This window comes from Streptomyces sp. NPDC057287, assembly GCF_042667905.1.
GTDB lineage: Bacteria > Actinomycetota > Actinomycetes > Streptomycetales > Streptomycetaceae > Streptomyces.
Map to the genome: position 1 here is coordinate 55,705 of NZ_JBHUYV010000019.1, position 105,999 is coordinate 161,703.

General features: G+C 71.1%; 90 protein-coding genes, 2 tRNA genes, 1 pseudogene and 1 riboswitch (1 of these 94 only partly in view). Of the genes and pseudogenes, 57 read left to right on the forward strand and 36 right to left on the reverse strand.

The genetic code is table 11. The features are described 5' to 3' along the window. From ACFUNE_RS30105 to ACFUNE_RS30120, 4 genes are all read left to right on the forward strand, one after another. Nucleotides 1-108, forward strand: the 3' end of a protein-coding gene (locus tag ACFUNE_RS30105; RefSeq protein ID WP_383574529.1) for a PQQ-binding-like beta-propeller repeat protein. It extends 1,566 nt beyond the left edge of the window; 108 of the gene's 1,674 nt are visible here — the last part of the coding sequence; its start codon lies beyond the left edge, outside the window; the stop codon is at nt 106-108. A gap of 359 nt (nt 109-467) precedes the next feature. Continuing rightward, on the forward strand, nt 468-2,306 hold the full coding sequence (locus ACFUNE_RS30110; protein WP_383574531.1) for a PQQ-binding-like beta-propeller repeat protein: 1,839 nt from the start codon (nt 468-470) through the stop codon (nt 2,304-2,306). A gap of 61 nt (nt 2,307-2,367) precedes the next feature. Next, a complete protein-coding gene (locus ACFUNE_RS30115; protein WP_383574533.1) occupies nt 2,368-4,272 on the forward strand; it encodes a PQQ-binding-like beta-propeller repeat protein in 1,905 nt (634 codons plus the stop codon). A gap of 246 nt (nt 4,273-4,518) precedes the next feature. Next, complete coding sequence (locus tag ACFUNE_RS30120; protein WP_383574698.1) at nt 4,519-5,208, forward strand: LuxR C-terminal-related transcriptional regulator; 690 nt, start codon at nt 4,519-4,521, stop codon at nt 5,206-5,208. Nucleotides 5,209-5,244: 36 nt separating this feature from the next. Here the strand turns inward: ACFUNE_RS30120 and ACFUNE_RS30125 are convergent, their stop codons facing one another. Together ACFUNE_RS30125 and ACFUNE_RS30130 are read right to left on the reverse strand one after the other, a co-directional pair. Beyond that, a complete protein-coding gene (locus ACFUNE_RS30125) occupies nt 5,245-5,532 on the reverse strand; it encodes a hypothetical protein (RefSeq protein WP_383574535.1) in 288 nt (95 codons plus the stop codon). 15 nt (nt 5,533-5,547) lie between these two features. Beyond that, the gene (locus ACFUNE_RS30130; RefSeq protein WP_383574537.1) at nt 5,548-7,218 is read right to left on the reverse strand and encodes a sodium:solute symporter family protein; all 1,671 of its coding nucleotides are present in this window, start codon (nt 7,216-7,218) and stop codon (nt 5,548-5,550) included. A 237-nt stretch (nt 7,219-7,455) separates the two neighbouring features. Here ACFUNE_RS30130 and galT point away from each other — a divergent pair, with 237 nt between their 5' ends. The 3 genes from galT to galK are packed head-to-tail and all read left to right on the forward strand — an operon-like array spanning nt 7,456 to nt 10,648. Continuing rightward, the gene (gene galT / locus ACFUNE_RS30135; RefSeq protein ID WP_383574539.1) at nt 7,456-8,499 is read left to right on the forward strand and encodes a galactose-1-phosphate uridylyltransferase; all 1,044 of its coding nucleotides are present in this window, start codon (nt 7,456-7,458) and stop codon (nt 8,497-8,499) included. Beyond that, nucleotides 8,496-9,476, forward strand: coding sequence for a UDP-glucose 4-epimerase GalE (gene galE / locus ACFUNE_RS30140; RefSeq protein WP_383574541.1), 981 nt, complete (start codon nt 8,496-8,498; stop codon nt 9,474-9,476). The genes galT and galE overlap by 4 nt, the downstream gene beginning before the upstream one ends. Continuing rightward, a complete protein-coding gene (galK, locus tag ACFUNE_RS30145; protein ID WP_383574543.1) occupies nt 9,473-10,648 on the forward strand; it encodes a galactokinase in 1,176 nt (391 codons plus the stop codon). The genes galE and galK overlap by 4 nt, the downstream gene beginning before the upstream one ends. Here the strand turns inward: galK and ACFUNE_RS30150 are convergent. Next, nucleotides 10,638-11,075, reverse strand: a pseudogene (locus ACFUNE_RS30150) (GNAT family N-acetyltransferase); the annotation flags it as partial. The gene galK and the pseudogene ACFUNE_RS30150 sit on opposite strands and share 11 nt — an antisense overlap. Nucleotides 11,076-11,344: 269 nt before the next feature. Here ACFUNE_RS30150 and ACFUNE_RS30155 point away from each other — a divergent pair. Beyond that, on the forward strand, nt 11,345-12,142 hold the full coding sequence (locus ACFUNE_RS30155; protein WP_383574545.1) for a LuxR C-terminal-related transcriptional regulator: 798 nt from the start codon (nt 11,345-11,347) through the stop codon (nt 12,140-12,142). On the opposite strand, the gene ACFUNE_RS30160 is transcribed toward ACFUNE_RS30155, so the two are convergent. Beyond that, on the reverse strand, nt 12,101-12,598 hold the full coding sequence (locus tag ACFUNE_RS30160) for a MarR family winged helix-turn-helix transcriptional regulator (protein WP_383574547.1): 498 nt from the start codon (nt 12,596-12,598) through the stop codon (nt 12,101-12,103). The genes ACFUNE_RS30155 and ACFUNE_RS30160 overlap by 42 nt on opposite strands. Nucleotides 12,599-12,686: 88 nt before the next feature. Here ACFUNE_RS30160 and ACFUNE_RS30165 point away from each other — a divergent pair, with 88 nt between their 5' ends. After that, on the forward strand, nt 12,687-13,484 hold the full coding sequence (locus tag ACFUNE_RS30165; RefSeq protein ID WP_383574549.1) for a trans-aconitate 2-methyltransferase: 798 nt from the start codon (nt 12,687-12,689) through the stop codon (nt 13,482-13,484). Nucleotides 13,485-13,531: 47 nt separating this feature from the next. Here ACFUNE_RS30165 and ACFUNE_RS30170 read toward each other — a convergent pair whose 3' ends face one another. Next, the gene (locus tag ACFUNE_RS30170; protein ID WP_031098629.1) at nt 13,532-14,218 is read right to left on the reverse strand and encodes a TetR/AcrR family transcriptional regulator; all 687 of its coding nucleotides are present in this window, start codon (nt 14,216-14,218) and stop codon (nt 13,532-13,534) included. Continuing rightward, nucleotides 14,215-15,201 (reverse strand): acyl-CoA desaturase, encoded by a 987-nt coding sequence (locus tag ACFUNE_RS30175; RefSeq protein WP_383574552.1) that lies wholly within the window; start codon nt 15,199-15,201, stop codon nt 14,215-14,217. Before ACFUNE_RS30175 ends, ACFUNE_RS30170 begins: the two co-directional genes overlap by 4 nt. A 328-nt stretch (nt 15,202-15,529) precedes the next feature. On the opposite strand from ACFUNE_RS30175, the gene ppc reads away from it, so the two are divergent. Beyond that, nucleotides 15,530-18,259 carry a phosphoenolpyruvate carboxylase gene (gene ppc / locus ACFUNE_RS30180; RefSeq protein WP_383574554.1) on the forward strand — a complete coding sequence of 910 codons (2,730 nt, stop codon included), beginning with the start codon at nt 15,530-15,532 and terminating at the stop codon, nt 18,257-18,259. Nucleotides 18,260-18,293: 34 nt separating this feature from the next. On the opposite strand, the gene ACFUNE_RS30185 is transcribed toward ppc, so the two are convergent. From ACFUNE_RS30185 to ACFUNE_RS30215, 7 genes are all read right to left on the reverse strand, one after another. Next, nucleotides 18,294-18,764 (reverse strand): hypothetical protein, encoded by a 471-nt coding sequence (locus ACFUNE_RS30185; RefSeq protein ID WP_383574556.1) that lies wholly within the window; start codon nt 18,762-18,764, stop codon nt 18,294-18,296. Nucleotides 18,765-18,839: 75 nt separating this feature from the next. Next, nucleotides 18,840-19,433: an aminoacyl-tRNA hydrolase gene (gene pth / locus ACFUNE_RS30190; protein ID WP_383574558.1), complete on the reverse strand. Its 594-nt coding sequence runs from the start codon at nt 19,431-19,433 to the stop codon at nt 18,840-18,842. Nucleotides 19,434-19,544: 111 nt separating this feature from the next. Further along, entirely contained in the window at nt 19,545-20,123 is a 579-nt protein-coding gene (locus ACFUNE_RS30195; RefSeq protein ID WP_383574560.1) for a 50S ribosomal protein L25/general stress protein Ctc, read from the reverse strand. Nucleotides 20,124-20,325: 202 nt separating this feature from the next. Continuing rightward, complete coding sequence (locus ACFUNE_RS30200) at nt 20,326-21,303, reverse strand: ribose-phosphate diphosphokinase (protein ID WP_329229727.1); 978 nt, start codon at nt 21,301-21,303, stop codon at nt 20,326-20,328. 120 nt (nt 21,304-21,423) lie between these two features. Beyond that, nucleotides 21,424-22,872 (reverse strand): bifunctional UDP-N-acetylglucosamine diphosphorylase/glucosamine-1-phosphate N-acetyltransferase GlmU, encoded by a 1,449-nt coding sequence (glmU, locus tag ACFUNE_RS30205; protein ID WP_383574700.1) that lies wholly within the window; start codon nt 22,870-22,872, stop codon nt 21,424-21,426. 109 nt (nt 22,873-22,981) lie between these two features. Then, nucleotides 22,982-23,052, reverse strand: a tRNA-Gln gene (locus tag ACFUNE_RS30210). A 12-nt stretch (nt 23,053-23,064) separates the two neighbouring features. Continuing rightward, on the reverse strand, nt 23,065-23,937 hold the full coding sequence (locus ACFUNE_RS30215) for a hypothetical protein (RefSeq protein ID WP_383574562.1): 873 nt from the start codon (nt 23,935-23,937) through the stop codon (nt 23,065-23,067). Nucleotides 23,938-24,092: 155 nt separating this feature from the next. Here ACFUNE_RS30215 and ACFUNE_RS30220 point away from each other — a divergent pair, with 155 nt between their 5' ends. Then, nucleotides 24,093-25,409 carry a sensor histidine kinase gene (locus tag ACFUNE_RS30220; RefSeq protein ID WP_383574564.1) on the forward strand — a complete coding sequence of 439 codons (1,317 nt, stop codon included), beginning with the start codon at nt 24,093-24,095 and terminating at the stop codon, nt 25,407-25,409. Nucleotides 25,410-25,459: 50 nt separating this feature from the next. On the opposite strand, the gene ACFUNE_RS30225 is transcribed toward ACFUNE_RS30220, so the two are convergent. Together ACFUNE_RS30225 and ACFUNE_RS30230 are read right to left on the reverse strand one after the other, a co-directional pair. Then, nucleotides 25,460-25,978, reverse strand: a complete 519-nt coding sequence (locus ACFUNE_RS30225; RefSeq protein ID WP_383574565.1) for an SUKH-3 domain-containing protein — start codon at nt 25,976-25,978, stop codon at nt 25,460-25,462. Between the two features lie 10 nt (nt 25,979-25,988). After that, nucleotides 25,989-26,510, reverse strand: a complete 522-nt coding sequence (locus ACFUNE_RS30230) for a YwqJ-related putative deaminase (RefSeq protein ID WP_383574567.1) — start codon at nt 26,508-26,510, stop codon at nt 25,989-25,991. A gap of 237 nt (nt 26,511-26,747) precedes the next feature. Here ACFUNE_RS30230 and ACFUNE_RS30235 point away from each other — a divergent pair, with 237 nt between their 5' ends. From ACFUNE_RS30235 to ACFUNE_RS30245, 3 genes are all read left to right on the forward strand, one after another. After that, a complete protein-coding gene (locus ACFUNE_RS30235) occupies nt 26,748-27,725 on the forward strand; it encodes an SMI1/KNR4 family protein (protein WP_383574569.1) in 978 nt (325 codons plus the stop codon). Between the two features lie 5 nt (nt 27,726-27,730). Next, complete coding sequence (locus tag ACFUNE_RS30240; protein ID WP_383574702.1) at nt 27,731-30,250, forward strand: SUKH-4 family immunity protein; 2,520 nt, start codon at nt 27,731-27,733, stop codon at nt 30,248-30,250. 205 nt (nt 30,251-30,455) lie between these two features. After that, nucleotides 30,456-31,352, forward strand: a complete 897-nt coding sequence (locus tag ACFUNE_RS30245) for a cellulose-binding protein (RefSeq protein WP_383574571.1) — start codon at nt 30,456-30,458, stop codon at nt 31,350-31,352. Between the two features lie 95 nt (nt 31,353-31,447). Here the strand turns inward: ACFUNE_RS30245 and ACFUNE_RS30250 are convergent, their stop codons facing one another. The 3 genes from ACFUNE_RS30250 to ACFUNE_RS30260 all read right to left on the reverse strand — a co-directional run bounded on the left by ACFUNE_RS30250 (nt 31,448) and on the right by ACFUNE_RS30260 (nt 35,372). Next, on the reverse strand, nt 31,448-33,025 hold the full coding sequence (locus ACFUNE_RS30250) for a cation acetate symporter (protein ID WP_383574704.1): 1,578 nt from the start codon (nt 33,023-33,025) through the stop codon (nt 31,448-31,450). Nucleotides 33,026-33,051: 26 nt separating this feature from the next. Beyond that, nucleotides 33,052-33,612 (reverse strand): DUF485 domain-containing protein, encoded by a 561-nt coding sequence (locus ACFUNE_RS30255; protein ID WP_383574573.1) that lies wholly within the window; start codon nt 33,610-33,612, stop codon nt 33,052-33,054. 143 nt (nt 33,613-33,755) lie between these two features. Next, nucleotides 33,756-35,372, reverse strand: a complete 1,617-nt coding sequence (locus ACFUNE_RS30260) for an MFS transporter (RefSeq protein ID WP_383574575.1) — start codon at nt 35,370-35,372, stop codon at nt 33,756-33,758. Nucleotides 35,373-35,712: 340 nt separating this feature from the next. On the opposite strand from ACFUNE_RS30260, the gene ACFUNE_RS30265 reads away from it, so the two are divergent. The 3 genes from ACFUNE_RS30265 to mfd all read left to right on the forward strand — a co-directional run bounded on the left by ACFUNE_RS30265 (nt 35,713) and on the right by mfd (nt 42,904). Next, a complete protein-coding gene (locus ACFUNE_RS30265) occupies nt 35,713-36,501 on the forward strand; it encodes an ABC transporter ATP-binding protein (protein WP_383574577.1) in 789 nt (262 codons plus the stop codon). Next, nucleotides 36,498-39,080: an ABC transporter permease gene (locus ACFUNE_RS30270; RefSeq protein WP_383574579.1), complete on the forward strand. Its 2,583-nt coding sequence runs from the start codon at nt 36,498-36,500 to the stop codon at nt 39,078-39,080. Before ACFUNE_RS30265 ends, ACFUNE_RS30270 begins: the two co-directional genes overlap by 4 nt. 293 nt (nt 39,081-39,373) lie before the next feature. Further along, nucleotides 39,374-42,904 (forward strand): transcription-repair coupling factor, encoded by a 3,531-nt coding sequence (mfd, locus tag ACFUNE_RS30275; protein WP_383574581.1) that lies wholly within the window; start codon nt 39,374-39,376, stop codon nt 42,902-42,904. Here the strand turns inward: mfd and ACFUNE_RS30280 are convergent. Beyond that, complete coding sequence (locus ACFUNE_RS30280) at nt 42,882-43,466, reverse strand: TetR/AcrR family transcriptional regulator (RefSeq protein ID WP_383574583.1); 585 nt, start codon at nt 43,464-43,466, stop codon at nt 42,882-42,884. The two genes, mfd and ACFUNE_RS30280, sit on opposite strands and share 23 nt — an antisense overlap. A gap of 104 nt (nt 43,467-43,570) precedes the next feature. Here ACFUNE_RS30280 and ACFUNE_RS30285 point away from each other — a divergent pair, with 104 nt between their 5' ends. Together ACFUNE_RS30285 and ACFUNE_RS30290 are read left to right on the forward strand one after the other, a co-directional pair. Continuing rightward, entirely contained in the window at nt 43,571-44,437 is an 867-nt protein-coding gene (locus ACFUNE_RS30285) for a hypothetical protein (protein ID WP_383574585.1), read from the forward strand. 169 nt (nt 44,438-44,606) lie between these two features. After that, complete coding sequence (locus ACFUNE_RS30290; protein WP_383574587.1) at nt 44,607-45,344, forward strand: HNH endonuclease family protein; 738 nt, start codon at nt 44,607-44,609, stop codon at nt 45,342-45,344. A gap of 97 nt (nt 45,345-45,441) precedes the next feature. On the opposite strand, the gene ACFUNE_RS30295 is transcribed toward ACFUNE_RS30290, so the two are convergent. After that, nucleotides 45,442-46,257 (reverse strand): DUF4352 domain-containing protein, encoded by an 816-nt coding sequence (locus tag ACFUNE_RS30295; RefSeq protein WP_383574589.1) that lies wholly within the window; start codon nt 46,255-46,257, stop codon nt 45,442-45,444. Nucleotides 46,258-46,452: 195 nt separating this feature from the next. Between ACFUNE_RS30295 and ACFUNE_RS30300 the strand changes: the two genes are divergently transcribed. From ACFUNE_RS30300 to ACFUNE_RS30365, 14 genes are all read left to right on the forward strand, one after another. Next, nucleotides 46,453-48,555 carry an N-6 DNA methylase gene (locus ACFUNE_RS30300; protein ID WP_383574591.1) on the forward strand — a complete coding sequence of 701 codons (2,103 nt, stop codon included), beginning with the start codon at nt 46,453-46,455 and terminating at the stop codon, nt 48,553-48,555. 98 nt (nt 48,556-48,653) lie between these two features. Next, nucleotides 48,654-49,313, forward strand: coding sequence for a hypothetical protein (locus ACFUNE_RS30305; protein ID WP_383574593.1), 660 nt, complete (start codon nt 48,654-48,656; stop codon nt 49,311-49,313). Beyond that, nucleotides 49,310-50,860, forward strand: coding sequence for a serine/threonine-protein kinase (locus ACFUNE_RS30310; RefSeq protein ID WP_383574595.1), 1,551 nt, complete (start codon nt 49,310-49,312; stop codon nt 50,858-50,860). Before ACFUNE_RS30305 ends, ACFUNE_RS30310 begins: the two co-directional genes overlap by 4 nt. Nucleotides 50,861-51,030: 170 nt before the next feature. Further along, nucleotides 51,031-51,687 (forward strand): SurA N-terminal domain-containing protein, encoded by a 657-nt coding sequence (locus tag ACFUNE_RS30315; protein WP_383574597.1) that lies wholly within the window; start codon nt 51,031-51,033, stop codon nt 51,685-51,687. Between the two features lie 21 nt (nt 51,688-51,708). Then, the gene (locus ACFUNE_RS30320) at nt 51,709-52,695 is read left to right on the forward strand and encodes a nucleoside triphosphate pyrophosphohydrolase (protein ID WP_383574599.1); all 987 of its coding nucleotides are present in this window, start codon (nt 51,709-51,711) and stop codon (nt 52,693-52,695) included. Further along, entirely contained in the window at nt 52,692-53,987 is a 1,296-nt protein-coding gene (locus tag ACFUNE_RS30325; RefSeq protein ID WP_383574601.1) for a cytochrome P450, read from the forward strand. The genes ACFUNE_RS30320 and ACFUNE_RS30325 overlap by 4 nt, the downstream gene beginning before the upstream one ends. Before the next feature lie 105 nt (nt 53,988-54,092). After that, the gene (locus ACFUNE_RS30330; RefSeq protein WP_383574603.1) at nt 54,093-55,073 is read left to right on the forward strand and encodes a transglycosylase family protein; all 981 of its coding nucleotides are present in this window, start codon (nt 54,093-54,095) and stop codon (nt 55,071-55,073) included. Between the two features lie 321 nt (nt 55,074-55,394). Further along, a riboswitch (cyclic di-AMP (ydaO/yuaA leader) is annotated at nt 55,395-55,535 on the forward strand. After that, nucleotides 55,536-56,231 carry a transglycosylase family protein gene (locus ACFUNE_RS30335; RefSeq protein WP_383574605.1) on the forward strand — a complete coding sequence of 232 codons (696 nt, stop codon included), beginning with the start codon at nt 55,536-55,538 and terminating at the stop codon, nt 56,229-56,231. It begins immediately after the preceding riboswitch. A 318-nt stretch (nt 56,232-56,549) separates the two neighbouring features. Beyond that, nucleotides 56,550-57,836 (forward strand): phosphopyruvate hydratase, encoded by a 1,287-nt coding sequence (gene eno / locus ACFUNE_RS30340; protein WP_383574607.1) that lies wholly within the window; start codon nt 56,550-56,552, stop codon nt 57,834-57,836. A gap of 94 nt (nt 57,837-57,930) precedes the next feature. Continuing rightward, on the forward strand, nt 57,931-58,401 hold the full coding sequence (locus ACFUNE_RS30345; protein WP_383574609.1) for a septum formation initiator family protein: 471 nt from the start codon (nt 57,931-57,933) through the stop codon (nt 58,399-58,401). 70 nt (nt 58,402-58,471) lie between these two features. Then, nucleotides 58,472-59,014, forward strand: a complete 543-nt coding sequence (locus ACFUNE_RS30350) for a DUF501 domain-containing protein (RefSeq protein WP_383574706.1) — start codon at nt 58,472-58,474, stop codon at nt 59,012-59,014. Between the two features lie 34 nt (nt 59,015-59,048). Next, nucleotides 59,049-59,990 (forward strand): exopolyphosphatase, encoded by a 942-nt coding sequence (locus tag ACFUNE_RS30355; protein ID WP_383574611.1) that lies wholly within the window; start codon nt 59,049-59,051, stop codon nt 59,988-59,990. Between the two features lie 448 nt (nt 59,991-60,438). Beyond that, nucleotides 60,439-61,842 carry an NAD(P)/FAD-dependent oxidoreductase gene (locus tag ACFUNE_RS30360; RefSeq protein WP_383574613.1) on the forward strand — a complete coding sequence of 468 codons (1,404 nt, stop codon included), beginning with the start codon at nt 60,439-60,441 and terminating at the stop codon, nt 61,840-61,842. A 252-nt stretch (nt 61,843-62,094) separates the two neighbouring features. Continuing rightward, on the forward strand, nt 62,095-63,399 hold the full coding sequence (locus ACFUNE_RS30365) for a class I SAM-dependent methyltransferase (protein ID WP_383574615.1): 1,305 nt from the start codon (nt 62,095-62,097) through the stop codon (nt 63,397-63,399). Between the two features lie 59 nt (nt 63,400-63,458). On the opposite strand, the gene ACFUNE_RS30370 is transcribed toward ACFUNE_RS30365, so the two are convergent. The 3 genes from ACFUNE_RS30370 to ACFUNE_RS30380 form a co-directional block, all read right to left on the reverse strand. Further along, complete coding sequence (locus ACFUNE_RS30370; RefSeq protein ID WP_383574617.1) at nt 63,459-65,996, reverse strand: ABC transporter permease; 2,538 nt, start codon at nt 65,994-65,996, stop codon at nt 63,459-63,461. A 58-nt stretch (nt 65,997-66,054) separates the two neighbouring features. After that, nucleotides 66,055-66,822: an ABC transporter ATP-binding protein gene (locus ACFUNE_RS30375; protein ID WP_383574619.1), complete on the reverse strand. Its 768-nt coding sequence runs from the start codon at nt 66,820-66,822 to the stop codon at nt 66,055-66,057. Nucleotides 66,823-66,992: 170 nt separating this feature from the next. Continuing rightward, complete coding sequence (locus ACFUNE_RS30380) at nt 66,993-68,012, reverse strand: LacI family DNA-binding transcriptional regulator (RefSeq protein ID WP_383574621.1); 1,020 nt, start codon at nt 68,010-68,012, stop codon at nt 66,993-66,995. Between the two features lie 222 nt (nt 68,013-68,234). Between ACFUNE_RS30380 and ACFUNE_RS30385 the strand changes: the two genes are divergently transcribed. The 8 genes from ACFUNE_RS30385 to ACFUNE_RS30420 all read left to right on the forward strand — a co-directional run bounded on the left by ACFUNE_RS30385 (nt 68,235) and on the right by ACFUNE_RS30420 (nt 77,745). After that, nucleotides 68,235-69,968: an ABC transporter substrate-binding protein gene (locus ACFUNE_RS30385; RefSeq protein WP_383574623.1), complete on the forward strand. Its 1,734-nt coding sequence runs from the start codon at nt 68,235-68,237 to the stop codon at nt 69,966-69,968. A gap of 89 nt (nt 69,969-70,057) precedes the next feature. Further along, on the forward strand, nt 70,058-71,053 hold the full coding sequence (locus tag ACFUNE_RS30390; RefSeq protein ID WP_383574625.1) for an ABC transporter permease: 996 nt from the start codon (nt 70,058-70,060) through the stop codon (nt 71,051-71,053). Continuing rightward, entirely contained in the window at nt 71,050-71,955 is a 906-nt protein-coding gene (locus ACFUNE_RS30395) for an ABC transporter permease (protein ID WP_383574627.1), read from the forward strand. The genes ACFUNE_RS30390 and ACFUNE_RS30395 overlap by 4 nt, the downstream gene beginning before the upstream one ends. A gap of 4 nt (nt 71,956-71,959) precedes the next feature. Further along, nucleotides 71,960-72,904 (forward strand): ABC transporter ATP-binding protein, encoded by a 945-nt coding sequence (locus tag ACFUNE_RS30400; protein WP_383574629.1) that lies wholly within the window; start codon nt 71,960-71,962, stop codon nt 72,902-72,904. Then, nucleotides 72,904-73,797 (forward strand): ATP-binding cassette domain-containing protein, encoded by an 894-nt coding sequence (locus ACFUNE_RS30405; protein ID WP_383574631.1) that lies wholly within the window; start codon nt 72,904-72,906, stop codon nt 73,795-73,797. Before ACFUNE_RS30400 ends, ACFUNE_RS30405 begins: the two co-directional genes overlap by 1 nt. After that, complete coding sequence (locus tag ACFUNE_RS30410; RefSeq protein ID WP_383574633.1) at nt 73,794-76,208, forward strand: glycoside hydrolase family 2 protein; 2,415 nt, start codon at nt 73,794-73,796, stop codon at nt 76,206-76,208. Before ACFUNE_RS30405 ends, ACFUNE_RS30410 begins: the two co-directional genes overlap by 4 nt. A 249-nt stretch (nt 76,209-76,457) precedes the next feature. Beyond that, a tRNA-Leu gene (locus ACFUNE_RS30415) sits at nt 76,458-76,541 on the forward strand. Nucleotides 76,542-76,857: 316 nt separating this feature from the next. Then, nucleotides 76,858-77,745: a Bax inhibitor-1/YccA family protein gene (locus ACFUNE_RS30420; RefSeq protein WP_383574635.1), complete on the forward strand. Its 888-nt coding sequence runs from the start codon at nt 76,858-76,860 to the stop codon at nt 77,743-77,745. A gap of 80 nt (nt 77,746-77,825) precedes the next feature. On the opposite strand, the gene ACFUNE_RS30425 is transcribed toward ACFUNE_RS30420, so the two are convergent. Beyond that, nucleotides 77,826-78,056 carry a DUF4287 domain-containing protein gene (locus ACFUNE_RS30425; RefSeq protein WP_383574637.1) on the reverse strand — a complete coding sequence of 77 codons (231 nt, stop codon included), beginning with the start codon at nt 78,054-78,056 and terminating at the stop codon, nt 77,826-77,828. Nucleotides 78,057-78,156: 100 nt separating this feature from the next. Here ACFUNE_RS30425 and ACFUNE_RS30430 point away from each other — a divergent pair, with 100 nt between their 5' ends. Then, entirely contained in the window at nt 78,157-78,486 is a 330-nt protein-coding gene (locus tag ACFUNE_RS30430; protein ID WP_383574639.1) for a hypothetical protein, read from the forward strand. On the opposite strand, the gene ACFUNE_RS30435 is transcribed toward ACFUNE_RS30430, so the two are convergent. The 3 genes from ACFUNE_RS30435 to ACFUNE_RS30445 form a co-directional block, all read right to left on the reverse strand. Beyond that, a complete protein-coding gene (locus ACFUNE_RS30435) occupies nt 78,483-79,322 on the reverse strand; it encodes a hypothetical protein (protein ID WP_383574641.1) in 840 nt (279 codons plus the stop codon). The genes ACFUNE_RS30430 and ACFUNE_RS30435 overlap by 4 nt on opposite strands. Nucleotides 79,323-79,776: 454 nt before the next feature. After that, nucleotides 79,777-80,997: an acetyl-CoA C-acetyltransferase gene (locus tag ACFUNE_RS30440; RefSeq protein ID WP_383574643.1), complete on the reverse strand. Its 1,221-nt coding sequence runs from the start codon at nt 80,995-80,997 to the stop codon at nt 79,777-79,779. A 157-nt stretch (nt 80,998-81,154) separates the two neighbouring features. Then, nucleotides 81,155-82,198 carry an SGNH/GDSL hydrolase family protein gene (locus ACFUNE_RS30445; protein ID WP_383574708.1) on the reverse strand — a complete coding sequence of 348 codons (1,044 nt, stop codon included), beginning with the start codon at nt 82,196-82,198 and terminating at the stop codon, nt 81,155-81,157. A 155-nt stretch (nt 82,199-82,353) separates the two neighbouring features. On the opposite strand from ACFUNE_RS30445, the gene ACFUNE_RS30450 reads away from it, so the two are divergent. Beyond that, entirely contained in the window at nt 82,354-83,757 is a 1,404-nt protein-coding gene (locus ACFUNE_RS30450; RefSeq protein WP_383574645.1) for a cystathionine beta-synthase, read from the forward strand. Nucleotides 83,758-84,041: 284 nt separating this feature from the next. On the opposite strand, the gene ACFUNE_RS30455 is transcribed toward ACFUNE_RS30450, so the two are convergent. Then, the gene (locus ACFUNE_RS30455; protein ID WP_383574647.1) at nt 84,042-84,461 is read right to left on the reverse strand and encodes a hypothetical protein; all 420 of its coding nucleotides are present in this window, start codon (nt 84,459-84,461) and stop codon (nt 84,042-84,044) included. A 128-nt stretch (nt 84,462-84,589) separates the two neighbouring features. On the opposite strand from ACFUNE_RS30455, the gene ACFUNE_RS30460 reads away from it, so the two are divergent. Then, nucleotides 84,590-85,393, forward strand: coding sequence for a maleylpyruvate isomerase family mycothiol-dependent enzyme (locus ACFUNE_RS30460; protein ID WP_383574649.1), 804 nt, complete (start codon nt 84,590-84,592; stop codon nt 85,391-85,393). Between the two features lie 52 nt (nt 85,394-85,445). On the opposite strand, the gene ACFUNE_RS30465 is transcribed toward ACFUNE_RS30460, so the two are convergent. After that, nucleotides 85,446-86,027 (reverse strand): DsbA family protein, encoded by a 582-nt coding sequence (locus tag ACFUNE_RS30465; RefSeq protein ID WP_383574651.1) that lies wholly within the window; start codon nt 86,025-86,027, stop codon nt 85,446-85,448. A 186-nt stretch (nt 86,028-86,213) separates the two neighbouring features. Between ACFUNE_RS30465 and ACFUNE_RS30470 the strand changes: the two genes are divergently transcribed. Together ACFUNE_RS30470 and ACFUNE_RS30475 are read left to right on the forward strand one after the other, a co-directional pair. After that, the gene (locus tag ACFUNE_RS30470) at nt 86,214-87,062 is read left to right on the forward strand and encodes a MurR/RpiR family transcriptional regulator (RefSeq protein ID WP_383574653.1); all 849 of its coding nucleotides are present in this window, start codon (nt 86,214-86,216) and stop codon (nt 87,060-87,062) included. A 199-nt stretch (nt 87,063-87,261) separates the two neighbouring features. Then, on the forward strand, nt 87,262-87,831 hold the full coding sequence (locus ACFUNE_RS30475; RefSeq protein ID WP_383574655.1) for a hypothetical protein: 570 nt from the start codon (nt 87,262-87,264) through the stop codon (nt 87,829-87,831). Nucleotides 87,832-87,841: 10 nt separating this feature from the next. Here ACFUNE_RS30475 and ACFUNE_RS30480 read toward each other — a convergent pair whose 3' ends face one another. The 4 genes from ACFUNE_RS30480 to ACFUNE_RS30495 all read right to left on the reverse strand — a co-directional run bounded on the left by ACFUNE_RS30480 (nt 87,842) and on the right by ACFUNE_RS30495 (nt 89,983). Further along, entirely contained in the window at nt 87,842-88,216 is a 375-nt protein-coding gene (locus tag ACFUNE_RS30480; RefSeq protein WP_383574657.1) for a hypothetical protein, read from the reverse strand. A 62-nt stretch (nt 88,217-88,278) separates the two neighbouring features. After that, a complete protein-coding gene (locus ACFUNE_RS30485) occupies nt 88,279-88,746 on the reverse strand; it encodes a roadblock/LC7 domain-containing protein (RefSeq protein WP_383574659.1) in 468 nt (155 codons plus the stop codon). A 38-nt stretch (nt 88,747-88,784) separates the two neighbouring features. Next, nucleotides 88,785-89,591 (reverse strand): winged helix-turn-helix domain-containing protein, encoded by an 807-nt coding sequence (locus ACFUNE_RS30490; protein WP_383574661.1) that lies wholly within the window; start codon nt 89,589-89,591, stop codon nt 88,785-88,787. Beyond that, complete coding sequence (locus ACFUNE_RS30495; protein WP_383574662.1) at nt 89,588-89,983, reverse strand: hypothetical protein; 396 nt, start codon at nt 89,981-89,983, stop codon at nt 89,588-89,590. The genes ACFUNE_RS30490 and ACFUNE_RS30495 overlap by 4 nt, the downstream gene beginning before the upstream one ends. A gap of 348 nt (nt 89,984-90,331) precedes the next feature. On the opposite strand from ACFUNE_RS30495, the gene hutU reads away from it, so the two are divergent. The 4 genes from hutU (at nt 90,332) to hutI (ending at nt 95,841) form a co-directional block, all read left to right on the forward strand. Next, nucleotides 90,332-91,996 (forward strand): urocanate hydratase, encoded by a 1,665-nt coding sequence (gene hutU / locus ACFUNE_RS30500; RefSeq protein ID WP_383574664.1) that lies wholly within the window; start codon nt 90,332-90,334, stop codon nt 91,994-91,996. A 17-nt stretch (nt 91,997-92,013) separates the two neighbouring features. Continuing rightward, nucleotides 92,014-93,228 (forward strand): allantoate amidohydrolase, encoded by a 1,215-nt coding sequence (locus ACFUNE_RS30505; protein WP_383574710.1) that lies wholly within the window; start codon nt 92,014-92,016, stop codon nt 93,226-93,228. Then, nucleotides 93,219-94,589 carry a formimidoylglutamate deiminase gene (locus ACFUNE_RS30510; RefSeq protein ID WP_383574666.1) on the forward strand — a complete coding sequence of 457 codons (1,371 nt, stop codon included), beginning with the start codon at nt 93,219-93,221 and terminating at the stop codon, nt 94,587-94,589. The genes ACFUNE_RS30505 and ACFUNE_RS30510 overlap by 10 nt, the downstream gene beginning before the upstream one ends. A 79-nt stretch (nt 94,590-94,668) precedes the next feature. Next, a complete protein-coding gene (gene hutI, locus ACFUNE_RS30515; RefSeq protein WP_383574668.1) occupies nt 94,669-95,841 on the forward strand; it encodes an imidazolonepropionase in 1,173 nt (390 codons plus the stop codon). A 117-nt stretch (nt 95,842-95,958) separates the two neighbouring features. Here the strand turns inward: hutI and ACFUNE_RS30520 are convergent, their stop codons facing one another. Then, nucleotides 95,959-96,939 carry an RNA polymerase sigma factor SigF gene (locus ACFUNE_RS30520; protein WP_383574670.1) on the reverse strand — a complete coding sequence of 327 codons (981 nt, stop codon included), beginning with the start codon at nt 96,937-96,939 and terminating at the stop codon, nt 95,959-95,961. Nucleotides 96,940-97,231: 292 nt separating this feature from the next. Here ACFUNE_RS30520 and ACFUNE_RS30525 point away from each other — a divergent pair, with 292 nt between their 5' ends. Together ACFUNE_RS30525 and ACFUNE_RS30530 are read left to right on the forward strand one after the other, a co-directional pair. Then, nucleotides 97,232-97,600 carry an STAS domain-containing protein gene (locus ACFUNE_RS30525; protein WP_383116092.1) on the forward strand — a complete coding sequence of 123 codons (369 nt, stop codon included), beginning with the start codon at nt 97,232-97,234 and terminating at the stop codon, nt 97,598-97,600. A gap of 202 nt (nt 97,601-97,802) precedes the next feature. Further along, on the forward strand, nt 97,803-98,294 hold the full coding sequence (locus tag ACFUNE_RS30530) for an ATP-binding protein (protein ID WP_383574672.1): 492 nt from the start codon (nt 97,803-97,805) through the stop codon (nt 98,292-98,294). 95 nt (nt 98,295-98,389) lie between these two features. Here ACFUNE_RS30530 and ACFUNE_RS30535 read toward each other — a convergent pair whose 3' ends face one another. Next, nucleotides 98,390-99,880: an oligopeptide:H+ symporter gene (locus ACFUNE_RS30535; RefSeq protein ID WP_383574674.1), complete on the reverse strand. Its 1,491-nt coding sequence runs from the start codon at nt 99,878-99,880 to the stop codon at nt 98,390-98,392. A 490-nt stretch (nt 99,881-100,370) separates the two neighbouring features. Here ACFUNE_RS30535 and ACFUNE_RS30540 point away from each other — a divergent pair, with 490 nt between their 5' ends. Both ACFUNE_RS30540 and ACFUNE_RS30545 read left to right on the forward strand, forming a co-directional pair. Beyond that, nucleotides 100,371-101,048 carry a response regulator transcription factor gene (locus ACFUNE_RS30540; RefSeq protein WP_383574676.1) on the forward strand — a complete coding sequence of 226 codons (678 nt, stop codon included), beginning with the start codon at nt 100,371-100,373 and terminating at the stop codon, nt 101,046-101,048. 14 nt (nt 101,049-101,062) lie between these two features. Beyond that, nucleotides 101,063-102,331 (forward strand): ATP-binding protein, encoded by a 1,269-nt coding sequence (locus tag ACFUNE_RS30545; protein ID WP_383574678.1) that lies wholly within the window; start codon nt 101,063-101,065, stop codon nt 102,329-102,331. Nucleotides 102,332-102,346: 15 nt separating this feature from the next. Here ACFUNE_RS30545 and ACFUNE_RS30550 read toward each other — a convergent pair whose 3' ends face one another. Beyond that, complete coding sequence (locus ACFUNE_RS30550; protein ID WP_383574680.1) at nt 102,347-102,865, reverse strand: GtrA family protein; 519 nt, start codon at nt 102,863-102,865, stop codon at nt 102,347-102,349. 173 nt (nt 102,866-103,038) lie between these two features. Here ACFUNE_RS30550 and ACFUNE_RS30555 point away from each other — a divergent pair, with 173 nt between their 5' ends. From ACFUNE_RS30555 to ACFUNE_RS30565, 3 genes are read left to right on the forward strand one after another with little or no spacing between them, the layout of a single operon-like run. After that, nucleotides 103,039-104,178: a 5-(carboxyamino)imidazole ribonucleotide synthase gene (locus tag ACFUNE_RS30555; RefSeq protein ID WP_383574682.1), complete on the forward strand. Its 1,140-nt coding sequence runs from the start codon at nt 103,039-103,041 to the stop codon at nt 104,176-104,178. Beyond that, complete coding sequence (purE, locus tag ACFUNE_RS30560; protein ID WP_383574684.1) at nt 104,175-104,711, forward strand: 5-(carboxyamino)imidazole ribonucleotide mutase; 537 nt, start codon at nt 104,175-104,177, stop codon at nt 104,709-104,711. Before ACFUNE_RS30555 ends, purE begins: the two co-directional genes overlap by 4 nt. A gap of 9 nt (nt 104,712-104,720) precedes the next feature. After that, entirely contained in the window at nt 104,721-105,914 is a 1,194-nt protein-coding gene (locus tag ACFUNE_RS30565; protein ID WP_383574686.1) for a dipeptidase, read from the forward strand. Nucleotides 105,915-105,999 lie beyond the last annotated feature (85 nt).

The window sequence follows — 105,999 nt, forward strand, 5'->3', positions numbered from 1 at the left end:
GTCCTCTACACGGACGGCCGTTCGCTCCTCACCCGGCCGCTGGTCGGCATGGAGGAGGACGACGAGGCCGAGGCGGACATGAAGACCATGATCGCGTTCGGGGAGTGACCGGAACCGGTCCCGGCCGAACAGCGGCCGGTCCGCGGGGATCCTGTGAAATGAACCCGCTGTACGTCGAGTTGACGGAGCATCGGGGACGGGGTCCCGCGCGGCCCGCGACGGGTGCGTAACGGAGGCATCACGGCCCGGTTCTCCCTTGGGAACAGGGGGTGGACCGATCCGGTGCCCCGCGTGGTGCGGGTGGTACAAAGAAGCCCCGCTCGACTGTCGCAACACCGCGGAAGCCATGCCCGATTCGCTCCTTTCCGGGGGGAATTCAGAGATTCACTGCACCTGATCCTCTGAGCCCAGCGGAATCGCGGGGGAGACCGGAACGGGCACCGGACCGCACGAAGGGGGACGTGCTGATGACCCAGCCGCCCAGCCAGCAACCGCCGCAGGGGGGCTTCGGGGCTCCGCAGGAACCGCAGGGCACTCCTCAGCCGCCGCCCCAGCCGCAGTCACCACCGGCGGCCCCACCGCAGATGCCGCCCGGGCCTCCGCAGACGCCTCCCCCCGCACAGCCGGGCTACGGCTACCCGGCCCCCGGGGCGCAGCCCGGTTACGGCTACCCCCAGGCGCCCGGACAGCAGGCGCCCGGACCGTACGCCCAGCAGCCCGGTCCGTACGGTGCCCCCTCCGGCCCGTACGCCCAGCAGCCGGGTCCGTACGGTCAGCAGCCCGGCCCGTACGGCCAGCAGCCCGGTTACGGCTACCCGCAGCAGCAGTACCCCGGAGCGCCCGCGCCCGGCGGCTCCGGCGGCGGCCCCTTCAAGGGCAAGCCGGCCGTCGTCATCGGTGCGGCGCTCGCCGCGCTCCTCGTCGTCGGTGGCGGCATCTTCCTCCTCACGAGCGGTGACGACGAGGAGAAGCCCGTCTCCAAGCCCACCGGCGGGACCGTCGAGCCGAGCACCTCGCCCAGCATCGACCAGGGCGACGGCAAGGGCGACGGCCGTGAGGCGAACGACGACCTCAACGCCGGGCGCAAGGACGGCGAGGCGAAGGTCCTCTGGCTGACCAAGAACGACATCGACCTGCCGCGCAACGGCGCCGACGTGTACGGCCCGTGGATCGTCGGGGACACCCTCGTCAAGGGCATGTACCGCTCGGTCGTCGGATATTCGGTCGCCGACGGCAAGGAGAAGTGGAAGCTCCCGCTGTCCACCGACCTGTGCGCGGCACCCGGGACGGCCACCGCCGACGGCAAGATCGTCATCGGCGTGAAGAACGGCACCACGGACAAGGCCACCTGCGCCGATCTGCAGATGGTCGACCTCAACACCGGCAAGGCCGGCTGGAAGAAGCCCGTCAAGAAGAACGGCAACTTCGACCTGCTGTCCGACATCGGCATCGCGATCAGCGGTGACACCGTGGCTGTCGGCCGCACGAGCAACTCCAACGCCTACCGCGTCAGCGACGGCAAGGAGCTGTTCGGCAACCCGTCGAGCGGCTGCAAGCCGTTCGCCTTCGCCGGCGGCCCCAAGCTGATCGCCGCGGCCAGCTGCCCCACGGAGTACGGGGAGGACCCGCAGAACCAGATCCAGGAGATCGACCCGACCACCGGGAAGGCCAAGTGGACGTACCAGCCCAAGCTCGGCTGGGAGGTCGACAAGGTCTACTCGGTGAGCCCTCTCGTCGTCTCGCTGACCCACAGCGAGGACAAGAAGTGGGGCATCCTCGCGCTCAAGGAGGACGGAACACTCCGCTCCCAGCTGATCAGCGACAAGGGTGACAAGCTCTCCGTCGACTGCGGAGGCGGCTTCGTGGTCTTCGGCGGGCACCTGGAAGGCTGCACCGGCCTCGCCGCCGACGCCAACACCTTCTACATGATGACCGAGGACGACACCAGCGGCAGCGCCCGCACCAACAAGGTCATCGCGTTCAACCTGAACACCGGCAAGACCAAGTGGAAGTCCGCGGCCCCCGCCGAGCGCACCATGAAGCCGCTGCGCATGGAGGGCGGCAACGTCCTGGTCTACCTGGAGCCCTCGTACGACAAGGGCGGGGCGATCGCGACGATCGCGCCGACCGGAGGCGCCCCCAAGGTCCTGCTGCAGCACCCGGACTCGACCACGCAGATCGAGAACTTCTTCTCGTCCGAGATCGCCTATGCGGGCGGCCGCTCCTTCGTCGTCAGCAACCGCGTCAGCGCGAGCAACGACGAGGAGGAGAAGGAGCAGACGACCATGATGGCCTTCGGCAAGTGACGGCCGACGACGGCACCCGCAGCTCCCCCTCCTCCTCAGACCCCGCAGAGGTACGTACGCCATGACCCAGCCGCCCCAGCCGCCCAACGAACCGCCCCAGGGCGGATTCGGCGCCCCGCAGGACCCGCCGCCCGGTGGGTTCGGCGCGCCCACCCCGCCGCCCGCCGACCCGTTCGGCAAGCAGCCCCCGGCAGCACCGCCCACCCCGCCGGCCGGTGGGTACGGCAGCCCGCCGCCCACCCCGCCCCCCGGTGGGTACGGCAGCCCGCCGCCTCCGCCGCCCGGTGGCTACGGAGCCCCGCAGGGGCCCCCGCCCGGGCAGCCGCCGCAGAACCCCGCATACGGATACCCGCAGGCTCCGCCCCCCGGGCAGCCGCCGGCCCAGCCCGGCTACGGCTTCCCGCAGGGGCCGCCCGGACAGCCCGGCATGCCTCCGCAGCAGGGGTACGGCTATCCGACCGCCCCGATGCACCCGCAGTACGCCGCACCCCAGCCGGGCGGCGGCAAGAAGTTCAGCACCCAGATGAAGATCATCGTCGCCGCGGCCGTCGCCGTGGTGCTGATCATCGGCGGCGGGGTCGTCTACTCCTCCACCAGCGGTGACGACGGCGGCAAGCAGGACGACGTCACCTCCGCCGGAACCGGCGGCGGCGAGGGCAAGGGCGGCGAGGGCGGCGGCCTGGGCGGCGGCACCGAGAAGGCCCCGGCCGACACCAAGTCCAAGGTCGGCTTCCAGCTCCCCCACCCGAAGGTCACCGACACCACGGTCGTCGACGGATCCTGGGTCACCGACAAGGCGTACGTGAAGAGCGGCGTCAACGAGATCGTCGGCTACGACCTCGCCAAGGGCACCAAGCTCTGGTCGATCCCGCTCAAGGGCCAGGTCTGCGCCGCGTCCCGGCACATGAGCAAGGACTACAAGACGGCCGTCGCCTTCCAGGAGGGCAAGCCGAGCGCCGCGGACAAGTACCCCTCCTGCAACCAGATCGGCGCCCTCGACCTGGCCACCGGCAAGCTGATGTGGAGCAAGTCCGTCACCTCGGCGTCCAGCGGTGACGAGCCCGTCCGGTTCAACGAGGTCACGCTCAGCGGCTCCACGGTCGCCGCGGGCGGCACCAGCGGCGGCGCCGCCTTCAACCTCGCCAACGGCGCCGAGCTCTGGAAGCCGAAGGCGGACACCAACAACTGCTACGACATGGGTTACGGCGGCGGCGACGCCCTCGCGGTGGTCCGCAAGTGCGGCGGCTACGACGATCCGCAGCTCACCATCCAGGCACTGGACCCGGCCACCGGCGCACCGCTCTCCTCGTACAACATGCCGGCCGGCGTCGAGTACGCGAGCATCGTGTCCACCAAGCCGCTCGTCGTCGCGGCCGACGTCGGCGACACCGCCGGCGACGGCAGCAGCATCTCCGACTTCTTCTCCATCGACGCGGCGACCGGCAAGCTCATCGTCAGGATCTCGGCCGACGCGGACAAGTACGCCGCCGACTGCGGCTCCACCGAGGTCGAGAAGTGCACCTCCCTGGCGGTCGGCAACAACAAGCTCTACGTGCCGACCGAGGAGCACGAGGGCGGCGGCGAGTACGGCGACACCAACGAGATCGTCGCCTTCGACCTCACCACCGGCAAGCTCGTCGGGGGCAAGGCCGACGCGGGCGACCGCTACACGCTGACCCCGCTGCGCATGGACGGCTCCGACGTCATCGCGTACAAGCGGCCTCCGTACGACAAGGGCGGCCAGATCGTCTCCATCGACGGCTCCTCCTTCAAGGAGACCGTGCTGATGGTCAACCCGGACGACGAGGCGGTACGCGAGGCGGAGACCAGCTTCTCCACCAACTACGCCGAGTTCATCTACGAGAAGGGGCGGTTGTTCATCTCCGAGCAGATGATCAGTGAGCCCAGCAAGAACTCCTCGCTGGACGACAAGCAGTACCTCGTCGTCTCCTTCAGCACAGTCTGACCCGCCCGGCCCGCTGTCGGGCCGGCTACGACGGCCCTGCCGGTTGATCATCCAACCGGCAGGGCCGGTCGTTTTTCGACCGGCAAGTGGCCCTGAATTACGCAGAATTCGGCATTCTGGGGGGCTTCTGCCCGGTAGGGGGCGCGTCACGTCGAACAAGCGTGTAACTTGCCGGGTCAGAGAGGCCGGGGGGCCTGGTCAGGGTGACGCAGCGGTACAGCGCTGTACAACATGGGGGCATTTCCGATGGGCGTGCGGCTCATGGTGGTCGACGACCACCGTCTGCTCGCCGAGGCACTCGCCTCGGCACTGAAACTGCGGGGGCACCGCGTGCTCGCGGCAGCCGCGCCGACGTCCGGGGCCGCGGAACTGGTCGTCAGCAGGGCGCCCGAGGTCTGCCTGTTCGGCACGGCGGCGCCGGCCGAACCCGGCGTGTTCGACCCGATCGTCCGGATAGGGCGTGAGCGTCCGCAGGTGGCGGTGGTGGTGCTCGGCCCGGTGCCGAGTCCGCGCGGCATCGCGGCCGCCTTCGCCGCCGGAGCGGCCGGATACGTCCGCCACGACGAACGCATCGAGGGTGTCGAACGCGCGATGATCAAGGCCCGCGCGGGGGAGGCCGCGATCGCCCCGCAGCTGCTGCGGGGCGCGTTCGCCGAGCTGCTGCACCCGGCGGCCCAGCCGGACGACGAGGGGCAACGGCTGCTCCGCATGCTGACCCCGCGCGAGGTCGAGGTGCTGGTGCGGGTCGCCGAGGGCGAGGACACCCGGCTGATCGCGGCCGGCATGGGGATCGCGCCGAGCACCGCGCGCACCCACGTGCAGCGGGTGCTGATGAAGCTCGGCGTCGGCTCCCGCCTTGAGGCCGCCGCGCTCGCCGCCCGTACGGGGCTGCTCGACCGGGCGGGAACGCCGCGGGGGCCGGACGGTCTCGCGTGAACGCGTGATCGTCCGGCCCCCGCGGGGCGGTTCCGGTCAGCTCTCCGGTGTGCCGGGTGCCTCGTCCGGCACCTGGGCCGGGCGCAGCTTCATCCAGATCAGGAAGAAGAGCCCGAGTGCCAGCATGGCCAGGCCGGTCCACAGGTTTATGTGGACGCCCTCGGCCTTCTTCAGGTCGGCGTCGGACGGGTTGATGCCGGCGATGGTGACGATCACTCCGTAGACCACGAAGAGACCGCCGATGATCCGCCGGATGTCGAAGAGCCTGGCCGCGGTCGCGGACGTGCGCTCCAGCTCGGAGACTTCCTTGTGCAGGTCGGACATGGTGAGTGCCTCCGATCAGAGCGAGTAGGGCAGGTAGCACAGGGCGGCGAGGATCATGGCGCCCCAGCCGAGCAGGGCGGGCTTGCGGTACCAGGCGTCGTCGCCCTGCTCCGGGGGCTCCTCGGCGCCCGGGGCCTCCGTCCCGTAGACCAGGCCGGCCAGTTCGGCCTCCGGCTTGGGGGCGGTGAAGAGGGTGACGGCGACCATGACGACCGCGCCCGCGACGAATCCGACGATGGCGGAGACGAAGTTGGCGCCCTGGTCGGACGGGATGTCGATGATGCCCTGCTTGTAGATGACGAAGTAGTTCACCATCGCGGCCGTGGTGCCCGCCAGCAGGCCCCAGACGCCGGACTTCATCGAGGCGCGCTTCCAGAACATGCCGATGATGAAGACGACGAAGAGCGGGACGTTGAAGAACGAGAACAGCGTCTGCAGGTACGTCATGATGTTGGAGAAGCTGGCGGCGATGAACGCGGTGCCGATCGAGGCCAGCACACCCACGGCGGTGATCAGCCGGCCGAAGCGCAGGTAGTACGCGTCCGGCTTGTCCTTCTTCACGTACCGCTGCCAGATGTCCGTGGTGAACACCGTGTTGAACGAGGACACGTTGGCGGCCATACCGGCCATGAACGCGGCCAGCAGACCGGTCACCGCGATGCCGAGCACGCCGTTGGGCAGGAGCTCCTGCATCAGCAGCGGGATGGCGTCGTTGTACGTCAGGTCCGAGCCGGGCGTACCGATCTTCGGTACGAGGACGGCGGCGACCAGGCCGGGGATCATCACCGCGAAGACGATGAAGATCTTCGGGAAGGCGGCGATCAGCGGGGTGCGCTGGGCGGCCGAGAGGTTCTTCGCGGACAGGGCGCGCTGCACCTCGGCGAAGTTGGTCGTCCAGTAGCCGAAGGAGAGCACGAAGCCCAGGCCGAGGATGATCGTCAGCCAGTTGGCGCCGAGCGGGTTGGCGTCACCGATGCCGGTTCCGCCCCACGCGGTCATGAAGTCCGCGCCGTGCTGCTTCTCCAGCGAGCCGCTCAGGCCGTCCCAGCCGCCGACACGCTTGAGGCCCAGCAGGGTCAGCGGGATCAGGGCGGCGAGGATGACGAAGAACTGCAGCACCTCGTTGTAGATCGCCGAGGAGAGGCCGCCGATGGTGATGTACACGAGGACGAAGAGGCCCGCGACGATGATCGCGACCCACTGCGGCCAGCCCAGGAGCGCCTCCACGACGATCGACAGGGCGTAGAGGTTCACGCCCGCGATCAGGATCGCCGAGAAGGCGAAGAGTACGGAGCTCAGCAGGTGCGCCGACTTGTCGAAGCGGTGCAGCAGGAACTCCGGTACGGAGCGGACCTTCGACCGGTAGTAGAAGGGCATCATCACCAGGCCGAGGAAGACCATGGCGGGGATGGCGCCGATCCAGTACCAGTGGACGACCGCGACGCCGTACTGCGCGCCGGTCGCCGCCATGCCGAGGATCTCGGTCGCCCCGAGATTCGCCGCGACGAAGGCCAGACCGGTCACCCAGGCGGGCAGTGACCGTCCGGAGAGGAAGAAGTCGAGACTCGTCTTCACACTGGCCCGGGCGGCGAAGCCGATGCCGAGCACCACGACGAAGTAGATCGCCAGGATTGTGTAATCGAGCCCGTTCGTGGGGAGCCGGAGCCCTTCGGCCAGATATTGCATGGGGGGTACTCGCTTCGTTGCGCGAACTGAACCCGTCGGAACCTACGCCTTTGTGTTCAGAAAATGAACAGGTTGGATGGCGTTCTTTGTTTGATCGTGATCGCACGGAGTGAAATGTCCCGGTCTATCCGCCTGTAAATATTGTGCCTTCACAGGTCTCGGCGGCATTGACTGGCGTGTTGAGTTGTGATTTGTTATGTGCGGTTATGTTTGGAGGGCGTCACATGGAGGAGCCTGGTGAAGAAGACGGTTACGACCCTCGCCGACGGCCGTGAGCTGATCTACTACGACTCCGCGGACGACACCGTCCGCGACGCCGTCGACCTGCGGCCGCTGGATGCCGTCTCGACATCCTCGGAGATCCGCCACGACCCCCTGCTCGGCGACTCGGTGGCCATCGCCTCGCACCGGCAGGGCCGCACCTACCACCCGCCGGCCGACGAGTGCCCGCTCTGCCCCTCCCGGGAGGGCCGGCTCAGCGAGATCCCCGACGCCGCCTACGACGTCGCCGTCTTCGAGAACCGCTTCCCCTCCCTCGCCGGCGACTCCGGACGCTGCGAGGTCGTCTGCTTCACCTCCGACCACGACGTGTCCTTCGCCGGACTCACCGAGGACCAGGCCGCCCTGGTCCTGGAGGCCTGGACCGACCGCACCGCCGACCTCGCCGAGCTCCCGCAGGTCACCCAGGTGTTCTGCTTCGAGAACCGGGGCGCCGAGATCGGCGTCACCCTCGGCCACCCCCACGGGCAGATCTACGGCTACCCCTTCGTCACCCCGCGCACCGGGCAGATGCTCCGCTCGATGGAGGCCCACCGCGCGGAGACCGGCCGCAACCTCTTCGACGACGTCGTCGCCCGCGAGCTGGCCGACGGCGACCGGATCGTCCTGGAGGGCGAGCACTGGGTCGCCTTCGTGCCGTACGCCGCGCACTGGCCCTACGAGGTCCACCTCCACCCGCGCCGCCGCGTCCCCGACCTCCGGGAGCTCGACGAGGGCGCGCGGACAGAGTTCCCACAGATCTATCTGGAACTCTTGAGGCGATTCGACCGGATCTTCGGCCCCGGCGAGCCGCCGACCCCGTACATCTCCGCCTGGCACCAGGCTCCCTTCAGGGTCCCCGGTCGGGAGGAGTTCGGTCTGCACCTCGAGCTCTTCACCATCCGGCGGACCACCGGCAAGCTGAAGTTCCTCGCGGGCTCCGAGTCCGGCATGGGCGTCTTCATCAACGACGTGCCGCCGGAGGCCGCGGCCCAGCGACTGCGAGAGGTAGCGAGCGAGTGAGCAACACCGGCAAGAAGTACCTGGTGACCGGCGGAGCGGGATACGTCGGCGGTGTCGTCGCGGCACACCTGCTGGAGGCCGGTCACACCGTGACCGTCCTCGACGACCTGTCCACCGGCTTCCGGGAGGGCGTCCCCCGGGGCGCCGAATTCATCGAGGGCCGCATCCAGGACGCCGCCGAGTGGCTGGACCCCACCTACGACGGAGTGCTCCACTTCGCCGCGTACTCCCAGGTCGGTGAGTCCGTCGTCGACCCCGAGAAGTACTGGGTCAACAACGTCGGCGGCACCACCGCCCTCCTCGCCGCCATGCGCGACGCGGGGGTGCGTACCCTCGTCTTCTCCTCCACGGCGGCGACGTACGGGGAGCCCGTCTCCAGCCCCATCACCGAGTCGGACCCCACCGCACCCACCAACCCGTACGGCGCCTCCAAGCTCGCCGTCGACCACATGATCACCGGTGAGGCCGCCGCACACGGCCTCGCGGCGGTCTCCCTGCGCTACTTCAACGTCGCCGGGGCCTACGGCAGCCACGGCGAACGCCACGACCCCGAGTCGCACCTCATCCCGCTGGTCCTCCAGGTCGCCCTCGGGCAGCGCGAGTCGATCTCCGTCTACGGCGACGACTACCCGACCCCCGACGGCACCTGCGTACGCGACTACATCCACGTCGCCGACCTCGCCGAGGCCCACCTGCTGGCCCTGGAGACGGCCACCGCGGGCGAGCACCTCATCTGCAACCTCGGCAACGGCAACGGCTTCTCGGTGCGCGAGGTCATCGAGACCGTCCGCCAGGTCACCGGCCACCCGGTCCCCGAGACCGCGGCCCCCCGGCGCGGCGGCGACCCGGCCGTCCTCGTGGCCTCCGCGGCCACCGCCAGGAAGCGGCTCGGCTGGAAGCCGTCCCGCGCAGACCTGGCCGCCATCGTCGCCGACGCCTGGACGTTCGCCCGCCGAGAGGAGCCCACCGCCCCATGACCGACAACGCCGAGCTCACCGCCTCCTTCACCGAGCTCTACGGGAGCGCACCCGAAGGGATCTGGGCAGCACCCGGACGGGTGAACCTGATCGGTGAGTACACCGACTTCAACGACGGCTTCGTCATGCCGCTCGCCCTCCCGCACCACGCCCGCGCGGCCGTCGCCCGCCGCACCGACGGGCAGCTCCGCCTGCACTCCACCGACGTACCGGGCGGTGTCGTCTCGCTGCGCGTCGACGAGCTGGCCCCGCACTCCGGTCACGGCTGGGCCGCCTACCCGGCCGGTGTCGTCTGGGCGCTCCGCGAGGCCGGACACCCCGTCACCGGCGCCGACATCCAGCTCACCTCCACCGTGCCCGTGGGCGCCGGCCTCTCCTCGTCGGCCGCGCTCGAAGTCGTCACCGCGCTCGCCCTGAACGACCTCTTCGCACTGGGCCTCTCCGCCCCGGAGATCGCCGTGCTCGGCCAGCGGGCCGAGAACGCCTTCGTCGGTGTGCCCTGCGGGGTCATGGACCAGATGGCCTCCGCGTGCTGCACCGAGGGCCACGCCCTGCACCTCGACACCCGCGACCTCACCCTGCGCCAGGTCCCCTTCGACCTGGCCGCACACGGGCTGCAGCTGCTCGTCGTGGACACCCGGGTCAAGCACGCCCTGGGCGACGGCGCGTACGCGGAGCGCCGGTCCGGCTGCGAGGCGGGAGCCCGGGCCCTCGGCATCGGCACCCTCCGCGACCTTCCGTACGAGGGTCTGGACGCCGCGCTGGAGACCCTCGCGGCGGCCGGCGAGGACGAGTCGGTCGTGCGCTACGTCCGCCATGTGGTGAGCGACAACCACCGGGTGGAGCAGGTCATCGCGCTGCTCGACAAGGGCGACGTGCGCGCGGCGGGCCCGGTGCTCAACGCGGGGCACCTCTCGCTCCGCGACGACCTGCGGGTCTCGTGCCCGGAGCTGGACCTCGTGGTCTCGACGGCGGACACCGCCGGGGCGCTCGGGGCGAGGATGACCGGCGGCGGCTTCGGCGGCTCGGCGATCGTCCTGGTGGAGGAGGCGATGGCGGACACCGTCGCCAAGGCCGTCTCGGAGGCCTTCACCTCGGCCGGCTACGCCGCCCCAGGAGTCTTCCCCGCGGTTCCCTCGGCTGGGGGCCGGCGGCTCGCTCCAACTGCTTGACCAGGATCAGCTCCGCGACGCCGGGCGGGTAGTCCTCGACCGCGCCGACCACCTCGTACCCCTGCTTCCGGTAGAAGTCCGGGGCCTGGAAGTCCCAGGTCTCCAGCCGGGAGCGGGTGCACGCCCGGTCGTCGCGGGCGAGGCGCTCCGCCTCGGCGAGCAGCCGCGAGCCGAGACCCAGACCGCGGTGCCGGGTGTCGACCCAGAGCAGGTCCACATGGAGCCAGTAGGCCCAGGTCCGCCCGCTCAGTCCGCCGGCCAGCGCCCCCTCGCCGTCCAGGAGCCAGACCTCCAGCGGTACTTCGTGCCCGGCGGAGGTGGAATGCAGGGCACGCAGCTCCGGTGATCCGTCCCAGTTGTCGTCGTGCAGCCGACGGCCCAGCAGAATACGACGTTCCTTGTCTACTTCTGTCTCAAGACGGAACATGAACAACACCCTAAACACCTTGGGCGGTCAGTTCTGCGAATCACCTTCCGGCGCCCACCGCCCCCCGTACGCTGATGCTCAGCACCGGTGGGGGCCGGTGCCGTTTCAGGGGACGAGACAGTCGGACACGACGCCCGGAGCGGGTGGCGGCCGGCACACGGCGGCGGCCGTGCGCCGGCGGTTCACCGGAGTGCTCCGGGCGTCGTGTCCGCAGGATCCGTCCCCGTCGGGGCCGGCCGTGAACGGGGCGCCCCAGGAGTTCACACAGCATGGGGGTGTCTGTGGGTCGCATCCGGGTCCTGGTGGTCGACGACCACCGCATCTTTGCCGAGTCCCTCGCCGCGGCCCTCGCGGCCGAACCGGACGTCGACGTGTCCGCGGCGGGCAGCGGTCCCGCCGCGCTGCGCTGTCTGGAACGCGCGGCCACCGAGGGACGCCGCTATGACGTGATGCTGGTCGACGCCGAGCTGGGCGTCCTCGCCACGGGCGGCGCCCGGACGGTTCCCGCGCCGCGCGGTGCACCGGACGACGGCGGAAGCGCCGGAGGCCCGGTGGACGGCATCTCGCTGGTCGCCGGGGTCCGGTCGGGACGCCCGCACATCCGTACGGTGGTGCTCGCGGAGAAGGACGACCCGCGCCGGGCGGCGATGGCGCTGCAGGCCGGCGCCTCGGGCTGGGTCGCCAAGGACTGTTCGCTGCAACGGTTGCTGACCGTCATACGGGGAGTGCTGCGCGACGAGACGCACCTGCCGCCCGCCCTGCTGACCGGTGTGCTGCGGGAGCTGACGGCGGCCCGCAAGCACCGCACCGAGAGCGAGCAGCTCGTGGAGTCGCTGACGCCGCGCGAGCGTGAGGTCCTGCGCTGCATGGTGGCGGGGCTGGGCCGCAAGGCGGTCGCGGAGCGCCTCTTCCTGTCCCCGCACACGGTGCGTACGCACATGCAGAACGTGCTGGGGAAGCTGGGCGTGCACTCGACCCTTGCGGCTGTGGCGCTGGCCCGGCGGGCCGGGGTGGGTCCGGCCCCGCTAGCCGGGGATGTTGTCGAACGGGGCGGTCAACTGGCGTAGCAGCCCGGCCAGTTCGGAGCGCTGCTGGCGGGAGAGCTCGCCCAGGATGGCCCGCTCCTGGTCGAGCAGGCCGGCCAGGGACTGGTCGGCCTTGTCGCGCCCGAGGTCGGTCAGCCGGACGAGGACGCCGCGCCGGTCGCTGGGGTCGGGCAGCCGCTCCACCAGATTCTTCTTGGTCAGCCGGTCGATGCGGTTCGTCATCGTGCCCGAGGTGACCAGTGTCTGGGTGAGGAGCTGGCCGGGGGAGAGCTGGTACGGGGCGCCCGCGCGGCGCAGCGACGTCAGGACGTCGAACTCCCAGGGCTCCAGGTGGTGCTCCGCGAAGGCGATTCTGCGGGCCCGGTCGAGATGCCGGGCCAGGCGGGAGACGCGGCTCAGGACCTCGAGTGGTTCCACGTCGAGGTCGGGGCGCTCGCGGCGCCATGCAGCGACCAGTCGGTCGACCTCGTCCTCCATGTCGATCAGTGTAGATGGTCCCTCGACATGAAGTCTCTTGAATTCGAGTGTCTTGACATCAAGAGACTTGCGCGGTGATCCTGACGGCATGACAGCACCTGTCTGGGACCCCCGCCAGTACCTCCGCCACGCCGACCACCGCACCCGCCCCTTCCACGACCTCCTGGCCCGGATCGGGCCCCTCCCGCACGAACCCGCACCCCGGATCGCCGACCTCGGCTGCGGCGCCGGCAACGTCACCACCGTCCTCGCCGACCGCTGGCCCGCCGCCCGCATCACCGGCTACGACAACTCCCCCCAGATGCTGGAGCGCGCCCGCACCCACGCCGGACCCCTCCTCGACTTCACCGAGGCCGACGCCGGCACCTGGGAGCCCTCCGAGACCTACGACCTGATCATCTCCAACGCCCTGCTCCAGTGGGTCCCCGGCCACGCGGCGCGCCTCCCCCGCTGGCTGGACGCCCTCGCCCCCGGCGGCACCCTCGCCTTCCAGGTCCCCGGCAACTTCGACGCCCCCAGCCACTCCCTCATGCGTGAACTCGCCGGATCCCCCCGCTGGCACGACCGCCTCGGCGGCCTCCTGCGACACGGCGACGCCGTACACACCCCCGCCGACTACCTGGAACGCCTCACCGCACCCGGGCGCACCGCCGACGTCTGGGAGACCACCTACCTGCACCTGCTCCAGGGAGAGGACGCCGTCCTCGACTGGGTCAAGGGAACGGGCCTGCGCCCCGTCCTCACCGCCCTCGCCGACGACCCCCGGGCCCACGACGCCTTCCTCGGCGAATACCGCGACCTGCTGCGCACCGCGTATCCGGCGGGCCCGCACGGCACGGTCTTCCCGTTCCGCCGGATCTTCGCGGTGGCCCGCACGGCGAGCTGAACGCCCGCGCCGGGCGTCACAGCGCGTCCAGGGCCCGGCTGCCGGGCTCAGCTCTTCCGGTGGCCTATCAGCCGCGGCTTCGACTCCAGGTTCTCCAGCCCGTGCCACGCCAGATTCACCAGATGGGCGGCGACCTCCGCCTTCTTCGGCTTCCGCACGTCCAGCCACCACTGACCGGTCAGCGCCACCATCCCGACCAGCGCCTGGGCGTACAGCGGAGCCAGCTTCGCGTCGAAGCCCCGGGCCTTGAACTCCAGGCCCAGGATGTCCTCGACCTGCGTGGCGATGTCACTGATCAGCGAGGCGAACGTGCCCGTGGACTGCGCGACCGGCGAATCGCGGACCAGGATCCGGAAACCGTCCGTGTACGTCTCGATGTAGTCGAGCAGTGCGAACGCCGCCTGTTCCAGCAGCTCACGCGGATGGCCCGCCGTGAGCGCCCCCGTCACCAGGTCCAGCAGCTGGCGCATCTCGCGGTCGACCACGACGGCGTACAGGCCCTCCTTGCCGCCGAAGTGCTCGTACACCACCGGCTTGGAGACCCCGGCACGTGCCGCGATCTCCTCCACCGAGGTGCCTTCGAAGCCCTTGTCGGCGAACAGGGCGCGGCCGATGTCCAGAAGTTGCTCGCGGCGCTCCTTGCCCGTCATGCGGACCCGCCGGGCCCTGCGCGTGGGGGCAGGCATGCTCTTCTCGCCGCTGGTGCTTCCGTCGGTCGCCACGTCGTCAATCATGCCGGGTCGGCGGCCGCGGGCTTGCGCCGGGAGGCGATACGTGAGGCGTCGGGCCACCGCACGTCGTGGGCCCAGCCCAGCTTCTCGAACCAGCGGATCAGCCGGGCACTGGAATCGATCTGGCCCTTCATCACGCCGTGCCGCGCGCTCGTCGGGTCCGCGTGGTGCAGGTTGTGCCAGGACTCGCCGCACGAGAGGACCGCCAGCCACCACACGTTCCCGGACCGGTCACGCGACTTGAAGGGCCGCTTGCCCACCGCGTGGCAGATCGAGTTGATCGACCACGTGACGTGGTGCAGGAGCGCGACCCGGACCAGCGAACCCCAGAAGAAGCCGGTGAAGGCGCCCCACCACGACCACGTCACCAGCCCGCCGACCAGGGGCGGAATGGCCAGGGACAGGATCGTGAAGCTGAGGAAGTGACGCGAGATCCCACGGATCGCCGGGTCCCTGACCAGGTCCGGGGCGTACTTCTGCTGCGGTGTCTGCTCCTCGTTGAACATCCAGCCGATGTGGGCCCACCACAGGCCCTTCATCAGGGCCGGCATGTTCTCACCGAACCGCCACGGCGAATGCGGGTCGCCCTCGGCGTCCGAGAACCGGTGGTGCTTGCGGTGGTCGGCCACCCACCGCACGAGGGGACCCTCCACCGCCATCGAACCGGCGACCGCCAGAGCGATACGGAGCGGACGCTTCGCCTTGAACGAACCGTGCGTGAAGTAGCGGTGGAAGCCGATCGTCACCCCGTGACACCCGAGGTAGTACATGAAGACCAGCAGGCCCAGATCGAGCCAGCTGACACCGCGGCCCCAGGCCAGCGGCACCGCCGCGACCAGGGCGGCGAACGGCACCACGATGAAGAGCAGCAGCGCGATCTGTTCGATCGAACGCTTCTTGTCGCCGCCGAGCGTGGCGGATGCGCCTGGGGAGTCGCCTGCCGCGGTCGGCAGGCCGTCGTCGATCACATCGGGGCTGGTGGGCATTGGGGAGTCCCCCGTGAGGTGAGGAAATATGACGGTATGAGCGGGCTACGCTTCCGTAACCTACGGCAACGTAAGTATGGCAGCGAGGAGGCCCGCGACACGAGAACACCGAACAGGCAACCCTTGTGCGACCGGGCTCCCGGCCCTCGTCTACCCCGGATCGAGCACCCCTCCCCAGGGCAACGAGCACGCCCACCGCCACGACACCTATCCTGGGTGCGTCGGACAGCGCGGTCCGCACTCTGCATATCCGGGGTGACCCGTCAGCACCGCGAGCGCCCCGGCCCCCCTGACAGACGTGCTCAACCACTGCAAGGAGCCGCACACTGTGAGCAGTGCCGACCAGACCCCTGCCGCCAACACCGAACTGCGGGCCGACATCCGCCGCCTCGGCGACCTGCTGGGCGAGACCCTCGTACGACAGGAGGGCCAGGACCTCCTCGACCTCGTCGAGCGCGTCCGCGCCCTGACCCGCGAGGACGGCGAGGCAGCGGCCGAGCTCCTCGGCGACACGGACCTGGAGACCGCCGCGCAGCTCGTGCGCGCCTTCTCCACCTACTTCCACCTCGCCAACGTCACCGAGCAGGTCCACCGCGCGCACGAGATGCGCGACCGCCGGTCCGCCGAGGGAGGGCTCCTCGCCCGCACCGCGGACCGCCTCAAGGACGCAGACCCCGAACACCTGCGCGAGACGGTCAAGAACCTCAACGTCCGGCCCGTCTTCACCGCACACCCCACCGAGGCAGCCCGGCGCTCGGTCCTCAACAAGCTCCGCCGCATCGCCGAGCTCCTCGACACCCCCGTCATCGAGGCCGACCGCCGACGCCAGGACGTCCGCCTGGCCGAGAACATCGACCTCATCTGGCAGACCGACGAACTCCGCGTCGTCCGCCCGGAGCCCGCCGACGAGGCCCGCAACGCCATCTACTACCTCGACGAACTCCACGCCAACGCCGTGGGCGACGTCCTGGAGGACCTGGCCGCGGAACTGGAGCGCGTCGGCGTCGAACTGCCCGCCGGCACCCGCCCCCTCACCTTCGGCACCTGGATCGGAGGCGACCGCGACGGCAACCCCAACGTCACGCCCAAGGTCACCTGGGACGTGCTCATCCTCCAGCACGAGCACGGCATCACCGACGCCCTCGAACTCATCGACCAGCTGCGCGGACTCCTCTCCAACTCCATCCGCTACACCGGAGCCACCGACGAGCTCCTCACCTCCCTCCAGACCGACCTGGAGCTGCTCCCCGAGATCAGCCCCCGCTACAAGCGGCTGAACGCCGAGGAGCCCTACCGGCTCAAGGCCACCTGCATCCGCCAGAAGCTCGTCAACACCCGCGAGCGCCTCGCCACCGGCACACCCCACCGCCCCGGCTGCGACTACCTCGGCACCGCCGAGCTCATCGCCGACCTCGCGCTCATCCAGACCTCCCTGCGCGAACACCGCGGCGGACTCTTCGCCGACGGCCGCATGGACCGCACCATCCGCACGCTGTCCGCCTTCGGCCTGCAGCTCGCCACCATGGACGTCCGCGAACACGCCGACGCCCACCACCACGCCCTCGGTCAGCTCTTCGACCGCCTCGGCGAGGAATCCTGGCGCTACACCGACATGCCCCGCGACTACCGGCAGAAGCTCCTCGCCAAGGAACTCCGCTCCCGCCGCCCCCTCGCACCCACCCCGGCCCCGCTCGACGCCGCCGGCGAGAAGACCCTCGGCGTCTTCCACACCATCAAGCAGGCCTTCGAGCGCTTCGGCCCCGAAGTCATCGAGTCCTACATCATCTCGATGTGCCAGGGTGCCGACGACGTCTTCGCCGCCGCCGTCCTCGCCCGCGAAGCCGGACTCCTCGACCTCCACGGCGGCTGGGCCAAGATCGGCATCGTCCCGCTCCTGGAGACCACCGACGAGCTCAAGGCCGCCGACGTCATCCTCGACGAGATGCTCGCCGACCCCTCCTACCGCCGCCTCGTGTCACTCCGCGGCGACGTCCAGGAGGTCATGCTCGGCTACTCCGACTCCTCCAAGTTCGGCGGCATCACCACCTCCCAGTGGGAGATCCACCGCGCCCAGCGCCGGCTCCGCGACGTGGCCCACCGCTACGGCGTACGCCTGCGCCTCTTCCACGGCCGCGGCGGCACCGTCGGCCGCGGCGGCGGCCCCTCGCACGACGCGATCCTCGCGCAGCCCTGGGGCACCCTCGAGGGCGAGATCAAGGTGACCGAACAGGGCGAGGTCATCTCCGACAAGTACCTCATCCCCGCCCTCGCCCGCGAGAACCTGGAACTGACCGTCGCGGCCACCCTCCAGGCCTCCGCGCTCCACACCGCACCCCGCCAGTCCGACGAAGCGCTCGCCCGCTGGGACGCGGCCATGGACACCGTCTCGGACGCCGCCCACGCGGCCTACCGCAAGCTGGTCGAGGACCCCGACCTGCCGACGTACTTCCTCGCCTCCACCCCGGTGGACCAGCTCGCCGACCTGCACCTGGGCTCGCGGCCCTCCCGCCGCCCCGGCTCGGGCGTCTCGCTCGACGGCCTGCGCGCCATCCCGTGGGTCTTCGGCTGGACCCAGTCGCGGCAGATCGTGCCCGGCTGGTTCGGCGTCGGCTCCGGCCTCAAGGCCCTGCGCGAAGCCGGCCTCGGCAACGTCCTCGAAGAAATGCACGAGCAGTGGCACTTCTTCCAGAACTTCATCTCCAACGTCGAGATGACCCTGGCCAAGACCGACCTGCGCATCGCCCGGCACTACGTCGACACCCTCGTCCCCGACGAACTCAAGCACGTCTTCGCCGACATCGAGGCCGAGCACGAACTCACCGTGCAGGAAGTCCTCAAGGTCACCCGCAGCAAGGAACTCCTCGGCACCAGCCCGGTGCTCCAGCAGACCTTCGCCATCCGCGACGCCTACCTGGACCCGATCAGCTACCTCCAGGTCTCCCTGCTCGCCCGCCAGCGACAGGCAGTCGAACGCGGCGAGGAGCCCGACCCGCTGCTCGCCCGGGCCCTGCTGCTCACCGTGAACGGTGTCGCCGCGGGCCTCCGCAACACCGGCTGACCCCACCCGGGACAACTGCGCGGGTGCGGCCCTGTCAGAGGGCGACGAACGTCGCCGTCAGCAGGGCCGCACCCGCGATCCCCGTGGCCCACGCCGTCCGCGTCAGCCGCATCCCGCCGCCGATCACCAGAGCGGCCAGCACCAGCGCACCGCCCAGCGGCACCCACGCGTGCAGAAAGCCCGGCGTCCCGGTACGCACCACGTCCCCGGTCCCGGGCTTCACCACGACGGGGAAACGCGCCCCCTTCTTCACCGCGACGGACCGCTCGATCGTCACCGAGGACCGCTTCTCCGCATCCGCGCCCGGAGCGAACGACCCCGTGCAGGCATCCTCACCGCACGCCGTCACCGCCATCGTGCCGTGCTCACGGCCCTTGGCCAGGACTATGTGGTGCGCCGTGTCCCACGACGACCACACACCGGCGACCAGCAGCAACACGACGACACAGCCGGCGGCGAACGTACGGCCATGAGCCAGCAGCCGGTGGGAGGAACTCCGTTTCATGGGGGCAGATCCTTGGGCAGAGCCCTGCCACCGGTCAACCTGTGGCCGAAAAACACCCAGGAACCAGCAGGAATGTCAGGAGTTGTACGCGGACTGAGCCCGCTCCAGCCCCTCCGCCAGCAAGGACTCCACCGCGTCCGCCGCCCGGTCCACGAGATACGCCAGCTCCTTGCGCTCCGCCGACGAGAAGTCCTTCAGCACGAAGTCGGCGACCTGCATCCGCCCCGGCGGCCGGCCGATCCCGAACCGCACCCGGTGGTACTCCGGACCCATCGCCTTCGTCATCGACTTCAGCCCGTTGTGCCCGTTGTCGCCGCCACCCAGCTTCAGCCGCAGCATGCCGAAATCGACGTCCAGCTCGTCGTGCACCGCCACGACGTGATCGAGCGGGACCTTGTAGAAATCGCGCAGCGCCGTGACCGGCCCGCCCGAGAGATTCATGTACGACATCGGCTTCGCCAGCACCACGCGACGGCTCAGAGGCCTTGGAGGACCGATCCGCCCCTCCAGCACCTGAGCCTGCGCCTTCTGCGCCCGCTTGAACTTCCCGCCGATCCGCTCCGCCAGCAGATCGGCCACCATGAAGCCGACGTTGTGCCGGTTCGCCGCATAGTCGGGACCGGGATTTCCGAGGCCCACGATCAGCCAGGGGTCGGTGGCGTCGGACATCAGAGCTCGGTCTCCTCGCGGTGCGTACATACCGGTCGATACAGGGAAACGGGGCGGCGGAACCCCCGGAAGGGAACCGCCACCCCGTCAGTGAAGCAGGTGGGGCGAGGATCAGGCCTCGGCGGGAGCCTCCTCGGCGGGGGCCTCCTCGACCTGCGCCGCGACGACCTGGAGCACGACGGCGTCGCCTTCACCGGCGAGCACGGAGCCCTTCGGCAGCGGGATGTCCTTCGCCAGGATCGAGTCGCCGGCGTCCAGACCCGCGATCGAGACCGTGACGGACTCGGGGATGTGGGTGGCCTCGGCCTCGACGAGCAGGGTGTTCTGCACGTACTCCAGGAGGTTGCCGCCCGGGGCCAGGTCGCCCTCGGCGTGCACCGCGATCTCGACCTCGACCTTCTCGCCGCGCTTCACGGTGAGGAGGTCGACGTGCTCGATGTTGCCCTTGATGGCGTTGCGCTGGACGGCCTTCGGGATGACCAGGGCGTCCTTGCCGTCGATCTCGAGACCGATGAGGACGTTGGCCGTACGGAGCGCGAGCTGCAGCTCGTGGGCCGGCAGGTTGATGTGGACCGACTCGGCGCCGTGGCCGTAGACGACCCCGGGAACCAGGTTGGCGCGACGGGTGCGACGGGCAGCGCCCTTGCCGAACTCCGTGCGGACCGTTGCGTCGAGCTTGATCTCAGCCATGCTGCACTCCTCGTGAGGTGACGAAAAACCGATGGTCACCCGGCCCACGACAGGCCTGCTACGAAGAGCGCGTCGATAACGGACCAGCGGCTCCCATGACCACGCATGAGAACGGCCTCCCTCGCCGAGCAACTCACTGAGTCTACCCGGCGGGGAGGCCGTACCCAAAGTCGATCACCCGGAGGTGGTCACCCGGAGGCGGTCACTCCTGCTCCTCGAACAGGCTCGTGACCGAACCGTCCTCGAAGACCTCACGGACCGCACGCGCGATCGTCGGAGCGATGGACAGCACCGTGATCTTGTCGATCTCCAGCTCGCCCGGGGTCGGCAGCGTGTCCGTGAACACGAACTCGCTGACCTTCGAGTTCTTCAGGCGGTCCGCGGCAGGGCCGGAGAGCACCCCGTGTGTCGCCGTCACTATGACGTCCTCGGCGCCGTGCGCGAACAGGGCGTCCGCCGCGGCGCAGATCGTGCCACCCGTGTCGATCATGTCGTCGACCAGGACACACACCCGGCCCTCGACGTTGCCGACGACCTCGTGGACGCTGACCTGGTTCGGCACGTCCTTGTCGCGGCGCTTGTGGACGATCGCCAGCGGCGCGTCCAGACGGTCGCACCAGCGGTCCGCCACCCGCACGCGGCCGGCGTCCGGCGACACGATCGTCAGCTTCGACCGGTCCACCTTCGCACCGACGTAGTCCGCCAGGATCGGCAGCGCGAACAGGTGGTCCACCGGGCCGTCGAAGAAGCCCTGGATCTGGTCCGTGTGCAGATCGACGGTGAGGATGCGGTCCGCACCCGCCGTCTTCATCAGGTCCGCGACCAGACGCGCCGAGATCGGCTCACGGCCACGGTGCTTCTTGTCCTGACGGGCGTAGCCGTAGAACGGCACGATCACTGTGATGGACCGTGCCGACGCGCGCTTCAGCGCGTCCAGCATGATCAGCTGCTCCATGATCCACTTATTGATCGGAGCCGTGTGGCTCTGGATCAGGAAGCAGTCGGCGCCGCGGGCGGACTCCTGGAAGCGTACGTAGATCTCGCCGTTGGCGAAATCGAAGGCCTTCGTCGGCACGAGACCGACACCCAGCTGGTGTGCGACCTCCTCGGCCAGCTCGGGGTGGGCGCGGCCGGAGAAGAACATCAGTTTCTTCTCGCCGGTCGTCTTGATCCCGGTCACAGCACAGTCTCCTCAGACGTGTATCTGGCGCCGCGCGCATGTGTCCCGATGTGCGACGAGCCAGCCGAAATGGGGTGAGCATCTATCACGGTACGCCGCCTTCGGCGTACCTGTTTCCGGTCAGCTTTCGCCGTCGGACTCCTGGGCGGCGGCCTGGGCGGCCTGAGCCGCCGCGCTCCCGGGACGCTTCCGGGCGACCCAGCCCGCGATATTCCGCTGCTGGCCCCGGGCCACGGCCAACGAGCCGGCCGGTACGTCCTTGGTGATGACCGAACCCGCCGCCGTGTAAACGCCGTCCCCGACCGTGACAGGCGCCACAAACATATTGTCCGACCCTGTCCGGCAGTGGGACCCGATCGTGGTGTGGTGCTTGGCCACCCCGTCGTAGTTCACGAAGACGCTCGCCGCACCGATGTTGGTGTGGTCACCGATCGTCGCGTCCCCCACGTAGCTGAGGTGAGGCACCTTCGTGCCCTCGCCGATCGTCGCGTTCTTCATCTCGACGTACGTACCCGCCTTGGACTTCGCACCCAGGCGCGTCCCCGGCCGCAGATAGGCGAAGGGGCCCACGGTGGCCGCGGGGCCCACCTCGGCGCCGTCCGCGACCGAGTTGTCCACCCGCGCGCCCGCGTGGACGACCGTGTCCTTCAGGCGGGAGTTCGGGCCGACCTCGGCGTCCTCCGCCAGGTGGGTCGTGCCGAGCAGCTGCGTCCCCGGGTGCACGATCGCGTCCCGCTCGTACGTCACCGTCGCGTCGATCAGGGTGGACGCCGGGTCCACGACCGTCACGCCGGCGAGCATCGCGCGCTCCAGGAGCCGCTCGTTCAGCAGGCGCCTGGCCTCCGCCAGCTGGAGCCGGTTGTTGATGCCCAGGATCTCCCGGTGGTCGCCCGCGACCGAGGCGCCGACGCGGTGCCCGGCCTCACGCAGGATCGACAGCACGTCGGTGAGGTACTCCTCGCCCTGGCTGTTGTCCGTACGCACCTTGCCGAGGGCTTCGCTCAGCAGGCGGCCGTCGAAGGCGAACACTCCCGAGTTGATCTCGCGGATCGCGCGCTGCGCGTCGGTGGCGTCCTTGTGCTCGACGATCTCGGTGACCGCCCCGGTGCCCGCGTCACGGACGATCCGGCCGTAGCCGGTCGAGTCCGGGACCTCCGCGGTCAGCACGGTGACGGCGTTCGCGTCGGCGGCGTGGGTGGCGGCCAGCGCGGAGAGGGTCTCGCCCGACAGCAGCGGGGTGTCGCCGCAGACGACGATCACGGTGCCGTCGACGGTGCCGCCCAGCTCCTCCAGGCCCATCCGCACGGCGTGCCCGGTGCCGTTCTGCTCGGCCTGGAATGCGGTGCGCACGGGGGTGTCCCCGGCGGAGAGGTGTGCGGTGACCTGCTCGCTGGCGTGACCGACGACCACGACGAGGTGCTGGGGGTCGAGCTCACGGGAGGCGGCGACGACATGTCCGACGAGCGAGCGCCCGGAGATCTCGTGCAGGACCTTGGGGGTCTTCGACTTCATGCGGGTGCCCTCACCCGCTGCGAGGACGACGACGGCGGCCGGGTGGTGGACGCTCACGGGATTGCCCTTCGGCTTTCGGGTGGTGGACACCCGCAGGATACCGGGGGCGTTTACGCCCGAAACGAGCGCGGGCCCCGACCGGTGAGGTCGGGGCCCGCGCTCGGAGCTCCCGGGGAAGGAATCGAACCCTCATTCAATGGACCAAAACCATTTGTCCTGCCATTAGACGACCCGGGATGGTCTGTGGTGTTATGCCCGATTCTCTTGATCGGTGCATTTCGCAGCCCCTACTATGCCGCACCACCAGCCCTCGATGCGACGGTACAGGTCCGCACTTTTCAGAACTCGGACCACAAGGCAACCTCGGTAACCCTCACCTGTGTTCTTTCGATTCGTCTTCGGGGTGTGCCTTTTGAGCGTGGTCTTGCCGAACGCGGAGGCCGTGGCACCTGTGAGGTCGGCCCAGTAGTGCTCCGTCGCTGCGACGTCGGCCGACTCGTGGATGTGGACGTGGAACCGGAGGTGCTCCGGAGATACGCCCAGGAGGCGTAGCCATGCCAGATAGACGGAGATCATGTCGGGGTCGCTGTTGATGAAGGTGACCCTCTCCTGTGAACGGTAGGGCTTCGACTTGCTCCCCTCCGCCCAATAGAGGCCCACGCCGACCAGGAACAGTTCGCGCGGGCTGAGTGAGCCGATCTCCGCCGCCGCCGCCTTCTTCGTCCGTACCCGTTCGGCATCGCGCCGTTGGAGAGTCGCTTCCCAGCCGCGACGAGCGATCTCGGATGCCTGCTCGGCGGTGCGTTTCCGTTCTGGCTTCGGCAGATCCCGTACCCATAGCGAGATCGACCCCTTGGAACACCCCAGCTCCACCTGGATCTGGTCGTAGGTCATGCCCTGGAGCCGCAGCTCCCGGGCCTTCGCGCGCAGGTCGTCCTTGGCGTTCGGGCGCTTCGTCCATTCCGGGGCCGGCTCGCCCTCCAGGAGGCGGTTGAGGATGTCGTTGTTGTCGACGAGCAGCCGGTCCCGGATCTGGCGACGGCTCAACCCCTCCCTCCGCAGGGCGACCGCCTTCTCGCGCAGCCCTTCGAAGTCCGCGTACTTGCCGCTGGCATGTGTCATTCAGACAGCGTCGTCCGGAATGCGGACGTCCGGGTCGAAAGAATGCTCGTTTCACCGGATCGTGCGATCTGCCTGTGTTTGGCGTACGACCGGTCACTTTCCGTGCTGATGGAGTCTCCGGAAAAACAGATGCGCCCGCCCGTAGGCTGGATGCCATGACCGCAACGGGGGCAGACCGGGAAGCGGCGGGTCCGACCACCCGCGGCTACTGGTGGTGGGAGCGGCGGCGCAGTGTCGTCCTGGACGTGGGGCTGGCGCTGGTCTCGGCGCTGGAGTGCGCGCTGGAGGGGGTGGAGTTCGCCGGGGACACCGGGCTGCCGGTGCCGCTCGCGGTGCTCTTCGGTCTGCTCGCGGGTTCGGTCCTGGTGGTGCGCAGGCGGTGGCCGATCGCCGTGGTGCTGGTGTCGATCGCGACGACGCCCGCCGAGATGGGCTTCCTGATGGGGATCGTCGGGCTGTACACCCTGGCTGCTTCCGAGGTGCCGCGCAGGATCACGGTCGTGCTGACGGGGATGACGCTGGTCGGCACGTTCATCGTGTCGTACGTGCGGCTCCGGCAGAGCGTGGACGCCCATGCCGATTTCGGGCCGGGCGTCTGGTACGTGCCGGTGGTGTCCCTCTTCATGTCCCTGGGGCTGACGGCGCCCTCGGCGATCTTCGGCCTGTACATCGGGGCGAGGCGCAGGCTGATGGAGAGCCTTCGGGAGCGGGCGGATTCGCTGGAGCGGGAGCTGTCGCTGCTGGCGGACCGGGCGGAGGAGCGGGCCGAGTGGGCGCGTACGGAGGAGCGGACCCGGATCGCCCGGGAGATGCACGACGTGGTGGCGCACCGGGTGAGCCTGATGGTGGTGCACGCGGCGGCGCTGCAGGCGGTGGCTCCGAAGGATCCGGCGAAGGCGGTGCGCAATGCGGCGCTGGTGGGGGACATGGGCCGGCAGGCGCTGACGGAGCTGCGGGAGATGCTCGGGGTGCTGCGGAGCGGGGACGCCCTGGCTGCCCCGCGGACGGGGCGGGTGCCGCTCGCGTCGGTGGGGCGGGTGGCGGCCGTGGTCGCGGCGGCGGCGGTGGAGGACGGGCCGCGGCTGTGCGAGGTGGAGGCGCTGGTGGCGCAGTCCCGTGAGGCGGGGATGACGGTCGAGCTGTCGGTGGAGGGGGAGCTGCGTCCGTACGCCCCGGAGGTGGAGCAGACGGCGTACCGGGTGGTGCAGGAGGCGTTGACGAACGTCCACAAGCATGCGGCGGGTGCGAGGACGTGGGTGCGGCTCGCGCATCGGGGGGCCGAGGTGGCGATGCAGGTGGAGAACGGTCCGACGGACGGTGCGACGGCGGATGCGGGGCTGCCGAGCGGCGGTAACGGTCTGGTGGGTATGCGGGAGCGGGTGCTGGGGCTCGGAGGTGTGTTCGTGTCGGGGCCGACGGACGCGGGGGGTTTCCGGGTGTCGGCGGTGCTGCCGGACGCCGGGGCGGCGTAGGGCGTCTTCCCTGGCGGGGCTTCTCCGGCCGGGAACGCCCGGTCGTGTTCTCAGCCGGAGGTGAGGCGGGCGGGCTGTGCTCCGGTCATGAGGGTCTCGAGGGCGCGGTCGATGTCGGAGCCGAGGTACCAGTCGCCGGTGTGGTCGATGGAGTAGACGCGGCCTTCGCTGTCGATGGCGAGGACGGCCTGTCCGTCGCCTTCCTCGCCGAGGGGTGCGACGTCGGTCTCGAGGGCGCGTCCGAGGTCGGCGAGTGTGCGGGCCAGGTGGAGTCCGCTGATGGGGTCGATGCGGACGGTGGTGGTGGCGATCTGCCGGCCGGGTGCGGACGAGGTGATGCTCAGTCCGCCGAATTCGGCCCAGGCCTCGACCGCGGCGGGGAAGACGGCGTGCTGGTGTCCGGCGGGGGAGGCGTGGGAGCGGAGGGCGTCGGCCCATTCCTCGGCCTGGCGGATGTCCCAGCGTCCCGGTTTCCACCCGGCGTCGCGGAGGGCGGCGTCCACGCCCACGGGGAAGCGGGTGGTGGAGGTGCGGTTCTGTTGGGCGGGTACGTCGTTCCGGTCGTGCATGGTGGTGTGCTCAGCCCTTCTGGGCGGTGTTCGCCGCACCTGTGGTGAGGTCGACGGGGCGTACGCCGAAGTGGGCGAGCATCGCCGTGCAGGAACGGCAGGGGGGTGCGTAGCTGCCGTGCAGGGGGTCGCCGTCCTCGCGGATGCGGCGGGCGGTGAGGCGGGCGTGTTTGAGTGCGCGGCGGGCCTCGCCGCTGGTGAGGGGTTTTCGCTGGGCCCGTTTGGAGCGGCTGTCGTCGGCCGCGGTGAGCTGGCGTGACAGGAGTATGGCTTCGGGGCAGCGTCCGGTGAAGCGTTCGCGCTGGTTGCTGGTGAGCGTGTCGAGGAAGTCCTGTACGAGCGGGTGGAGGACCGGTGGCTGGTCACCCTTGCCGGCGGTGCAGGTCAGTGTTTCCCCGTGTACGGACAGGGCTGCGGCCACCGCGGGCAGGATGCCGTCGCGGCGGTGGTGGAGACGGGGTGCGTGGTTGGGCTCGGTGGTGCTCCAACTGAGTCGCGGGTCTCCGGATGTGACTGTTTGTGCTGTGCGCATGGTGCTGGTTTCCCTCCCTGCAATCCCCCGAGTTGCGGGGGACAGCCTGCCAAATATGCAGGGTGCTGCGGAAGCTGGGTCGGCGAAACGTGTGTGCGTGTCGCGGCTCGGTGGCCTGGTTGTCGCGTGTCCGTCACGCGCTGGTGACGTTCGGTGAGTGGGGGTGCGGGGCTGGGGGCGTTGTTGCGTCACCGCATAGGCTGTGCGGAACACCGGACGCAGCAGGGGGCAACCGCCATGACGACAGGTCGGCTCGGTCAGCAAGCCGCGCCACCGAACGCGGCCTATGCCGGGCAGGTCGTTCACTTCCCGGATCCTGTCCGGGCGTCCCGCCACCCTAGAGGTGTGCGTGTGGACGGGAACGGCTATCCGGTGCTTTCGCCGTACGCGCGTGCGGCGGCGGAGATCGCGGATCCTCCTCCGGGGTTCGGTGTCGACGAGTTGCGGCTGACGGACTACGTGTCGGCGAACGCGGCGCTGGCGGCGAGTGGTCATGAGCTGTGGGACACGATTCCCGCGGTGGCGACCCCGCACGGCTGGACGTGGCATCACGTGGCGGGTGGCCGGCGCATGGAGCTGGTCCCGGTCGAGGTGAAGGCGCTGCTGCGTCATCACGGTGGCCTGGCGACGACTCCGGTGGATCAGAACCGGCGGGGGACGCGGCCGCTGCAGGAGACGCGGCCCGCTCACTTCCGGCTGCCCAAGGGGTCCGTGGCGGTGGGTGAGCAGCAGATCCTGGGTGTCGAGGAGGATCTGGGTTACCGGCTCCCGGGTGCGTACCGGTCGTTCCTGAAGGCGGCCGGCGGCTCGGCTCCGGTGGGTGCGGCGTTGGACGCGGAGCTCGGGCTGCTGGTGGATCAGCCGTTCTTCACGGTGCGCGAGGAAGCGGCCGTGAACGACCTGGTGTACGTCAACAAGTGTCTGCGGGACCACTTCACGAAGGATTTCCTGGGTGTGGCCTTCGTCCAGGGCGGCATTCTCGCGGTGAAGGTGCGCGGTGGTGGCGTGGGGTCGGTGTGGTTCTGCGCGTACGACGACGCGCGGGATCAGGACGGTTGGGGTGTGCAGGATCGGGTGGACCGGCTGCTGCTGCCGTGCGGTGAGGATTTCGATGCTTTCCTTCAGCGTCTCGCGGGTAATCCGCCGGAGCTGGAGACGGTGGCGAACCTGATGGTGGACGGTGGCTTCGCGCGGGCCGTCCCGGTGGAGGGGTGAGCGCGGTGGTGACCTTCGCGCAGGCGCAGGAGCGGGCGGACGAGTGGGTCAACGGTGACGTGCCCGCGTATCAGCACCGTGAGGTCCGGGTCCGTGAGTTCGAGCTGGGTTTCGTGGTGTGGGCCGAGGACCGGGCGGAGGGCCCTGTTTCGGACGGTGGCTGTCAGCGGCTGGTGATCGCCCGGGACAGTGGTGAGGCCACGTTGTGGCCGGGGCTGCCGGTGGGCGAGGTCATCCGGCGTTACGAGGAGGACTACGGGGTGTCCGCGGAGGTGCACTCCGCTCCGGAGCCGCCGCAGCGCATCGACCTGAATCAGACGTCGTTCCTGCTGACTCCTCCGGAGTGGCTGCAGGAGGCGGCGGACAAGCTGGGCATTCCGGACCGGCGTGCGGAGGCGGATGCGCCGCCTGCCGGCGCGGTGCCGTCCGCTCCTGCTGCTTCTGCTCCGGTTCCGGACGTCTCTTCTCCGTCCGTTCCCGCGCCGGGTCCTTCTTCTTCCGTGCCCGCGCAGGCCGGTGCCGATTCGGGGGCCGCGTGGCCCGCTGCCGGTGGGCAGCAGGACCACGAGCCGACCGCGAACGACGGTGTGCCCGCCGGGGGGACTCCCTGGGCGGGTACGGACACGAACGCGTACGGGGACGAGGGCGGGGTGCCGCTGCCGGCGACGGTGTTCGCGCCGCCGCTCTCGGGGTCGGACGACGACGGGACTCCGCCGCCGGTCGTTCCGGCGGAGGCTCCTACGGCGCTGATGTCGGGTGGCAGCCAGTTGCCGCGGACCGCGATCGTTCCCGGCCTGGATCCGCAGGCGCCGCCGCAGGGGCCTGCGGCTCCCGCGGCCCCTGCTCCCGCCGGTCGTACGGCGCCGGGTGCGGGGGACATCGCCGACGCGGCGACGAGCAAGGCCGTCGTCCCGCCGCGGGGTGCGCGGGGGCCGGGTCCGACGACTCCGCCGCCTCCTGGGGCGCCCGGTACGCCGGGGGTGCGGCCGGGGGCGACTCCGCCGCCTTCGGGGCCGGGTGCGCCGGGTGCGCCGGCGGGTGGGTACGTGCCGACGCAGATGGTCTCCCAGCTCGGCCCTCCGGGGGCTCCGGCTCCCGGTGCGACGCCGCCTCCGGGCGCGCCGCGGCCGCCTGCTCCTCCTGGGCCTCCCGGTCCGCCTCCGGGTGCGACGCCGCCTCCGGGCGGCGGGATGCACCACGCCGCGACGATGTTCGCCGATGCGAGCATCGGCGGCCCGAGCGCGCCGCGTCCTCCGGGGCCGCCCGGCGCCCCGGGTGCTGTGCCGCCGCCTCCGCCCGGTTCCACGCCGCCTCCGGGTCCTCCCGGGCCTCCCGGTCCGCCTCCGGGTGCGACCCCGCCTCCGGGCGGAGGGGTGCACCACGCCGCGACGATGCTGGCGGGTCCGGGGCCGGTCGGTCAGGGTGCGCCGCAGCCCCCCGGTCCTCCGGGACCGCCCGGTGCGCCGGGGATGGCGGGCCCTCCCGGGATGCCGGGTCCGCACACCCCGCCGCCGCCTTCGGGGGCGTACGGCTATCCGCAGCAGCCGGCGGGTCAGCCGACGGTCGGTCCCGGCTATCAGGCGGTGCTGCGCTTCCGTGCGGCCGACGGCAGCGAGCAGCAGCTGATCCGGCGTTCGGCGCCGGGTACTCCGCATCCGGAGTGGCAGATGCTGCACGAGCTGCGCGCGATGGGTGTGCCGCCGCAGCAGGTGATCGAGCTGCACACGGAGCTGGAGTCGTGTGAGCTTCCGGGTGGTTACTGTGCGCGGATGATCCGGGAGACCTGGCCGCAGGTCCGGATCACGAGTGTGGCGCCGTACGGCACGGATCACGCGAGCCGTCAGCAGGGCATGCAGCATCTGCTGACGCATCAGGGTGAGCTGCACCAGGTGGCCGACGGTCCGGCGCGGCCCGCTCCGGTGCGGGCGCCGTTGCCGCAGATGCCGCCGGCGACGGCGGTGCCTCCGGAGGCGCTGGCGGAGGAGCTGCACGGGGCGTTCGGTCCGGGGGTGCTGCGTTTCGACCAGCGGGCGGTGTCCCGTCAGGGCGTGCCCGAGGTGGTGGCGCGGACGCTGGTGTGGGCGGGTCTGCCGGCGGATTTCGGGCCGTTCTTCTGGGCGCAGCCGGGTCATCCGGTGGTGCCGACGCTGGCGGAGCTTGCGGCGCAGCGTCAGGTGCAGCCGGCGTCGGACGCGGGTTCGTATCTGGTGATGGGTTCGGACTTCGGCCGGGCGATCTGTGTGCAGTACGGCACGGCGAACATCGTGGCCGTGCCGGTGGAGGCGGGTCCGGGTGGTCAGCCGGTGCCGCCGCAGTTCGTGAACTCGGGGCTGCCGGAGTTCGTGCGGTCGATGGCGTTGCTGGGCCGGATGTGGCGGCTGAGGTACGGGCTGAATCCGGAGCAGGCGGGCCGTTGGACCGTCGATTTCCAGGCGCAGCTGGTGGCGGTCGATCCGGCGGCGCTGGCGTCGCCGGAGAGCTGGTGGTCGGTTCTGCTGGAGCAGATGTGGGACGGGCTGCTGTGAGGCGGTCCGGCCGGATCTGATCGGTTGTGTGTGAGGCGCTCGTCCCCTGCGGGGGGCGGGCGCCTTTTCTGTGTGGGGTTCTGTGATGCGGGTCGCTTCCGTCCTGAATGCAGCTGATCGATTCCGACTTCCGGGCCAATTACCGCATCCTTGACGTATTGCTGGATGGTCGGGGAGTCGGAGAGCGGGAAAGAGGGCTTCAGGGATGAGTGGTGGACCGGTGTCCGCGCACGGTTTCGTCGGTGTACGGGGGCGTGGTTACCGTCCTGAACAGGTGGACCGCGCGGTGGCCTCGCTGTCGGCGGAGCGGGACGGGGCCTTGGAGCGGTTGTCCCGGCTGACGGCGCTGGCCGAGGAGCTGGTGGCGGAGTCGGCTCGGCTGGGCGGGGTGGTGGCCTCCCTGGCGCCGCAGACGTATCAGTCGCTGGGGGAGCGGGCGCAGCAGATCCTGGCGCTGGCGGAGGCCGAGGCGGAGGCGGCCGGGAGTGCGGCCCAGGAGGAGGCGCAGGCGCTTCGGGACGCGGCGGACGCGGCGGGACGCCGGTCGCGTGAGGCGGCGCGCGAGGGGGCGGGTGCTGTGCGGGCCGCGGCGGATGCCCGCGCGGAGGAGGTGCTGGCCGCGGCGCGGGATGCGGCCGGGGCGCTCGTGGAGGAGGCGCGCGAGGACGCCGGAGGGCTGCGGGCTGCCGCAGAGGCGGAGATGGCGGAGACGCGCCGCCGTACGGCGGGTGTGCTGTCGCATCAGGAGCAGGAGCATGCCGAGCGGGGCAAGGCGGCGGATGCGGAGATCGCCGGGGCCGAGGCCGCCGTGTCGGAGCGCGAGTCGGAGCTGACGGCCCGTGGGGAGGAGCTGCTCGCACTGGCCCGGCGCGAGGTGGCGGAGGCGGAGGAGGCGGCCCGGCACGGCCAGGAGGACGCGGACGCGCGTGCGGCGGAGCTGCTGTCGGGCGCCGGGATGGCGGAGGAGCGTGTGGTGCGGGAGACGGAGCGGATCCTGCGGGAGCACGAGGAGGGCCGCGAGGAGGTCCAGGCGCACATGACGCACGTACGCGAATCGCTGGCGGCGTTGACGGGGCGTGCGGTGGCGGGTCCGGCGGAGTGACTCCGGGCCGGGGCGGGGCCGGTCGGCGGGCACGCCGGGGGCCGGGTGGGCTGTGTCGTCGTCCGAGCGGTCACCCGAGCCGCTGAGCGGGCCGGTCAGCGCCGTCCGGCCGGTGGGGCCCCAGCGAGGATCCAGGGTTCGACGGCCTCGTACTGGCGGCGCTGTCCGGTGGCGTCGGCGTTCGGGCCGCGTACGCTGCCGAGCCAGCCGGCCAGGAAGCCGAAGGGGATGGAGACCAGGCCGGTGGTGGTGAGCGGGAACCAGTTGAAGTCGCGGTGGGGGAAGACGGATCCGGGGGACCCGGAGACGAGGTTGGTGCCGGTGATGAGGACGAGGACGCAGGCGGTGCCGCCGATGAGGGTGCAGAGCAGGCCGGTCCGGGTGAAGCGGCGCCAGAACATGCTGTAGACGAGTGCGGGTGCGATGGCGGACGCACCGATGCAGAAGGACAGGGTCACCAGGGCCTGGACGTTCCAGTGGCGGGCGAGGACGGCGAGGGTGACGGCGAGTGCTCCGACGCCGACGGCCGCTGCCTGGGCCGTGGCCATCTCGGTGCGGTTCCTCATCGGCCTGCCGGTCCGCAGGCCGTGGGCGAACAGGTCGTGGGCGAGGGAGTTGGCGCAGGCCAGGATCATTCCGGCGACCGAGGCGAGCAGGGTCAGGAAGATCGCCGTGGTCATGGTGGTGACGACGAGTGCTCCGAGCTCGCCGCCGCCCGCGACGGCGCCGGTGACCTGGAGGATCGCGCTGTTGCCCTGGGCTCCGGCGGCGGTGATGCGGTCGTGTCCGACGAGGGCGGCGGCTCCGAAGCCGGTGACGGCGAGGAGCAGGCAGAGGCAGACGACGACGGAGACGGCCCACGAGAGGGAGCGGCGGACCGCCCGGGCGTTGCGGACGCTGGTCATCCGCATGGTGATGTGGGGCAGGCAGGCGGCGCCGAGGACGACGGTCAGTTCGGAGCTGATCATGTCGAGGTCGTTGCCGCCGAACTGGAGCCCGGAGTGCAGGTAGGCGGCGCCCGCCCCGCTGCCGGTCGTGGCGGCGTGGAGGAGGGCGCCGGTGTCCCAGTCGTAGCGGTCGAGGACGAGCACGGAGACGAGGAGGCCCGCGCCGAGGAGGGCGACGGTCTTGATGATCTGGATCAGGGCGGTGCCCTTCATCCCGCCGATGGCCGCGTAGCCGATCATGACGACGCCGAGGGCGATGATGGATCCGGTGCGGAATCCGGAGCTGTCGAAGCCGAGGATGAAGGCGAGCAGATCGCCGCTGCCGGCGAGCTGGACGACCATCAGCGGCAGCAGCGCGGCGAGGGTGACGGCGCAGGAGGCGATGCGGGCGGCCCGGCCGGGGGCGCGGCGGGTGAGCATGTCGCCCATGGTGAACCGGCCCGCGTTGCGCAGGGGTTCGGCGAGCAGGAACATCAGCAGGACCAGGGACAGCGCCGTGCTGAGGGCGAGCACGAGTCCGTCGTGGCCGGTGAGGGCGATGACTCCGGTGGTGCCGAGGACGGTGGCGGCGGAGAGGTAGTCGCCGGCGATGGCGAGGCCGTTGCGCACGGGTGAGAGCGAGCGGTAGCCGGTGTAGAACGCGTCGAGGTCGTCGCGGTCGGGGCCGGTCATGACGCAGAGCAGCAGGGTGACGCTGGCGACGGCGATGAACGCGGTGAGGGACATCGTCTGCGCGGACTCGTCGAATCCGTTCACCGGCCCGCTCCTGTCCTGCGGTTGTGGGCCGGGGTGCGGGTGGTGTCGTGGCAGAGGCGGCCGGCCCGGTCGCGGAGTCCGGCGCCGAGCGGGTCGACGGTGCGGCGGGCGGTCCACTCGTAGAGGGCGACCGCGGCCAGTGTGACGGGGAGCTGGCACAGGCCGAGGAGGAGGCCGATGGTGAGTCCGCCGTCGCCGACGGACCGGGTCATCAGGGCGGGGGCGTAGCCGGACAGGAGGAGGAACAGGGTGAAGTAGCCGAGTGCGGTGAGGGTCGAGACGCGGCGCAGCAGGCGGTAGGCGGTGCGCAGCCGTCGCAGGTCGCTGTGGTGTCCGGGTGCCGGCGCGGAGCCCGGCCGGGGCGCGGACGGGCGGGGCGGTGGCGGAGGCGGGGAGCTCTGCCAGGGCATGAGGTAGTCGCCGGGGTACGGGGGAGAAGCGGGGCGGTACGGGGGCGGCGCGGGGCGGTGCGGGGGTGGTGTCTCGCGGTGCGGGGGCGCTGCGGGGCGCGGGGGCTGTCCGGGCGGGTGTGGGGGTGGCTGCGAGTGGTGCGGCATGGCGGTGCTCCTTGCATGGCTCGGGTCCGGGGACGGACTGCAAGGCAGGCGCGCGGTGCGCTGTCGGGAGCGCGTACGTTACTCGCGGGTATCGCGGAGGGGGAGGGATACGGGCTAACTACCCCTGGTAACACGCCAGTTGTCTAGTCCTGCGGCGTCCGGGGAGCGCTCTCGTGCTCGTCCAGGACCGGGAAGCGGCGCGGAGCCAGGACGACGAGCACCAGCAGGGCGAGGGCTGCCGCGCCCGCGGCGCCGGTGAACACGTGGTCGACGGCGGTGTCGACGGCCCGCCGCAGCTGGTCCGTCGCCGCGGCGGAGAGGGCGGCCGGGTCCTCCAGGGCGTGCGAGACCGCGTCCAGGTCGCCGGGCAGCCCCGGGACGGGGGAGGCGGTGAGCCGGGAGGTGAGCACGCCGTTGGCGACGGCGCCGAAGACCGCGGCGCCCAGGCTCTGGCCGACCTGACGGCAGAAGAGGACGGACGCCGTCGTCGTCCCCCGCTCGGCCCAGCCCACCGTCGACTGGACCCCGATGATCAGCGGGAGCTGGAAGAGGCCGAGCGTCGCGCCGAGCAGCAGCATGAGCAGGGCGGGCTGCCAGGCGGCGCCGGGGTAGGGCAGCAGCGGGAAGCAGAGCAGGACCAGCAGGGCTCCGGACATGCCGATGATCGCGGTGCGGCGGAAACCGATGCGGTTGTAGACCCGGTCGGAGAGCGCGGCGGAGACGGGCCAGCTCAGGGTCATCACCGACAGGACGAACCCGGCGGCGATCGGGCCCAGTCCGAGGACGGACTGGGCGTACGTCGGCAGGAAGACCGTCGGCGCGACCATGAGGAGCCCCATCGCGCCGAGCGCGAGATTGACCGAGGCGATGGTGCGGCGCTTCCACACCCAGCCCGGGATGACGGGCTCCGCGGCCCGCCGCTCGATGAGGACCGTGAGGCCCGCCAGTGCCGCGCTCGCCCCGAGCAGCCCGAGCGAGGGGGCGGAGAGCCACGGCCAGGCGACGCCGCCCTGGACGAGCGCCGTCAGGAGGAGCGCACCCGTGGCGAACACCGCGAGGGCGCCCGCCCAGTCGATGCGGGCGCGGGTCGCCGGGCGGGGTCGGGCCGGTTCGTGGAGGTGACGGACCACCAGCCAGAGGGCGACGGCGCCGACGGGCAGATTGATCAGGAAGATCCAGCGCCAGTCGGCGTACGCGGCGAGCAGTCCGCCGACCGCGGGTCCCGCCACCGCCGAAGTGGCCCAGACCGTGGACAGCTTGGCCTGGATCTTCGGGCGTTCCCTGAGCGGGTACAGGTCGGCGGCGATGGTCTGCACCGTGCCCTGGAGGGCGCCGCCGCCGAGCCCCTGCACGACACGGAAGGCGATGAGGGCGGCCATGTTCCAGGCGGCGGCGCACAGGACGGAGCCCACCAGGAAGAGGATGATGCCCGCGACCAGGACGGGCTTGCGGCCGAAGGTGTCGGAGAGCTTCCCGTACACCGGCAGGGTGACGGTCACGGCGAGCAGATAACCGGAGAAGAGCCAGGAGAAGACGGCGAATCCGCCGAGGTCGCCGACGATCTGCGGGACGGCGGTGGCGACGATCGTGCCGTCGATGGCGGCGAGGCCCATGCCGAGCATGAGGGCCGCTGCGACCGGGCGCCGGCCGCGGGCGGTCTCCCGCGCCGTGGTCGGGGAGGGTTCCCCGAGCGCCGCCTCCGGGCTGTCCGTGCCGCCGGTGCCGTCCGTGCCGCCCACAGGGGTTCCTTCCCTATGCATCTATTTTCCCGGGTGACACTGTCTCACCGTCCACGGCCCGGCGGGAGTCGCAGGCCGAGGGGTGAGACCCCTACTCAGGTCCTGCTCCGGCGGCGCGGACCCCTAGGGGGAGCTCCGTAGTAGGGCCCGGGGGGCGTTCCTCCCGGCGGAGGACGAGACGGCGGTGCCCCGTTCCTTACCGTGGTCCTACACCGGGGGATGCGGTCGGCCGCAGGGGGCGGGGTGGGGAAAACCCCCCGTGAAGACTGCGCCGGGCACCACTGCGCTCGACCCCCTTCGCCACCGAGACTCGGAACGTACACAGAGACGTCCGCGCATCGACCGACATAGGAGAAAAACCGTGACAACGGCTGTAACCATTCCCAGGCACGGGGACACTGGAGGGCGTACGGCCGTCGCTGCACGGGCGCGGCAGGTCGTCAAGGCGTACGGGGCGGGCGAGACCCGGGTCGTGGCGCTCGACCACGTCGACGTGGACATCGTCCGCGGACAGTTCACGGCGATCATGGGCCCGTCCGGATCCGGCAAGTCGACACTGATGCACTGCCTCGCGGGTCTGGACACGGTGACCTCGGGCACGATCCACCTCGCCGACACCGAGATCACCGGTCTCAAGGACAAGAAGCTGACGCAGCTGCGCCGGGACCGGATCGGTTTCATCTTCCAGGCGTTCAACCTGCTCCCGACGCTCAACGCGCTCGAGAACATCACGCTGCCGATGGACATCGCCGGCCGCAAGGCCGACGCGGACTGGCTGCGGCAGGTGGTGGAGACCGTCGGCCTCGCCGAGCGGCTGAAGCACCGGCCCACACAGCTCTCCGGGGGCCAGCAGCAGCGCGTCGCGGTGGCCCGGGCGCTCGCCGCCCGCCCCGAGATCATCTTCGGTGACGAGCCCACCGGGAACCTGGACTCGCGGGCCGGTGCCGAGGTGCTGTCCTTCCTGCGCAGGTCCGTCGACGAGCTCGGCCAGACCATCGTCATGGTCACCCACGACCCCGTGGCCGCCTCGTACGCGGACCGGGTCCTCTACCTCGCCGACGGAGCCATCGTCGACGAGATGAAGAACCCGACGGCCGAGCAGGTCCTGGACCGGATGAAGGACTTCGACGCGCGCGGGCGGACGTCATGACCGTGTGGAAGACCTCGATGCGCAACTTCCTCGCGCACAAGGGGCGGATGGCGCTCTCCGCCGTAGCCGTCCTGCTGTCGGTGGCGTTCGTGTGCGGCACGCTCGTCTTCACCGACACCATGAACACCACCTTCGACAAGCTCTTCGCGGCGACGTCCGCCGACGTCACGGTCAGCCCGAAGAAGGCGGCCGGCGCCGACGACCTCCCGGAGAACGGCAAGCCCGAGGCGCTCCCCGCGTCCGTCGTGACCGAGGTCGCCGGAGCCGACGGGGTGAAGAAGGCCGAGGGCGCGGTCACCAGCATGGCCGTCACCCTCGTCGACAGCCACAACAAGAACCTCGGGTCCGACACCGGAGCCCCGACCATCGCGGGCAACTGGACCACCAACGACCTGCGTTCCATGGAGATCACCTCCGGCCACGCCCCGCGCGGCCCGACCGAGGCCATGATCGACGCCGACACCGCGGAGAAGCACCATCTGAGGCTCGGCGACGAGGTGCGCACCATCTCCGTCACCGGCGACATCGAGGCGCGGATCAGCGGGATCGCCTCGTTCACCGTGACCAACCCCGGCGCGGCCGTCGTCTACCTCGACACCGCCACCGCGCAGCGGAAGCTGCTGGGCGCCCCCGGTGTCTTCACCCACATCTCGGTCACTGCCGAACCCGGTGTCGGCGACCCCGAGTTGAAGAAGAGCGTCGCCGCCGCCCTGGGCGGCACGGCCGCGTACAAGCTGCAGACCCAGAAGGAGGCCGCGGCCGCCGGCAAGGACTCCATGGGGTCCTTCCTGGACGTCATGAAGTACGCGATGCTCGGGTTCGCCGGGATCGCCTTCCTCGTGGGCATCTTCCTGATCGTCAACACCTTCTCGATGCTGGTCGCCCAGCGCACCCGCGAGATCGGCCTGATGCGGGCCATCGGCTCCAGCCGCAAGCAGGTCAACCGGTCCGTGCTGGTCGAGGCGGTCCTCCTGGGCATCGTCGGGTCGGTCCTGGGCGTCGGCGCCGGCATCGGTCTCGCCGTCGGGCTGATGAAGCTCATGGGCGCCGTGGGCATGGAGCTGTCCACCAAGGACCTCACCGTCGCCTGGACGACACCGGTGACCGGGCTCGTGCTCGGCATCGTCGTCACCGTCCTCGCCGCGTACGTCCCGGCCCGCCGGGCCGGCAAGGTCTCGCCGATGGCCGCCCTGCGGGACGCGGGGACCCCCGCGGACGCGAAGTCCGGCTGGATCCGGGCCGGTCTCGGCCTGGTCCTCACCGGTGCCGGAGCCGCGGGCCTGTGGGCGACGACACGGGTGGACGAGGCGAGCGAGGGCTCGCTCTACCTCGGCCTGGGCGTGGTCCTCACCCTCATCGGCTTCATCGTGATCGGTCCGCTGCTGGCCGGCGCGGTCGTGCGGGTGCTCGGTCTCGTCGTCCTGCGGCTGTTCGGCCCGGTCGGGCGGCTGGCGGAGCGCAACGCGCTGCGCAACCCCCGGCGTACGGGAGCGACCGGCGCGGCACTGATGATCGGCCTCGCGCTGGTGGCGTGCCTCTCGGTCGTCGGCTCGTCCATGGTCGCGTCGGCCACCGAGGAGCTCGACAAGTCGGTCGGTACGGACTTCATCGTCCAGTCGAACACGGGGCAGCTCCTCGTGCCGCAGGCTGCCGAGGCCGTCGAGAAGGTGCCCGGCATCGAGCACGTCACGGACTACAAGGTCCTCGCGGCGAAGCTCACCAACCCCGACGGCTCGACCGCGGACGAGCAGGTCACCGCCGCCGACCCGACGTACCCGCAGGACCTGCGGCGCAAGACCGTCGCCGGTGACCTGGCCAAGGCGTACGGCGCGAACGCGATGTCGGTCGGCTCGGACTACGCCACCCTGCACAGGATCGAGGTCGGGGACGAGCTCACCGTCGCCTTCAAGGCCGGCGACACGGCGAAGCTGGAGGTCGCCGCGATCACCTCGGACGAGACGAACGTCGACCGGGGCGCGATGTACATCAACGTCACCACCGCCGAGCGCCACGTCAGCGCCGACAGGATGCCCGGGAACATGATCATGTTCGCCTCGGCGGAGGACGGCAAGGAGAAGGACGCGTACGCCGCCCTCAAGAGCGCGCTCGCCGCGTACCCGCAGTACAAGGTGCAGAACCAGGCCGACTTCAAGGAGGACCTGAAGGACCAGATCGGCCAGCTGCTGAACATCGTCTACGGCCTGCTCGCCCTGGCGATCATCGTCGCGGTGCTCGGTGTGGTGAACACCCTGGCCCTGTCGGTGGTCGAACGCACCCGTGAGATCGGCCTGATGCGGGCGATCGGCCTCTCCCGCCGCCAGCTGAGGCGCATGATCCGGCTGGAGTCCGTCGTCATCGCCCTGTTCGGCGCGCTGCTCGGACTCGGCCTGGGGATGGGCTGGGGCACCTCGGCCCAGAAGCTGCTGGCGCTGGAGGGGCTGGGGGTCCTGGAGATCCCGTGGCCGACGATCCTCACCGTGTTCGTCGCCTCGGCCTTCGTCGGACTGTTCGCCGCCCTGGTCCCCGCCTTCCGGGCCGGCCGGATGAACGTCCTGAACGCGATCGCCACGGACGGGTGACGGCGGCGGTCGTAGGATGACGAGTCCGGCCCCGGTGCGTTCCTCCAAACGCTCCGGGGCCGGTTCGCGTCCGGCTTCCGTTCCCAGGCGTGCATGACCGGTACGTCGTACTGGGGGATCCATTTGTCGCGGGTGGCGATCTTCAGCCGTTCGGCCAGCCCCGCCGCAGCCGTCCGGACAACGGCGTTCCCTCGCGCGAGTGACACACCGGCGTCGTACGCTGGAGACCCCGGCCCGTCCCACGTGTCGGGCCCTTCGCGTTGCCCACTCGCCACACCGGACGGAATCCCTTCATGAGCCTGCACGGTCTGCTGGATGTCGTCGTCACCGACCCGGCGCTCTCCGAAGCGGTGAAGGCCGCCTCCGACGGCCACCGGGCCCATGTCGACCTGGTCGGCCCGCCCGCCGCCCGCCCCTTCGCCGTGGCCGCGCTGGCCCGTGAGGCCGGGCGGACCGTGCTGGCCGTCACCGCGACCGGACGGGAGGCCGAGGACCTGGCGGCCGCGCTGCGGACCCTGCTGCCCCCGGACACCGTGGCGGAGTTCCCCTCCTGGGAGACGCTGCCCCACGAGCGCCTCTCGCCCCGCTCGGACACCGTGGGCCGTCGCCTCGCGGTGCTGCGCAGGCTCGCGCACCCCCGGCCGGACGACCCGGAGACCGGTCCGGTCAGCGTGGTCGTCGCACCGGTCCGCTCCGTGCTCCAGCCGCAGGTCAAGGGGCTCGGCGACCTGGAGCCCGTCGCGCTGAGCAGCGGGCGGACCGCGGATCTGGGCGAGGTCGTGGACGCGCTCGCGGCAGCGGCGTACTCCCGTGTGGAACTGGTCGAGAAGCGCGGCGAGTTCGCTGTGCGCGGCGGCATCCTGGACGTCTTCCCGCCGACCGAGGAGCACCCCCTTCGGGTGGAGTTCTGGGGCGACGACGTCGAGGAGATCCGCTACTTCAAGATCGCCGACCAGCGGTCCCTGGAGGTCGCCGAGCACGGGCTGTGGGCCCCGCCCTGCCGTGAGCTGCTGCTCACCGAGGACGTGCGGTCGAGGGCGGCGGCCCTCGCGGAGGAGCACCCCGAGCTGGGCGAGCTGCTCGGGAAGATCGCCGAGGGCATCGCGGTCGAGGGCATGGAGTCGCTGGCCCCGGTGCTCGTGGACGAGATGGAGCTGTTGCTCGACGTCCTGCCGAAGGGCTCGATGGCGCTGGTCTGCGACCCGGAGCGGGTGCGGGCCCGGGCGGCCGACCTCGTCGCGACCAGCCAGGAGTTCCTCCAGGCCTCCTGGGCGGCCACGGCGGGCGGTGGCGAGGCCCCGATCGACGTCGGCGCGGCGTCCCTGTGGGGCATCGCCGACGTCCGGGACCGGGCCCGTGAGCTGGGCATGATGTGGTGGTCGGTGGCCCCCTTCGCCGCCGACGACGAGATCGACGACGACACCCTGAAGCTGGGGATGCGCGCGCCGGAGACGTACCGCGGCGACACCGCCCGGGCGCTCGCCGACACCAAGGGCTGGCTCTCCGACGGCTGGCGCACGGTGTACGTCACCGAGGGCCAGGGCCCCGCCTCCCGCACCGTGGAGGTGCTCGGCGGCGAGGGCATCGCGGCCCGCCTCGACCAGGACCTGACCGCGATCACGCCGTCGCTCGTCCACGTCTCGTGCGGCGCCATCGGCAACGGCTTCGTCGACCCGGCCCTGAAGCTGGCCGTGCTGACCGAGACGGACCTGACCGGTCAGCGCACCGCCAGCAAGGACCTGGGGCGGATGCCGGCCCGGCGCCGCAAGTCCGTCGACCCGCTGACCCTGCAGGCGGGGGACTACATCGTCCACGAGCAGCACGGCGTGGGCCGCTACATCGAGATGGTGCAGCGCACCGTGCAGGGCGCGACCCGTGAGTACCTCCTCGTCGAGTACGCCCCCGCCAAGCGCGGCCAGCCGGGCGACCGCCTCTACATCCCCACCGACCAGCTGGAGCAGGTCACCAAGTACGTCGGCGGGGAGGCCCCGACCCTGCACCGGCTCGGCGGCGCCGACTGGACGAAGACGAAGCAGCGGGCGAAGAAGGCGGTCAAGGAGATCGCCGCCGACCTGATCAAGCTGTACTCGGCGCGGATGGCCGCCCCCGGTCACGCCTTCGCCCCGGACACCCCGTGGCAGCGCGAGCTGGAGGACGCCTTCCCGTACGCGGAGACGCCCGACCAGCTGTCCACGATCGCCGAGGTCAAGGAGGACATGGAGAAGTCCGTCCCGATGGACCGGCTGATCTGCGGCGACGTCGGTTACGGCAAGACGGAGATCGCGGTGCGCGCGGCCTTCAAGGCGGTCCAGGACGGCAAGCAGGTCGCGGTCCTGGTGCCGACGACGCTCCTGGTCCAGCAGCACTTCGGGACCTTCACCGAGCGGTACGCCCAGTTCCCCGTCAACGTACGGGCGCTGAGCCGCTTCCAGTCGGAGACCGAGTCGAAGGCGACGCTGGAGGGGCTCAAGGACGGTTCCGTCGACCTGGTGATCGGCACGCACCGGCTGTTCTCGTCGGAGACGAAGTTCAAGGACCTGGGCCTGGTCATCGTCGACGAGGAGCAGCGTTTCGGTGTCGAGCACAAGGAGCAGCTGAAGAAGCTCCGCGCCAACGTGGACGTGCTCACCATGTCGGCTACGCCCATCCCCCGTACGCTCGAGATGGCCGTGACCGGCATCCGCGAGATGTCGACGATCACGACGCCCCCCGAGGAGCGGCACCCGGTCCTCACCTTCGTCGGCCCGTACGAGGAGAAGCAGATCGGCGCGGCCGTCCGGCGTGAACTCCTGCGTGAGGGCCAGGTGTTCTACATCCACAACCGGGTCGAGTCCATCGACCGGGCCGCGGCGCGGCTGCGCGAGATCGTGCCCGAGGCGCGGATCGCGACGGCGCACGGGCAGATGGGCGAGAGCCAGCTGGAGCAGGTCGTCGTCGACTTCTGGGAGAAGAGGTTCGACGTGCTGGTCTCGACGACGATCGTCGAGTCGGGCATCGACATCTCCAACGCCAACACGCTGATCGTGGAGCGCGGCGACAACTTCGGCCTCTCCCAGCTGCACCAGCTGCGCGGCCGGGTCGGCCGTGGCCGGGACCGGGGCTACTCCTACTTCCTCTATCCGCCGGAGAAGCCGCTGACGGAGACCGCGCACGAGCGCCTCGCGACGATCGCCCAGCACACCGAGATGGGCGCGGGCATGTACGTGGCCATGAAGGACCTGGAGATCCGCGGCGCCGGGAACATGCTCGGCGGCGAGCAGTCCGGTCACATCGCGGGGGTCGGCTTCGACCTCTACATCCGGATGGTCGGAGAGGCGGTCGCGGACTACCGGGCGGCCGTGGACGGTTCCGTCGAGGAGGAGCCGCCGCTGGAGGTCAAGATCGAGCTGCCGGTCGACGCGCACGTCCCGCACGACTACGCCCCGGGTGAGCGGCTGCGCCTCCAGGCCTACCGCTCGATCGCCTCCGCCAATTCGGAGGAGGACATCAGGGCGGTGCGCGAGGAGCTCACCGACCGCTACGGGAAGCTGCCGGAGCCGGTGGAGAACCTCCTGCTGGTGGCGGGCCTGCGGATGCTGGCCCGTGCCTGTGGGGTGGGCGAGGTCGTGCTCCAGGGGCCGAACATCCGCTTCGCGCCGGTGGAGCTGCGGGAGTCGCAGGAGCTGCGGCTGAAGCGGCTGCACCCCAAGACGATCTTCAAGCCGGCCACGCGTCAGATCCTGGTGCCGCGCCCGACCGCCGGCCGGATCGGCGGGAAGCCCGTGGTGGGCCGCGAACTCCTCTCGTGGACCGGGGAGTTCCTCACGACGATCCTGGGTTCGTAGGGCTGTCGAAGAGGAGCCCGGCGAGGACGCGGAACACCTCGCCGGGGTCCCGTCCGCCGACGGGGTCCTCCAGGTTGCCGCTGAGCAGCAGGGTGGCGAAGCCGTGGGCGAGGGACCAGGCGGCGACGCCCGCGAGCCGGGCGTCCTCGCCCCGCGCCGCGTCGGGCAGGTCGCCGACGCCGGCTTGCAGCGCCTCCGTGGCGCGCGCCTTCGCAGTGAGCAGCGCCGCGTCGTCGGGCCGGTACAGCTCGGGACGGAACATCACCTGGAAGTGCGCCGGGTGCCGGGCGGCGAACCGTACGTAGGCGACGCCCCGCTCCCGTAGGTCCGGTGCGTCCGCGAGGGCGTCGGCGAAGAGCGCGTAGCCCTCGGCCGCGACGGCGGTGAGCAGCCCGGTGCGGTCCTTGAAGTGGTGGGCCGGTGCGGCGTGCGAGACGCCCGCTCGGCGGGCCAGGTCCCGGAGGGACAGGGCGTCGGGGCCGTCGGCCTCGATGACGTCGAGGGCGGCGGTGAGGACGGCACGCCGCAGGTCGCCGTGGTGGTAGGTGCGCTCACTGGTCATAGGACGTAACGGTACGCCGAATCTAGCCATTGACAAGTTCGCGGGACCGGTGGACCCTGGGTATCTAGTCACTGGAAAGATCGTGTCGTACGGGAGGTCGGGACATGTCCGTCGATCCGGGGTTCGCACGTCGCATCTGGCACCTGCTGGAGCCGCTGCACGCCGTCTTCTACTACGCGCCGGAGGTGTTCGAGGAGGCCGGGGCGCTGGGATACGCGACGGAGGAGCGCTGGCCCAGCTACTTCGCGTGGCGGGCGGCGCCGCTGGGTGCGGTCGGCGCGGACCGGGTGACCGCCGCCTTCCACAGCTTCAGCCCGGTGATGGTCGGCCGCCATGTCCCCTCGGCCTGGGACGTGGCGGATCCGGAGAAGGTGGTCGCGGCCCGCACGGGGGCGGTCGACCGCGCCTACCGGACGCTGTTCGGGGACCTGGCCGACGGCCCGGAGCTTGCCGAGGCCGCCGCCCTGGTCCGGAGGGCCGCCGAGGCGGCGGACGTCACCGGGCGCCCGCTCGCGGCGGCCAACGCCGCCCTCCGCCGGCCCGAGGCCCCCCACCTCGTGCTCTGGCAGGCCGCCACGATCCTGCGGGAGCACCGCGGGGACGGCCACGTGGTGGCGCTGGCCGCGGCCGGGCTCGACCCGGTGGAGTCGCTGGTGTCCTTCGCGGCCGTCGGTGCCGCCCGGCCGGAGGTCTTCGCGAGCCGGGGGTGGAGTCCGGCCGAGTGGGACGCGGCGCGCGGGCGCCTTGCCGGCCGGGGGCTGGTGGGGGCGGACGGGACGGCCACGGAGGCCGGGCGGGCGCTGCGGGCCGAGGTGGAACGGCGCACGGACGAGGAGGCGTCGGGACCCTGGACGGCGCTCGGCCCCGACGAGCGGGAACGGCTCGTGGAGCTGCTCGGGCCGCTGTGGGTGGAGGCGATCGGCTCGGGGCTGCTGCCGTCCGAGACGACGCTGGGGATCGGGAAGGTGTGAGACGGCCGGGCTCGCGCGCGTGGGTGTGGAGGACGGGGGAGTGGGCCGGCATGGGTGTGTGGGGGTGGGGCGGGCGGGTTGCCGGCCCGCGGGTGCGGGTGCGGGTGCGGGTGGGCCGGGGGGCCCGCCCTGTGCCGCGATCGCGGCCCGGCGCCTAACCTGGTTCGCTGTGAACCCTTCTGACGCAGCGAACCCCCGGAACCGCCTCCTCGCCCTCGTGACCGTGGCCCTGACGGGTTCCCTGGTCCTGACCGGGTGCGACTCCCTCGACGAACTGCCCGACCCCGCGCGGTCGGAAGCGGCGCCGGCCCCCGGTGGCAGCGCGCTCCAGGCGGCCGAGGGCCTCGCCGTCAAGGGCCGGGCGCCGAAGACCGGGTACGACCGTGACGAGTTCGGGTCCGCCTGGGCCGACACCGACCGCAACGGGTGCGGCACCCGCGACGACATCCTGGCCGACCAGCTCGACGACGTCTCCCGGGACGCCGACGGCTGCAAGGTCCTCAGCGGTGTGCTGGACCCGGACCCTTACACCGGGACCCGCATCTCGTTCGAACGCGGACGCAGCAAGGTCGACATAGACCATCTCGTCGCCCTGTCCGACGCCTGGCAGAAGGGCGCCCAGCAGTGGAGCGACGGCAAGCGGCGGGCGTTCGCCAACGACCCGCTGAACCTGGTGGCCGCCGACTCGTCCACCAACCGCCGCAAGGGCGACGGGGACACCGCGACCTGGCTGCCTCCCAACAAGGGCTACCGCTGTGCCTATGTCGCGGGGCAGGTCTCGGTGAAGAAGAAGTACGGGCTGTGGGTGACCCGGGCGGAACAGGACGCCATGACCGAGGTGCTGAACAGCTGCCCCCAGCAGAAGCTCCTCGCGGGCGGCAACCCGACGGACGCGCCGACGCGTTGAGGCCGGTGCGGCCGACCGGCCGGCCCCTGGGCCGGCGGCGGATCCCGGGTTCACCGCGGGCGCGGGCTGGTTCGCGCGTCCGCGGTGCGTCCGGGCGTCAGAGCTTCAGCTCCCACTGGCTCGCGTCCCACTCGAAGCCCGGGGCGACCTCGACCGTGAGGTTCTTGGCGTCCGCCGGTGCGTCGAAGGCGTACTTCGCCGTGATCTTCTTGCCCGGCAGGACCGTGCCGGTGAAGCCCTCGCCGGTCTTGTCGTCGTAGATCTGCTCGGCGTTCACACCGTCCTCGCCGGCGCGGGCGTCGACGGTGACGAGTGCGGCGTCGAACTTCTCCTTGCCCTTGTTCTCGATGACGACCGACACGGTGTAGGCGCTGTTGCCCTTGGTGTGGCCGATCGCGAACTCGCCGGCGGTGTACGGGGCCGGGGCGTCGACCGTGATCTCCAGGCCGTCGTCGTAGGCGGCCGAGTCGCCCCCTCTCAGGACGTCGTCCTTGCCCTCGGTGCCGCCTGCCGCTCCGCCGCCCCCGGCGGCCGGCTTCGCGGAGGCCGAACTGTCCGCCACCGCCTCGTTGATGTCGGTCACCACGTCGTCCACGGCCTTGAAGGTCAGGACGGCTCCGACCACCGAGAGGATCAGCGCGACCAGTCCGAGCACCGCTCCGAACGTCGTCACGCCCTTGTTCGTGGCCTCCCCGCGCTTGGCGCGGCCCCGCCCGGCCAGGCCCAGGATCAGGGCGATGAGGCCGAGGATCCCCGCGAGCCAGAAGAAGAACGGCACCAGCCCCGAGACCGTCCCGACGATGCCGAGGACGAGGGCGGCGATGCCGAGGCCGTTGCGGGCGGGACGCGTGCCCGGCGACTGTGCCGGGGTGTACGGCTGCTGAGGCTGATGCGGCTGCGTGTACTGGGACATGGCTGTGCCCTTCCGGTGACGACGAAGGCTGTGAGCGGGAGAATCCGCTGGGCCGGTGTGCGGTGGGTCAATAAGAGCACCGACTGTGAACCGAGTCAACAGAACAATCAGTGTGAACCGATTGTTGGGCGGCGTCGGTATGCTCACCCACACACAGCAGGCGACACCGACGTGCGCGGAACGGGAGACAGGCCAGTGCCGGATGACTCGACAGAGGTGACCGCGGCCGGTATCGCAAGGCTCGCGGGAGTGGGCCGCGCCGCCGTCAGCAACTGGCGCCGCAGGCACGCCGACTTCCCGAAACCTGTCGGGGGCACCGAGGCCAGCCCTTCCTTCGCCCTTCCCGAGGTCGAGCAGTGGCTGCGTGACCAGGGCAAGCTCGCCGAGGTGCCGCTGCGGGAGCGGGTCTGGCAGCAGCTGGCGGGCCACCCCGACGGCACCGTCACCGCACTGATCCACGCGGGGTGCGCCCTCCTGCTCGTCCGGGACAGGCCCACCGCCTGGCTGGAGATCACCGCGGTGTCGGACAGCCGGATGGCCGGCGTCCTGCCTGCGGCTCTCGACCATGTGCTCGACGACTGCTTCGGCCCGGGGAGGGCGGTCCCCACCCCCACGGCGTCCGCGCTCCTGCCGTCCGTCCCACTCCTGCGCGCCGCAGCCGAACTGGCGGCGGACACCGGTGCCCGGCAGGCCTTCGACTTCCTCTTCGGCCGCCAGCTGGACGCCAATCCGCGTCAGTACACGCTCACGCCCCCCGGCCTCGCCGAGCTGATGGCCGACCTCGCGGAACCGGTGAGGGACGCCGCCCGCAAGAGCGGCAGGCGGAGCTCACGCACGGTCCTCGACCCCGCCGCCGGAACCGGCGCCCTGCTGTGCGCCGTCGGCAGCCCCACGGCCCTGTACGCGCAGGAGGCCGACCCCGACCTGGCGGCACTCACCGCCCTCCGTCTCGCGCTGCACCCGACGGGGAGCGGAACCGGCCGGCCCGCACTCGCCGTCCGGACCGGGGACACCCTGCGCGCCGACGCGTTCCCCGAGCTCACCGCGGACGCGGTGCTCTGTCATCCCCCGTTCAACGAGCGCAACTGGGGCCACGACGAACTGGCCTACGACCCGCGCTGGGAGTACGGCTTCCCCGCCCGCACCGAATCCGAGCTCGCCTGGGTCCAGCACGCCCTCGCCCACCTCCGCGAGGGCGGCACCGCCGTCGTGCTGATGCCCCCGGCCGCCGCCTCCCGCCGCTCGGGCCGCCGGATCCGTGCCGACCTGCTCCGCCGCGGCGCGCTCCGCGCCGTCGTCGCGCTCCCGGCCGGCGCCGCACCCCCGTACGGCATCCCGCTCCACATCTGGGTGCTGCGCAGGCCGGGCGCCGAGCAGCCCCCGGCGCCCGAACTGCTCCTCGTCGACACCGCGGAGCCCGAAGCCGCCGGGGCCCCCTCCGGCCGCGACCGGCTGGACTGGCCGGCGGTACGGCGCGCGGTGCTCGACGCCTGGGTCCCCTTCGACGCGCCGGGACGCCGCGAGCCCGTGGAGGAACGCCCCGGGACCAGCCGGGCCGTCCCCGTCATCGAACTCCTCGACGACGACGTGGACCTGGCCCCCGCCCGACACCTGCCGCCTCCGGCCGCCGGCGGCGGCGCGGCCGAGCTGGTCCGTGTGCGGGAGCGGCTGGACGACACCCTGAAGCTGACCGCCCGGCTCATCCCGCCGCCCGCCCTCTCCGGCGAACCCGCCAGGCGCCCCTTCACCACGGTCGGCGAACTGGCCCGCGCGGGCGCCCTGCACCTGCGCACCGGCAACGGCGCGGGCACCGGACCGGTACTCACCGAACACGACGTCCTCGCCGGAGCGGCACCCAGCGGCACGCCCCTCCCGCCCACCGCGTCCACGGACGGCGAACCGCTCCTCCTGGAGCCGGGCGACGTCATCGTGCCCGTCCTGGGCGGCGGTTCGGTGGCCAGGGTCGTTGACGACGCCACCGCGGGCGCCGTGCTCGGACGCAACCTCCAGCTGCTGCGCCCCGATCCGGCCGCTCTCGATCCCTGGTTCCTCGCCGGGTTCCTGCGCGGCACCGCCAACAACCGGCAGGCCAGCAGCTACGCCTCCACCGCCACGCGGCTCGACGCCCGCCGCCTCCAGGTGCCGCGCCTGCCCCTGTCCGAACAGCGGAGGTACGGCGAGCAGTTCAGCGCCCTCGCCGCGTTCGAGGAGGCCCTGCGCGCGGCGGGGCGGCTCGGCGGACAGCTGGTGCGAGGGATGTACGACGGGCTCACGGACGGCACCGTCGCCCCGGAGTGACGTGAAGCACAACGGTTGTGCACAACCCGGGACCGGTTGTCCGTGTCGGTGTATACGCTCACTGCACACGTCCGATCCACGCCCTCCGGGAGCAGCACATGCACGGCTACGGCTATCCGCCGGAGCAGCAGCGGCCGACGCGTCGTCCGTCCTCGTCCGCGCTGGTCGCGCTGCGCGTGGTCTTCGTGGCGCTCGCCCTGCTGAGCTGCGGACTCCTCGCCTGGGCGGCCATGCTGCGCCTGGCGATCGTCACCCGCAAGGCGCGCGACTGGTGGCTGTTCGGCCTCGTACTGGCCCTGAACATCGGGCTCATCGCCTATCTCGGCTCGCTGCCGGAGGAGGAAGAGGTGATGACGGACGGACAGGCGGTCATCACCCTGTCGTGGATGCTGGTCGTCTTCGCCGGGACGGTCACCTACTACCTGTACACGGAGATACGGCACTTCGGCCCGTACGGAGCCGCGCGAGGGGGCCCGCAGGCAGGCCCGGGGGCAGGCCCCTACGCGGCCCCCTACGCCGGTCCGTACGGCGCCCCGGCGACGCCCTCGCCCGGCGGGTACGCGTCGCCGGGGACCGCTCCCGCCCCGACCGCGACTCCCGCCCCCTCCTACGGCTACCCGCCCGCGCCCGGGCAGGGTCCCGTCCCCGCGCCGCCGTCCGACGCGCCGCGGGCCGCCGCGCCCCAGCGCCTCGACCAGGTGCGCGCCGAGCTCGACGAGCTGAGCGACTACCTCCGCAAGGAGAGTGACGGCCGGTGAACGGGCGTGTGATCGCCGGGCGTTACGAGCTGGCGACCATTCTCGGCCAGGGCGGCATGGGGCAGGTCTGGACGGCGTACGACCAGCGCCTCGACCGCAGGGTCGCGGTGAAGCTCCTGCGCCCCGACCGGGTCGCGGGGCCCTCCGGCAGCGAGGCCGCCGACGACCTGCGCCGCCGGTTCGTCCGCGAGTGCCGGGTCACCGCGCAGGTCGACCACCCGGGCCTGGTCACCGTCCACGACGCGGGGAGCGACGGCGAGGACCTCTACCTCGTCATGCAGTACGTCGAGGGCGCCGACCTCGCCGACCACCTCGCGGAGCACGACCCCTACCCGTGGCCCTGGGCCGTGGCCGTGGCCGCCCAGCTGTGCGCGGTGCTCTCCGCCGTGCACGCCGTGCCGATCGTCCACCGGGACCTCAAGCCCCGCAACGCCATGGTCAAGCCCGACGGCACCGTCACCGTGCTCGACCTGGGCATCGCCTCCGTCATGGACACCGACACGACCCGTCTGACGCACACGGGCTCACCGATCGGCTCCCCGGCCTACATGGCCCCCGAGCAGGCGATGGGCGGGGCCGTGGGCCCGTACACCGACCTGTACGCCCTCGGCGTGCTCCTTCACGAACTCCTCAGCGGCGACGTCCCCTTCGCCGGTTCGACGGCCCTGGGCGTCCTGCACCGCCACCTCTACGAGCCGCCCCTCCCGGTCCGCCATCTCAGGCCCGAGGTCCCCGAGGCGCTCGAAGTGCTCGTCCTGCGGCTGCTCTCCAAGGACCCGCAGCACCGCCCCGCCTCCGCCCAGGAGGTCTACGAGTCCCTGCGTCCCCTCCTGCCCGCCGGCGGCGCGCCGTCCGGGCCGCTCGACCCGACCCGCCCCTTCCTCCGCCCGCACGCGCCCTGGCCCGACCGGGCGGCCGCCCCAGTGCCCGTACCCGCCCCGCCGGTCCCCGCCGCGCCTCAGGAGCCGCCTTCCCGGCCCGACGTGGCGCAGGCCGTCGACGACGTGAAGCGGCTGCTCGGCGAGGGCCGCATCACCCAGGCCGTCGACATCCTCGGCGGGATCCTGCCGGCGGCCGCCGCCGAGCACGGCGAGCACTCTCCGGTCGTGCGGATCCTGCGCAAGCAGTACGCGGCGACGCTGATGGACGACGGCCAGTACCGCCGAGCCCTCCCCGAGCTCCGCCGCCTCGCCGACGACCGTGCCGCGGAAGCGGGTCCGGCCGACCCGCAGACCCTGCAGTACCGCTACGACGCCGCCCAGTGCCTGGAGCAGCTCGGCGAGGCGGCCGCCGCGCTCGCCGAGTACCGAGCCGTTCTCCCCTTCTACGAGAACGGCTACGTCACCTCCTCCGGCCCCGGCCGGGCGTTCGACATCCGCCACCGCATCGGCCACCTCCTGCTCGGGGTGGGCGACCACACGGCGGGACGCGCCCAGTTGCAGGCCCTCCTGTACGACACGGAGCGCACCTACGGGCCCCACCACGCACTCCCCACGGAGCTCCGCCGGCAACTGACCCACCACCAGGACGTACGCGGTTCGAGGTGAGACGCAGGACGGCCGAAAAGGGTGAGCAGGACGGGATTTCGTCCGCGACCCCACACTGACCGGTCCGGAAATCGTTGGTCGAAGCAGTGGCCCGAATCACGTCCACTGCCTAACATCGATCACCGCAAGGCTTTGTGCACTGATGCACAAACTCTCCCCGGGAGGCTCCTTTGCACCGCCGTCGTCGCACCGCGCTCGCCCTTTCCGCCGCAACGCTCGTCGCGGCGCCGCTCCTGACCGCCTGCGGAAGTGAGGCCCACCCCGGCGCCGCGGCCGTGGTCGGCGGCGACAGGATCGACGTGGCCACGGTCCAGCAGCGGGCGTCGGACGTGCGCAGCGCCCAGCAGACGTCGGGGCAGTCCGAGGAGCTGGTCAAGAAGTCCGGGCAGCTGAACCGCGCCAAGCTGCACAGCCTGATCTTCGGGCGGGTCCTCGACCGGGCGGCGAAGGACGCCGGGGTGAGCGTCAGCCGCAAGGAGATCCAGCAGATCCGCGCGGCGGCCGCCCAACAGTCCGGGGGTGACAAGGGGCTGCGGACGGTCATGCTGGAGCAGCGCTGGGTCGCACCCGGCCAGATCGACGAGGACCTGCGCCAGGAGGTCCAGCTGCCGAAGCTCGCTCAGGCGCTCGGCGCGGACCTCCAGTCCCCGGCCGGCCAGCAGACGGTGGGGAAGGCGCTCACCGAGGCGTCGAAGGCACTGCACATCGACGTCAACCCGCGCTACGGCAGTTGGGACGACAAGAAGGTCCAGCTCAGCACGTACAAGGCCCCGTGGATCACCCAGGTCACCACCTTCCAGGGGCAGGACCCCGAGGCGGGCGCCTGACCCCGGAGGTAGGTTCGGGGCGTGAACGCTGAAGACCCCGGCCGTATCGTCCTGCTCACCGCCAGCCACCGGGTGGCCCCCGGTCTGCTGTCCTGGCCCGCCTGGCAGACGCTGCGGGCCGCCGACCGGGTGCTGTGCGCCGGGCAGGACCACCCCCAGCTGCCGTACCTGCGGGAGGCAGGGGTCGCCGTGGAGCACACCGCGCCCTCGGCCGCGGAGCTCGTGGACGACTGCGCCGGCGGCCGGACCGTGGTGGTCCTGGTGGGAGGGGAGGGCGACCAGCGCCTCACCGACGGCCTGGCCCGCCTCGGCGGTTCCGGCCGGGTGCAGATGCCCGACCTGGAGCTGCTGCCCGGTTCGTACGACCTGCCCGGCGCGCGCCTCCTGGATCTGGTGCAGGTCATGGACCGGATCCGCCTCGCATGTCCGTGGACCTCGCAGAAGACGCACGAGGGTCTCGCGAAGTACGCCATCGAGGAGGCGTACGAACTCGTCGAGGCCATCGAGGACGGAGACCGCGAGGAACTGCGCGAGGAGCTCGGCGACGTACTGCTCCAGGTGGTCTTCCACGCGCGCATCGCGCAGGAGGACCAGGAGGAGCCGTTCGGCATCGACGACGTCGCGGCCACGATCGTCGAGAAGCTGATCCACCGTCATCCGCACGTGTTCGGCGACGCGACCGCCGAGACCCCGGAGGACGTCCGCGCGCACTGGCTGCGTACGAAGGCGATCGAGAAGCAGCGGGAGTCCGTCACCGACGGGGTGCCGCTCGGACAGCCCGGCCTGGCACTCGCCGCCAAGCTCGGCAGCAGGGTCCGCACCGCCGGGCTCGACGTGGAACTCCCCGAGGGCGACGGCGTCGGCCACCGGCTGCTCGCCCTCGCCGTGCGGGCCGAGCAGGACGGCACCGACCCGGAGGCCGCCCTGCGGGCCGCCGCCCGCACCTACCGGGACGCCGTCCGGGCGGCCGAGGGGCTCGGCTCCACGCCGGATAGCGTCGAGGAGTGAACGACAGCCCCGATACGGCCTCCGCGCCCGACGCAGCGCCCGAACTCTTCACCTGGGAGTTCGCCACCGACCCGTACCCCGCCTACGCCTGGCTCCGGGAGCACAGCCCCGTGCACCGCACGGCGCTGCCCAGCGGCGTCGAGGCCTGGCTGGTGACCCGGTACGCGGATGCCAGGCAGGCCCTCGCCGACACCCGGCTCTCCAAGAACCCGGCGCACCACTCCGGGTCGGCGACCGCCAAGGGCAGGACGGGCATCCCGGGGGAGCGCAAGGCGGAGCTGATGACGCACCTGCTGAACATCGACCCGCCGGACCACACCCGGCTGCGCCGGCTCGTGTCCAAGGCGTTCACCCCGCGCCGGGTCGCCGAGTTCGCCCCGCGCGTGCAGGAGCTGACGGACCGCCTCATCGACTCGTTCGTGGAGGAGGGGAAGGCGGACCTCATCCACGACTTCGCCTTCCCCCTCCCCATCTACGCGATCTGCGACCTGCTGGGCGTGCCCCGCGAGGACCAGGACGACTTCCGTGACTGGGCGGGCATGATGATCCGGCACGGCGGCGGGCCGCGCGGCGGGGTGGCCAGGTCGGTCAAGAAGATGCGCGGCTATCTCGCCGAGCTCATCCACCGCAAGCGGGAGAACCCCGGCGACGACCTGATCTCCGGGCTGATCCGGGCCAGCGACCACGGCGAGCACCTCAGCGAGAACGAGGCCGCGGCGATGGCGTTCATCCTGCTCTTCGCCGGTTTCGAGACCACAGTCAACCTCATCGGCAACGGCACCTACGCCCTGCTGCGCGACCCGGTCCAGCGCGCACGCCTGGAGCGCTCGCTGGCCGCGGGGGAGACGGACCTGCTCGCCACGGGCCTGGAGGAGCTGCTGCGCTACGACGGGCCGGTGGAGCTCGCGACATGGCGCTACGCCACCGAGCCCGTGACGCTGGGAGGGCAGGACATCGCGACGGGGGACCCCGTCCTCGTGGTGCTGGCGGCCGCCGACCGCGATCCGGAGCGGTTCCAGGATGCGGACACCCTGGACCTCGCGCGCAGTGACAATCAGCACCTCGGATACGGGCACGGCATCCACTACTGCCTGGGGGCGCCGCTGGCCCGTCTGGAGGGGCAGGTGGCGCTGGCGACGCTGCTGCGCCGCCTTCCCGACCTGCGGCTTGCCGCAGATCCTGCCGATTTGCGATGGAGGGGCGGGCTCATCATGCGTGGACTGCGCACGCTTCCTGTGGAGTTCGGAGCCGGGCGCCCAGCCGAAAAAAGTGACAGCCTGTCAACTCTGTGACTTTCACGTGATCTCCGCTGCATCGACTTGTGACACACGTTCGAGTAGGGCTAGGTTCACCCCTCGACTCACCCGTCACATGTCAGTCACACGGAAGGCAATCCCATGGGCTCCGCGAACGGCAGACACCGTCGCCCTCGTCAGGCACCCGCCATCGTCGTCGCCGCAGGCGTCACCGGATCGGCCATCGCCATTCCGCTGCTCGGTGCGGGCGGCGCGCAGGCCGCCGACGCGACGACCTGGGACAGGGTCGCCGAATGCGAGAGCGGCGGCATGTGGAGTGCCGACCTCGGCAACGGCTACTACGGCGGCCTGCAGTTCTCGCAGGACACGTGGTCGGCCTACGGCGGCACGTCGTACGCGTCCCGCGCCGACCTGGCGAGCCGCTCGCAGCAGATAGCGGTCGCGGAGAAGGTCCTGGACGACAAGGGCCCGCAGGCGTGGCCCAGCTGCGCGGTGATCTCCGGCCTCGCCCTGGACGGGACGCTGCCGGGAGTCGACCCGGGCGGCGAGCCGTCCGCCGAGCCCTCGGACACCGCGACCCCGTCCGAGACCCCCTCGTCCGAAGCGACGGACCCGGCGGACGACGCCGACGAGAAGGACGGCTCGGGCGCGAAGGGCGAGGCGAAGGGGAACGCCTCCGACGACACCGCGGACAGGACCGGCGGGACCGGCGAGGCCGGCACGTCGCCGTCCGCCACGCCGTCCCCCGAGGCCTCCGGGTCGTCCGGCACCTCGAAGGACGACGGGGCGAAGAACGGGAAGCACCGCGGCACCCCGGCCCCCGAGGCCGGCACGGAGACGGGCGCCGGTGACGGGCGCGAGTCCGGCCGCCACGCCTCGCGGGGCGACGCCGGCGCGCGGCAGGGCGGCGAGGGGACGTACACCGTCCGCGAGGGCGACAACCTCTGGGCGATCGCCGACGCGCAGGAGCTTCGCGGCGGCTGGACCGCGCTCTACGAGGCCAACAAGGACGAGCTGGGCTCCGACCCGGACCTGATCCTTCCGGGCCAGGACCTGGACCTCGGCCTCGGCCTCGGGACGGACGCGCAGGACACCCAGGCGGAGGACGCCGCCGTCAACTGATCAAAAGCGGGAAAACACCCCGAAAACAGGGGCAGTTAAGAGGCCTATGTCCACTTATGCGTAAGTGAGACATGGGTCTCTTTGCGTCAACTGCCGTGCCCCGTCCGTCCGGTCCGTCCATATTGGCTCCGACCTGCGAAAACGGCCCCCAAGGCCGGACCGTTACGCGCTGATTAGCCGTTATGTCCATCTTTGAATGTGGGGGTTGCGTGTGTTTACGGTCGGAGCCGCTCGCACCGCGGGCACCTTCGACCGTCACGCCGAATCCTGCCGTCGGTCGGGGGGAACGACGCGTAAAGCGCCGTAGGCAGGAGCGGGGGACCCAGGTAAGTGCCGGAACCCGGCCGTCGGACGACGGGCGGGGGAACGGCTAGGGGTGAAGTGGTCCGCGGGAGCGGGTCACCGGGCAACTCACAGGCCCGAACCCGACAGCTCACCTCGTAGGCGTCGGTGAGGAGAACCATGCTGCTTTCCAGCAAGGGCAAGCACCGTCGCCCGTCCAAGGCCGTCCGTATCGCGACCCTGGCCGGTGTCACCGGTGCTGCCGTCGCCGTGCCGCTCATGGGCGCGACCGGTGCCTCCGCCGCCTCCGTCGACACCTGGGACGCCGTCGCCCAGTGCGAGTCCGGTGGCAACTGGTCCATCAACACCGGTAACGGCTACTACGGCGGCCTGCAGTTCTCGGCCTCCAGCTGGGCAGCCGCGGGCGGCACGCAGTACGCCGCCCGTGCCGACCTGGCCACCAAGGGCCAGCAGATAGCCGCCGCCGAGAAGCTCCTGGACCTCCAGGGTCCGGGCGCCTGGTCCTGTGCCGGTGCCGGCGGGCTGACGAACGACGGTGTGGACCCGGGTGTCGACACCGGCTCCGGCCAGAGCGCCGACAAGGCCGAGACGAAGGCCCAGCCGGAGCGCAAGGCCGAGCAGCCCACCACGCGCAGCGAGAAGCGCACGGCCCCCGAGAAGACCGTCACCACCCCGACCGGCAAGAAGGTCGAGAAGGGTGACGGCGAGTACAAGGTGAAGGCCGGCGACACCCTCAGCAAGATCGCCGACGCGAAGAAGGTCAAGGGCGGCTGGGCGAAGCTGTTCAAGCTGAACGACGACATCGTCGACGACGCCGACATGATCTTCCCGGGTCAGCAGCTCCACCTGAAGTAGTCGGAAGCGGTCCGGGGTCCCCCTCCTGCCCCGGCGGCCCGGCCCGGCGCGCAGACCCCCCGCGCGCCGGGCCGCGGTCGTGTCCGGCACCTGCCGAACGGGTGCCGGTGCGGGCCCGCCGTCGGGGTGAGCGTTCAACTGTTGTGGTTACCCACCAGTAGAATTCTGGACCTTTGCCCGGAATGCAGGCCCTTGGGTCCTTTTTCGTCCCAGGGGACGGGCGGACGGCCGACGGAGCGGGCCGGGCCGGTTAGGCTCGTGGCGCAAGGCCACAGTGACCCTGCACAACCAGTGTCAGATCCCAGAAGGAGATGCCTCGTGCCGTCCATCGACGTCGTCGTAGCCAGGGAAATCCTCGACTCCCGGGGCAACCCCACGGTCGAGGTCGAGGTTGGCCTCGACGACGGCAGCACGGGACGTGCTGCTGTTCCGTCCGGCGCCTCCACCGGTGCGTTCGAGGCCATTGAGCTTCGCGACGGTGACCCCAACCGCTACCAGGGCAAGGGCGTCGAGAAGGCCGTCCTCGCCGTGATCGAGCAGATCGGCCCGGAGCTCGTCGGTTACGACGCCACCGAGCAGCGCCTCATCGACCAGGCGATGTTCGACCTGGACGCGACCGAGAACAAGGGCTCCCTCGGCGCCAACGCCATCCTCGGTGTCTCGCTGGCCGTGGCGCACGCCGCGTCCGAGGCCTCCGACCTCCCGCTGTTCCGCTACCTCGGCGGCCCGAACGCGCACCTGCTGCCCGTTCCGATGATGAACATCCTGAACGGCGGCTCGCACGCCGACTCCAACGTGGACATCCAGGAGTTCATGATCGCGCCGATCGGCGCCGAGTCCTTCTCCGAAGCCCTTCGCTGGGGCGCGGAGATCTACCACACCCTGAAGAAGGTCCTGAAGACCAAGGGCCTGTCCACCGGTCTCGGTGACGAGGGCGGCTTCGCCCCCAACCTCGAGTCCAACCGTGCCGCCCTCGACCTCATCCTCGAGGCCATCAAGGAGGCCGGTTACGTCCCCGGCCGTGACATCGGGCTCGCGCTCGACGTCGCCGCGTCCGAGTTCTACAAGGACGGCGTCTACGAGTTCGAGGGCAAGTCCCGCTCTGCCGCCGAGATGACCGAGTACTACGAGGAGCTCGTCTCCGCGTACCCGCTGGTCTCCATCGAGGACCCGCTGTACGAGGACGACTGGGCGGGCTGGAAGGTCATCACCGACAAGCTCGGCGCCAAGGTGCAGATCGTCGGTGACGACCTGTTCGTCACCAACCCCGAGCGCCTCGCCCGCGGCATCGAGGAGGGCTCGGCCAACGCCCTGCTCGTCAAGGTCAACCAGATCGGTTCGCTGACCGAGACCCTGGACGCCGTCGAGCTGGCGCAGCGCAACGGCTTCAAGTGCATGATGTCGCACCGTTCCGGCGAGACCGAGGACGTCACCATCGCCGACCTCGCCGTCGCCGTGAACTGTGGCCAGATCAAGACCGGCGCCCCGGCCCGCTCGGACCGCGTCGCCAAGTACAACCAGCTGCTGCGCATCGAGGAGATCCTCGACGACGCCGCGGTGTACGCCGGCCGTTCGGCGTTCCCGCGGTTCCGCTTCGACGGCTGACAGCCCGAGTCCGGAGCACCAGCCTCCGTCCGTCCCCGCATTCGGTCCCGTACCGTGTGCGGGGACGGACGTGCGTAACGGGGAGGCGTGAGACATGGCCGGGAAGGACCGCGACCGGTTCTCCACCGCGACCAGGCTGCGACTGCTGGGGGAGCAGACGGCGGCCCGCGTCTACCGGTCCCAGAGCCGCCGCCAGGCCCGCCGCTCACGGCTCACGGGCCGGGCCGCGTTCCTCGCGCTGATCGTCTGCTCGCTGGTGGTCGCCCTGGCGTACCCCATGCGCCAGTACGTCTCCCAGCGCGACCAGATCGCCGACCAGGAGAGGCTCTCCCGGGAGGCCCACCAGCGGACCGAGGAGCTGCGCGACGAGAAGGCGCGGCTCAAGGACGACGCGTACATCCGGCGTCTCGCGCGCCAGCACCTCCACTACGTGGTGCCCGGCGAGACCGGTTATACGGTGGTCGACCCGGACGCGGCCGAGGTGCGCCGGGGCGAGCCGGGGGCGACGGGTCGGCCCTGGCACTCGAACCTCTGGGACGGCGTCGACAGCGCGGACCGCGAATGACCTCGCGTACGCGCGGCGCGCCGGGCCCGCACCGATTCATACAGTCCGACCGATGACATTCAAGGCAGGCATGGACACGCCCCCTCCGCAGACCGAATCCACCACGCCGACCGCCGCGGACATCGCCGCGTTCGAGCTCCAGCTCGGCCGGCCGCCGCGCGGGCTGCGCGCCATCGCGCACCACTGCCCGTGCGGCAACCCGGACGTGGTCGAGACGCAGCCCCGTCTGGAGGACGGCACGCCGTTCCCGACGACGTACTACCTGACCTGCCCGCGTGCCGCGTCCGCGATCGGCACGCTGGAGGCCAACGGGGTCATGAAGGAGATGACCGAGCGGCTCACGACGGACCCGGAGCTGGCAGCCGCCTACCGCGCCGCGCACGAGGACTACCTCGCCCGGCGCGACGCCATCGAGGTCCTGGAGGGCTTCCCGAGCGCGGGCGGCATGCCGGACCGGGTGAAGTGCCTGCACGTCCTGGTCGGCCACTCGCTGGCCGCGGGCCCGGGCGTGAACCCGCTGGGCGACGAGGCGATCGCGATGCTGCCGGAATGGTGGGCCAAGGGCCCGTGCGTCACGCCGTGCGGCCCCGGCGCCGGACCCGACGCGTCCTGATCCCGCGCGGTACACGTACAACCACAGGAGCCCCATGACCCGCGTTGCCGCCATCGACTGCGGTACCAACTCCATCCGCCTGCTCGTCGCGGACGTGGACCCCGCCACCGGGGACTTCACCGAGCTGGACCGCCGGATGAGGATCGTCCGGCTCGGCCAGGGTGTCGACCGGACCGGCCGGCTGGCCCCCGAGGCGCTCGATCGGACCTTCGACGCCTGCCGCGAGTACGCGGCGGTGATCAAGGAGCTGGGCGCCGACCGGATCCGGTTCGTCGCCACGTCCGCGTCCCGCGACGCGGAGAACAGTGCCACGTTCGTCCGAGGCGTCCTGGACATCCTGGGCGTCGAGCCCGAGGTCGTCACGGGCGACCAGGAGGCGCAGCTCTCGTTCGACGGCGCGACCAAGGAACTGGTCGGCGGCGACCACCTGGAGAAGCCGTATCTGGTGGTGGACATCGGGGGCGGCTCCACGGAGTTCGTCGTCGGGGACGACCGTGTCCGCGCCGCCCGGTCCGTGGACATCGGCTGCGTACGCATGACGGAGCGTCATCTCACGTCGGACGGGGCCGTCGTGGACCCGCCCACCCCCGACCGGATCGCCGCGATCCGCGCGGACATCGGCTCCGCGCTGGATCTGGCCGAGGAGACCGTGCCGCTCTCGTCGGCGGCGACGCTCGTCGGCCTGGCCGGGACGGTCACCACCGTCGCCGCCATCGCGCTCGGGCTCGACGAGTACGACTCCGAGGCGATCCACCACTCCCGGGTCTCCCTGGAGCGGGTCAGGGAGATCACCGGGCGGCTGCTGGCCTCGACGCACGAGGAGCGCGCGGCGATCCCCGCGATGCACCCGGGCCGGGTCGACGTGATCGCCGCGGGCGCGCTGGTCCTGCTCGCGGTGATGGAGCGGAGCGGAGCCGTGGAGGTCGTGGTCAGCGAGCACGACATCCTCGACGGGATCGCCTGGTCCGCCGCCTGATCACAGGGCGCGCGCAGGTGCGGTGAGATGCTGCTCATACGCATTCCGGCCTGCACCTTTGAGCTCGACGAGACCCCTCCGGACCCGTCCGGAGGGGTCTTTCGCGAGGCGCCGCGAGAAACTTCGTGAACTTCTTCACAAGGAATTCGGCTCCTCCGGGCGAAGTTCTTCCTCCGGGGGGCCGTGTGGGCGCCCCACGGCTCCGCGCGGGTGTGATGCGGGGGCGTTTCGGGGGTGTGGCGGAGACGTGTCCCGGGCAGGTGGTTCATCCGGGCCGAGGGCTCAAGGGCCAGCTCACAAGTGGTGAACAACGTTCGCCGGGGCGGTGTGGTTCCCCTCCCGCACCATGACCTGGGTCACGTGGGCGGCGGAGTGTAGCAGAGGGGCGCGCATACCTTGTGAAGGGGCTCACGAGCATGCCCCCCGAGGGGGGTGGATACTCGATGGCATGAGCACCACGGAGCGTCCCAGGATCCTCGTTGTAGGCGGTGGGTACGTAGGCCTGTACGCAGCTCGTCGCATTCTGAAGAAGATGCGGTATGGAGAGGCGACCGTCACGGTCGTCGACCCGCGCTCGTACATGACGTACCAGCCCTTCCTCCCCGAAGCTGCTGCCGGCAGCATCTCGCCTCGGCATGTCGTCGTCCCGCTGCGACGCGTGCTGCCCAAGGCAGAGGTTCTCACCGGCCGTGTCACGACCATCGATCAGGACCGCAAGGTCGCCACGGTCGCGCCGCTCGTCGGCGAGGCCTACGAGCTGCCCTTCGACTACCTGGTCATCGCGATGGGCGCGGTCTCCCGTACCTTCCCGATCCCCGGCCTCGCCGAGCAGGGCATCGGCATGAAGGGCATCGAGGAGTCCATCGGTCTGCGCAACCACGTCCTCGAGCAGCTGGACAAGGCCGACTCGACGACCGACGAGGACGTCCGCCGCAAGGCGCTGACGTTCGTGTTCGTGGGCGGCGGCTTCGCCGGTGCGGAGACCATCGGCGAGGTCGAGGACATGGCCCGCGACGCGTCGAAGTACTACACGAGCGTGAAGCGCGAGGACATGCGCTTCATCCTGGTCGACGCCGCGGACAAGATCCTTCCCGAGGTCGGCCCGAAGCTGGGCGCGTACGGCAAGGAGCACCTGGAGAGCCGCGGTGTCGAGGTCTACCTCTCGACGTCCATGGACTCCTGCGTCGACGGCCACGTGGTGCTGAAGAACGGCCTCGAGGTCGACTCCAGCACGATCGTGTGGACGGCCGGCGTGAAGCCGAACCCGGCGCTGGCCCGCTTCGGCCTGCCGCTCGGCCCCCGCGGTCACGTGGACACCTCCGAGAAGCTCCAGGTGCAGGGCACCGACTACATCTGGGCCGCGGGCGACAACGCCCAGGTCCCGGACATGGTCGGCCGCCGCGCGGGCAACCCGAACGCCTGGTGCCCGCCGAACGCCCAGCACGCGCTGCGTCAGGCCAAGGTCCTCGGTGACAACGTGATCTCCGGCATGCGGGGCTTCCCGCAGAAGGAGTACAGCCACGCCAACAAGGGTGCGGTCGCCGGACTGGGCCTGCACAAGGGCGTCGCGATGATCGTCATGGGCAAGGTGAAGATCAAGGTCAAGGGCCGTCTCGCCTGGTACATGCACCGCGGCTACCACGGCATGGCCATGCCGACCTGGAACCGCAAGATCCGGATCTTCGCCGACTGGACGCTGGCGATGTTCCTGAAGCGCGAGGTCGTCTCGCTCGGCGCCATGGAGACTCCGCGCGAGGAGTTCTACGAGGCCGCCAAGCCGAGCCCCGCTCCGGTCGCGGCCAAGGCCGACAGCGACAAGAGCAAGGCCGGCGAGAAGGCCAAGGCCTCCTAGCCGCAGTACGTCACCGAAGGGGTCGTCCGCCATCCGTGGTGCGGACGGCCCCTTCGGCGTTCCCGGACGGCCCCAACTGGATGGTCGCTGCAAGTATTTTGCCGTTCCGTTGCCCGCGGGCGGGATGGCGCGGCTCCCGGGCGGCGTTGACCCTGGTGTACCTCGCCGAGGCCCGAGGTGTCGCGGCCCGGTTCAGGTGCGTATGTGCGAAATTCAGGCACGTTCGGAAACACCACCACGGAGGTGCGCACCATGGCCGACGCCGCATCGCGGCTGACCGCTCTCGCCGAAGAGTTGCTGGGAGAACCCCTGCCGGTCCGGATCCGGGCCTGGGACGGCAGCGAATCCGGGCCGCCGGGTGCCCCCACCCTCGTGCTGCGCCACCGCCGGGCCCTTCGCCGGCTGCTCTGGAAGCCGGGCGAGCTGGGGCTCGCCCGCGCCTGGGTGGCCGGCGAGATCGACGTCGACGGTGATCTGTACGCGGCCCTGGACGCGGTGGCCTCGCTGCTCTGGGAACGCGGTGCCGACGCGAAGGACACCGTCCACCCCGTCCGGGACCCGAAGGTGCGGGCCTTCGCCCGAGGCCTCGTCGAGCTGGCCGGGCCGTGGCCGCCGCCGCCCCCGCCCGCCGAGGAGATCCGCCGGCGCACCGGCCCGCTGCACACCAGGCGCCGCGACAAGGAAGCGATCAGCCACCACTACGACGTGGGCAACGACTTCTACGCCATGGTCCTCGGCCCGTCCATGGTGTACTCCTGCGCCTACTGGCAGGACGGCGCCACCCTGGAGGAAGCCCAGCGCGACAAGCTCGACCTCGTCTGCCGCAAGCTCGCCCTCGCCGAGGGCGACCGCCTCCTGGACGTCGGCTGCGGGTGGGGCTCCATGGCCATCCACGCCGCCCGTGAGTACGGCGTACGGGTCACCGGGGTGACCCTCTCCGCCGAACAGGCCGCCTTCGCCCGCAAGCGCATCGCCGAGGAGGGCCTCACCGACCGGATCGAGATCCGGGTCCAGGACTACCGTGACGTCAGGGACGGCCCGTACGACGCCATCTCCTCGATCGGCATGGCCGAGCACGTCGGCTCGGTCCGCTTCCGCGAGTACGCCGACGACCTCTACGCACTGCTCCGGCCGGGTGGCCGGCTGCTCAACCACCAGATCGCCCGCCGCCCGGAGAGGGACGAGTCGGCGTACCACGTCGACGAGTTCATCGACGCCTACGTCTTCCCCGACGGCGAACTCGCCCCGGTGGGCCGCACCGTCGCCACCCTGGAGGAAGCCGGGTTCGAGACCCGGGACGTCGAGGCGATCCGCGAGCACTACGCACTGACCCTGCGCCGGTGGGTGGCCAATCTGGAGGCGCACTGGAAAGAGGCCGTACGGGCCACCTCGCCCGGGCGGGCCAGGGTGTGGCGGCTCTACATGGCCGCCTCCGCGCTCTCCTTCGAGCACAACAAGATCGGCGTCAACCAGATCCTCGCGGTGCGTCCGCGGGAGGGCGGCCCGTCCGGGATGCCGCTGCGGGCCCGTGACTGGACGGCGTCGGCGAACGGCTGATCCGGGAACGCGGAAGGGGCGGTACCCGCCGTGCGGGTACCGCCCCTTCCACCGTGCCGCTACTCCGTCTTGATCGCGGTGAGCATGTTCAGCCGCGCGCCGCTGCGGGCCGGCCACAGGGAGGCCAGGACCCCCACCAGGCCGGCGAGCACCAGGAAGAGGGCGAGCCGGTCCCACGGGATGACCAGGGCGTAGCCGGGGATGTCGGCGGACAGGCTCTTCCCGATGGCCCAGCCGAGGAACGTTCCGAGGCCCACGCCGACCACCGCTCCGAAGAGCGAGATGACGACGGCCTCCAGCCGGATCATGCGCTTGACCCTGCGCCGGTCCAGACCGATCGCCCGCAGCATGCCGATCTCCTGCTGACGTTCGAAGACCGACATGGCCAGTGTGTTGACGACGCCGAGGACCGCGATGACCAGGGCCATCGCCAGCAGCCCGTACATGATGTTCAGCGCCGTGTTGATGAACCCGCCGAACATGTCCCGGATGCCTTGGCGGTCCATGACGCTCATCGCCGGGTTGTCGCCGAGCGCCTTGACCACGGCGCTCTCGTTGGCGTCGCTCTGGCCGCCCTCCATGGTCAGCCACACCTCGCGGATGTCGGCGGCGCTCTCGTGCGGGGCGACGACGGTCTCGGAGATCAGGACCGGGGAGAGGAACTCGTTGCCCTCGTAGAGCGCCCCGACCTTCAGGGTCTCCTTCTTCTCGTCCTGGAACGTCACGGGGACGCTGTCGCCGGTCTTCCAGCCGTGCGACCGCGCGGTCTTGCGGTCGACGGCGATCTCGCCGTCCTTCAGCGAGGACAGCGACCCGGAGACCGTCTTCAGGCTGAAGACCTTCTCGACGTCGCCGGGGGTGACGCCGGACGCCGACACACCCGCCTCGCCCTTGCCGCCGACGGTGAGCCAGACGGACCGCTGGGGGGAGGCCGCCGCGACACCGTCGGCCTTGCGCAGGGCGGTGAGAGCCGACTCGTCGAGCGAGTCCCCGCTGGCCATCGAGACCATGTAGTCGGCCCGGATGTTGTCCGTCGTCATCTTGTCGATGGCCTGGCCGAGCGTGACGCCGAGCACGGAGATACCGGTGACCAGGGTGAGCCCGATCGCCAGGGCGGACGCGGTGGCTCCCGTACGGCGCGGATTGCGGACGGCGTTCTGCGCGGCCAGCTTGCCGGAGACCCCGAAGAGCTTCCCCAGCGCCGGACGCACCAGGGCGATCACCGGCCGTGAGAGCAGCGGGATGAGGACGATGACGCCGATCAGGGCGAGGAAGGCCCCGCCGCCGAGGAGCCACCGGCCGTTCTCGCCGCCCTGGGCGGCACCGGCCACGATCAGGGCGGAACCGAGGAGGGTGAGCACGGCGCCGAGGGAGTTCCGTACGACCAGCGACTTGGTGGTGGCCACCGCGTGCACGCTGCTCATCGCCGCCACCGGCGGGATCTTGGCGGCCCGGCGGGCGGGCAGCCAGGCGGCGAACACGGTGATGAGCACGCCGACGGCGAACGCGGAGACGACCGCGGTGGGGGAGACGACCAGCGGACCGGCCGGGATCTTCCCGCCGAACATGCCCATCGCGGAGCGCAGTCCCACCGCGAGTGCGACGCCGAGGGCGAAGCCGATCACCGAGGCGACCACACCGACCACACCGGCTTCGAGCAGGATGGCCCGCTTGACCTGCCGTCGGGAGGCGCCGACAGCGCGCATCAGGGCGAGTTCCTTGGTGCGCTGGGCGATGAGCATGGTGAAGGTGTTGGCGATCAGGAACACGCCGACGAAGAGCGCGATGGCCGCGAAGGCCAGCAGCATCGCGTTGAGGCTCTTGAGGCCGGACTCGGTCATCCTGGCCTCCTCGTCCGCGAGGGCCGCGCCCGTCTTGGCCTCGGCGGACTCCGGGATGAGGGGCTTCACGGCGTCGAGGAGCTGCCGGTCGGACGTTCCCGTGGTGGCGGCCACGGTGACGTCGCTGAACTCGCCGGGCCGCAGGTACAGCTTCTGGGCGACCTCGGTGTCGAAGAGGACCAGGCTGCCGCCGGCGTTCACCGCGCCGTCCTCGGTGGTGAAGATCCCGGAGAGGGTGTACTCCTTCACCGGCCCGTTCGTGGCGACCCGCACCGGCTTGCCCACGCGGTAGTCGCCCTTGGCGGCGGTCTCCTTGTCGAGGGCGACCTGGCCGGCCTCCACCGGCCCCGTGCCTTCGGTGAAGGCGTACTGCCCGTCCTTGCCTCCGGCCCCGGGGGAGAAGTTGGATCCGGTGTTGGACCAGCCGTCGCCGATGAGCTTGCCGCCCGTGTCGGCGACGCCGGCGAACCCGGAGACGCGTCCGGTGGCCCCTGCCACCCCGTCGAGGTCCTGGATCTTCTTGAGCGTGGCCTCGTCGATGCCTTCGGCCTGGTCGTCGCCGCGCTGGGCCCAGGTCTTGACGGCGACGGCGACGGCGTCGTAGCTCTTGGCCGACTGGTTGCGGAAGGCGTTGCCGAGGGTGTCGGTGAAGACGAGGGTGCCGGAGACGAACGCTACGCCGAGCATGACGGCGAGCACGGTCATCAGCAGCCTGGCCTTGTGCGCGAGCACATTGCGCAGGGCGGTACGGAACATGTCTGTGTGTCCTGGGATGGGTTCCGGAAGGGGGGAGGGGAGCGGCGGCCTTGCCGCGTCAGCTGGTGCGGCCCTTCGCGTCGAACGCCTTCATCCGGTCGAGGACCCCGTCGGCGGTGGGGGCCAGCATCTGGTCGACGACCGCGCCGTCCGCGAGGAAGACCACACGGTCCGCGTAGGAGGCGGCCACCGGGTCGTGGGTCACCATCACCACGGTCTGGCCGAGCTCGCGCACCGAGTTGCGCAGGAAGCCGAGGACCTCGGCGCCGGAGCGCGAGTCGAGGTTCCCGGTCGGCTCGTCCCCGAAGATGATCTCCGGCTGCGAGGCCAGGGCGCGGGCGACCGCGACGCGCTGCTGCTGGCCGCCGGAGAGCTCGGTGGGCCGGTGCTTCAGCCGGTCCGAGAGCCCCACCATGTCGATGACCTTCTGGAGCCAGGCGGCATCGGGCTTGCGGCCTGCGATGTCCATCGGCAGGGTGATGTTCTCCAGGGCGCTCAGGGTGGGCAGCAGGTTGAACGCCTGGAAGATGAAGCCGATCTTGTCCCGGCGCAGCTGTGTGAGCTGCTTGTCCTTCAGCGCCCCCAGCTCGGTCTCACCGATGCGCACGGAGCCGCTGCTGAAGCTGTCGAGGCCGGCCACACAGTGCATCAGCGTGGACTTGCCGGAGCCCGACGGGCCCATGATGGCGGTGAATTCGCCCTGCGGGAAGTCCACGGTCACCCGGTCCAGGGCGATCACCTGGGTCTCGCCCTGGCCGTAGACCTTCGACAGCTCCGTGGCTCGGGCGGCGACCGCGGTGGTGCGGTGGGCGGTGGTGGTGGTCACAGGGGTACTCCTGGTTCGGACGGCTCGACGGGGACCCCTCCATCGTCGCCGCCGTACGGCGCCGGGGCGTCAGTCCCCGTGCCCGTTCCCGGGGCCCTCTTGAGTCGCACCCGCAGGGCGTCGGTGTAGTCCTGAGGTAGGAGGGCGACCCCGAGATCCCCGGTCCGCGCTCAGCGCGGCGGTGCCGTGGACCCGCGCGGCACCAGACGGGCGGCGGCGTCCTCGAACCCGGGGGCCGAGCCGTCGGCGACCATCGCCAGCAGGGTACGGGCCGCGTGGGTGCCGTACGCGGGGATGTCCCTGCTCAGCGCGGTCAGCGGCGGCCGGACGACGCGGGAGAGCTGGGAGTCGTCCCAGGCGACGAGCGAGAGGTCGGCGGGCACGTCCAGCCCCATCTCCTGGGCGACCGAGAGTCCTGCCACGGCCATGATGTCGTTGTCGTAGATGACGGCGGTCGGCCGCGCGGCCGAGCTGATCAGCCGCCGGGTGGCGTGCGCGCCCTCCTCGCCGGAGTAGTCGGTGTGCACCACCACCGGCTCGTCCAGCCCGAGCTCCGCGCTGATCTCACGCTGGGCGCGGTCGCGCAGCTGGGTGTGGGTCAGCTCGGGCAGCCCGGCGACCCGGGCGACGGTACGGTGCCCGAGCGCGCTCAGGTACGTCAGGGTGTCCCGCAGCGCCGCCCGCTCGTCGGACCACACGGGTGTGAGCGGTCCGGCCGCGGACGGGTCGCCGATCACGACGGCGGGCATGCCCAGCTCGGTGATGCCCTCGATGCGCGGGTCGGGGGAGCGCACATCGGCGAGGAACACCCCGTCCACCCGGCCCTCGCCCCACCAGCGCCGGTACATCTCCAGCTCCTGGGCCGGGTCGGTGACGACCTGGAGGAGCAGGGCGCAGCCGCGGGCGGAGAGCTCGGTCTCGATGCCGCTGATCAGCTCCATGAAGAACGGCTCGACCCCGAGCATCCTGGCCGGCCGTGACAGTGCGAGCCCCACGGTGCCGGCCCGTGCGTGAGTGAGGGCGCGGGCCGCGCTGTTGGGGCGCCAGCCGATCTCCTCGGCGATGGCCTTGATGGAGGCGCGGGTCGCGGGGGACACCCCGGGGCGGTCGTTGAGGGCGTACGACACCGCGACCTTCGAGACCCCGGCGCGGCGTGCGATGTCGGCGATCGTGGGACGGTGCTTGGACATGCGACCTCGCTTAACCGGTTCGTGTTCAGGAGTCATCCTAGCCGCAGGTCCCTGACCTCTGTCTTCCCCCGGGCGGTCCAGACCTCTCCCTGAGTCCCCGAAGAAACTGGAATGGGAGCGCTCCCGCTCCCTTGACACCACTCCGGGGCGCCCATACCTTCACGGCACTTACCCGGTTCAGTAACTCCGCTCGGCAGGGACGGCGGGGGAAAAGGAGGGGCTATGGGTACGCGTACCCGGCTGCGGGTCACCACCGCGCTCGCCGTGTTCACACTCGCCGCGACCGCGTGCACGGGAGGCGGTTCGGGGACGGGCTCCGCCGGCGGCCCGGCCGGAAAGGGCGGATCGCTGCCGCGCAACGAGACGCTCTACACGACCGGCACCCAGTGGGGGCCTCCGGCCAACTACAACCCGCTGCGCAACTGGGACCACGCGACCGGCACCAAGGGACTGGTCTACGAGACGCTGTTCCACTTCGACCCGAACGAGGGCAAGCTGACGCCCTGGCTCGCGGAGTCGGGCAGCTGGACCGACGGCAGGACCTACGAGGTGAAGCTGCGTTCCGGCATCATCTGGGCCGACGGCAAGCCGCTGACCGCGAAGGACGTGGCGTACTCCTACGGCCTCGGCAAGATCGAGGCCTCCGCCTTCCACTCGCTGTGGAGCTGGCTGTCCGACGCGAAGGCGGTGGACGACACCACGGTCCGCTTCACCTTCAAGGAGGCCCGCTACCAGGAGTGGGACTCCACCCTCTACGGCCAGCCGATCGTCCCCGAGCACGTCTGGAGCTCGCGCACCGACGAGGACATCCTCAACGGCGTCAACGACAAGCCGGTCGGCACCGGGGCGTACAAGCTCAGGAGCAAGACCCAGGACCGGGTCGTCTGGGAGCGGCGCGACGACTGGTGGGGCACGAAGGCGCTGAGCATGACGCCCGCTCCCCGCTACATCGTCGACGTCTCCAACCCGAGCAACGAAGTGGTCATCGGCCAGCTGGGCCAGGGCCAGCTGGACCTCAGCAACAACTTCCTGCCCGGCGCCTCCTCGTTGATCAAGAGCAAGAAGGTCGTGTCGTACTACGACGAGGCCCCCTACATGCTCTCGGCCAACACCGCCTGGCTGGTGCCCAACACCACGAAGAAGCCGATGGACGACGCCGCCTTCCGCCGGGCGCTCGCCGCGTCCGTCGACACCGGGAAGATCGTCAAGGGCGTCTACGGCGACCTGGTCAAGCCAGCTTCCCCGACCGGTCTGCTGCCGCAGTGGGAGCAGTTCGACGACAAGGCCCTCATCGCCGAGAAGGGCTTCACGCACGACGCCGCTGCGGCGAAGAAGGAGCTCGCGGACGCCGGCTACAAGGACAAGGACGGCGACGGCTTCGTCGAGAACAAGGACGGCTCCGCGCTGAGTCTGAAGCTTGCCGTGCCCTCGGGCTGGACCGACTGGATGGAGGCGGCCAAGGTCATCGCCGCCGGCGCCAAGGACGCGGGCATCAAGGTCAGCACCGAGTTCCCCGACCAGAACGCCCTCAACGAGCAGCGCGGGAAGGGCGACTTCGACCTCGTGATCAACAACGAGCGCCAGCTGTCGAACACCCCCTGGACGTACTACGAGTACATGTTCCAGATGCCCGTGCAGAAGCAGCAGAACACGGTCAACTTCGGGCGCTACGAGAACGAGAAGGCCTGGAAGCTGGTGCAGGAGCTCGGCGGGGTGAAGACCGACGACACCGCGGGCATGAAGGCCGCCGTGTCGAAGATCCAGGACATCCAACTGACCGAGATGCCCATCATCCCGCTCTGGTACAACGGCCTCTGGTCGCAGTCCACCACCGGCTCCTGGACGAACTGGCCGTCGGACGCCGAGGGAGCTCCGAAGACGGCACCGGCCCTGTGGCGCAACTGGCTGGAGATGGGCGGCTTTGAGACGCTCACGCAGCTGAAGCCCGCCAAGTAGCACGGCCGTCGCCGACTCCACGACCGCCCCGTCGTGCGCGCGCACCTGACCGTGCGCGCACGGCGGGGCTCTCCACCAGGGGAGCACCCTTGCGCCGCTATTTCGCCCGCAAACTTCTCATCTACGCGCTGACCTTCGTCGTCGCCGTCACCGTCAACTGGATGATCCCGCGCTTCATGCCCGGTGACCCGGTCTCCGCCATGGTCGCCCGCGCCCGCGTCTCGCAGCCCGAGGCCGCCGAGGCGATGCGCACGTACTACAACAACCTGTTCGGCTTCGACGAGCCCTTGTGGCAGCAGTACCTCCACTTCTGGGGTGCGCTGCTCCAGGGCGACTTCGGGATCTCCATCTTCGTCTTCCCCACACCTGTCGGCGACGTCCTGCTCGACGCCCTCCCGTACACGCTCGGCCTGATGATCCCGGCCGTCCTGCTCAGCTGGTTCGCGGGCAACTGGATCGGCGCGCTGTCCGCCCGCCGCAAGGTCCTCGACAACACCGTCCTGCCGGCGGGCTACCTGCTGACCGCCATGCCGTACATGTGGATCGCCGTCATCCTCGCCTGGGCGCTGGGGGCCAAGGCGGGCTGGTTCCCCATATCCGGTGGGTACAGCCTGGACATCCAGCCCGGCTGGAGCGCCGACTTCGCGCTGGACGCGCTGCACCACTGGGTGCTGCCGTTCCTCTCGCTCTTCCTCGTCGCGCTCGGCGGCTGGGCCATCGGCATGCGCAACATGATCATCTACGAGCTGGAGTCCGACTACTCGTCCTACCTGTCGGCCCTCGGCGCACCCCAGCGGCTCATCCGCCGCTACGCCTTCCGCAACGCCGTCCTGCCCCAGATCACCGGCCTGGCACTCCAACTGGGCGTCCTCGTCGCCGGAGCGCTCGTCACCGAGATCGTCTTCGCCTATCCGGGGCTCGGCTCACTGATCCTGGCCGCGATCCAGAACCAGGACTTCTTCCTGCTCCAGGGCGCGTTCCTGTTCATCGTCATCGGCGTACTCATCGCCAACTTCCTCATCGACATCGTGTACGTCGTCGTCGACCCCCGCACCCGTACGGGCATGGCAGGAGGCACGTCATGAGCACACTGCCCGACCCGGCGCCCGAGGCCCCCTCCGCCGAGGCGCCCGTGGCGAAGCCCGGCCGCGAGTCGCTGCACTACGCGGTCCGCAACCCCAAGCTGATCATCGGCGTGACCCTGGTCGCGATCCTGCTCGCCGTCGGCGTCGTCGGCCCCGTGCTGCTCGACAACGGCAACCCCAACGAGTACGTGGGCCCGCAGGCGTCCGCGCCCGACGGCACGTACTGGATGGGCACCACCACCTTCGGCCAGGACGTGTACGCGCAGTTCGTGCACGGGCTGCGCGCCACCTTCCTGGTGGGCGTCGTCGGCGGCGCCATCGCCGCGGTGATCGCCATGCTCGTCGGCTTCCTCGCCGGCTACCGGGGCGGAGTCACCGACGAGATCCTCAACATGCTCACCAACGTCGTGCTCGTGATCCCCGCCCTCGCCGTCCTGCTGATCATCAACGCCTACATGGGGGTGCGGAGCGTCGCAGTGCAGGGCCTGTTCATCGGCCTCACCTCGTGGCCCTGGGCGGCCCGCGCGATCCGCGCGCAGACGTTCTCGCTGCGCACCCGGGAGTTCGTCGACCTGGCCCGGCTCAGCGGGAGCGGCACCTGGCGGATCGTCTTCCGCGAGATCGCGCCCAACATGAGCTCGTACCTCTTCATGATGTTCATCCTGCTCTTCGGCGGGTCCATCCTCATCGCCTCCTCGCTCGACTTCATCGGGCTCGGTCCCACCGAGGGCGTCTCGCTCGGTCTGATGCTGCAGAGCGCCCAGCAGTGGAGCGCGCTCCAGCTCGGCATGTGGTGGTGGTTCGTCCCGCCGGGCGCCGGGATCACCGCGATCGTCGGCGCGCTCTACGTCGCCAACGTGGGCCTCGACGAGGTCTTCAACCCGAAGCTGAGGGAGTCCTGAGCACATGACCCTGACCGTCAACGATCTGCGGGTCCACTACCGCACGCTGCGTGGTGAGGTCCGGGCCCTGGACGGCGTCGGCTTCGACCTGGCGGACGGCGAGATCCTGGGCCTGGCGGGCGAGTCCGGCTGCGGCAAGACCACCCTGGGCAAGTCCCTCATCCGGCTCGACGGCCGGATGCGGCACGTGGGCGGCACCGTGACGCTGGACGGCGACGAACTGCCGCTGTCCGACGACCGGGCGATGAACGCCTACCGCTTCCACAAGATCTCGCTCGTCCCCCAGTACTCGATGAGCGCGCTCAACCCGACCCGGCGCATCGGCCGCATGATCCGCGAGCTCCTCGCCTCGCGGGGCGTCTCCGTCGACACCGACGAGCTGCACCGCCGTCTCGAACTGGTCGGCCTGGACCCCGACGTCCTGGACCGCTACCCGATCGAGCTGTCCGGGGGCATGAAGCAGCGCGCCGTCATGGTGATCTCCACGCTGCTCGATCCGTCCGTCCTCATCGCGGACGAGGTCACCTCGGCCCTGGACGTCTCCAACCAGCAGGCGGTCGTGGGCGCCCTGACCGGCCTCCGTGACAAGGGCCTGGTCACCAGCATGATCTTCGTGACCCACGACCTCGGACTGACCTCGCACATCGCCGACTCGATCATGGTGATGTACGCGGGCAGGCTCGCGGAGAAGGCCCCCACGAAGGTGCTGACGACCGGGCCCCGCCACCCGTACACGAAGATGCTGATCGGCTCGCTGCCCCAGGTGGGCGCCCGTCACAAGGACAAGCCGCTCAGCGGCATCGAGGGCTCCCCGCCCTCCCTGCTGAACCCGCCGGCCGGCTGCCGCTTCCGCGACCGCTGCCCGCTCGCCGACAGCGGGTGCGCAGAGGAACCACCGGTCGTCGAGGTGGCCCCCCGCCACACCGTCGCATGCTGGAAGGCGGCCTGATGCTGACGCTCGACCGTGTCACCAAGACCTTCCGGGCCGGCGCCTTCGGCGGCGGCTCCGTCACCGCCGTGGACCGGGTGTCCTTCGAGGCGGCACCCGGCGAACTGGTCTCGCTCATCGGCGAGAGCGGCAGCGGCAAGTCCACCATCGGCCGCATGGTCCTGGGCCTGACCCGGGTCAGCGGCGGCAGCCTCACCCTGGACGGCGAACAGGTCCGGCCGGGCAAGGACTTCTACCGCCGCGTCCAGGGCGTCTTCCAGGACCCCTTCAGCTGCTACAACCCCGTCTTCAAGGCCGACCGGGTCTTCGCGCTCGTCCGCCAGGCCTACCACCCGGGCGTCTCCGGCAAGGAGTGGGCGGACCGCGTGGAGAAGGCGGTACGGGACGTCCGTCTGGACCCCGGACAGGTGCTGGGCCGCTACCCGCACCAGCTCAGCGGCGGGCAGCTGCAGCGCCTCCTCATCGCCCGCGCACTCCTCCTGGACCTGCGCTTCCTGGTCGCCGACGAGATCACCAGCATGCTCGACGCGTCCACCCGCATCGACGTGCTCAACCTCCTCGCCGGCCTCAAGGAGCGCGGTCTCGGCGTCCTCTACATCACCCACGACCTCTCGCTCGGCACCTACCTCGCCGAGAAGACGGTGGTGCTGAGGAACGGCCGTGTCGTCGAACGCGGTGACACCCAGAAGGTCTTCGGCAACCCCCTCCACCCGTACACCCGCACGCTCCTGGCCGCGGTGCCCCGGCTCAACCAGCCCTGGACGACGGCGGAGCCGGTGGAGGCCTGCGCCTACCACCGGGGCGGCGCGCGCGACAGCGACCTGTACGAGACCGAGCCGGACCACTTCGTCGCCTGTGCCGGACTCCCCGACTGCGGAAGGACCTCCGCGTGATCCCTCGCCACCTGCCCCTGCACGACGGCTGGACGCTCACCGCCGACGGCCCCGTGCCGCTGGAGCTCCCCACGGGCGGCGTCCCCGCGACCGTCCCCGGCTGCGTCCACACCGACCTGCTGGCCGCCGGGCTGATCGACGACCCCTACCTGGACGACAACGAGGTGCGGCTCGGCTGGATCGGCCGCACCGACTGGACCTACCGCACCACCTTCGAATGGACCGCGGACGCAAACGAGTCCACCGACCTCTGCTTCGACGGCCTCGACACCGTCGCCACCGTCCTGCTCAACGGCACCGAGGCCGGTTCCACCGCCAACCAGCACCGGAGCTACCGCTTCCCCGTCCGCCACCTGCTGCGCGAGGGCCCCAACACCCTCGCCGTACGCTTCACCGCCCCGTACACCTACGCAGAGGCGCTGCGCGACAAGCTCGGCGACCGGCCCGGTGCCTACGCCGAGCCGTACGCCTTCATCCGCAAGATGGCCTGCAACTTCGGCTGGGACTGGGGACCGACCCTGGTCACCTCCGGCATCTGGCGGCCGGTCGCGCTGGAGTCCTGGACCGGCCCGCGCATCGCCGGGGTGAAGGTGCTCGCCGACCTCGACGGCGACGGGGTGCCGCGCCTGGCGGTCACCCTCGATGTCGACCGGGCCGGGGGCGGCCCCCTGGAGGCGTCGGTGGAGGTGGCCGGCGAGCGGGCCGTCCTCACCGTCGGGGCCGGGGCGGGCCGGGGAGACGTCACCCTCGCCGTCCCCGGAGCGGCGCGCTGGTGGCCGCACAGCCACGGCGAACAGCCGCTGTACGACGTCACCGTGCGCCTCGGCGAGGACGCGTGGAACGGCAGGACGGGCTTCCGGGGCGTCGGCCTGGAGCGCGAGGCGTTCCGGATCTCGGTCAACGACGAGCCCGTCTTCGTCCGCGGGGTGAACTGGATCCCCGACGACTGCTTCCCGTCCCGTCTCACCCGTCAGCGCGTCTCGGACCGCCTCGACCAGGCGGTCGCCGCGAACGTCAACCTGATCAGGGTCTGGGGCGGCGGCCTCTACGAGAGCGACGACTTCTACGAACTGTGCGACGAGAAGGGGCTGCTGGTCTGGCAGGACTTCCCGTTCGCCTGCGCCGCGTATCCGGAGGAGCAGCCGCTGTACGACGAGGTGGCCGCGGAGGTCCGCGAGAACCTCGTCCGGCTCGCCCCGCACCCGTCGCTGGTCCTGTGGTGCGGCAACAACGAGAACCTGGAGGGCCACGCGGACTGGGGGTGGCAGAAGGAGCTGGCGGGCCGCACCTGGGGCCACGGCTACTACCACGAGCTGCTGCCCGCGCTGTGCGCGGAGACCGACCCGACGCGCCCGTACTGGCCGGGCTCGCCCTACTCGGGCTCCCCGGAGCTGCCCCCGCAGGACCCCGCCAGGGGCACCGTCCACCTCTGGGACGTCTGGAACCGGGTCGACTACAGCCACTACGCCGACACCGCCCACCGCTTCGTCGCGGAGTTCGGCTTCCAGGGCCCGCCCGCGTACGCCACCCTGCGGCGGGCGGTGAGCGGCCCGCTGAACCCGGGCGCCCCGCTGGTCGCGCACCACCAGAAGGCGGAGGACGGTGACGCCAAGCTGCTCCGCGGCCTCGGGGACCACCTCCCGCAGCCCTCCTCCTCCTCCGACGACGACGACTGGCACTGGCTCACCCAGCTGAACCAGGCCCGCGCGGTCGCCTTCGGCATCCGGCACTTCCGCTCGCACGCCCCGTACTGCATGGGCTCGATCGTGTGGCAGCTCAACGACTGCTGGCCGGTCGTGTCCTGGGCGGCGGTGGACGGGGACGGCCGCCGCAAGCCGCTCTGGTACGCGCTGCGCGCGGTGTACGCGGACCGGCTGATGGCCCTGCGGGACGGAGCCCTGCACCTGGTCAACGACTCCGCCCTTCCGTGGGAAGGCACGCTGCGGCTGACCCGGCGGTCCCTGGACGGCGAGGTCCTGGCCGAGGAGACGGTCGTGGTGGGCACGGCGGCCCGTGGCGTCACCCGGGTGGCCCTGCCGGACTCGGTCGCCGAGCCCGGCGACGGCGCCCGCGAGGTGCTGGTGGCGGAGCTGGGCGAGCTGAGGACGGTCGAGTTCTACGAGGAGGACACCCGGGTCGCGCTGCCGCCGGCGCGCTATCACGCCGATGTCACGGAGGGTGATGAATCAGGTATCGGCTACCGGGTCACGGTGACGGCGAGGACGCTGCTGCGGGACCTCGCCCTCTTCCCCGACCGGCTGGATCCGGCGGCCGAGGTGGACGCCATGCTCGTCACTCTGCTGCCTGGTGAGAGCGCCGTCTTCCACGTCACGGGCGCGGTGCTGAAGGACCCCCGGGCCCTGGCGGCGAGGCCGGTTCTCCGGTGCGTCAACGACGCCGTGGACGGGTGAGGTGGCGGGGCCCTGGCGAACGGTGGCGCGGCCCATGGCGTATGGGCCGTACGAGTGCGGCGAGTTTCCGTCATTCCCGTTTGCCGGGGTTCGTCCCCAACGGCCGGTGCGGGCGTGTGCTGATGCGGTGCGGTGTGTCTGACGGACCCTCACACGGTCAATAAAATAAGACAACATCGAGTGGATGTTCCGCTGTTCGAGGGATGCCCCCGGATAGGGTCTTTGCCAAACGCGGAGCCGCGCGCCCACGCCCGGGTGGTGGAATGCAGACACGGCGAGCTTAAACCTCGCTGCCTCCTCGGGGGCGTGCCGGTTCGAGTCCGGCTCCGGGCACTCGCTCGCAGAGGCGTGGGTGCCGGCGGAACGACCGTATCGCGCGGCCGGTGCGGCCTCACGGGGGAACGCGCTGCGAAGACGGCCGGTCACGGTGTGTGAGCGCCTCCGGTGTGTGCGACCGGGGTGGTGACGGCACGGACCGGCGAACCGGGACCGTACGGCTCCTGCCCGGATCCCGGCAGGTCATGCCCTGGCCGGAGCCACCCCGGGGGTGCAACTTCTCTCAAAGATCCTCCTCTGGCACTAGGGTGATTGTTTTGCCTACCCATTACTCTTGTGGCAAGGCTGCGCAAGGTGGCCATGGAGGAGTGAAATGAGGAGCAGCAACCCGGTCTTCTCGCGACGGGGGTTCAGCCGCGACAACGGCTCCGCGGGCTTCAACGCGGCGCCGCAGGCCGGGGCCCCCGCAGCGGGTGCCAACCCGTACGGGCAGGGCACCGCCGCGAACCCGTACGCCACGAACCCGTACGCCCAGCAGGACACCCAGTACGGCGCCCCGCAGGCTCCGGCGCACTCCGGCGCGATGACGATCGACGACGTCGTCACGCGTACGGCGATGACGCTGGGCACCGTGGTGCTCACCGCCGCGCTCTCCTGGGCCCTGCTCCCCGTCGACGAGGCCAATCTCGGCAAGTCCTACGGCATCGCCATCGGCGCGGCCCTGGTGGCGTTCGTCTTCGCGATCATCCAGTCCTTCAAGCGCAAGGCGTCGCCCGCGCTGATCCTGGCCTACGCGGCCTTCGAGGGTGTCTTCCTCGGAGTGATCTCCAGCACGGTCAGCACCTACATCAGCCCCGGCACGGTGATGCAGGCGGTAATGGGCACCATGTGTGTCTTCGCCGGTGTCCTCATCGCGTACAAGATGCGCTGGATCCGCGTCACCCGCCGTTTCTACGGCTTCGTGATGGCCGCGGCCATGGGCTTCGTGCTCCTGATGATGGTCAACCTGCTGTTCAGCGTCTTCGGCGGCGGTGACGGCCTCGGCTTCCGCAGCGGTGGCCTCGGCATCCTCTTCGGTGTCGTCGGCATCATCCTCGGTGCGTGCTTCCTGGCCCTGGACTTCAAGCAGGTCGAGGACGGCGTCAACTACGGCGCACCGCGCGAGGAGTCCTGGCTGGCGGCCTTCGGCCTCACCCTGACCCTGGTGTGGATCTACCTGGAGATGCTGCGTCTGCTCTCCATCCTCAACGGGGACGACTGACCCCGTAGGCGCGACGACGACGGAACGGCCCGCAGGCACATCGCCTGCGGGCCGTTCCGTCGTCACGGGGAGGGTGTGCGTCAGCGGAGCTTCCGCGCCGCTCTCCTCAGGTCGTACTCATGGATGATCGCCTTGGCGTGGCCGTAGGTGAGATCGTGTTCGCTCCGCAGCCAGCTGACCTTCTCCTCGAAGCGGAAGAGAGAGGGGCCTTCGTCGACGGTGCGGAGCCAGTCGGTGATGTCGCGACCGGTGCAATGAGGGATCCGGGAGAGCAGGTTGCGATGGGTTTCTTCGGAGAAGACTTGAGACATCGGCGCCTCCGACGCAGTACGCGGTGCTGGTCCTTCCCGACACCGTGCCCGAGCATCGGCGCGTTGGCAACCATCCTGCGGGGGCGCGTAGGGTCACGGCGTGCTCGATACGACCCGCTTGATCACTGCCGTGGACCGATTCGCCGACCGGCTGCGGAGCGCCCCGCAGAGCCGGCTCCAGCAGGGCATGGCCGCCGAGGCCCTGACGGCGGCCAGGGAGCTGTCCGCCCGGGCCCAGCGTTCCGAGGACCCGGGCCGGGAGCCGAGGACCATGCCGGACGCCGGGATATTCGCGGTCGGTGACCAGCTCGCGGTCGCGGGCCGGGACCTGGCCGTGGCACTGGAAACGGCCTCGTCCCAGGAGCTGGACGAGGCCGTGCGATGTGTCGAGGAGGCGGCGGCGCGGGCGTTCGGGCCCGGCCCGCGCTAGAACGAGGCGATGACGCGGTCGGCGAGGATGTAGACGTTCTCCTTGCCGCACGAGAACGTCAGCGCGTAGGCGCCGGAGACGCCGGAACCGCCCAGCAGCACCGGCTGCTCACCGGAGCGCAGCGAGTCGGCGAGCCGCTCCGCGGTCTCCCGGTGGCCCGGGGTCATACAGAGCGTGGTGCCGTCGGCGAAGACGTACACGTCGAGGGTCCCCAGGGGCCCGGGGCGGACGTCGGTGAGCTCCGTCGCGGTATCGGCGAGCCGCTCCAGCCGGTTCACGGTACGCTCATGGTCGGTGACGACCGGTGTCTGTACGGGGACGAAGTCCGGGTGCGACGGGTGGCGGCGGCGGGCCGCTGCCAGCTCGGGGGAGTCCTCGGGGAACTCCGCGTACTCGGCGACCTCGGGCAGGTCGGTGAGCTCCGCCAGCTCCACCAGCTCGTCCAGGGCGTCGCCGGCTTCGAGGTCCATGGCCTCCAGGCCCGCGAAGTCGCTCTGTCGGGGCATGAAGAACGGTGCGTCCTCGCCGAATCCGCCCAGCAGGGACGGGGCGTCCGCGGCGTCGCGTACCTCCTGGGCGGCCCAGAAGGCGCGGGCCTCGGCGAGCTCGCGCTCCCGCTCCTCGGCGAGCGCGTCGGCGACTGCCGCGCGTATCTCCTCGACGGGTGTGCTGCTGCTCCGGTTCTGCTGCCCGGGCACGGATGCGTGGAGACTCCGTCCCTCCGCAAGCTCCGTGCGCAGGGCTGTGACCTGCTTGCGCAGCCCGTGAGCAGCGTGCAGAGCGGCGGCGCCGACAGCCGTGGCAGCGGCGGTGGTCAGCAACAGGGCAAACGGCATGGCGCTCACTGACATACTCCCGGTTTCAATCGACACCCCCGACTTCCTACATCAGCTTGTCCTGTACTGGTGCCTGCTGTCAGTGCATTACGTCACGAATTGGACAGGTCTTTGTGCCTGGTGTTTAGGTCCATGGCTGGTTTGACCTGGGCAAACGACTCTCCCCCGGGACATAGATCACATCCTGGGGGAGATTCGGTCACGATCGGGGCTCGGGCCGGTTCAGGACAGCCCCCGCGCGGGAGGGCCGGGGCGCCGAAGGCCCGGAACCACGGGCCTCGGGCGCCCCCTACCCTTCGCTGCGGGCAGGTGCCGCCCTCGTACCTCGGGCGCCCCCTACCCTCCGCTGCGGCTCAGCTCAGCCGCTCGGTGTTCGTGGTCGCGCTGAGCTTCGCCTCCGCTGCGGGCAGGTGCCGCCCTCGTACCTCGGGCGCCCCCTACCCTCCGCTGCGGCTCAGCTCAGCCGCTCGATGACCATCGCCATGCCCTGGCCGCCGCCGACGCACATCGTCTCCAGGCCGAACTGCTTGTCGTGGAACTGCAGGCTGTTGATCAGCGTGCCGGTGATCCGGGCGCCGGTCATGCCGAAGGGGTGGCCCACGGCGATCGCGCCACCGTTGACGTTGACCTTGTCCAGCGGCAGGCCGAGGTCCCGGTAGGACGGGATGACCTGGGCGGCGAACGCCTCGTTGATCTCGGCCAGGTCGATGTCGTCGATGGTCAGTCCGGCGCGCTTGAGCGCCTGCTTGCTGGCCTCGACCGGGCCGTAGCCCATGATCTCCGGCGACAGGCCGGAGACGCCGGTCGAGACGATGCGGGCCAGCGGGGTCAGGCCCAGCTCGCGCGCCTTGGTGTCGGACATGATCACGAGCGCGGCGGCGCCGTCGTTGAGCGGGCAGCAGTTGGCCGCGGTGACGAGTCCGTCGGGGCGGAAGACCGGCTTCAGGCCCTGCACGCCCTCCAGGGAGACGCCCGCGCGCGGGCCGTCGTCCTGCGAGACGACCGTGCCGTCCGGCGTCGTCACCGGAGTGATCTCGCGCTGCCAGAAGCCGTTCTTGATGGCTTCCTCGGCGAGGTTCTGCGAGCGGACGCCGAACTCGTCCATGTCCTGGCGGGTGACGCCCTTGGTCCGCGCCAGGTTTTCCGCGGTCTGTCCCATGGAGATGTACGCGTCCGGGACGATGCCGTCCTCGCGCGGGTCGGTCCAGCTCGCGCCGGTCTCCTCGGCGCGGGCGGCGGTGCGGGCCTCGGCCTCGGCGAAGAAGGGGTTGTGCGTGTCCGGCAGGCTGTCGGAGTTGCCCTTCGCGAAGCGGGACACCATCTCGACGCCGGCGGAGATGAAGACGTCGCCCTCGCCCGCCTTGATGGCGTGCAGCGCCATGCGGCTGGTCTGGAGCGAGGACGAGCAGTAGCGGGTGACCGTGCAGCCGGGGAGGTGGTCCATCCCCATCTGTACGGCGATGATGCGGCCCAGGTTGTTGCCCTGCTCGCCGCCGGGGAGGCCGCAGCCGAGCATCAGGTCGTCGATGTCCTTCGGGTCCAGCTCGGGGACCTTGGCCAGCGCGGTCTGGATGATGGTCGCGGTCAGGTCGTCCGCGCGCAGATCCTTGAGGGACCCCTTGAAGGCCCGGCCGATGGGCGAACGGGCAGCAGAGACGATCACGGCTTCGGGCATCACGCGGCTCCATGAGGGCTGGAAGGCAGGAAGGCTGGGCTGCCTTGGAAGTTACCCGGACGTATAGCTGAGGTCACCCAACAGGCGATGTGATGCGGACCTCTTTTCTAAGCAACCGCTCAGTCGCCCGCAATGTTCCCCCGTGGGGGCGGCAGGCTCAGGCCCGCCGCCAGGTCGCCCCCGACCCGTGTCCGGGCATCGGCCCGCCGCCCGCACCCGTCCCGGGCTCCTTGTGCGGCACCGGCTCCGTGTGCGCGGGCAGGCGCCGCCGCCTGCGGTGCTTGAGCAGGGCCCAGGGCGCCCGCGCCCCCGTGACCTCGGTACCGGCCTCCCGCGCGGCCCGGGAGGCGGCCTTGGCGACCGGCAGCATGCCCTCGCGGCGCGAGCCGTCCAGGTGGTCGGACTCCGGCCAGAGGCCGAGGACCGCGCACACGGTCGGCAGCATCGCCATGGCGGCGGTCGCGTACCCCTCGGCCGAGGGGTGGTAGTTGTCGGGCCCGAACAGCTCCCGGGGGTTGGCCTCGAACTCCGGCCCGAGCAGGTCGCCCAGCGAGACCGTCCGGCCGCCCTGCTCCACCGCGCCGATCGTCTGGGCGGCCGCCAGCTGGCGGCTCACCCGCCGGGCCAGCCAGCGCAACGGCTGGTAGACGGGCTCGATCGTGCCCAGGTCCGGGCACGTGCCCACGACCACCTCCGAGCCGGCCGTGCGCAGTCTCCGTACCGCCGTGCTCAGGCAGCGCACCGACTGCGTCGCCGGCATCCGGTGGGTCACGTCGTTCGCGCCGATCATGATCGTGCAGACGTCCGGCACCCCCGACGGATCCGCCAGCACCAGGGACACCTGCCGCTCCAGGTCGTCCGAGCGCGCGCCCGGCAGGGCGACGTTGCGAAGATCCACCGGCCGTTCGGCCACGGCCGCGAGGCCGGAGGCCAGCAGCGCCCCCGGGGTCTGGCCCGCCCTGCGCACACCCTGGCCGGCCGCCGTGGAGTCACCCAGCATGACGAAGCGCAACGGATCGGTGGGACCTGCGAACGCCACCCCGTACCGTCCGTCCGCGCTCGGCGGGACCGGCGCCTTGCCCCCGCCCACGGCTCTCTTCGCCAGCTGCACCTCGGCCAGCACCAGGCCCACCGTCGCCGCACCGATCAGCCCGACGCTGCCCCCGCCATAGGCCGCACCCGCTGCGATCCGCCGTGCCACCCTCGCTCTCGACACAGTCCGGTCCACCTCCTCCGTGCCGTACAGCCGTACACAGCACTACCTGCCCCGTGGAGGGCGTAGCTCAATCGCTTCGTCCAATCTCCTGCCCGTACGCATACTCTTGGCGGACCATCACGGAGATCCCGGAGTACACGGTGCAATTCCACGATTCGATGATCAGTCTTGTCGGCAACACCCCGCTGGTCAGGCTGCGCAATGTATCGGCAGGCATTCAGGCGACGGTCCTGGCCAAGGTCGAGTACTTCAACCCCGGCGGGTCGGTGAAGGACCGCATCGCGCTGCGCATGATCGAGGCCGCCGAGCAGAGCGGCGAGCTGAAGCCCGGCGGCACGATCGTGGAGCCGACCAGCGGCAACACGGGTGTGGGCCTGGCCATCGTCGCCCAGCAGAAGGGCTACAAGTGCATCTTCGTCTGCCCTGACAAGGTGTCCACGGACAAGATCAACGTGCTGCGCGCGTACGGCGCCGAGGTCGTCGTCTGCCCGACAGCCGTCGACCCCGAGCACCCGGACTCGTACTACAACGTCTCCGACCGCCTGGTCCGCGAGACGCCGGGAGCCTGGAAGCCCGACCAGTACTCCAACCCGAACAACCCGCGCTCGCACTACGAGACCACGGGCCCCGAGCTGTGGGAGCAGACGGAGGGGAGGATCACCCACTTCGTCGCGGGCGTCGGCACCGGCGGCACGATCACCGGCACGGGCCGCTATCTCAAGGAGACCAGCGAGAACCGGGTGCAGGTCATCGGCGCGGACCCGGAGGGCTCCGTCTACTCCGGCGGCTCGGGACGCCCCTACCTGGTGGAGGGGGTCGGCGAGGACTTCTGGCCGAGCGCCTACGACCGCACGGTCACGGACGAGATCGTCGCGGTCTCGGACAAGGACTCCTTCCAGATGACCCGCCGCCTCGCCAAGGAGGAGGGCCTGCTCGTCGGCGGCTCCTGCGGCATGGCGGTCGTCGCGGCCCTGGAGGTCGCCAAGCGCCTCGGCCCCGAGGACGTGGTGGTCGTCCTGCTGCCGGACAGCGGCCGCGGCTACATGAGCAAGATCTTCAACGACGAGTGGATGGCCGACTACGGCTTCCTGGAGGACACCGGCCCCTCCGCCCGGGTCGGTGCGGTGCTCGACTTCAAGGAGGGACCGCTCCCCTCGCTCGTGCACATGCACCCCGAGGAGACGGTCGGCGAGGCCATCGACGTCCTCCGGGAGTACGGCGTCTCGCAGATGCCGATCGTGAAGCCGGGCGCGGGACATCCGGACGTGATGGCCGCCGAGGTCATCGGCTCCGTCGTGGAGCGTCAGCTGCTGGACGCCCTGTTCACTCAGCGGGCGACGCTGACGGACCCGCTGGAGAAGCACATGTCGGCCCCGCTGCCGCAGGTCGGCTCGGGGGAACCGGTCGAGGACCTGATGGCCGTGCTCAGTGGGGCGGACGGTGCCGATGCGGCGATCGTCCTCGTCGAGGGCAAGCCGACAGGGGTCGTGAGCAGGCAGGATCTGCTGGCCTTCCTCGCGAAGGACGCCACCCCCAAGCCGTAGCGGGCCGGTTTCCGGGGTTCGCGAAAACGGTACGAGCGCGACACGTCCGCGCAGCACCGGCTTAACACGGCTCCGGCACAGTAAGGGGTGTCGGCAGGGAAACCCGCCGGCCCACCAACGGCGACACGGACTACGGAGCGGCTCCCGGACCTCCACCGTCGCCAGGACGCGACACCCGGCCCTGACCCGGGACCGCGTCCCTCGCGGGGACCGCCGTCGTCCCGCCCCCCGGCAACGGGGGTGCGGCGGTCCCCGCGATTATCCGTGCGCGGCCCCGAGGCCCCTCAGACGTCCCACTCGGAGGGCGTCCGCCGCCTCTCCCCGGTCCACGGCCACGCGCGGGCCGCATGCACGGCGTTGACGCCGAAGATTCCCAGCCAGGTGACGACGAGCCCCTTGATCCCCGCGTTGCCGACGCCGATCGCGGACAGCGGGACGGCGAGGACCAGCGAGACGACCCCGAAACCGAACCGCTCCCCGAAGGTCCCGTGCGGCCTGGCGGGCCGGGCGGCGCTCCGGGCGGCGGCCGTCCGCTCCTCGGCCAGCTGCCGCCGCGTCCGATGGTCGTACGTGCCGGCGAGCCGCTGCTCCACCTTCTCCAGGAACGAGTCGATCAGCGCCGACTCGTATTCCGGCCCCAGCTCGCCGCGGGCCTGCAGGGTGGCATCGAGCTCTCGCCTGAGCTCAGGGTCACGGGCTTCCATGCGCCCTACGGTACGAACCCGGGCCGCCCGGGTCAGTGGGGTTAGCCCCCCTGTTTCGGGGGCTGTCGCGCAGGGCGGGGCGTGCCGCGTCGGCGTAGCGTTGGGGCAGGGAGACGGGAGGCGCACCCATGGCCACCACGACACCGTCCGCCCGCGCCATCCCCCGCACCTCCGGGACGCGGGCCCGTCTGGTCAACGAGGCCGAGCTGCGGGCGACGCTCTCCACCTTCCGCGAGCTCTCCGACGAGGACTGGCGGCGCCCCACGGTCTGCACGGGCTGGACGGTCCGGGACATGCTGGCCCACACCGTCGGCCAGTACGAGGAGCTGCCGCGCCCCTGGGTCGCGGTGCGCCGGATCCGGCAGGCCGCGCGGACCCACCCGCATCTCGGCCCGCTGGACGGGCACAACGAGGCCCAGATCGAGGACCGGCGGGCCGTCCCGGGGCCGGAGCTGATCGGGGCCCTCGCCCACTTCGCCCCCCAGGCGCTCATCGCCCTGCGCCGCATCCCGGTGGCCGTCCGCCGCAGGATCCGCCCGAGCCTGCTCTACCCGGAGGCGAAGGCCCTGCCCGACGACTCGATGGACTACCTCGGCAACGTCCTCATCGCCCGTGACACCTGGATGCACCGCATGGACCTCGGCGATGCCACGGGGGCCGTGGCGGTCCTCGACGGGCACGACCGGGAGATCGTCGACCAGGTCGTGCTGGACCTGGCCCTGGCCTGGACGGGCCCCGCCGTCGAGATCGATCTCCGGGGACCCGCGGGAGGAAGCCGTCTGCTGGGCATCGGCACCCCGGCGGCCGTCCTTCGCGCGGACGCGGTCGACTTCGCCCGGCACTTGTCGGGGCGACCGCCGCGCGGCCTCCTGGAGGTGGAGGGCGAACCCGGGGCGCGGGCGGCGCTGATGGCTGCCCGCGTCGTGTTCTGACAGACGGCCGGCCCGTCGGCCGGTCCGCCGGTGACCACATCCGCACGGGCGTTCACGGGGGAGTGACCTCGGCGAGGAAGGCCTCGGGCGTGACCGCGTATCCAAGGGAGTTGATGACGGAGACCGGGGTGCGGTCGATCAGGACCGTGGGGGTCGACCGCACCCCGCTGGTCCCGAAGGCCGCCGACACCTGCGCCGCCCAGGGCAGGTAGGTGCGCTCCATGACCTTCTGCCGGAAGGCGTCGGTGTGCAGCGCCTCGACCTCGTCGGCCAGCCGCAGCAGGGTGGCCCGGTCGGAGAAGGCGTCCACCTCCTCGCTGGGCTGATCGGCGTACAGCGCCCTCAGGTACTGCATGAACGGCTTCTGGCCCTCGTCCGCCGCGGCACCCAGCGCTGCCAGCGCCTCCAGGGATCCGCTTCCGCCCGCGGCGTCGTCGATGAACGTGGCGAAGTGGTGGTCGATGGCGAATCTGCCCTCGTCCGCGGCCCGCTCCATCACGGCCCCGAGGCCCAGTTCCATGCGCTTGCAGAAGGGGCAGCGAAGATCGGCGTAGACGCTCAGCACGTGTGCGGCGTCGGCGTCGCCGTAGCGGACGACATAGCCGCCGGGCCCTCTCGTATTGGCTGGGATCATGTCCCCAGGGTCGGCAGGGGAGAGCGGTCCCGCAATGCGAGCGCCCGGGGACCGGAGCCCGCGCCGGAGCGTCCCGGGCCGGCGGGGAGGCCGCCGACCGGTCTGTATATGGACATGCAGAGCGCTTGCTGGCTGAATGGATCCCTCGGCGCCGGAGCGGTGCGGTGGAGTTCTGGAGGGGACAGCATGAGCGGGAGCAGCCCGGCCGCGCGGTTGCAGCGGCTCTTCGAGGGGCAGCGGCTGACCCCCACCCAGCGGCGCATCGCGCACTCCATGGTGCGGCGGGCCGCCGACGCCCCGTTCCTGTCGAGCGTGGAGCTGGCCGAGCTGGCCGGGGTCAGCCAGCCGTCCGTCACCCGCTTCGCCGTGGCGCTCGGTTTCGACGGGTATCCCGCGCTGCGCAAGCACCTGAGGGACGTCTCGCCTGCCGAGGCGGCCGGTGAGGGGAGCGCGGAGGAGCGCTACAACGAGTACCAGCAGGCGGTGCTGGCCGAGATCGAGAATCTGCGGCAGCTGTCCGAGCTGCTCGCCGATCCGGCACCGGTGGAGCGGGCGGGGCGGCTGCTCGCCGGGTCGAGGCCGCTGCTCGTGCTCGGGCTGCGGGCCGCCTCCTCGCAGGCGCGGGGGTTCGGATACTTCGCCTCCAAGGTGCACCCGGACGTACGGGTGCTCGACGAGGGCGGAAGCATGCTGCACGACCGCGTCGACGCCGCCAGGAGGGCGGGTGCGAGCGCGCTGATGTGCTTCGCGCTGCCGCGGCATCCGCGGGAGGTGGTGGACGCGCTGGCCTACGCGCGGGAGCAGGGGCTGACCGTGGTGACCGTGGCCGATTCGGCGTTCGCGCCGGTGGCCGCCCACAGCGACCTGCTGATTCCGGGCGCCGTGGGCACCGGGCTGGCCTTCGACACCGCGTGCGCGCCGATGCTGCTGGGGCGGGTGCTGCTGGAGGCCATGTGCGACGGGCTGCCCGAGGCCCAGGCGCGGCTGGAGGAGTTCGACGCGAGGGCCGCCTCACGGGGCCTGTTCGTCGAGTAGCCGGCGCTCCGGGCGGGCCGGATGCCTTCAGGCGGGCCGGATGCCTTCAGGCGGGCCGGATGGATCCGGCCGGGCCGCTCCCGCCGATGATTCTCAGACGTCGCTCATCTGTGCCTATTAATCTCCGCGCCCAGAGGGTCCAGAGGGGTCCGGAGGCCCCCGGAGGGCCCACAGGGAACCGTGGGAGAAGGAGACGGACGTGGGGCGCGGAGCACAGTCGTTGGCGCGGGTGGCCGTGATCGTACGGGCCGGGGCCGCGCCGTTGTGGTGGCCGGGGCTGCTGGCCGCGGCCGTCGGGGCGTTCGTCCCGGGCCTCACCGGCCGGCGGATCGGCCTGCTGGCAGGGGCCGCACTGTTCCTGGTGGTCCTGGCCGCCGTGGCGTCCGCACGGACGGGGCGTTACGCGGAGCTCGCGAGGGGCGCCACGCGGGCCGGGCGGAGCGACTTCCTCCAGGACCGGGACGTGACGGTGAGGAACTGGCGGCGCGGCTGCCGCTGGTGGCTGGCGGGCGCGTTCCTGGTGGCGGTCGCGAGTGCGTACGTGCTGCCGGGTGCCGGCGGGATGGTGCTGGCCGGGGCGGGCGCCGGCCTGTGGCTGAAGGCCGTGCGGCTCGGGCGGCGGGAGCAGCGGGACGACGTCCTGTACTGGGTGCGCACCGACTGGGTGGAGCGCGGACGGCCCGCGGGCAAGCGGGTGAAGGCCTATCGGACGACCGGACCCGCGGCGGGGGACGCCGCGCCCGGTGGGGCGCGGCGTCGCCGCCGGTGAGGACGCCGGGTCAGACCTCCAGTTCCGCTTCGATCTTCTTCAGCTGGTGGCGGGCCATCGCCAGGTTGGCCCGGGCCCCGTCCAGCACGAGGTAGAGGAACAGGCCGTTCCCCCCGCGGGCCTTGAGCAGCCGGATCAGGTGGTACTGGGTGCCGAGGGTGATCAGGATGTCCTCGATCTCGTCCTTGATGCCCAGGTGCTCCATGGTCCGGAGCTTCGCGCGGACGACGTCCGTGTTGCCGGCGGCGGCGACGTCGAGGTTGAAGTCCTTGCCTCCGCCCAGGGTCCCCAGGGCCATGCCGCTGGTGTAGTCGACGAGAGCGACACCGGTGGCCCCCTCGATCGACGCCATCGCGTCCTTCAGTGCCGTTTCGCTGTTGGCCATAGTGCTCGTTTCCTTTCCCTGGCCGGCCCGTTGGCCGGTCCGGTTTCTGACTGATGCGGGTGTCACGGGGAGTCCGGTGCGGTACCGCGCCGGGGGAGCGCTCTGGACTGCGGCGGGCGCGGAGGCGGCACCGGGCGGTCCGCGCGGTCCTGTGCGGCGTCGACCACCTCACCGATGCGCGCACCGGCGCGGCGGCCTTCCAGGTGGAGGCGGCCGACGTTGATGCGGTCCTCGGCCAGCAGGGTCAGGACGGCGGAGGCGCCGGCCGCGTAGGTGGCGATGTAGCCGCTCTCCCCGCGGATCAGGAGCTCGCGGAAGCCGCCGTGTCCGGTGGCGTCGGTCATGCGGACCGAGACGCCGAGCGCGGCCGCGGTCAGCGCGGCGACGCCCTCGGCCTCTATGCCGGGGGTGTCCTGGGCGACGATCAGGCCGTCGGTGCTGGCGGCCAGTGCGCCGGTCAGGAGCGGGACCCGGGCGCGTAACCGCTGGAGCTCGTCGAGGACATCCTTCACTTCGGCCTCGGGCACCATCAGCTGTCTCCTCCCGGCACGCTGTCTGAGCGCGCGTATCACAGGGCCTCCAATGCGTCTCTGAGCCGGCGCAACAGGGCGACGTCGGGGTCGGCCGTGACCTCGGGCAGCGGGATGCGGCTGTGCTCGGACACCGAGGCGGACCCGGGCGTGGCCGGGCGGACCGCCTCCACCAGTCCCGCGGCGGCGAGCCGGCGCAGGTCGACCAGGATGTGGAAGGCGGAGCGGCCCAGTTCCTGGGCGATGTCCGTGGCGGTGCGCTCGCCGTTCACCAGGGCCAGGACGCGGCGCTGGCGTGGGGGGACCGGGGCGTCGACCGGGTGGGGCGAGGGAGTGAGCGGGGCGCTGTCGGTCAGCGCGTCCGGCCAGATCCTGTCGAGGAGTTCCCGGCGCCGGAGCGTCTCGCGCTGCACGGCGTGCACGGGTACGGGCCGGACGGGGCCGATCCAGTGGGAGACCCCGTAGCGGAAGCGGGCGGGGGTGTTCGTGGGGGCCAGCGCGAAGAAGGCGGCGTCGTACAACGCTCCCAGGTGGCAGAGCTCGAGGGCTCCGCCGGGGACCCGGCCGCTGTCCACGAGATAACGCCCGACCCGCTGTCCGGCGCCCGCCTGGGCGACCGCGTCCCACCAGCCCTCGGACCGCAGGGCTCCGCCCGCGGTGAGCAGGACGTCGATCCCGGGTGTGGCGGGGCTCTCGGCGTGGACGACCTGTCCGTCGGCGAGATACAGGGTCCCCCGGTCGCGCATCAGTGCGCCGGTTGCGCGCTCCGCCGCGAGCCGCTGCAGCATCGGGGAGGGGGCGGCGCGTTCGGGGACGTCGGGCAGGTCGGTGGCGGTGGGGCTCATGCCAGGACCAGCCGCTCCGCTATCTCGCTGAGCCGCATGCGGGCCAGGGCGAGGTTGCCTTCCGCGCGGTCCAGCCAGAGGTGGAGGAAGACGCTGCTGTCGAAGGCCGTCTCGACGAAACGGAGGATGTGGTAGCCGGGTGCCGTGGTGACGATGACGTCCTCGACGGCCGGGGCCGTCTGCCCGGCGGGCACGTCCGTCCGTGCGAAGACCGGTTGTTCGGCGGCCATCCTCGCCACCTCGGCCGTCTCGGCGGCCGTGGCCTCGTGGTCGCCGTTGGGCGACTCGCCGATGGTGCCGAGCGCCAGACCACTGGTCCAGTCGACCACCGCGGCGCCACGGGCACCGGGCAGCCTCATGACCTCGATCAGGCACTCGTCGATTCCGGGCAACGCGAACTCCCCTCCCGACGTGGTGTACGGATGTAATGGAGAGGCTACGCAACGTGTGCACGGCTGGTGGGAGTTCTGGCATTTTCCATTGGTACATGCGGCGGGCCGTGTAAAGGGCGCCTGGTGAGGGCGTGGAGGGCTGTCGGAATGTGTCCGTCAGGCTGTCGCAACCTTGGCCGATACGGATCGCAGCTGTCTGATTTCCGACCTCTTCGGAGTTCCCGGTCACGTGGTGTGAAGCCCGTCCCGGGGCTTGCTCCATGGAGACGTGGGCCCCGCCTGTTGACTAGGAGTATTCAGGAAGTCAGGATGTGAATAGAAGAATCACATTCGCGAGGAGGCACCGCCATGTCAGGACCCCGCCCCGTACGGGCACCGCGCGGTACGGAACTGAGCGCCCTGGGATGGCAGCAGGAAGCCGCCCTCCGCATGCTGCAGAACAACCTCGACCCCGAGGTCGCCGAACACCCGGACAAGCTCGTCGTCTACGGCGGCACGGGCAAGGCGGCCCGCGACTGGCGGTCCTTCGACGCCATGGTCCGCACGCTGCGGACGCTCAAGCAGGACGAGACGATGCTCGTCCAGTCCGGGCGGCCGGTCGGTGTCATGCAGACCCACGAATGGGCGCCACGCGTCCTCATCGCCAACTCCAACCTGGTGGGCGACTGGGCCAACTGGGAGGAGTTCCGCCGGCTGGAGGCCCTCGGGCTCACCATGTACGGGCAGATGACCGCCGGTTCCTGGATCTACATCGGGACCCAGGGCATCCTCCAGGGCACCTACGAGACCTTCGCCGCCGTCGCCGCCAAGCGGTTCGGCGGGACGCTCGCCGGGACGATCACGCTGACGGCCGGGCTCGGCGGCATGGGCGGCGCCCAGCCGCTGGCCGTCACCATGAACGACGGCGTCGCGATCTGCATCGACGTCGACCCGCGCGCCATCGAGCGCCGCATCGAGCACCGCTTCCTGGACGTACGGGCCGACTCCCTGGAGCACGCGCTCCAGCTGGCCGTCGAGGCCCGCGACGCACGGCGCCCGCTCTCCATCGGCCTGCTCGGCAACGCGGCCGAGCTGCTGCCCCGGATGCTCGCCGAGGGCGCTCCGGTGGACATCGTCACCGACCAGACCAGCGCGCACGACCCGCTCGCCTACCTGCCCGTCGGCGTCGACTTCGACGACATGGCCTCGTACGCCGCCGAGAAGCCCGCCGATTTCACCCTGCGCGCCCGGGAGTCGATGGCCGCACACGTCGAAGCCATGGTCGGCTTCATGGACGCGGGGGCCGAGGTCTTCGACTACGGCAACTCGATCCGGGGCGAGGCCCAGCTCGCCGGCTACGCCAGGGCGTTCGACTTCCCCGGTTTCGTCCCCGCGTACATCCGGCCGCTGTTCTGCGAGGGCAAGGGGCCCTTCCGCTGGGCGGCCCTGTCGGGCGAGGCGTCGGACATCCACAAGACGGACAAGGCCCTGCTCGAACTCTTCCCGGAGAACGAGTCGCTGCACCGCTGGATCAGGATGGCCGGCGAGCGCGTCCACTTCCAGGGGCTGCCTGCGCGCATCTGCTGGCTCGGCCAGGGCGAGCGCGACAAGGCGGGCGACATGTTCAACGACATGGTCGGCAACGGCACCCTCGCCGCCCCGCTCGCGATCGGCCGCGACCACCTGGACTGCGGTTCGGTGGCCTCCCCCTACCGCGAGACGGAGGCCATGCTCGACGGCTCCGACGCGATCGCCGACTGGCCGCTCCTCAACGCCATGGTGAACGTCGCCTCGGGCGCCTCCTGGGTCTCCATCCACCACGGCGGCGGCGTCGGCATGGGCCGCTCCCTCCACGCGGGCCAGGTCTCGGTCGCCGACGGCACGAAGCTGGCCGGCGAGAAGATCCGCCGTGTCCTCACCAACGACCCCGGCATGGGCGTCATCCGGCACGTGGACGCGGGCTACGACATCGCGGAGTCGGTCGCCGACGAGCGTGGCGTACGCATCCCGATGCGGGAGGAAGGCACCGCGTGAGCGACACCTTCCACGCCATGTGGCGCTCGCTGCGGCCGATCGGCCGCAGCGAGGCCTCCGGCGGATACCGCCGCTATGCCTGGACCGGCGCCGACGCCGAGTGCCGCCTGTGGTTCCAGGCGCAGGCCGAGGCGCGCGGCCTCGACCACGAGGTCGACCGCAACGGGAACCAGTGGGCCTGGCTCGGTGATCCGCTTGCCGGGGACGCCGTGGTCACCGGGTCCCACCTCGACTCCGTGCCCGACGGCGGTGCGTTCGACGGCCCGCTCGGAGTGGTGTCCTCCTTCGCCGCCCTGGACGAACTCCGCCGCAGGAGAGTGGTGTTCACCAAGCCCTTCGCCATCACCAACTTCGTCGACGAGGAAGGCGCACGCTTCGGGCTCGCCTGCGTCGGCTCCCGGCTGGCCGCCGGGCAGCTGAGCATCGAGAACGCGCACCGGCTGCGGGACGGGGACGGCGTCTCACTGCCCCAGGCCATGGAGGCCGCGGGACACGACCCCGACGCCATCGGGGCCGATCCCGAACGCCTCGCCAGGATCGGCGCGTTCGTCGAGCTCCATGTGGAACAGGGGCGCGCCCTCGACCTGAGCGGGGACCCGGTCGGGCTCGCCTCGGCCATCTGGCCGCACGGCCGCTGGCGGTTCGACTTCCGGGGAGAGGCCAACCACGCGGGCACCACCCGCCTCGCCGACCGGCGCGACCCGATGCTCACGTACGCGGAGACGGTGCTCGCCGCCCGGCGCGAGGCGGAGCTCGCCGGGGGCCTCGCCACCTTCGGCAAGATCGCCGTCGAGCCGAACGGGGTCAACGCGATCCCCTCCCTCGTGCGCGGCTGGCTCGACTCGCGGGCCGCCGACCAGGCCACCCTCGACGCCGTCGTCACCGGCATCGAGCGGGCCGCGCGGGAGCACGCCGAGCGGGCCGGCATCGATCTCGACGTCGTGCGGGAGTCGTTCACGCCGGTCGTGGACTTCGAGCACGCGCTGCGGGACGAGATCTGCCGAGTGCTGGCGAAGGACGCCCCGGACCGCGCGGGACGTCCCGTGCCCGTACTCGGTACGGGAGCGGGACACGACGCGGGTATTTTGTCCGCTTCCGTGCCGACCGCCATGCTGTTCGTACGGAACCCCACCGGGATCTCGCACTCGCCCGCCGAACACGCCGCGGAGGACGACTGCGTGGCCGGGGTGAGGGCACTCGCCGACGTACTGGAAGGTCTCGCGTGCAGCTGACAACGCAACCGACGGGCACACCGGTCACCGCGACGTACTGGATGTCGCACGCCTGGCTCGGCACGCATGTCGAGCCGGGCGTCGTCCTGGACGTGGCCGGCGGGCGCATCGCCGGGGTCCGGACGGGCATCGCCGCACCGCCGCCCGGTGCCACCGTGCTGGACGGGCTGACCGTCCCGGGACTGGCCGACACCCACTCGCACGCCTTCCACCGCGCCCTGCGCTCCACCGTCCAGGTGGGCTCCGGCACCTTCTGGACGTGGCGCGAGACGATGTACCGGACGGCCGCCCGGCTCACCCCCGACACCTACTACGCGCTGGCCCGCGCCACGTACGCGGAGATGGCGCTGGCCGGGATCACCGCCGTGGGCGAGTTCCACTACCTGCACCACGCGCCCGGCGGCACGCCCTACGACGATCCGAACGCCATGGGCGAGGCGCTCATCGCGGCGGCGGCCGAGGCGGGCATCCGCATCACCCTGCTCGACACCGCCTACCTCGCCGCCGGATTCGGCGAGAAGCCGAACCGGCACCAGCTGCGCTTCTCCGACACCACCGCCGATGCCTGGGCGGAGCGCGCCTCCCTCCTCAAGGGCGACGACGACCTGGTGGTGATCGGAGCCGCGATCCACTCCGTACGGGCCGTGCCCGCGGAGCAGCTGACCACCGTCGCCGAGTGGGCCCGGGAGCGGTCGGCCCCACTGCACGTCCACCTCTCCGAGCAGACCGCGGAGAACGACGCCTGCCTCGCCGCCCACGGCCGGACCCCCACCCGCCTCCTCGCCGACCACGGGGTCCTCGGGCCGCACACCACCGGCATCCACAACACCCACCTCACGGCCGAGGACATCGAGCTGCTGGGCACCTCCCGGACGGGCACCTGCATGTGCCCCACCACCGAACGCGACCTCGCGGACGGCATCGGCCCCGCCACAGCCCTCCAGAAGGCGGGCTCCCCCCTCTCGCTGGGCAGCGACAGCCACGCCGTGATCGACCTCTTCGAGGAGGCCCGGGCGATGGAGCTCAACGAACGCCTGCGCACGCACGTGCGGGGGCACTGGACGGCGGCCGCCCTGCTGAGGGCCGCCTCAGCCGACGGGCATGCCGCGCTCGGCCGCCCGGACGCCGGCACGCTGGAACCGGGCGCGCCCGCCGATCTCACCACCGTGGCCCTGGACTCCGTCAGAACAGCGGGACCGGTGCCCCGGCTGGCGGCCGAGGCGGCCGTGTTCGCCGCCACGGCCGCCGATGTGCGGCACACCGTAGTGGCGGGACGGCACATCGTCCGGGACGGCCGGCACACACGGGTCGAGGACGTGCCCGGAGCGCTCGCCTCGGCCATCGCCGCCCTGCACGGCTGAGCACCCGGCGGGGCGCCCCCGCCCCGGCCGACCAACCCCGGCGGACCGGCCGGGCCGACCCGACGAAAGCTGTACGCGGATGACGACGACCGCCATCACCCACATCGCGAACCTGGTCACCAACGACCCCTCCCTCGGCGACGGGACCCCGCTCGGCCTGATCCGCGACGCGGCCGTCGTCATCGACGGCGACCGCGTCGTCTGGGCCGGTGAGGCCGGTGGAGCGCCCGCCGCCGACAACGCCGTCGACGCGGGCGGCCGCGCGGTGATCCCCGGCTTCGTGGACTCCCACTCGCACCTCGTCTTCGCGGGTGACCGCACCGCCGAGTTCAACGCCCGCATGTCCGGCCGCGCCTACTCCGCGGGCGGCATCCGCACCACCGTGGCCGCCACCCGCGCCGCTTCGGACGACGAGCTGTCCGCCAACGTCGCGCGCTATCTGGCCGAGGCCCTCCGGCAGGGCACCACCACCTTCGAGACCAAGTCCGGCTACGGCCTGACCGTCGAGGACGAGGCACGGGCCCTGCGCATCGCCGCCCGGCACACCGACGAGGTCACCTTCCTCGGCGCGCACATCGTGTCCCCCGACTTCGCCGACGACCCCGCCGGTTACGTCGACCTCGTCACCGGGCCGATGCTGGACGCCTGCGCCCCGCACGCCCGCTGGATCGACGTCTTCTGCGAGCGGGGCGCCTTCGACGAGGACCAGGCACGCACGATCCTGACCGCCGGCACGGCCCGGGGCCTGCACCCCCGCGTCCACGCCAACCAGCTCGGCCACGGCCCCGGCGTCCGCCTCGCGGTCGAGCTGGGCGCCGCGTCCGCCGACCACTGCACCCACCTCGACGACGCCGACCTCGACGCGCTCGGCCAGGGCGACACCGTCGCCACCCTGCTCCCCGGCGCGGAGTTCTCCACCCGGGCGGTCTGGCCCGACGCCCGCCGGATCCTCGGCGCGGGCGCCACCGTCGCGCTGTCCACGGACTGCAACCCGGGTTCCTCCTTCACCTCCTCCATGCCCTTCTGCGTCGCCCTCGCCGTGCGGGACATGGGCATGACACCCGACGAGGCGATCTGGTCCGCCACCGCCGGCGGCGCCGCGGCGCTGCGCCGCACCGACATCGGCCGCATCACCCCCGGCGCCCGCGCCGACCTGGTGATCCTCGACGCGCCGAGCCACGTCCACCTCGCCTACCGGCCGGGTGTTCCGCTGGTCGCATCGGTGTGGAGGAGCGGCGAGAGGGTCGTGTGACGCCCCGCGCCCCGGACCGCCCCGGCTCCGGGCGGCGTCAGCAACGCGGAAGGACCCGCCCGTCGGGGGCAGGTCCTTCCGCGAGGTTGTTCGTGTCACGCCGGTGGCGCGGGCGGGTCACTCCTCGACGGTCAGGCCCTTCCTGAGCTTGACCAGGGTCCGGGAGAGGAGCCGCGACACGTGCATCTGCGAGATGCCGAGCTCTTCGCCGATCTCCGACTGCGTCATGTTGGAGACGAACCGCATGGAGAGGATGGTGCGGTCACGCAGCGGCAGTGAGGCGATGAGCGGCTTGAGGGACTCGACGTACTCGATTCCCTCGATGCCGTGGTCCTCGTAGCCGAGGCGGTCCGCGAGGGCGGCCTCGTTGCCGTCGCCGCCGTCGTCGGGCTTGGCGTCGAGCGAGCTGGCGGTGTACGCGTTGCTCGCGGCCATGCCCTCGACGACCTCGTCCCTGCTGAGGCCGAGGCGGTCGGCGAGCTCGACGACCGTGGGGGCGCGGTCGAGCTTCTGGGCGAGCTCGTCGCCCGCCTTGGCCAGGTCCAGCCGCAGCTCCTGGAGCCGGCGCGGGACGCGCACGGACCAGCTGGTGTCGCGGAAGAAGCGCTTGATCTCTCCGACGATGGTCGGCATCGCGAACGTCGGGAACTCCACGCCCCGGCTGAGCTCGAAGCGGTCGATCGCCTTGATCAGGCCGATCGTGCCGACCTGGACGATGTCCTCCATGGGCTCGCTGCGGGAGCGGAACCGGGCGGCGGCGAACTTGACCAGGGCCAGATTGAGCTCGACGAGGGTGTTGCGGACGTACGCGTACTCGTGGGTGCCCTCATCGAGGGCTTCGAGCCGCGCGAAGAGCGTCTTCGAGAGAGCCCTGGCGTCCAGCGCGCCGACCTCGGCGTAGGGCGGGATCTCGGGGAGCCCTTCGAGGCTCTCGAACCCCTCGACCGGAAGGTGGTCGTCGGCGGTCGTGCCGGTGGTGCGGGTGCTGGTGCGCGGGCCGGGTACGGCGCTCGCGGCAGCGGAGTCGGAATCGGTCGGTCCCTGAGGACATGCCGACGTCGCGATGTGGGTACGCGATACGTCGAGCCGGGGTGACATGGTTCTCCTCCATCGTTCTCGGCATATGGCTGCCGATGCCCATACGTGTTCCTGCGGTGAAGCGGCGCCTCCGAAGCCGATCGAAATTCCTCGTGAAGATGTCCCTCCTACCCTTACCCGGTTCCAGCGGTGAGTTACAAGCGCCAAATCCGCCTGTATGTCCGCTTTGTGGAGTTCTCCGACTACCGTGTGGCGAGGGAAACGCGTAATGTTTCACGCACGTCGGGGGCAGCCACGATGAAGCCGCGTACACAGGGGCGCGGGTAGTGACGGACGGCGAAGAGGGACGTGCATGGACCGCGGGACGGTCGGCAGTGCGAACCGGGGTCGGCTACAGGTCGAGGTCCGGACAGAGGGCCGCAGTGAAGTCGTGACGCCGGTGGGTGAGCTCGATCACCACACCGCCGATCTGCTGCGCGAGCCTCTGGAGAGCGCAGTCGAACAAGGGCGTACACGTCTGGTGGTCGACTGCTCTCGCCTCGACTTCTGTGACTCCACCGGGCTCAACGTGCTGCTCGGCGCGCGCCTGAAGGCGGAAGCGGCCGGGGGAGGGGTTCACCTGGCCGGAATGCAGCCCGTGGTGGCCCGTGTCTTCGAGATCACGGGGGCGGAGGCGGTCTTCACCGTCCACGCCTCGCTCGAAGACGCTCTGAGCACCTGACGGCGGCGCCTCCCATGCGCTTTCCCGGCTCCGGAAGCCCCCGCTGTCGCACGAGTCACGCCTTTGGCGTAGCCGCAGTGGGTGTTGTCACCATTCAGCCGGGCAGAAGAGATCCCGTCGGGGTCATGAAGCCCGCACGTTCTGTATCTGATCTGTATCTGTTCGATGGCAACACACGGTGAATCGGTGAGGTGAAGCGCTGATGAGCACCACCCGGCAGCATCAGCCGGGCGGCCTCGGCCGCGATCCGGACGACACGGGTAGCGCATCTGCCGTGCCGGCCGACCGGCAATGGCGCACGCTCTCGCTGAGACAGGCCAGCGGCATCGTGCCGATGGCCCGAGACTTCGCCCGGCAGGCGCTCCACGACTGGGGCTGGCTGCCCGCGTCGAGCGCCGACCGGCGGGCCGCCGCCGAGGACGTCCTGCTGGTCGTCTCCGAGCTCGTGACGAACGCCTGCCTGCACGCGGAGGGGCCTGAGGAGCTGCGTATCGCCTGCTCGCCCAAGATGCTCCGGGTCGAGGTGGACGACGGCGGCGCGGGCCAGCCCGCACCCCGTACCCCGCACCGCGCGGGGCGGCCCGGCGGGCACGGCATGTTCATCGTGCAGCGGCTCTGCCTCGACTGGGGCGTGACGCGGGCCCCGGACAAGCCGGGCAAGACCGTATGGGCGGAGCTCGCCGCTCCGGCGTAGCCCTCTCGGCAGAAGGCTCCGTAGGACTTCCGTATGTACGACGCAGGCCCCGCACCGAACGGTGCGGGGCCTGCGTCGTACGGGCGCGGTCCGTGTCAGCGGACGTCGCCCATGAGGGCCTTGACCTTGCCGCGGTACATGAAGACCGCGACACCGGCGGCGACCGCGAGCGCGGCCTGGAGTGCCACCACCCCGGTGCCGTTGAGCTCGACACCCGCGATGGACAGCAGACCCGTGGTGCAGTCACCCGCGGTCACGGCGAGGAACCAGACACCCATCATCTGGCTGGCGTACTTGGCCGGGGCCATCTTGGTGGTGACCGAGAGGCCGACCGGAGAGAGCGTCAGCTCACCCACGGTCTGCACGAAGTAGATCGCGACCAGCCACATCGCGGCGGCCTTGTGGCCGTCGCCCGCGATGGTCAGGGGCGCCAGGAAGAGGAAGAACGAGGCACCGATCAGCACCAGGCCGGAGCTGAACTTCACGACGGTGCTGGGCTCCTTGCCCCGCCGGTTCAGCGCCAGCCAGAAGGCGGCGAAGACCGGGGCCAGCGCCATGATGAGGACCGGGTTGACCGACTGGTACCAGGAGACCGGGAAGTCCCAGCCGAAGACCGAGTTCTTCGCCGACGAGTCGGCGAAGATCGCCATCGTCGAACCGCCCTGGTCGTAGATCATCCAGAAGATGGCGGCGGCCACGAAGAACCAGATGTAGCCGGACATCTTCTTCTGCTCGGTCGCGCTGAGCTCCTTGTCGCGCTTGATGCGCGCCAGGACCATCACCGGGATGACCAGGCCGGCGATCGTGATCGGGACCAGCAGCCAGTTCAGCGTGTAGACGCCGGTGACGACCGTGCCGATGTAGAAGACGGCCGCGATGCCGAGCCAGATCATCGACTTGCGCAGGGTGGAGGAGCGCTCGTCGGCGGAGAGCGGCTTCGGCACGACGAGGCTGCGCTCGTTCAGGTGGCGCGTGCCGAGCAGGAACTGGGCGACGCCGAGTCCCATGCCGAGCGCGGCCAGGGCGAAGCCCAGGTGCCAGTTGACGTTCTCGCCGATCGTGCCGATCACCAGCGGGGCGGCGAAGGCGCCCACGTTGATGCCCATGTAGAAGATCGTGAAGCCACCGTCGCGGCGCGGGTCGTCCGGGCCGTCGTAGAGGTGGCCGACCATCGTGGAGATGTTGGACTTCAGCAGACCGGAGCCGATGGCCACCAGGCCGAGCCCGGCGAAGAAGGTGCCCTCGGCGGGGAGTGCCAGCACCAGGTGGCCGAGCATGATCACGCCGCCCGCGATGGCGACGGTCTTGCGCGGACCCCAGACGCGGTCGCCGAACCAGCCGCCGGGCATGGCGAGCAGGTACACCAGCGACAGGTAGACCGAGTAGATCGCGGTGGCCGTGGCGGGGTTCATGTGAAGCCCGTTGGGAGCGATCAGGTAGAGCGGGAGGAGGGCGCGCATGCCGTAGTAGCTGAAGCGCTCCCACATCTCCGTCATGAAGAGAGTGGCCAGGCCGCGGGGGTGGCCGAAGAAGGTCTTCTCCGAGCCGGCGGTGCCGGCGGAGTCCTTCGTCAGGCTGGACGCCATGGTCGATCCTTGCTGGTCGGGACGCGCTCGCCTCGTGAGCGGTACGCGCCCGGTGGGGGGTAGCCGGCACCGGGACGGATGTGCCCACCCCCGACGCCTCGGGGGGATTCGATCCGGCCGTCCGCTCCGTAGGGAGTGCGGCGGCGGGGTCGTGGGACCGACCGTTCCGGGATCCACGCCCGGCACGCGTCCTCGCGCTCCGGGCCCGGCCCACAGGTCATTCACTGGTCGGGGCCGGTGAGAACCGGCCCGTACACAAAAAGTGACCCTTGGCGCGAAACGCTGCCCAAAGGTCCTTCGGTGGTGCAACAGGCGTCGAGCCACCATACGACATGACACACGGCGATATGGAAGGACTTGAGACATGGATCACAGGTTGCGGTGGAACCAAGGTCGCATATTCAAAGGTGGATGACCGATTCGTGGCCCTGACCCGCAGGGCCTGCCGAGTGCCTCACCTCAGTCGTCCTGCGCGGACTACCATCACTGCATGACCCGTGTACTGCTCGCCGAGGACGACGCATCCATCTCGGAGCCACTGGCCCGCGCCCTGCGTCGTGAGGGTTACGAGGTCGAGGTCCGCGAGGACGGCCCGACCGCACTCGACGCCGGACTCCAGGGAGGCGTCGACCTGGTCGTGCTCGACCTGGGGCTGCCCGGGATGGACGGCCTCGAGGTCGCCAGGCGGCTGCGCGCGGACGGCCACGCCGTGCCGATCCTGGTGCTGACCGCCCGGGCCGACGAGGTGGACACCGTGGTCGGCCTGGACGCCGGCGCAGACGACTACGTCACCAAGCCCTTCCGGCTCGCCGAGCTCCTCGCCCGGGTCCGCGCCCTGCTGCGGCGCGGCGCCACCGAGACCGCCCCGCAGCCCGCCACGCACGGCGTCAGGATCGACGTCGAGTCGCACCGGGCCTGGATGGGTGACGAGGAACTGCAGCTCACCGCGAAGGAGTTCGATCTCCTGAGGGTCCTCGTGCGGGACGCCGGCCGGGTCGTCACCCGCGACCAGCTGATGCGCGAGGTCTGGGACACCACCTGGTGGTCCTCCACCAAGACGCTCGACATGCACATCTCCTGGCTCCGCAAGAAGCTCGGCGACGACGCGGCCAATCCGCGCTACATCGCCACCGTCCGGGGCGTCGGCTTCCGGTTCGAGAAGAGCTGACGTACAGAACAGTCATGCGCCGCCGACTGATCAACTCCACGCTCGCCGTGGTGCTCGTCGTGATCGCCGTCTTCGGCGTGTCCCTCGTCATCGTCGAGACCCGGACCATCAGCAACAGCGCCCAGGAGAGCGTCGACTCCGAGGCCTTCCGGCTGATCAGCGTGGTCGAGAGCCGGCTGCTCGGGGCCGAGCGGATCACGCCCGATGTCCTCGCGGAGCAGGTGGACCCCAGCCGCTACGCCCGCGTCGAGATCCCAGGGCGGGCGCCGATCGAGGTCGGTGAGCGCTCCACGGACAGCGGCGTCATCCGCTCCACGGAGACGGGGGAGCAGGGCGAGAAGGTCACCGTCGAGGAGTCCCGCTCGGCAGTGACCCGCGAGGTCGGCCGGACCCTGCTGATCATCGGAGCGGTGGCGCTGCTCGCGATCGTCTCCGCCGTACTCCTCGCCGTACGCCAGGCCGACCGGCTGACCTCACCGCTCACCGACCTCGCCGAGACCGCCGAACGCCTCGGGTCGGGCGACCCGAGGCCGCGGCACAAGCGGTACGGGGTGGCAGAGCTGGACCGGGTCGCCGACGTCCTGGACTCCTCCGCCGAGCGGATCGCCCGGATGCTGACCGCGGAGCGACGCCTCGCCGCCGACGCCTCGCACCAGCTCCGTACGCCGCTGACCGCCCTCTCCATGCGGATCGAGGAGATCTCCGTCACCGACGACCCGGAGACGGTGAAGGAGGAGGCGAACATCGCGCTCACCCAGGTCGAGCGCCTCACGGACGTCGTGCAGCGGCTGCTGACCAACGCCCGCGACCCGCGCACCGGCTCGGCCGTCGTCTTCGACCTCGACGAGGTCCTCAAGCAGCAGATCGAGGAATGGCGCCCGGCCTACCGCAGCGCCGGCCGCGCCGTCGTCTGCTCGGGCAAGCACGGGCTGGAGGCCGTCGGCACCCCGGGCGCCGTCGCCCAGGTCCTGGCCGCGCTGATCGAGAACTCGCTGATGCACGGTGGCGGCACGGTCGCGCTGCGCACCCGCGTCACCGGCAACCAGGTCGTCGTCGAGGTGACGGACGAGGGCCCCGGTGTCCCGGCCGATCTCGGGGCGCGGATCTTCGAGCGCACGATCAGCGGCCGCAACTCCACCGGGATCGGGCTCGCGGTGGCCCGGGACCTCGCCGAGGCGGACGGTGGCCGGCTCGAACTGCTCCAGCAGCAGCCGCCGGTCTTCGCGCTCTTCCTCAGCCGGGTCGCGCCGAACCGCAAGGAGTCCGTACGCCCGGTGCGCTGAGAGGCCCCCGGGGCCTCAGCGGGGCACCGGGCCGGGCGCTACCTCGTCGGAGGGCCGCCGCTGCTCCAGAAATCGTTCCGCGTCGAGCACGGCCTCCTTGGCGGGCAGCGCCCTGAACACCCAGGTGCGGTAGGACCAGAAGCGGAACAACGTGGCGATCCCGATGCCGAGGATCTTGAAGACGTTGCTCTGGACCGGGCTGTTCCAGCCGAAGCCGTACGTCGCCGCGTAGAGCACGCCCGTCTCGATCACCGCGCCGACGGCGCTGAACAGCAGGAACAGCATCAGTTCCCGGGTCCTGCCGGTCTTGTCGCGGTCCCGGTAGGTCCAGTAGCGGAAGCCGACGTAGTTGAAGAGGATGGCGACGACCGTCCCCATCAGCCCGGCCCGCACCACCGGAATGTCCGTGGTGCGCCAGATCAGGTTGGAGACGGCGATGTTCACGACCAGCCCGAGTGCGCCGACCGCGCCGAACTTGGCGACCTCCCGGGCCAGCAGATCAAGCCGGGCCCGCAGTGCGCCCCGTTCGCTCATGGTGATCGCTCAGCCCCGTCCGGTCGGTTTCGTCAACCCGGCCATGCTAACCAGCCCTCCCGTGTGATGCGTCTGTGCCGGCCGGCCCGCGTGACGGGGCTTCCCTCGCCGGAGGGGCCGGGGCCGCCGGAGAGGGGTGAGGCGGGCTCCCACGCGCCCGATACCCTGGAGACGTGACGTTCCCTGTAGTCGGCATGGTCGGCGGCGGTCAGCTCGCCCGTATGACCCACGAGGCGGGTATCCCCCTCGGCCTGAAATTCAAGCTCCTCAGTGACACGCCCCAGGATTCGGCCGCCCAGGTGGTCGGCGAAGTCGTCGTCGGCGACTACCGCGACCTGGAGACCCTGCGCGCCTTCGCGCGCGGCTGCGACGTGATCACCTTCGACCACGAGCACGTGCCGACCGAGCACCTGCGGGCCCTGGAGGCGGACGGCATTCCCGTCCGCCCCGGCCCCGACGCCCTGGTGCACGCCCAGGACAAGGGGGTGATGCGCGCCAGGCTCGCGGAGATCGGGGCGCCCTGCCCCCGTAACCGCATCGTCGCGGATCCGGCGGACGCCGCCGCCTTCGCCGACGAGGTCGGTGGTTTCCCCGTCATCCTCAAGACGGTCCGGGGCGGCTACGACGGCAAGGGCGTGTGGGTGGTCCGCTCCGAGGAGGACGCCGCCGAGCCCTTCCGGGCCGGTGTCCCCGTCCTCGCGGAGGAGAAGGTCGACTTCACGCGGGAGCTCGCGGCCAACATCGTCCGCTCGCCGCACGGCCAGGCCGTCGCCTATCCCGTCGTCGAGTCCGTCCAGGTGGACGGGGTCTGCGACACCGTCATCGCCCCGGCGCCCGATCTGGACGAGCGGCTGGCAGGCGAGGCGCAGCAGCTCGCCCTGCGGATCGCCGCCGAGCTCGGGGTGGTGGGCCACCTCGCGGTGGAGCTCTTCGAGACCCGTGACGGCCGCATCCTGGTGAACGAGCTCGCGATGCGTCCTCACAACTCCGGGCACTGGACCCAGGACGGTGCGGTCACCTCGCAGTTCGCCAACCACGTGCGGGCCGTCCTCGACCTCCCGCTCGGCGACCCCCGGCCGCGCGCCACCTGGACGGTCATGTGCAACGTCCTCGGCGGCGACTACCCGGACATGTACCAGGCGTACCTGCACTGCATGGCCCGTGACCCGGGGCTCAAGATCCACATGTACGGCAAGGACGTGAAGCCCGGCCGCAAGGTGGGCCACGTCAACACCTACGGCGACGATCTGGCGGACGTGCGGGAGCGCGCCCGGCACGCGGCCGACTACCTGCGAGGAACGATCACCGAATGACCGCACCAGGTTCCGCACCCGTCATCGGCATCGTCATGGGATCGGACTCGGACTGGCCCGTGATGGAAGCGGCCGCCAAGGCCCTCGGCGAGTTCGAGATCCCCTACGAGGTCGACGTCGTCTCCGCCCACCGCATGCCCCACGAGATGATCGCGTACGGCGAGTCGGCGGCGGACCGCGGTCTCAAGGCGATCATCGCGGGTGCGGGGGGAGCGGCCCACCTGCCCGGCATGCTGGCCTCCGTCACCCCGCTGCCGGTGATCGGCGTCCCGGTCCCGCTGAAGTACCTCGACGGCATGGACAGCCTGCTGTCCATCGTCCAGATGCCCGCCGGTGTCCCCGTCGCCACCGTCTCCGTCGGCGGCGCCCGCAACGCGGGCCTGCTCGCCGCCCGTATCCTCGCCGCCCATGACGGCGACCTGCTGGCACGGATGAAGGACTTCCAGCAGGAGCTCAAGGACCAGGCGACGGAGAAGGGCAAGCGGCTGCGCGCCAAGACCCAGGGTGCGGACTCCTTCGGCTTCGGGAAGTAGGCGGTCACGATGGACAACCTGGACCGCGCCCGGCTGCTCCTCGCCGACCACCCCGTCGTCGACGGCCACAACGACCTCCCCTGGGCCCTGCGCGAGCAGGTCGGCTACGACCTGGACGCCCGTGACATCTCCCGGGACCAGACCGGCACCCTGCACACCGACATCCCCCGGCTGCGGGCCGGCGGCGTCGGCGCGCAGTTCTGGTCCGTCTACGTCCCGCCGAACCGGGCCGGGGACGACGCGGTCAGCGCCACGCTGGAGCAGATCGACGTGGTCGCCGAGATGCTGGCGCGCTACCCGGACGACCTGGGGCGCGCCCTGACCGCCGACGACATGGAGAAGGCCCGCGCAGAGGGCCGGATCGCCTCCCTGATGGGCGCCGAGGGCGGCCACTCCATCAACAACTCGCTGGGCACCCTGCGCGCCCTGCACACCCTCGGCGTCCGCTACATGACGCTCACGCACAACGACAACACCGACTGGGCGGACTCGGCGACCGACTCCCCGCGCGTCGGCGGCCTGTCGGAGTTCGGGCGTGAGGTCGTGCGCGAGATGAACCGCGTCGGCATGCTGGTCGACCTCTCCCACGTGGCGGCCACCACGATGCGCGACGCCCTCGCCACCTCGGTGGCGCCGGTGATCTTCTCGCACTCCTCCGCGCGGGCGGTCTGCGACCACCCGCGCAACATCCCCGACGACGTGCTGCGGATGCTCGCGGCCAACGGCGGGGTGGCCATGGCGACCTTCGTCCCGAAGTTCGTCCTGCCGGCGGCCGTCGAGTGGACGGAGGCCGCCGACCGCAACATGCGGGAGCACGGCCTGCACCACCTGGACACCACACCGGCCGCCATGCGGATCCACGCGGACTTCGAGGCGCTCAACCCGCGCCCGATGGCCACCCCGGGCACGATCGCCGACCATCTCGACCACATGCGCGAGATCGCCGGGATCGACCACATCGGTGTCGGCGGCGACTACGACGGCACGGCCTTCCTCCCGCTGGACCTGGAGGACGTCTCGGGCTACCCGTACCTGATCGCGGAGCTGCTCACCCGTGGCTGGTCGGACAGCGACGTGGCGAAGCTGACGTGGCGGAACGCGGTGCGCGTCCTGCGCGACGCGGAAGCGGTGTCCCGCGACCTGAGCGCCCGGGTCCGCCCGTCCCACGCGACGATCGACGAGCTGGACGGCCCCGCTCACTGACCCGCACGACCGATGCGAGGAGGCGGGGGGGCGGGTGGGCCCCCCCCCCCACGCAACGGGCGGGGGGGCCGGCCGAGGCCCCCCC

Coding starts and splice junctions, on each gene's coding strand:
- hutI (WP_383574668.1), top strand. CDS start 94,669: ATGACGACGACCGCCATCACCCACATCGCGAACCTGGTCACCAACGAC.
- galK (WP_383574543.1), top strand. CDS start 9,473: ATGACCGACAACGCCGAGCTCACCGCCTCCTTCACCGAGCTCTACGGG.
- ACFUNE_RS30185 (WP_383574556.1), bottom strand. CDS start 18,764: ATGAAACGGAGTTCCTCCCACCGGCTGCTGGCTCATGGCCGTACGTTC.
- ACFUNE_RS30505 (WP_383574710.1), top strand. CDS start 92,014: ATGTGGCGCTCGCTGCGGCCGATCGGCCGCAGCGAGGCCTCCGGCGGA.
- ACFUNE_RS30395 (WP_383574627.1), top strand. CDS start 71,050: ATGAGCACACTGCCCGACCCGGCGCCCGAGGCCCCCTCCGCCGAGGCG.
- ACFUNE_RS30170 (WP_031098629.1), bottom strand. CDS start 14,218: ATGATTGACGACGTGGCGACCGACGGAAGCACCAGCGGCGAGAAGAGC.
- ACFUNE_RS30120 (WP_383574698.1), top strand. CDS start 4,519: ATGGGCGTGCGGCTCATGGTGGTCGACGACCACCGTCTGCTCGCCGAG.
- ACFUNE_RS30545 (WP_383574678.1), top strand. CDS start 101,063: ATGCGCCGCCGACTGATCAACTCCACGCTCGCCGTGGTGCTCGTCGTG.
- ACFUNE_RS30230 (WP_383574567.1), bottom strand. CDS start 26,510: ATGCGCACAGCACAAACAGTCACATCCGGAGACCCGCGACTCAGTTGG.
- ACFUNE_RS30520 (WP_383574670.1), bottom strand. CDS start 96,939: ATGTCACCCCGGCTCGACGTATCGCGTACCCACATCGCGACGTCGGCA.
- ACFUNE_RS30125 (WP_383574535.1), bottom strand. CDS start 5,532: ATGTCCGACCTGCACAAGGAAGTCTCCGAGCTGGAGCGCACGTCCGCG.
- ACFUNE_RS30540 (WP_383574676.1), top strand. CDS start 100,371: ATGACCCGTGTACTGCTCGCCGAGGACGACGCATCCATCTCGGAGCCA.
- ACFUNE_RS30330 (WP_383574603.1), top strand. CDS start 54,093: ATGGGCTCCGCGAACGGCAGACACCGTCGCCCTCGTCAGGCACCCGCC.
- ACFUNE_RS30400 (WP_383574629.1), top strand. CDS start 71,960: ATGACCCTGACCGTCAACGATCTGCGGGTCCACTACCGCACGCTGCGT.
- ACFUNE_RS30295 (WP_383574589.1), bottom strand. CDS start 46,257: ATGTCCCAGTACACGCAGCCGCATCAGCCTCAGCAGCCGTACACCCCG.
- ACFUNE_RS30195 (WP_383574560.1), bottom strand. CDS start 20,123: ATGGCTGAGATCAAGCTCGACGCAACGGTCCGCACGGAGTTCGGCAAG.
- ACFUNE_RS30165 (WP_383574549.1), top strand. CDS start 12,687: ATGACAGCACCTGTCTGGGACCCCCGCCAGTACCTCCGCCACGCCGAC.
- ACFUNE_RS30360 (WP_383574613.1), top strand. CDS start 60,439: ATGAGCACCACGGAGCGTCCCAGGATCCTCGTTGTAGGCGGTGGGTAC.
- ACFUNE_RS30160 (WP_383574547.1), bottom strand. CDS start 12,598: ATGGAGGACGAGGTCGACCGACTGGTCGCTGCATGGCGCCGCGAGCGC.
- ACFUNE_RS30440 (WP_383574643.1), bottom strand. CDS start 80,997: ATGCCCGAAGCCGTGATCGTCTCTGCTGCCCGTTCGCCCATCGGCCGG.
- ACFUNE_RS30435 (WP_383574641.1), bottom strand. CDS start 79,322: ATGCCGTTTGCCCTGTTGCTGACCACCGCCGCTGCCACGGCTGTCGGC.
- pth (WP_383574558.1), bottom strand. CDS start 19,433: ATGTCCGACGCCACCGACCCCTGGCTGATCGTGGGCCTCGGAAATCCC.
- ACFUNE_RS30350 (WP_383574706.1), top strand. CDS start 58,472: ATGGACACGCCCCCTCCGCAGACCGAATCCACCACGCCGACCGCCGCG.
- purE (WP_383574684.1), top strand. CDS start 104,175: ATGACCGCACCAGGTTCCGCACCCGTCATCGGCATCGTCATGGGATCG.
- ACFUNE_RS30255 (WP_383574573.1), bottom strand. CDS start 33,612: ATGCCGCACCACTCGCAGCCACCCCCACACCCGCCCGGACAGCCCCCG.
- ACFUNE_RS30285 (WP_383574585.1), top strand. CDS start 43,571: ATGTCCGTCGATCCGGGGTTCGCACGTCGCATCTGGCACCTGCTGGAG.
- ACFUNE_RS30250 (WP_383574704.1), bottom strand. CDS start 33,025: ATGTCCCTCACCGCGTTCATCGCCGTCGCCAGCGTCACCCTGCTGCTC.
- ACFUNE_RS30335 (WP_383574605.1), top strand. CDS start 55,536: ATGCTGCTTTCCAGCAAGGGCAAGCACCGTCGCCCGTCCAAGGCCGTC.
- ACFUNE_RS30345 (WP_383574609.1), top strand. CDS start 57,931: ATGGCCGGGAAGGACCGCGACCGGTTCTCCACCGCGACCAGGCTGCGA.
- ACFUNE_RS30215 (WP_383574562.1), bottom strand. CDS start 23,937: ATGACACATGCCAGCGGCAAGTACGCGGACTTCGAAGGGCTGCGCGAG.
- ACFUNE_RS30455 (WP_383574647.1), bottom strand. CDS start 84,461: ATGGAAGCCCGTGACCCTGAGCTCAGGCGAGAGCTCGATGCCACCCTG.
- mfd (WP_383574581.1), top strand. CDS start 39,374: ATGAGCCTGCACGGTCTGCTGGATGTCGTCGTCACCGACCCGGCGCTC.
- ACFUNE_RS30420 (WP_383574635.1), top strand. CDS start 76,858: ATGAGGAGCAGCAACCCGGTCTTCTCGCGACGGGGGTTCAGCCGCGAC.
- ACFUNE_RS30115 (WP_383574533.1), top strand. CDS start 2,368: ATGACCCAGCCGCCCCAGCCGCCCAACGAACCGCCCCAGGGCGGATTC.
- hutU (WP_383574664.1), top strand. CDS start 90,332: ATGTCAGGACCCCGCCCCGTACGGGCACCGCGCGGTACGGAACTGAGC.
- ACFUNE_RS30245 (WP_383574571.1), top strand. CDS start 30,456: ATGAGTGGTGGACCGGTGTCCGCGCACGGTTTCGTCGGTGTACGGGGG.
- ACFUNE_RS30155 (WP_383574545.1), top strand. CDS start 11,345: ATGGGGGTGTCTGTGGGTCGCATCCGGGTCCTGGTGGTCGACGACCAC.
- ACFUNE_RS30305 (WP_383574593.1), top strand. CDS start 48,654: ATGCACGGCTACGGCTATCCGCCGGAGCAGCAGCGGCCGACGCGTCGT.
- ACFUNE_RS30110 (WP_383574531.1), top strand. CDS start 468: ATGACCCAGCCGCCCAGCCAGCAACCGCCGCAGGGGGGCTTCGGGGCT.
- ACFUNE_RS30465 (WP_383574651.1), bottom strand. CDS start 86,027: ATGATCCCAGCCAATACGAGAGGGCCCGGCGGCTATGTCGTCCGCTAC.
- ACFUNE_RS30235 (WP_383574569.1), top strand. CDS start 26,748: ATGACGACAGGTCGGCTCGGTCAGCAAGCCGCGCCACCGAACGCGGCC.
- ACFUNE_RS30565 (WP_383574686.1), top strand. CDS start 104,721: ATGGACAACCTGGACCGCGCCCGGCTGCTCCTCGCCGACCACCCCGTC.
- ACFUNE_RS30535 (WP_383574674.1), bottom strand. CDS start 99,880: ATGGCGTCCAGCCTGACGAAGGACTCCGCCGGCACCGCCGGCTCGGAG.
- ACFUNE_RS30225 (WP_383574565.1), bottom strand. CDS start 25,978: ATGCACGACCGGAACGACGTACCCGCCCAACAGAACCGCACCTCCACC.
- ACFUNE_RS30470 (WP_383574653.1), top strand. CDS start 86,214: ATGAGCGGGAGCAGCCCGGCCGCGCGGTTGCAGCGGCTCTTCGAGGGG.
- ACFUNE_RS30485 (WP_383574659.1), bottom strand. CDS start 88,746: ATGGTGCCCGAGGCCGAAGTGAAGGATGTCCTCGACGAGCTCCAGCGG.
- ACFUNE_RS30270 (WP_383574579.1), top strand. CDS start 36,498: ATGACCGTGTGGAAGACCTCGATGCGCAACTTCCTCGCGCACAAGGGG.
- ACFUNE_RS30480 (WP_383574657.1), bottom strand. CDS start 88,216: ATGGCCAACAGCGAAACGGCACTGAAGGACGCGATGGCGTCGATCGAG.
- ACFUNE_RS30380 (WP_383574621.1), bottom strand. CDS start 68,012: ATGTCCAAGCACCGTCCCACGATCGCCGACATCGCACGCCGCGCCGGG.
- ACFUNE_RS30280 (WP_383574583.1), bottom strand. CDS start 43,466: ATGACCAGTGAGCGCACCTACCACCACGGCGACCTGCGGCGTGCCGTC.
- ACFUNE_RS30355 (WP_383574611.1), top strand. CDS start 59,049: ATGACCCGCGTTGCCGCCATCGACTGCGGTACCAACTCCATCCGCCTG.
- ACFUNE_RS30370 (WP_383574617.1), bottom strand. CDS start 65,996: ATGTTCCGTACCGCCCTGCGCAATGTGCTCGCGCACAAGGCCAGGCTG.
- ACFUNE_RS30385 (WP_383574623.1), top strand. CDS start 68,235: ATGGGTACGCGTACCCGGCTGCGGGTCACCACCGCGCTCGCCGTGTTC.
- ACFUNE_RS30220 (WP_383574564.1), top strand. CDS start 24,093: ATGACCGCAACGGGGGCAGACCGGGAAGCGGCGGGTCCGACCACCCGC.
- ACFUNE_RS30490 (WP_383574661.1), bottom strand. CDS start 89,591: ATGAGCCCCACCGCCACCGACCTGCCCGACGTCCCCGAACGCGCCGCC.
- ACFUNE_RS30530 (WP_383574672.1), top strand. CDS start 97,803: ATGAGCACCACCCGGCAGCATCAGCCGGGCGGCCTCGGCCGCGATCCG.
- ACFUNE_RS30460 (WP_383574649.1), top strand. CDS start 84,590: ATGGCCACCACGACACCGTCCGCCCGCGCCATCCCCCGCACCTCCGGG.
- ACFUNE_RS30365 (WP_383574615.1), top strand. CDS start 62,095: ATGGCCGACGCCGCATCGCGGCTGACCGCTCTCGCCGAAGAGTTGCTG.
- ACFUNE_RS30130 (WP_383574537.1), bottom strand. CDS start 7,218: ATGCAATATCTGGCCGAAGGGCTCCGGCTCCCCACGAACGGGCTCGAT.
- ACFUNE_RS30260 (WP_383574575.1), bottom strand. CDS start 35,372: ATGCATAGGGAAGGAACCCCTGTGGGCGGCACGGACGGCACCGGCGGC.
- ACFUNE_RS30550 (WP_383574680.1), bottom strand. CDS start 102,865: ATGAGCGAACGGGGCGCACTGCGGGCCCGGCTTGATCTGCTGGCCCGG.
- ACFUNE_RS30425 (WP_383574637.1), bottom strand. CDS start 78,056: ATGTCTCAAGTCTTCTCCGAAGAAACCCATCGCAACCTGCTCTCCCGG.
- ACFUNE_RS30175 (WP_383574552.1), bottom strand. CDS start 15,201: ATGCCCACCAGCCCCGATGTGATCGACGACGGCCTGCCGACCGCGGCA.
- ACFUNE_RS30405 (WP_383574631.1), top strand. CDS start 72,904: ATGCTGACGCTCGACCGTGTCACCAAGACCTTCCGGGCCGGCGCCTTC.
- ACFUNE_RS30525 (WP_383116092.1), top strand. CDS start 97,232: ATGGACCGCGGGACGGTCGGCAGTGCGAACCGGGGTCGGCTACAGGTC.